Source organism: Microcoleus sp. N9_B4 (assembly GCF_036701635.1).
In the GTDB taxonomy this organism is placed as follows: domain Bacteria; phylum Cyanobacteriota; class Cyanobacteriia; order Cyanobacteriales; family Microcoleaceae; genus Microcoleus.
Genome location: NZ_JAUBRC010000021.1, coordinates 1 through 84,909 on the forward strand (window position 1 = coordinate 1; position 84,909 = coordinate 84,909).

Below are 84,909 nucleotides of genomic sequence, written 5' to 3' on the forward strand. Positions count from 1 at the left end.
GAAGAAGGAAGAAGGAAGAAGGAAGAAGGAAGAAGGAAGAAGGAAGAAGGAAGAAGGAAGAAGGAAGAAGGAAGAAGTTATATCAAATCTGTTAGCATCGGAATTATTGATATCTCTATTCTCGACATCTGCGTGAATCAGCGTCAATCCATTGTCATCTGCGGTTAACACATTCTCTTTTTTTTACCGCAGATGATGGCAGATAAACACAGATTAACGCAGATGAATTCTATCAATTCCGGTTGCAATATGGGTGATTGTTGACTGTTGACTGGATTTTACTTTTCTGATGCTACCGGAATTGATATTAAAAGACCTCTTTCCGTTTCCCCTTTACGCATCGGGCAACTGTCGGCAAGCATACCCACCGACTGCAACGAGGAATAAGCCCAAGGCAGAGATAGCGTATAACAAAGCCATGCCAGCACCAGCACCTGTCCCGATAATTCCGCCAAAAATAGTTGCTAAAAAGCCTCCCGGTTGCATGGCGGGTTCAAAGACGCGATCGGCAAGTGGCCCTGCGATCAATAAACCGATCGCTGACGCCAATTGCACAATAACTGCTCTGGTAGCAAAAACACGCCCCTGTAATTCTGATGGGACTTTCGCCAGCCAGATTGCCTCGTTGGAACTGCCGAGGATGGGGAAATTGAAAGACGAACAAAATTGAGCGGGAATCCAGATGGAAAGGGCCTGACCGAAAGCAAAGACTATTTTACTCAAGCCCGCGCCTGCCATGCCGAGCAGAAAGCCCCGGATTCGGCGTTTGGGGCCGCCCCAAATACTGACGATTGATGCTCCTAAAACGCCGCCGGCGCCGGCGGCTGAAAGGATAGTACCGAGGATTCTGGCATTGTTGCCGGTGCGTGCCAGGATCATCGGTGAGTAGAGGGCCGCGCCGATGTCGTGAGCAAACCAGAATAGCGAAACCAACACCAGCAAGGCAAGCAGGCTGGGACGATCGACGATGTAGCGGAATCCGAAGCTGAGTTCTTGCAATAGGTGGGGGCGAGTTGGCTGGGGATTGGAGATGATCGCGGGCTGGGGTATTTTGACAGATACTAGGGTGGCGATCGCGATTGTAAAAGTTGCCAGGTCGATCGTAAAAATCCCGGTCAACCCGATCGCAGAATAGAGAATCCCTGCCAGCGTCGGAGCAATAATACTCGCGCCGTAATTTGCCAAAAAACTTAAACTGCTAGCACGGCTGTAATGCTTTTCTGGCATCATTGTGGCGATCGCTGCGGAGTAAGCTAACTGCTGAAGTTGGTCAAAAATTCCGTTAATCGCAGCCGCTACATATATATGCCATATTTGCAGGTTTTGGTTGATATAAAGTAATAGGATAGTGAGCGTTAACAAAGCTGAAACCGCATCACCGATCCCCATCAAAAATTTTCGATTCCAGCGATCGACGAGAATTCCAGCAACCGGAGCGAGCAAGATGCGCGGCAATTGAGTAAAAAACATCAACAAAGCCAAAGCCGTCGCTTGACTGGTGGACTCCCAAATCCAAATAGTCAGCGCAAACCCGGACATAGCGCTGCCAATCATCGAAGCCGTTTGTCCCAGCCAGAGTTGAATAAATTTTTGCATTAAATAGGCGATTAATAGGATTTAAAATTCAGAGGATAGTTGACAGTTGACAGTTGACAGTTGACAGTTGGCAGTTGTTAGTTGGCAGTTGGCAGTTGTTAGTTAACAGCAAAAATCAGAGCGGTTTTTTTGTTGTCCATTGTTCACTGTCAATTGTCGATTGTCCACAATCCACCTTATAGGTGGGGGAGTTAAACCCGATCGCGGACAATTGTCAATTGTCAATTGTCCACTGTTAAAACCAAGGCCATTGCTGGCTCAGTGGAGATAATTCTTCATATTGCTGTCTCGCCTCCTTGCGGTAAAATTTCGCCAAATGCCGCTGCCGCCACATCAATACGCCCGTAACAAACAGTACAATGGGTGCTAATCCTGCGATCGCGTGTACCAGCCGCAAGTAAATTCCGCCATAGCTGCCAATATGTAGCGGATAAAGCGAGTTGAGAATTCGATTTGCTACAGAAGCTGAATTTACACTGTCAGCCTGCAATATTTTGCCACTATATTGGTCGAGATAAATGGTGCTAATCCCGTTTGGGTGAGGCTCATTGGGAAATTTTTTCCGTACTTTAAAAGTTTCTTCAGGCTTCAAAGGCAGAGAGATAAACGTGGTTGTAGCTTCCGGCCAAACGGTATTAACTTGATGTAAGATTTCGTCAAGGTTTTGCCTCGAACTGCTAGAGTGGGGATGAGAAGTCAATGCGGGCTGTGGCTTTTCATTCGTTAGCCAATACAGAGTAGATTCAACCGGCGCGTAAAAAATTATCGCTGTCCCTGTAGCAGAGATGAGTATGAGAAAAGCGACCGATACAATGCCAGAAACGTTATGTAAATCAAATACAGTCCGCTGCCAGTGAGCTTGCCAATTAATCGAAAATCCGCGAGCCAAATTTCGCCAACCCGTCCACAATACCAAACCAGTAAAAGTTAGTCCTAGCATTACTAGACCGCAAAAACCGACAACAAGGTGACCGAATTCTCCTCCCGCTAATTCCGCGTGTAACGTAAAAACAAAACCTGTAAACGTTTCTTTCCAAAGGCGCGAACCCTTAATTTGTCCGCTGTAAGGATTGACATAAACGCTAACTACTTCCTCACTCTTTGAAAGCATCGAAACTTGGCAAACTTGCTTCGCTTCTCGGGGCAGGAAGATACTAAGAGCTTGATTTTGCGGATAAGCTTTTTCGACAATTTGCAGGACATTTTCCAGCGGTATCCGTTCGGCTTGAGGAATTACTTGCAGGAGTTGGGGATTGAAGAACCGCTCGATTTCGGGGCCGAAAACCAGCAAGCTGCCCGTTAAAGCAATTACTGCTAGAAATATTCCTACCACCAACCCCAAATACAAGTGCAGTTTGAATGCGAGTTTGCGGAACTTCATCTCGAAATTTTCCTCGAAGCCGTTAACTGTTCTCATTAAGGTAATACCAATTTTAAAAAAGAATGCAACAGTATTCTTGTCCCCCCCCTTAGCAAGGGGGGGCTAGGGGGGGTCGAAGAGTGTTGCACGATTTTAGAGAAATGGTATAAAACCGATAGTCAGACAGGGAATTCATTCCCTGTCTTGGGATATTGAATCTACCTCATAAACCTGCAATCTGCTGTAATTACCAGTTAAGGCGGTAATTAACACTGAGAGTTAAACCTCTCCCTGCATAATTAGAGCTGTCCGCGCCAAATCCAGCTAAGTATTGCGACAGCACGGGAAAATATTGATTATTCAATAAATTCTCGACTTTGACTTGTAGAAGCCCTTTTCCCAGTTGAATTGTGCTGATGTAATCCACTGTGAGATAGCTGCTAATCGGGCCGCCATCCGAGCCGTCTTTGAAGGCTTGATCGCGATTGCCAGAATATAAAAACTGTAACCGATTGTTCCATCCCTGCAAAGTTTCGTTTTGGAGATAAGCTGTTAGCTTTAGCGGTGGAATTCTGCTGCTATCTAGGGCGATGTAACGGCCATTTTCGTCATATTCGCCTTGAATATAAGTAGCCGTCCCGCCTAGCGACCATGCTTGTGCAGGTTGCCAATCCACAGTCCCTTCTAAGCCGTAAATGCGTTCTGGGGCGCGGATTAGTTCCAGGCGACCTGTGTTGCCAACTGGTTGAAAATTCACTCCGAGATCGGATGTATTGTAAAAAGCTGCCAGCGACATTTGTACGGATTGCCACCCTCCTCGAATGCCAATTTCGTAGTTGTTGACTTTTTGCGGTTGAGTTACTTCTAACGAAGATTCAATTCCGACAAAATTGTCGGGTGGTTCGCGGAGGATGCGACCGAAATCTGGAACTGAGAAACCTTGAGAAAAGTTGCCAAATACGTTGAAGGTGTCATTAATTTTATAGACAGCCCCTGTATTAAATAGGGTGGCGTTAAATTTGCGATCGCCTCCTTGGATCTGGCGATCGTTAAAAGTGGTATAATCATTGACTTCTAACCCGATGCGTTCGTGACGTATCCCGCCACTTAGAATGACGATATCGTCAATATTCCATTCCAATTGACCGAAAAGGCCAAGGCTGTTGTAAGTGTAGGGAGGAACGAAAGGACGCTCGGAGATTTTCCGGTAAACCCGGCCCCCACTTGCGTCAAATCTCTCCGTGTCGTACAAGTCGAAACGCTGTCTGCTATCTTCAGTAACATAGTCAGAACCCCAAGTTAATCGAAGATTTTCGGCACGGGATAAAGGAGTGGTGATCGCCAGTCTACCTCCTATCTGTTCGTTCTCGGCTCGCGAACGAGTAACGCCGAGAAATGGCCCAAAGAACTCGGACGTGCGGTAATCGGAAGGAACGCCTGAATTGGAATTCGTTCGATAGTAGATTTGACTTTGAAGGCTGCTGCCAAAAAGGTTTTGGTTGGTGTAACTTAGGTTGAGCTGTGTACTTTTATTTCCCGGTGTTTCTCCGTCAATATCCAAATTTCCGGTTCGGATGGCGCGGGCTTTTTGCCGTCCTTCCTGGTCGTCAACCCTAAAGTCTGGAATCACATTGGGATCTTGAGTTTCCCGATAGTGATTGACAGTTAGTTGCAGCCGCTGTTGTGTGTCCAAATCTACCCCGACTTTGCCCATGACGTTGAAGAGGGTGCTGCTATCTCCGCCGAGTTCAAAAAAGGGAATACGATCGCCTTTGGCATCGTAAAAAGCTCCACTTCTAGAGAGCGAGACAGTGCCGGTGAAATCGAAATTGCCACTTCGGCCAGAAATCGTCTGCTGAGCGTTAAAGCCTAGAGCATCTCTTGTGTTTGTTAAAGCGCTACTGACGCCCACTTCAGTAACAGCACTTAGCCTTTCCTCAGTTGGGCGACGAGTAATAATATTAATCACGCCACCTGTAGCCTGAGCGCCGTAGATTGCGGTAGACCCCCGCACTACTTCAATGCGTTCGATCGCGCTGGGATCGATGTTTCTGAATTCTCTGCCAAAAGATTGAAGATTGGTCGTTTGTGGCACGCCGTCAATCAGAACGGAAACGTCGCGACCCCGCAAAGTTTGTCCATAAGTGGCCGTACTTTGAGTCGGGGGCGCGAAACCGGGAACCTGATTTGCCAGAGCTTCCCCGATATTTCTCGATTGCCCTACCTGCTGCTGAAGTTCTTCGGAGTCTACCACCGTGATAGAGCGTGGCACGTTCGTCACTCTTTCTGCGGTTCGTGTTGCAGTGACGACGATTTCAATCGGGTCTCTCCCCACCTGTGGCGTTGCGGGTGGCTGTGTTGTCGGTGTTCCTGGTGGCTGCGCTGTAGGCGGTAAGGCTTCTCCTGGCGTTCCTGGCGGCTGTGCTGTCGGCGGTAAAGCTTCTCCTGGCGTTCCTGGTGGCTGCGCTGTAGGCGGTAAAGCTTCTCCTGGCGTTCCTGGTGGCTGCGCTGTAGGTGGCAAAGGTTCTGCGGGTATCTCTACCGGCTGCCCTGTCGGTGGCAAGGGTGCTGCGGGTGTCCCCGGCCGCTGTGTTGTAGGAGCCGGTGCAGGCGGGCGAGCCGTCATCTCCGAGGTGGGTTTTAAGCTGAGAATCAGACCAGCAGCGTTAGGAATCACCCGTGCCACTGGTTGACCCCTCTCGCCAATGACTTTGATTCGGATGCTGTTGTTATCTAAAGGAGTAACGGTGACAGAAGCAATTCCGGCAGCAGGCTTGTCTTGACGAAACTCATTTCCCCCCGGTAGTCGCAGTTGAGCGGTGATGACATCAACTTGTAAAGTTTCGCCAAAGCTGGCGCTGAAGACTTGCAGGGGTCTTCCATCTTCAGTGTCTAGGATGATTTCAATGCCTTCTGACGTGGGGTTGAGGCGAACGCCCGTCACCTGCGCGATGTTGGAAGCGCACGCCGGCCCAGCGACTAACGCCGACACAACTCCTGCCAGCCCAAGGCTGCTTAGTAATTTCTGCGATCTCTTCATTACTCTTTAATCAACAATTAATGGAACTTCGGATATGTGGTTTACGTTGCTTGCACAACATGATTTGTGGCAGCGTTACTGCTCTTGTGTGCCTCTTGAAACTGACCTGCAGAAGATCCGACCCAGTTGTCGGGCGCGGTTCGATCCGATTCTCCTGTCGCTAGTGGCATTTTGTCTGGGAATACAGCAGGCGCGTGAGGGCGAACTCCTCAGTTTGGTGGCGCTCTGGACGATCGCCCACGGTGGGCATTTTCCTCGGTTAAAGGAAGTAGTCGCTGGACGCTTAATGAGAAAGTGCCTTAATTAGATAACAGAGGACTTGCATCTGTCAAGAGTTAACTAATGAAAATTAGTTGCATTTTTAAAATGGGGGGTCTCACCCCTCTGCCTAGTTAGACACCACTTGCCTATTATGGTTTCTTTTCAGGGCTAGACAAACGATCGCCTCCAATGCTATGGCAAAAGTTAAAAAATATTGTCATATAGGCAATGATAGGATTCAAGAAATTATCTCAACTACTCTTGACAATAAATATCATCTAGCATAGGATACTTAAAGTCGATAGCCGTAAAGGCCCTGAAGCTGATATCGAAGCTGGCTCGGACTGAAATCGCCCCGGAGCCATTGCCGAACAGCCCGATCGACCACAAAACGTGAAAACAAGCGCTAATACCCGGATTGAAGACTCAAACGCGCTGATGGGAGACTCGTAACGCCCGACAACTGTTCACAGAAAGTCTATGTGGCAAGAATTTGGCGGAACTGGTTGGCGTACTGCAAACAAGATTTATTAGGTAAAAAGAATCGATGAGTGACGCAAACATTAAGGGAAACCAACTCACCGAAAGTTGTACAAATTTAGTAGAACTTCTACAAAACAGAGCACTACACCAACCAGAGCAGAAATATACATTTCTGTTAGACGGAAAAACTGAAACCGCCAGTTTGACTTATCGAGAGTTAGATGCGATCGCCCGATCGCACGCCGCGCGACTTCAGACATTGGGAGTCAGTGGCGAACGAGCGTTACTGCTTTTCCCGCCAGGATTGGACTATCTCGCCGTCTTTTTCGGATGTTTGTACGCCAAAGTGATCGCGGTTCCCCTCTATCCACCGAAGCTAAAGCGGAATTTAGCGAAAATTAGTGCGATCGCCAAAGACGCAGGAGCAACAGTTGCGATCGCTCCCGCGCGACACCTGGAAAATTTAGAACAGCTATGCGAACAAGCGCCGGAACTTAAAGGGCTGCACTGGCTGACAGCAGAGATGCTTGCCGATGACGGCGAAAAGTGGCAGCAGCCATCCATCCATCCCGACGAAGTAGCTTATCTTCAGTACACTTCCGGCTCAACCTCCACCCCCAAAGGCGTCATGGTGAGCCACGCCAACGTTTTGTACAACATCGAATACATTCACCGAGGCTTTGACCACGATTCCGAAAGCGTTGCGGTAACGTGGCTTCCCCCCTTTCACGACATGGGGTTAATTGACGGATTGCTCAAACCTTTGTATCTGGGAATTCCCTCTTACTTCATGCCGCCAGCCGCGTTTATTCAGAACCCGATGTGCTGGTTGGAAGCGATTTCACACTACAAAGCTACCCACAGCGGCGGGCCAAATTTTGCTTACGACTTGTGTGCTAGCAAAAGCAGCAAAATCTTGGGCGATGGTCAAAAAATGCTCGACTTGAGTAGTTGGCGCGTGGCCTATAACGGCGCAGAACCCATCCACAAAGAAACCCTAGAGAGATTTACCAAAGCTTTTGAGCCCTGCGGTTTTCACGCCGATGCCTTTTGTCCTGCTTACGGAATGGCAGAAACCACGCTAAAAATTACCACGGTTCGCAGCGGAACAACACCGACTTTCTTACCTGTTGATGCTGGGGCGCTGGAAAATAATCATATTGTAGAAGTTTTGGAAGGCGATCGCGACGCGCGAACTTTAGTCGGCTGCGGTTTCCCGGAATTTGGGACTAAAGTTGCGATCGTCAATCCCGAATCTCTGACGCCATGCCAGCCTTCGGAAGTCGGAGAAATTTGGGTAGCTGGCGAAACAGTTGCGCGAGGCTATTGGAATCGCCCAGAAGAGACAGAAAAAACCTTTCAAGCATATCTTTCAGATACCAGCGAAGGGCCATTTTTGCGAACTGGAGATTTAGGCTTTTTACGCGACGGAGAACTGTTTATTACAGGGCGACTCAAAGATTTGATTATCATCCGAGGTCGCAATCTTTACCCCCAAGATATAGAAAGAACGGCAGAGCGCAGCCATCCCAGTTTGCGGCAGGGGGCGATCGCGGCATTCTCAGTGGAAGTCGCGGGCGAAGAGCAGCTCATTATCGTGCAAGAATTAGAATCTCGCAAAGCGCCGAATAATGCTGAGGAAATTATCAGCGCCATCCGCGAACGCATTGCGATCGAATATGAAGTACAAGCCTATGGAGTAGTGCTGATTAAGCCCGGAAGCATTCCGAAAACGACCAGCGGTAAAATTCAACGTCGCGCCGCCTATGCTGACTTTATAGCTGACAAATTGGAAGTTGTCGCCAGTAGCATTTTAGAGTTAGCGGATTCGGTGGAAATCGAGAATCAAATCACGCGAGAAATTCTGCTTACAGCAGAGTTAGAAGAACGGCAGTCGCTTCTTGAGGCTTACCTTTTGCAGCAGGTAAACCGCCGGGAAATGAATTCCCCGGCTAATAGCCAAAGTCGGCTAAAGCCGACTGAAGAGGAATCTTCAATCCACTTCAGTTCCAGCGGGAAAACACAAGATATCATCGATCGACCGCTCAGTAGCTTTGGACTAGATTCTTTAAGAGTTTTTGAGTTAAAAAATCAAATTGAGAGTGACTTGGGCGTTACTGTATCGGTTGCTGATTTGTTTGAGGATAGGAGCATTGCTCGACTGGCAGTGCAAATTCTAGAGCAACTAACAGGAAATACCAAAGCACTCGCCCCAAGGCCAGTTTCTCGATCGCGCCATCTTCCCCTGTCTTTTGCCCAAGAGCGCTTGTGGTTCTTCGACCAATTGGAACCTGGAAACCCCTTCTATAACCTCTGCGGTGCAGTTCGGATTACAGGAAAACTCACTGCAGAAACACTCCGGCAAAGTATTGAGAAAATTATCGAGCGACACGAGATTTTAAGAACTGTGTTTTCTGGTGGGGAAAAAGAACAGATACAAGTTATTTTTGAAGCAAAAAGTTTCCCATTACCGCTGATTGATTTGAGCGATCGCTCCCCTGCGGAACGCGAGAAAAAAGCGCAAAAAATGTCGGCGGAAGAAGCACATTTGCCCTTTGATTTAACTCAACCTAATCTGCTCCGTGCCAAACTTCTACGTTTATCTGAAACAGAACATACCCTGCTTTTATCTGCCCACCATATCATTTTTGATGGATGGTCTTTGGGCGTATTCTTACGGGAATTAGCGGCATTTTATGAAGAATTTACTAATAAGAGTTTAGCCGATATTCCACCTCTGCTAATTCAGTATGCAGACTTTGCAACTTGGCAGCGCCAACAAATGCAGGGAGAAATATTAGAAACTCAACTTACTTACTGGAAGCAGCAGTTAAGTGGCTGTGCAGCGGTGCTAAATTTACCAACAGACTTTTCTCGTCCCGCTGTTCAAAGTTACAAGGGAAGTCGGCAATTATTTGAATTGCCAGAGCACTTAACCGAGGCAATTAGGCAATTGAGTCGCCGCGAAAAAACCACTGTATTTATGACATTGCTGGCAGCATTCAAAACACTGCTTTACCGCTACACGGGACAAGAAGATATCCTCGTCGGTTCACCAATTGCCAGCCGCAATAGCAGCGAAACCGAATCATTAATTGGATTTTTTGTCAATACTTTAGTTTTGCGGACTGACTTAAATGGAAATCCCACTTTTCGAGAGTTGCTGAGTCGAGTGCGAGAGGTTGCATTAGGCGCTTACGCGCATCAAGATGTACCGTTTGAGAAGCTTGTAGAAGAATTGCAGCCGAATCGAGATTTAAGTCACTCGCCGTTATTTCAGGTGATGTTTGCCTTTCAGAATGCCTCCGAATTCGCCTTAGAATTGCCTGGTTTAAGCCTGAACTGCCAACAGATTCACAGCGGCACAGCAAATTTCGATTTAACCCTGGAATTAGAAGCGACAGCAACAGGTATTAGAGGGTGGTTTGAATACAGCATAGACTTATTTTCACCGACCACTATTGCGCGAATGGCAGGACACTTTCAGAACTTATTAGAAAGTATCGTTGCCAATTCTTCCGCACGACTGTCTGATTTGCCCATGCTTGCAGAAGCAGAACGCCAGCAACTTCTATTTGAGTGGAATAATACTGGGGTAAATAACTTCCAAAATGAGTGCGTTCACCGTTTGTTTGAAGCGCAAGTGGCGAAAACACCTGATGCTGTTGCGGTGCGATTTGAATGCCAAAGTTTGACTTATGGAGAACTGAACGATCGCGCGAATCAACTTGCCCATTACCTGCACTCTTTCGGCGTGAAGCCAGATGCCATAGTCGGCGTTTATCTGGAGCGATCGCTCGATGCGATCGTCGGAATTTTAGGCATATTAAAAGCAGGCGGCGCTTATTTGCCCCTCGACCCGAATTATTCCAAAGAACGTCTTAATTTCATGTTAGAAGACGCTGGAGTTCAGGTACTGCTAACGCAAACGCAATTAGCAGCAAACTTACCAGCGCAGAAGATTACTGTGATTTGCTTGGATGCAGAATGGGAGAAAATTTCTCCACAACATCAGTCAAATCCTGATAGCGTCGTTGGGCCAGAAAACCTAGCTTATATCATCTATACATCCGGGTCTACCGGCAAGCCAAAAGGAGTGATGGTGCAGCATCAATCTTTGGCAAATTATACGCAGGCTGCAAGTGTCGAATATGGCATCGAACCAGGCGATCGCATTCTGCAATTTGCTTCCCTCAGCTTCGACGCCAGCGCCGAAGAAATCTATCCCTGTTTAACGCGAGGCGCAACTTTGGTACTGCGCGGAAATTCCATGTTAGACAGCATTTCTTCCTTCCTGAAAAAGTGCCGGGAATGGGAAATCACTGTATTGGATTTGCCGACAGCTTACTGGCGCGAATTAACTGCCAGACTCAGCGCCGAAAACGCAGAATTTCCCCCGTCAGTGCGCTTGACAATTATTGGCGGAGAAGCAGCGCTTTCAGCGTCGCTGAATCAGTGGCAAAAGTACGTTTCAGAAAAAGTACGACTTGTCAATACTTACGGCCCCACAGAAACAACAATTGTCGCGACTTGGTGCGAGTTATCTGGGAATATTCCTACTGCAAAATCGCTGCCGATTGGTCGTCCAATTCCCAATGCCCGCACCTATGTACTCGATGCTAATTTGCAACCCGTTCCCATCGGAATTCCCGGCGAACTGTATATCGGAGGTGCGGGCGTTTCCAGAGGATATCTCAACCGTTCGGATCTGAATCGAGACAAATTTATTCCCGATCCTTTTAGCAGCAAACAAGGCGATCGCCTTTACAAAACAGGCGATTTAGTCCGCTATCTCCCCGATGGAAATTTAGAATTTCTCGATCGCACCGATCGCCAAGTAAAAATTCGCGGTTTCCGCATAGAGTTGGGAGAAATAGAATCCGCACTCAGCCAACATCCAGACGTGCAAGAAGGAGTTCTTTTGGCGCGTGAGGAAGATTCAGGCGGCAAGCGCTTAGTTGCTTACCTCGTTTTAAACTCAGCAGTCGCGGGCGGGCACGGAGGCACCGCCCCTACGCACTCCGCATTGATTAAAAATCTGCGTTCTTTTCTCCGGGAACAAGTGCCCGATTATATGGTTCCTGCCAGTTTTGTGTGTTTGGAATCGATGCCATTAACGCCAAACGGCAAGGTAGATTTTAAGGCACTTCCCGCACCGGAAACCAACAAGTCAGACGCCGATTTTATCGCTCCTGAGACTTTAGAAGAACAAGTATTAGCGGAGATTTGGGCTGAGGTTCTGGGTTTAAAACAGGTGGCAATTAATGACAATTTCTTCGAGTTGGGAGGTCACTCTTTGCTAGCAACTCAACTGATTGCCAAGGTGCGCGATCGCTTTCAAGTTGAGCTATCGTTGCGCTGTCTGTTTCAATCCCCCACTGTCGCCAGTTTGGCAGTTGCGATCGCACAAGCTCAGAGCCAGCAGTCGCCCGAACCCCTGATTTCACTGCCCGCGATCGCCCCCGATCCTCAAAATCGCTACCAACCATTTCCGCTCAACGAAATGCAGCAGGCGTACTGGATCGGGAGAAATAGCTTCTTTGAAATGGGCAATGTTGCCATTCACGGCTATGTAGAAATTGAGAGCGACGAGTTAGATTTAGAGCGGTTTAGCCTCGCGTGGCAGCGAGTTGTAGAGCGTCACGATATGCTGCGGGCGATCGTCCTTCCGAATGGACAGCAGCAAATTCTGGAAAACGTACCCGCTTATAAAATTGAGGTTGTGGATTTGCGATCGCTCGATTCAAAAGTTGCCGATGAAAAACTCGAAGCAATTCGCGATCGCCTTTCTCACCAAGTGCTGCCGCTCGATCGCTGGCCGCTATTCGAGATTTGCGCTTCCAAAATTAATAAACGCCGCACCCGGCTCCACATCAGTATTGATGCTTTGTGCATAGACGGTTGGAGTTTTCAAATTTTGTTTGGCGATTTGGTCAAGTTTTACCGCAATCCCCATACTGCGATCGCCCCCTTGCAACTTTCTTTCCGCGACTGCGTGTTAACCACGATCGCCTTAGAAAACTCCCCACTTTTCCAGCAATCCTTAGATTACTGGCGAACTCGCCTCAAAACCCTGCCGCCAGCGCCGGAATTGCCCCTCGCCAAACATCCGAATTCCTTAACGCAGCCGCGATTTAAACGCTGGAGCGATCGCTTAGATTTCTCAACTTGGCAGTGCCTCAAAACGCGCACAGCTCGCGCCAGCCTCACTCCTACGGGTTTATTGCTGGCCGCCTATGCCGAAGTTCTTTCTATGTGGAGCAAAACACCTCGGTTTACGCTCAACGTGCCGCGCTTTAATCGCCTTCCTCTGCACCCTCAAGTTGAGGAAATTATCGGAGAATTTGCCTCATTTACTCTGTTAGAAATAGATAACTCCAAGCCAGAAAGTTTTGAAGTACGAGCCAAGCGACTGCAAGAACAACTTTGGCAAGATTTAGAACACCAATATGTCAGCGGCGTGCGCGTTTTGCGAGAACTAGCTCAAGCGCAAGGGACAACCGCAGCGCTGATGCCAGTTGTATTTACGATCGATCCGCAAAACGCGCCTGGGGAAGATTCTTCTATCTTTTCTCTGATTCAAGAATTGGGAGAACTGGTTCACATCATCGGTCAAACTCCGCAAGTTTGGATAGACGCGCAATTTACCGAAACTGCTGAGGGGCTGTCTTTTAGCTGGGATGCGGTGGAAGAACTCTTCCCGCCAGGGATGATTGACAATATGTTTGACGCCTACTGTCGCCTATTGCAACGCCTCGCTAACGAAGAGGAAACTTGGCAGAAAACGGTGCAGTTTCAGCAAGCCTTTACTAACGGTATTGATGCACCCATTCCCGATGGATTGCTGCACGAATTGTTTGCTGAGAAAGTCGCGTCGCTATCGCACGAACCAGCCGTCATTACGCGCGATCGTACCCTCACTTATGAGCAACTCTATCGGCGATCGAATCAAGTCGCTCATCGCTTGCGAAATCTCGGAGTTCGCCCTAATCAATTGGTTGCCGTCGTCATGGAGAAAGGATGGGAGCAAGTCGTCGCTGTCTTGGGAATTCTAGCCTCTGGAGCTGCTTATTTACCCGTAGATGCGGCGCTGCCAAAAGAGCGAATTTGGTATTTGCTGGAAAATGGCGAAGTAGAGATTGTTTTGACGCAATCTCAGTTAAATCAACGCTTGGAATGGCCGGAAAATGTGCGGCGAATTTGTCTTGATACTGAGGAATTAGCAACAGAAAGCGGCGAAGCTTTGGAATCAGTGCAGGAAGCGGAAGATTTAGCTTATGTGATTTATACTTCCGGCTCAACTGGCTTGCCGAAAGGCGTGGCGATCGCGCACCGAGGTGCAGTCAATGCGATCGCTCAAACGAACCAAGTATTTAATGTGACCGAGTGCGATCGCGCGATCGCAGTCACCGCACTGCACCACGATATGTCGGTTTACGATATCTTCGGCATCCTAGCAGCCGGGGGCGCGATCGTCATTCCCGATGCCGCACAACGGCTAGACCCCGCTCACTGGGCGCAATTGATGGTAAAAGAGCGCGTTACCATTTGGAACTCGGTTCCGCCGATGATGGAAATGCTGCTCGATTACGCTGCCGGACGTTCTGAGGTGTTGCCAGAGTGCTTGCGCTGGGCGTTTCTCGGTGGAGACTGGATACCGATAACACTGCCTGAGAGGTTAAGGGCGATCGTCCAAGAATGTCGCGTTGTCAGTGTCGGCGGGCCAACCGAAACTACCCTGTGGAATATTTGGTATCCGGTAGAAACAGTTGATTCTTCTTGGAAAAGCATTCCCTACGGCAAGCCGATCGCTAACACCCGCTATTACATTTTGAATGAAAGGCTGGAAGACTGTCCCGTCTGGGTTGCCGGCGAGATGTGCTGTGCCGGAGTTGGACTGACAAAAGGATACTGGCGGAATGAAGAAAAAACTCGCGCCAGTTGCCTCACGCACCCCGTCACGGGCGATCGCTTGTACCGAACGGGAGATTTAGGGCGCTTCCTCCCTGACGGCAATATCGAATTTTTAGGACGAGAAGATTTCCGCCTTAAAATTCGAGGATTCCGCATCGAAGCCGGAGAAATTGAAGCTGCTTTGAACGAGCACCCAGCAGTCAAAGCATCCATTGTCACCGCATTCGGAGAAAATCACAGTCAAAAGCGCTTAGTAGCATATATCGTTCCTCAACAAAATGCGGTTCTTGCGGTTGAAGAATTGCGACAATTTCTGAGTGAAAAACTGCCCGATTATATGGTGCCTTCTGCATTTATAGTTTTGGACGCGCTGCCGCTTTCGGCGAACGGCAAAGTTAACCGCAAGGCTCTGCCTGAACCGGATGCCGCAATTCCAGAAGCAAAGATTTTTGTCGCACCGCGCACCCCTATTGAGGCAATGTTAGCGAGAATTTGCTGTGAGGTTCTCGGCATCGAACAGTTAAGCATTACCGATAACTTTTTTGAACTAGGAGGAAATTCGCTGCTGGCAATTCAATTAGCAGCAAAGGTACGAGAATCTTGTCACCTAGAATTGCCTTTATGCGATATTTTTGCAGGACGATCGCTCGCCGTACTTGCAGAAAAGATTGCTGAAGCCAAAAACAAAAATGCGGCCGTTGAAGAACCCGCGATCGTGCCCGTTTCGCGATCGGCGTACCGCAGGTCACTGTCATCTTTGCGCTAACCACAAATCAGTGATGAGTCATGAGTTAGCAGCCAATAATATCATGTCCGTTTGATTGACCGTTATTCCTGTAGGGGCGGGCTCGCCAATATCTTTAGTAAAAACGATAAATCTCGTAAACCCGCCCCGCCCAAATATCTGCTGCAATCCCAATTACCAATTACCAGCTACTAATCCCATGACGGTGCATTTTTCCGAAAAACCTCCAACAGATACTCGCGACTCTGCGAATACTTCCGAAGAAGAAGTATTTGCATTTCCCACCTCTTTTGCCCAGCAAAGACTGTGGTTTATCGATCAATTAGAACCGGGAAATCCTTTTTACAATCTTCCGGCGGCTGTCTTACTGAAAGGCAAGCTAAATGTAGTAGTGCTAGAACGAAGTTTCAAGGAAATTGTGCGCCGTCACGAAGCTTTGCGAACGACATTTGCCACTGTAGACGGTCAACCTGTGCAGGTGGTTGGTGAAAATTTTAATTTCGGACTGCAACTTTTAGACTTGCAAAAATTGTCCAAAATTCAACGAGAAGCGGAAGTCAAAAAACTGGCAGCAGCAGAAGCTAGTAAACCTTTTGACCTCACCAAAGGGCCGCTGTTGCGAGCTAATTTGCTACAGTTAGATGCTGAGGAATATGTCTTGCTGCTGACGCTGCACCACATTATTTTTGATGGCTGGTCAATCGGAGTCTTTCTGCAAGAATTAGCAGCACTTTACGAAGCGTTTTCGATTGGCAAACCATCCCCACTTCCCGAACTTTCCATACAGTACGCCGATTTTGCTATTTGGCAGCGGGAATGGCTGGCGGACGATCGCTTGCAAACTCAACTTAACTACTGGAAAAAGCAGCTAAGTGGGGCTCCCCCCTTGCTGGAATTGCCAGCCGATCGCCCCCGTCCCCCCGCACAAACCTATTGGGGCGCGAAAGAATCATTTCTCATCCCGAAAACGCTAACGTCAGCCCTCAAAAAGCTCAGCCGCCAGGAAAATGCCACCCTGTTTATGACGCTGCTAGCAGCCTTTAAAACGCTGCTCTATCGCTATACAGGACAGGCAGATATCCCCGTTGGCTCTCCCATTGCCAACCGCAACAGAGCGGAAATTCAAGGGCTAATCGGGTTTTTTGTCAATACTTTGGTATTGCGAACTGATTTGTCAGGCGATCGCACTTTTCTGCAATTGCTCGATCGCATTCGGGAGGTGAGTTTAGAGGCTTACGCTCACCAAGATTTGCCGTTTGAGAAACTGGTTGAAGAGTTGCAACCCGAGCGAAATTTGAGCTACAATCCACTGTTCCAAGTTGCTTTTGTTTTGCAAACTGCACCTGTGGCTGCGGAATCAATCGCCGGACTCAATCTCACTCTTTTAGATGTTGAGAATCAGACAGCAAAAGTTGACTTAACGCTGTATTTAGAAGAAAAGCAGGAAGAAATTAGCGGTCAGTTTGAATACAGCACCGATTTATTTGATGCGGTAACAATTAGGCGGATGGCGGGGCATTTTATCACGTTGCTGGAGGGCATAGCTGCCAACCCCGATCGGCGGATTGAAGAGCTACCGTTGCTGGGGGAAAAAGAGCGGCATCAGTTGTTAGTAGAGTGGAATGACACCCGCGCCGATTATTCGAGCGATCGCTGCATTCATCAATTATTTGAAGCGCAGGCTGCTCGAACGCCCGATGCCATTGCAGTCGTATTTGAAGACCAAAAACTCACCTACCGCGAGCTGAATGAACGAGCCAACAAACTCGCGCATTACCTGCAACAACTCGGCGTTAAACCAGAAGTTTTGGTGGGGATTTGTGTCGAGCGATCGCTCGATACAATTATCGGCATTCTCGGTATTCTCAAAGCTGGCGGCGCTTACGTTCCGCTCGATCCAGCCAACCCCTGCGATCGCCTCGCTTTTATACTCGAAGACGCGCAGGTAAATGTGCTGCTGACTGAGGAAAAGTTGTTGCAAACCCTTCCGAAATGCAGCGCCAAAATCCTTTGCCTCGATGGGGATAAAAGTGCTTTCTTCCAACACAGCAAAGAAAATCCCGCCAGCGCCACCACTGCCGAAAATCTCGCCTATATCATCTACACTTCTGGCTCAACTGGCATCCCCAAAGGCGTTTTAGTTCCTCACTCAAACGTCCTCCGCCTGTTTGCTGCTACCCAGTCGCGGTACAACTTCAACGAGCAAGATGTGTGGACGCTGTTTCACTCCTATGCCTTTGATTTCTCAGTCTGGGAAATTTGGGGCGCTTTGCTATACGGCGGGCGACTCGCGATCGTGCCTTATGCAGTCAGCCGATCGCCCCAAGAATTTTACAACTTGCTATGCAAAGAAAAGGTAACAGTTCTCAACCAAACTCCTTCTGCATTTTACCAGTTGATAAAAACAGAAGAATCTGTCGGAATTGGCGAAGATTTAAGCCTGCGCTTAGTAATTTTTGGCGGGGAAGCTTTAGACTTGCCAAGCTTAAAACCTTGGTTCGATCGGCACGGCGATCGACACCCCCAACTTGTCAATATGTATGGCATTACAGAAACCACTGTCCACGTTACCTATCGGCCACTGACTGCCGCTGATTTAAGTAAAAATGCCAGCCTTATTGGCCGTCCAATTCCTGACTTGCAAGTCTACCTGCTCGATCGCAACTGCCAACCCGTTCCCATCGGCATCCCTGGGGAAATTTACGTTGGTGGTGCTGGCGTCGCGCGGGGCTATCTCAATCAGCCAGAATTAACTGCCGATCGGTTTATTTCCAATCCCTTTAATGACAGTTTGAAAGCGCGGTTGTACAAATCGGGAGACTTAGCTCGCTATCTGCCAAATGGCGATATTGAATACTTGGGACGAATTGACCACCAAGTAAAAGTGCGCGGTTTCCGCATCGAATTAGGAGAAATAGAAGCAGCCCTAGGACAGCATCCAGATGTCGCCCAGGCTGTGGTTGTAGTGCGAGAAGATGTACCGGGCGATAAGCGCTTGGTAGCTTATATCATTGCTAACTCAGCAGCACAAAATAAGCATTCAATACTGATTCACGAACTACGCTGCTTTCTGAAAGAAAAATTGCCGGAATACATGGTTCCTGCTGCTTTTGTGACGCTGGAGACGCTGCCTTTAACAAACAACGGCAAAGTCGATCGCAAAGCACTACCTGCACCGGAGCGCGATCGGCCAGAACTCGAAGAGGCATTCGCCGCCCCAAGCACGGCTATGGAGAAAATCCTGGCAGAAATTTGGGCGCAAGTATTGGGGTTGGAACAAGTGGGAATTGACGACAATTTCTTTGAATTGGGCGGCGATTCTATCCTCAGCATTCAAGTAATTTCTCAAGCCAATCAAGCGGGGTTGCGACTTACACCAAAACAACTGTTTCAACACCAAACCATTGCACAGTTAGCCACCGTAGTTAATACAGACAAATTAAACTTAACCGAACAAGAATTAATCATTGGCGAAGTTCCGCTGACACCGATTCAGCACTGGTTTTTCGAGCAAAATCTCTCCGATCCGCACCACTGGAATCAGGCGGTGCTTTTAGAGTTGCAGCAACCTCTCGAACCTGCATTAATTGAGTCGGTTTTGCAGGAATTGCTGAAGCACCACGACGCGCTGCGCCTGCGTTTTGTGCGAGGAGAATCTGGCTGGCAGCAGGAGTTCGCCAATCCCGACGAGGTTGCGACCTTTACCTGCATTGATTTGTCCTCGCTACCTCCAGAGGAACGAGAAGCCGCTTTCCAAAATGCTGCCACTCAGTTGCAAATTAGTTTGAATTTGTCCGAGGGGCCATTACTTCGCGCTGCCCTATTTGACTTGGGTCAACATCAGCCAAATCGCTTGTTATTGGCAATTCATCACTTAGCGGTTGATGCTGTTTCTTGGCGAATTTTAATTGAGGATTTCCAGACAGCTTATGGCCAGATTAGCCGCGGCAAAACAGTCGCGCTGCCGCCCAAAACAACCTCATTTAAGCAGTGGTCAGAACGCTTGCATGAGTGGGCGCGATCGCCCGAATTGCAGGGAGAGTTCGATTACTGGTTCGCCCTTTCTCACCAACCAATTTCTCCCTTGCCGGTGGATTTCCCAAACGCAGCCAATTTAGTTGCATCTGAAAAGACAGTATCCGTTGCTTTGAGTGTTGAAGAAACAAAACTGCTCTTACAAGAAGTACCTGCCGTTTACCGCACTCAAATTAACGATGTATTGCTAACTGCTTTAGGTCAAGCATTTGCACGCTGGACTGGCAATAACTCACTTTTACTTGACTTAGAAGGTCACGGGCGCGAAGATATATTTGAGGGAGTAGATTTGTCGCGCACAATCGGCTGGTTTACAGCAGTTTTTCCTGTTCTGTTAAATTCAGAAAAACATTCCGATCTAGGCTCTGCCCTCAAATTAGTGAAAGAGCAGTTACGTGCAGTACCAAATCGCGGCATCGGCTTGGGTGTCCTGCGATATTTAAACGAAGAAACGGCTAAAAAAATCTCTAATTTGCCGCAATCTGAGGTAAGCTTTAATTATCTCGGACAGTTTGACCAAGTGCTGCCGAAATCTTCTTTATTAATGCTGTCCTCCGAGCCGAGTGGCCCCCTTCGCAGCCCGCGCGGAAATCGGCGTTACCTGCTGGAAATTAACGGATTTATTGCCAGCGGCAAGCTGCAATTAGATTGGACGTACAGCGAAAGTATTCACCGACGAGAAAGCATTGAAAATTTAGCAACGGGCTTTATAGAATCGCTGCGATCGCTAATTCAATACTGTCAGTCCCCCGACGCCGGCGGCTGCACTCCTTCTGACTTTGCAGATTTTAAGTGGAGCCAGTGGAGCCAGGACGATTTAGACAACATTACCGCAATTTTGGCAGAGCTTTAATATGACAAAAGGCAATATCGAAGATTTTTATCCCCTCTCCCCAGCGCAGCAGGGCATTCTCTTTCATTCCCTTTACCAGCCAGAATCGGGCGTATATTTCGGGCAACTGCTGTGCGTCTTGCGCGGCGATCTCAATGTTTCTGCGTTTAGAAATAGTTGGCAAAAAGTTGTAGAGCGACATCCCATTTTGCGGACTTGTTTCGTGTGGGAAAATTTGAAAGAACCCGTGCAAGCGGTGCGTAAGCAGGCTGCATTATCTTGGCAGGAAATAAACTGGCGATCGCTCTCTGCGTCAGAACAACAACAACAGCTAGAAACATTCCTCAAAGCCGATCGAGATCGGGGCTTTGACTTGAAATCTGCTCCCTTGATTCGCATTACACTGGCGCAGTTAGAAGCAGATACTTTTCAGTTTATTTTGAGCCACCACCACTTAGTTTTAGATGGGTGGTCGCTGGCGATCGTTCTTGAGGAAGTTTTTGCATTTTATCAAGCCTTCTCCCAGGGCGAGGAATTGCACCTCAAACGCCCTCGCCCTTATCGAGATTACATCGCGTGGCTGCACCAGCAAGATTTATCGGTGGCTGAGTCATTTTGGCGGCAAACTCTCAAAGGTTTTGCAGCTCCAACTGCGATCGCCCGGAGCAATATTGTCGCGGGAAACCGTTTAGAAAGTAGTGGCGAACAGCAGGTGATATTTTCTGCAACAGCCACCGCCGCACTGCAATCTGCCGCGCGGCAGCATCAGCTAACATTAAATACGCTCGTACAGGCAGCTTGGGCGCTACTTTTGAGCCGATACAGCGGCGAGGAAGATGTGGTTTTTGGTACGGTTGTCTCCGGGCGACCGCCAGAGTTAATGGGTGTTGAATCGGTAGTGGGACTGTTCGTAAATCCTCTGCCAGTGCGCGTCAAAATTGACCCGCAGGATGGTATTTTATCCTGCTTGAAACAACTCCAAGCGCAACAAGTTGAGGCGCGACAGTATGAGTTCACCCCGCTCGTTGAGGTGCAGGGGTGGAGCGAACTTTCTCGGAGTTTGCCTCTATTTGAGAGTCTCGTTGTCTTTGAAAATTATCCTTCGGATGCTTCTCTGAAGGAGAAGATTCACAACTTAAAAGTAGAGAATATTCGCTCCTTGGAAACAACGAATTATCCTCTAACTGTGATGGCGATGCCCGGTGCGGAATTGACGCTGAAAATTATTTTCGATCGTAGCTGCTTTGAGGACAGTGCGATCGCGCGAATGCTCGGACACCTGCAAACTTTACTAGAGGAAATGACTCTCAATCCTGACCGGAAACTGTCAGAATTGCCCCTATTGAGCGCCGCCGAACGCCAGCAATTACTTGTCCAGTGGAACGACAGCCAAGCGGATTACCCCAAAAATTCCTCAATTCACGAATTATTTGCAGCGCAAACAGAGCGAACCCCAGATGCAGTGGCTGCAATTTGCGAAAATGAACAATTGACTTACCGCGAATTGAATGCCAAAGCCAACCAAATCGCACATTACCTGCAATCTCTCGGTGTAAAACCCGAAGTTTTGGTGGGAATTTGCTTAGAGCGATCGCTCTCCATGCTGGTGGCGATTTTGGGCATTTTAAAAGTCGGTGCCGCTTACGTTCCTCTCGATCCTGCTTATCCCCAAGAACGCCGATCCTTCATGCTGGCGGACGCAAAAGTTCCGGTGCTTTTGACTCAAAAAAACCTCCTAGAAACCCTCCCCTTTCACAGCGCTAAAGTCGTCTGTATCGACGCCGAATGGCAGGAAATTTCCCGCCAGAGCGATCGCAACCCCGCTGTTAAGGTGGAACCTGAAAACCTCGCTTACGTCCTCTACACTTCCGGCTCGACAGGCACTCCCAAAGGCGTACTCGGCACCCACCGAGGCACAGTCAATCGCTGTTTTTGGAACCCCTATCCTTTTATCGAACAAGATATTTGCTGTCAAAAAACGTCCTTAAATTTTGTCGATTCGGTTTGGGAAATCTTTGCTCCTTTGCTGCATGGGTTGCCAACTGTGATTATTCGCGATCGAGCCGTCAAAGATATTAACCAATTCCTTCAAACCTTATCAAAGCAAAATGTAACCCGACTGGTGCTGGTTCCTTCTTTGTTGCGCGCTATCTTAGATTCCTTCCCTGATTTAGACAGGCGTTTGCCTCAATTAAAATATTGGATTTGCAGCGGAGAAGCTCTGCCGATCGAACTTTGTCAGCAATTTCGAGAGCAGATGCCCCAGCGGGTATTAATCAATCTTTATGGCTCTTCGGAAGTAGCTGCGGACGTGACCTGGTACGATGCAACTCACTGTGTCGAGAAAGTTCCAATCGGTCGCCCGATCGCCAACACGCAAATTTATCTGCTCGATCGCAATTTGCAACCCGTTCCCATAGGAATTCCCGGCGAGATTTACGTCGGCGGCGATGGATTGGCACAGGGCTACTTAAACCGCCCCGAATTAACCTCGGAGAAATTCATTTCTAACCCGTTTGGGCAAGAAAAATTAGATTTTCTCGGTAGTTCTCATCAAAAAGTTTTGTTCAAAACAGGCGATATCGGTTGTTACCTGCCGGATGGTAATATAGAATTTCTTGGTCGTGGCGATTGCCAAGTAAAAATTCGCGGTTTCCGCATCGAACTCGGAGAAATAGAGGCAGCACTTTCTCAACATTCTTCTGTGTCCACCGCTGCTGTTTTGCTTCAGGAAAATACACCGGGCAGTCAACGCTTAGTCGCTTACCTAGTTCCTAACTCAGAGTTCAGAAATCAGCACCCAGAACTTGTTTCCGAACTGCGTTCATTTTTGAAGCACAAACTGCCCGATTACATGGTGCCTTCAGCTTTTGTGCTATTAGATGCGTTGCCACTAACGCCCAACGGAAAAATTGACCGCCTCGCCTTATCTCAAAGGTGCGATTACGTTTCTGACGAAACAGCCTTCACTGAGCCACAAACGCCCACAGAGGAAGCAATTGCTGAGATTTGGACTGCTCTTTTAGGGCTAGACAAAGTAGGAACTAACCAAAGCTTTTTTGACCTCGACGGTCACTCTCTGATGGCAACACGGTTAATATCGCGAGTGCGATCGTGCTTTGGGGTAGAGTTAGCGCTGTGCGATTTTTTTGCCACTCCCACAATTCAGAATTTAGCTGAACTAATCGAGGAAGAAATTCTGGCAAACGCCGATTCTAACCAGATAGATGAATTGCTCGATCTCTTAGAAAAGAGTGATGGAGAGTCAGCACAAACTGTGATACTGACTGAGTAAATATCGGGCTGGTAAAAAAACCAAAAAGCCTTTTTCTCCTTAAGGGTTCGGTGGGAAATAGGAGATTTCAAAAGCCAATTTTACAGGAGTAATTCGGGATGATTCAACAAACAGTAAGACCCCAAGATTCTCAAGATGTAAGGGAGCCATTAAAAGCCTCTGTTACCCCACTTGAAGAAAAGTTAATGGAGCTATTCAGTGCCTCAGAAAAGTCATTTTTGGCAGAAGAAGCTATGGAGGAGCGAATTTCTGCCCTTGTTCAAGACTTTTTGTACGCAAAAACCGCTAGTACAGATCTTGACTTAGAGTTAATTATTCAGGAGTTTAGGGAAAGCAAAATTCCCGCCCTTCCTACAGATGTTGGGAATTATATCGATGATTTGACCCAAACCCTCGTTGCCCATTCCATCCACACCTCTTCCCCCCGATATATCGGTCACATGACGAGCGCACTTCCCTATTTTGTGCGCCCGATCGCGAAGCTGTTAATCGCGATGAATCAAAATTTAGTCAAGATGGAAACTGCCAAAGTTTTAAGCCCCTGCGAGCGCCAGACTTTGGCAATGATGCACCGATTAATTTACGATTTTTCTGAGGATTTTTATAACCAGCACATTCAAAAAAGTGACAGCACGCTCGGTATCATGACAACGGGCGGCACCCTAGCTAATATCACAGCTTTGTGGTGTGCTCGCAACGCTTCTTTAGGGCCAAAAAATAACTTTAGTGGCATTGAAAAAGAAGGGTTGTACGCAGCTTTAGAGTTTTACGGCTACAGGGGAATGGTGATCATCGGCTCCAATTTGATGCACTATTCTTTTGAAAAAGCTGCCGGTTTATTAGGCATTGGCGATCGCAATCTCCTAAAAATTCCCACCGATTCCAATCACCGCATGGATTTGGCAGCGCTGCGCCAAACTGTAGCCGAATGTCGCGATCGCAACCTGCACATTCTGGCAATTATCGGTATTGCAGGCAGCACCGATTCGGGAAGTATCGATCCGCTTCCAGAAATAGCCGCGATCGCGAAAGAAGCAAACGCTCACTTTCACGTCGATGCCGCTTGGGGCGGCCCTGTGCTTTTTTCCGAACGTCACCGGCACAAATTCGCAGGCATTGAACTAGCAGATTCCGTCACCATAGATGGACACAAACAAATGTATTTGCCAATGGGAATCGGTCTGGTTTTATTCCGCAATCCCCAAACCGCCAAAGTTATTGAAAAAAACGCGCCCTACACGGTGCGAAAAGACTCGATCGATCTAGGCAAGCGCTCTCTCGAAGGCTCTCGACCAGGTGCGAGTTTGTTCTTGCAAGCCGCGTTGAATATCATCGGCCATCAAGGCTATGAGTTTTTGATAGATGGAGGCATCCATAAAACGCAGCACTTGGCCAATTTAATTCGGAAAAATCCAGAATTTGAATTGCTGCTAGAACCAGAAATTAATCTTCTTTTATACCGCTACATTCCAGAAACATTCAGGGAAAAAGCAGCCAAAAAACAACTAGCCGAAGCAGACAACCACTTCATTAATCAATTTAACGAGCGCCTTCAGGAGGCCCAGCGGCGAGCCGGTCACACCTTCGTATCGCGAACAACCGTGCAAAACACCTGTTATGGCAAAACCATTCCCATTGTTGCTTTTCGAGTCGTCCTTGCCAACCCCCTCACCACTGAAGCAGATATCGATTTTGTTTTAAACGACCAGCTAAAAATAGCAGCAAACCTTTCCTTAACTATCACAAACAGCGACCAATGCGACGAGGTAAATTATGATGTCTACTAATCGTTCAGAACGACTGAAAAACCTTTCGCCCCAGAAGCGAGCGCTCCTCCTCAAAGCATTGGGCAAAGAGGCAGTACAAGCCGAGCAATCTAAGCGTATTCCCAGGCGATCGCAGCAAAATTCCGCTCCCCTTTCTTTTGCCCAGCAACGGCTGTGGTTTCTCGATCGATTGTCTCCCGAAAACCCTGCCTACAACCTTCCTGCTGCTGTGCGTTTGCAAGGACAATTGAATTTGTCGGCACTGCAACAAACACTCAATGAAATTGTCAGGCGTCACGAAGTTTTGCGAACTGCTTTTGCAGAATTAGACGGGCAACCTGTTCAACTGATTTCTCCTTCCTTGAATTTCGCTTTGTCGGTGGTAAACTTGCAACATTTACCAGAAACTGAGCAGCAAGCTGAAATTGAGCAGCGTACTCTTGAAGAAGCCCAACGCCCCTTTGACTTAACGCGATCGCCCTTACTGCGGGGCACTCTGCTGCAACTTGGTTCGGCAGAATATGTGTTGCTGCTGACGATACACCACATTATTTCTGATGGTTGGTCTATGGGGGTGTTGGTGCGAGAAGTGGCCGCACTTTATGAAGCTTTTTCCACTGACAAACCCTCTGGGCTGCATGAACTTCCCGTACAGTATGCCGACTTCGCCAGTTGGCAGCGGCAGCATTTCCAGGGAGAAAAATTAGAAAAACAACTGGCTTATTGGAAACAGCAATTGGGTGGCACTTTAGCTGTGCTGTCAACAGATAAGCAGCGCTCTCCCGTGCCAAGTTTCCGAGGATCGCAGCAATCTTTTGTGATTTCTGCTTCTTTAGCTGAAAGGCTGAAAACGCTCGCCCAGCAACAAGATGTCACCCTCTTTATGACGTTGCTGGCAGCATTTCAATCCTTGCTGTCCTGCCAAATAAAGCAGGAAAATCTCGCTATTGGCTCTCCAATTGCCAACCGCAACCTCCTTGAATTAGAGGAATTAATTGGATTTTTTGTTAATACTTTAGTGCTACGAATTGACACCGCAGGTAATCCAACTTTCCGCGAACTACTTCGTCGAACACGCGAGGTAGCGTTAGCAGCTTACGCTCACCCCGATGTCCCTTTTGAAAAGCTCGTCGTGGAATTGCAGCCGGAGCGAAATCTCAGCTATAACCCGCTCTTTCAAGTGTGGTTTGTACTCCAGAATGCACCCATGCCACCCCTGGAGTTAGCTGGTTTGACCTTGAGCATTCTAGAATTCGATGTCGGTATGTCGAGACACGACTTAAGCCTCACTCTCTGGGAGATTTCAGAAGGAATTCAAGGCTTATTTGAGTACAAAACCGACTTATTTGAGGCTGCGACTATTGCCCGAATCGCGAGAGGTTGGGAAACTGTTCTCAACCAAGTGGTTGGCCAGCCAGATATCAGGATCGATGACTTGGCAGAAATTCTTGCTGAAGCAGAAAGGCAGCACCAAATCGAGCAGGAAAAACAAATTCATATTTCGGGAATTCAAAAATTAAAAATGGCTAAACGCCAAGTTATGAAAAGTGTGAAGTGATGGATCTATCTTTCATGTTTTCTTGAAAAAAAAGGATAAAATTTTCACCCAATTTGCCAAAATCATGACAAATACAGAAACAAAAAATCTCAATTCCCAAAAGTTAGGATCAGTTAGGCGCAAAACCGTCAGCCTGTCCTCAGAGGAATTAGTCAAAACCGCCTACCTCCAGCCCGAAAACCTTCTACCTTTAGTTGTTCAGCCAACAGTAGAAAAATTAAATCTCGCGGGTTGGGCACAGAACAATCGCTCATCAATTGAAACACAGTTATCGAAGCATGGAGGAATACTTTTCCGAGGCTTTGAAGTCGGCGGTGTGAATGGTTTCGAGCAGTTTATTCAAACTCTTGCTGGCGACTTGTTGGAATATTCTTTTCGCTCAACTCCCCGTAGCCAAGTGAGCGGAAATATCTACACTTCCACCGAGTATCCTGCCGAGCAATTCATCCCACTGCACAATGAAATGGCTTATTCTCGAAATTGGCCGCTAAAAATTGCTTTTTTCTGCGTTAAAAAAGCCGAACAAGGAGGAGAAACTCCGATCGCTAACAGCCGCAAAGTGTTTGAAAGCCTGGATTCAAAGATTAGAGAAAAGTTTGCCCAAAAAAAAGTTATGTATGTGCGAAATTACGGCGGTGGCGTAGATTTGCCTTGGCAAAATGTCTTCAATACTGATAGCAAAATTGAGGTAGAAAACTATTGCCAAAAAGCTGGAATTGAGTTACAGTGGAAAAGTGACGATCGCTTGAGAACTCGGCAAATATGTCAAGCGGTCGCCCAGCACCCAAAAACGCAGGAAATGGTGTGGTTTAATCAAGCTCACCTCTTCCACATTTCCAATCTAGAACCCGTCGTTCGCCAAGAGCTTTTAACTTCTTTTAAGCAGGAAGATTTACCCCGCAATGCTTATTACGGCGATGGCTCGCCCATTGAAGATTTTATATTAGACGAAATTCGTCGCTGCTATCAGCAAGAAACGATTGTTTTCCCTTGGGGAGAAGGAGATGTCTTGCTGCTAGATAATATGCTAGCCGCGCACGGACGCACGCCATTTTCTGGTTCGCGTCGGGTTGTTGTCGGGATGGCAGAAGCGTTTAGCTGTCAAGATATTTAGGCTTATTAAAGGAACTTTAGAAATGCAAAACGAAACAATCGAAGGGTTTAGACTCTCTCCACAGCAACGGCATCTGTGGGGGTCACAGCCAAATAATCCTAAACAAATCTATCGCGTTCGAGGTGCAATTTTAATTACCGGAAATCTCGATCGCGAGATTCTTAAAAGTGCGCTGCAAAATGTCGTGAATCGGCACGAAATCCTGCGTACTAGCTTTCACTGCTTGCCAGGGATGACACTACCCCTGCAAGCGATCGCCCGCACTGGTGAAATTCCTATCTCAGAACACAATCTGATTTGTTTGTCTCCAGAAGAACAAGAAGCTAAAATTGCAGCGCTTTTTCAGCAACTAAACCTGCTTGCTTTTGATTTTGAGCGCGGCCCACTTTGGCATCTCTCTTTAGTCACTCTCGCCCAAGACAAGCACCTATTGCTGGCGAACTTCTCTGCCTTAATTGCAGATAGCGTCACCCTGAAAAATTTTACCCGCGAACTCAATCTTTCCTACTCAGCTTGTGGGCGCGGGGAAGAGTTCTCTGATGAGTCAATGCAATATGCCGATATTGCTGAGTGGCAAAATGAGTTACTCGAATCAGAAGAAACGGCAAGCGGCCAAGAATACTGGCGAAAGCTGCATCTTGAATCTTTGGACTCCTTAACGTTTCCTTGGGAAAAGAAGAATTCAGAAGCGGAATTTAAGCCGCTAGTAAAAACGGTGGAAATTCGTGGTGATTTGTTGAACAGCCTGGAAGCGATCGCCCAAAAACACCAAAGCGATATTTCTACATTTCTGCTGACTTGCTGGCAAATTCTGATTGGGCGGCTTACCAGACAGCCAAACCCGATCGTCGGCGTAACTGGAAACGGCAGAAAATATGAAGAATTAGAACACTCTCTGGGGCTGTTGAGTACCTATTTACCGCTACATTGCGACTTGCAAGACGAATTCAGTTTTGCAAAAATTTGGCGGGAAGTTGAGCTAAATCTCAAAGATATTCACACTTGGCAAGAATATTTCACCTGGGAAGAAACTCTAGAATCCGATAAAAGTAACACTTTTTTGCCCATCTGCTTTGAGTATGAAACAAAGCCAGAGAAATATGGCGAGTCTGGCGTTTCATTTTTCCTCGATCGGCAAGATGCCTGTGTAGAGCCCTTCAAACTTAAACTTTCCTGCCTTTCACGAGACAATTGCTTAATCGCCGAGTTTCGCTACGATTCGGCTTTATTTGAAGCTGAAGATGTCAAGCGGTTGTCACAACACTTCCAGGCTGTGTTAGAAAGTGCCTTAAAAAATCCACAAATACCCATCAGTCAATTAAATATACTGAGCGATCGCGATCGTCACCAACTTCTCATTGACTTTAACCAAACTCAAAAAGATTACCCGAGAGACAAGTGCGTTCACCAGCTTTTTGAAGAACAAGCCCATCGCACGCCAGATAGCATTGCCGTTGTCTTTGAAAGTGAACAAATCACCTACCGAGAACTCAACAATCGCGCCAATCAACTGGCCCATCACCTGCAAAACTTGGGAGTTGAACCAGAAGTCTTTGTTGGTATTTGCCTCGATCGCTCTTTAGAAACAATCGTAGGAATCCTGGGCGTACTCAAAGCCGGTGGCGCCTATTTACCGATCGATCCGGCAGCCCCAGCAGATCGCAAGGCACTCATGCTAGAAGATGCGCGAGTGCAGGTGCTGCTAACGCAACAGCGGCTCATAGAAAGCTTGCCGAAAACTCAGGCAAATATTGTTTGCATCGATACAGACATTCCCACTGTTTCTGCGTCTTACACCCCTCGCACCTCTTCTGACAATTTAGCTTACGTCATCTATACTTCCGGTTCCACTGGCACGCCCAAAGGAGTCGCGATCGAACACCGGCAACTGCTCAATTACCTTTACGCTATTCAGGAAAGATTAAACCTGCCATCAGGTGCCAGTTTTGCCACCGTTTCTACCTTCGCCGCAGACTTGGGCAATACAGCGATTTTCCCGGCACTTTGTTCCGGTGGATGCCTGCATATAGTATCCCAAGAGCGCGCAACCGATCCAGAAGCACTGGCCCAATATTTCCGCCGCCATTCTATCGATTGCCTCAAGATTGTTCCCTCGCACCTTGCTGCTCTTTTAACTTCTTCTGTCGCCCAGTCAATTGTGCCACGAACACGGCTAATTTTAGGCGGTGAAACTGCTAGTTGGGAGCTAATTGAAAAGGTTCGTAAAATCAATCCAGATTGCCTTATTTTCAATCACTACGGGCCAACAGAAGCGACGGTGGGCGTACTCACCTATCAAGTGTATGGCGAGGAATTGAAAGGAATTTCCGAGACAGTTCCACTCGGCAAACCTATAGCAAATACCCAGATTTATCTACTCGATTCCCATTTGCAGCCAGTGCCAGTAGGCGTGCCTGGGGAACTGCACATCGGCGGCAGCAGTCTGGCGCGGGGCTATCTCAACCGCCCCGAATTAACCGCAGAAAAATTTATTCGCCATCCATTTGACGCGCAGGCACATCTTTATAAAACGGGTGATTTGGCTCGCTATTTGCCAGACGGAAACATCGAATTCATCGGGCGAATTGACAGTCAAGTAAAAATCCGGGGCTTCCGCATTGAATTGGGAGAAATTGAAGCAGCGTTAGGGCAGCATCCAGATATCGCGCAGGCTGTAGTGGTGGCGCGGGAAGATGTGCCTGGTGAAAAGCGCCTGGTGGCTTATTTAGTTTCTAATCAGAAACAAGCACCAAGCAGCAGCGAAATTCGCCGTTTTTTAGCGCCAAAATTGCCTGATTACATGGTGCCTTGGGCTTTTGTAACGCTCAAAAGTTTGCCTTTAACTCCTAACGGAAAGATCGATCGGCGATCGCTCCCAGAACCCGACAGTGCCAGAGCGAAATTAGAAGGAACTATCGCAGAACCTCGCACGCCTGCGGAGGAAACGATCGCCCAGATTTGGGGGCAAATGCTAGAGGTCGAAAAAGTAGGAATTTATGATAACTTTTTCGAGTTAGGCGGAGATTCGATATCCAGCATTCGCATCGTCGCCAAAATCAATCAAGCCGGCTTGCGCGTAACGCCCAAACAACTGTTTGAGTGTCCCACTGTGGCGGCTCTTGCAGCCGTTGCAGACCGAATTAAGACGACTGAAAAACTGCTGCCTATTCTCCCCATACAGCAGGATTTTTTAGTAGAAAATATTTCCGGGAAATGCCAGAGCTTTTTATTTAAAACCGACTCGGACATCGCTCCTGAACTATGGCAGCAAGCGGTGCAAAAATTGGTCAATCGCCACGACATTCTTCGCCTGCGATTTCTCCATACAGAATCGGGCTGGCAGCAAATGTATGATAGTTTAGATGAAATTAAAACAGAACCTTTCTCATACATCGATTTATCGGAATTGCCAGTTAGCGAACGAGAAACGGCTTTAGAAACGGCTGTGGCAGAGCTGAAAGAAAGTTTGAATCCAGCCGAGGGAATTCTTTGGCGAGTGGCTTTGTTTAACCAGGGAAACGAGCGGCCCCATAGCCTCTTATTAACGATTCACGAACTGGCGGCAGATAGAGTTTCTTGGCAAATTTTGCTAGAGGAACTTTCCTGTGCGATCGCACAACTCAGTCAGGGGCAATCCGTAGAATTACCGCCCGCAACAGCAACTTTTAAACGGTGGTCAGAATTCCTGCAAGAGTACGCTAAATCGCCGCAAATTCAGCAAGAGCGAGATTACTGGCTGGCTGCGCGTCAAGAAATCTCGCAACTGCCCGTTGATTCTCCAAGCCATGATGAGGCGAGCATTGTATTAGTTTCGCTCGATGTTGAAGAAACTCGCACTTTACTGCAAAAAGTTCCAGCAGCTTATGGAACCCAAACGAGCGAAGTATTGCTGACTGCATTGGTGCAAACTTTTAATCAATGGACGAAAACGGATTCCTTACTGGTGGATTTGGAGGCTTCGGGGCGAGAAATTTTTGCCAAAGATATCGATTTGTCGCGCACGATTGGCTGCTTTGCGGCGATTTTCCCGGTGCAGCTCATTCTCAAGGGAATCTCTGGGCCTGGGGAAGCTTTAAAGGCGATTAAAGAGCAGGTGCGGGGCGTACCCAATCGAGGCGCTGGCTTTGGGGTACTGCGCTATTTGGGCGATCGCGCAGAAGTAGCGGCGCACCTGCAAGCCTTGGATCGATCGCAGGTTAGATTTAACTACCGCGAGCAATTAGATCCGATTTTGCCTGAATCTTTGGCGTTTGAGCTAGTAGAAAGCGCGAGCAGCAGCCTGCTAGGAAATCGGCGCTATCCGATCGAAATTGACTCCGGCGTGCGAGAAAATAGGCTGCAACTAGAGTGGAGGTATAGCGAAGCAGCCTACCGACGAACCACCATCGAAAAACTAGCTAAAGATTTTGTGGATAATTTGCGATCGCTTGCCGCCCACTGTCACTCTGCCGAAGCAGGAACCTACACGCCTTCTGACTTCCCAAAAGCAAATTTGAGCCAAAAAGACCTCGATCGCTTCTTAGCAAAAATCAACCAACGCAGGTAAAAATTCATGCAAGTAGAAAACATTGAAGATATTTACGAACTTTCGCCGATTCAGAAAGGCATTCTCTTTCATAGCTTATTCGCTCCGGAATTGGGACTGTATTTTTTCCAAATGCCCTTTTTGTTGCGGGGCAATCTCAACGTTGATGCTTTCTCTAGCGCTTGGCAGCAAGTAGCGAACCGGCACGCGAGTTTGCGGACAGGCTTTTTCTGGCAAGATATCAACAAACCGTTACAAGTTGTATATCAGCAAGTAACAGTTCCCTTAGAGCAATGCGACTGGCGGGGGCTAAATCCTGCGGAACAGGAGGAGCAATTAAATACTTTTCTGGATAGCGATCGCGCATTAGGGTTCGACCTTTCCCAAGAGTGTTTGATGCGCCTGACTTTGTTTCGCCTCGCTGACAACTGTTACCAATTTATTTGGAGTAGACATTTTATCGTGATGGATGGGTGGTCAATCCCCACGATACTCGCGGAAGTGCTTCAAATTTACGAGGCGATTTGTGAGGGGAAAAAGGTAAATTTAGCGCCCAGCATTCCCTACCGAGACTACATCGAATGGTTGCAAAAACAAGACGTAGCGAAAGCCCAGACGTACTGGCGGCAAGCGATCGGAGAATTGCGATCGCCTACTTCCCTCACCAATCTAGATGCTAGCAGCGCCTTCAATTCCGAGGAAAAATACGACGAACAGAGAATCTATTTATCCCCAGAAACTACAGCAGCGCTGCAATCTTTTTCGCGGCAGCACCAGCTTACATTGAGTACGATCTTTCAGGGAGCATGGGCGATGCTGCTCAGTTACTACAGCGGCGATCGCAAAGTCGTCTACGGATGTACGGTGGCGGGACGCCCAGTAGAATTACTACAAGACGAGCCGCTAATTGGGCTATTTGTTAACAGCTTGCCCGTATGGATCGAGGTAGCTTCTGACCAATTTCTGCTAGTTTGGCTGAAGCAGCTTCAAGAACAATTACTGGAAATGCGCCAGTACGAATGGAGTCCGCTAGTTGATATTCAAGGGTGGAGTCAAGTGCCGCGAAGCAGGCCTTTGTTCGAGAGTATCTTGGTGTATGAAAACGCGCCAGTGGATTCACTCTTGGAAAAATGGGAAGGCAATCTAGAAGTCTCAAACTCGACGATTTTCTCCAATGCGCCGAATTTTTACAAGACTAACTATCCCCTGACTGTTGCCGTGTATCCGGATCTAAAATTCTGCATCGGCATCAATTACGATTTCCGTCGCTTCGAGCTAGCCACAATTACTCACATTCTGGAGGATTTCGAGAGATTGATTCAGGGCATTTTGGCGCAACCAAACGCGCTCCTGAAGGACTTGCTGTTGCCGATCGATCGCGAGTATCCCATAACGTTAAGTCTGGAAAGAGAAGTAACGTTTAGTTTTGAATTGTCCGCCGCGTAACTAACAAATTAACTGGAGTGAGAAAGTTGCCATGCACCGCATCGCCCTACAAAAGCCAAGTCAGCAAGCAAATATTTTTGAAACTCGCGAGTCTAATGTCAGAAGCTATTGCCGAAATTTTCCCGATATATTCCATCGGGCAAAAGATTCTATCATATATTCCGAAACAGGAGCGGAATATATCGATTTTTTAGCAGGGGCAGGGGCGCTGAATTACGGGCACAACAATGACTATATCAAGCAGAAGGTAATAGCGTATCTGGCATCGGACGCGATCGCGCACGGATTAGATCTGCACACCTCAGCCAAAAAAGAATTTTTAGAAAAATTCTTTTCGTCTGTTTTAGAACCGAAAAAGCTGGATTATAAAGTTCAGTTTTGCGGCCCAACGGGAACGAATGCCGTGGAAGCGGCTTTGAAATTAGCCAGAAAAATCAAGAAAAGACCGGGCATTTTCTCATTCATGGGAGCCTATCACGGCATGACGTTAGGCAGTTTAGCTGCGACTGGCAATATTGCAGCGAGAGCGGGGGCCGGCGTGACTTTAAATAACGTCACTTTTATGCCCTATCCCTATGGGTTCATGGAAAATTTTAATACCATCGATTATATCGAAGCCGTCCTAAACGATGTCAATTCTGGAATCGAAAAACCAGCGGCAATTATTTTTGAAACTGTGCAAGCTGAAGGGGGAGTGATTGTCGCGCCCGTCGAGTGGATGCAACAACTCAGAGACTTGTGCTCACGCCACGACATTTTATTAATTTGCGACGACATTCAAGTGGGTTGCGGGCGGACAGGGCCATTCTTCTCCTTTGAAAGAGCTAATATCGTTCCCGATATGGTAATCCTTTCCAAATCGATCAGCGGTTACGGATTTCCGATGTCGCTTTTGTTGATTAAACCTGAGTGGGATATTTGGGAACCGGGCGAACATACGGGTACATTTCGAGGAAATCAACTCGCTTTCGTAGGAGCTGCCGCTGCTCTAGAGTATCGAGAAAATATCCGCCTTGAACCCGAAGTACAAGTTAAAGAGTTTTTATTAAAAAAATTCCTCGCCGAAGAAATCGCCCCCATCAGCGAAAAAATAGATATCCGAGGAATTGGTTTAATTTGGGGGATTGATTTCGTCAAGTTTGGCGGTGCAATTTTTGCTAAAAAAGTCACTTCCCGGTGTTTCGAGTTGGGATTAATCGTCGAAAGAGTTGGGAGAAATGATACCACGATCAAAATCTTGCCCCCGCTAACTATAGAATGGTCGATTTTGAAAAAAGGCTGCCTGATTCTGCAACAAGCCTTGTCCGATTGCTTGAATTCCTAATTGTCCTAAATTTTTCCAATTTTTAAAATGTGAGGAGACGATCGATGATAGCCGTAGCCAATCAAATCAAGCCGCTTACCCCCATTTCTGATAACTTGTTGTCTCAAAAAATTTATTGGTTAAACAAGCTATCCGGGGAACTGCCGGAGACAACTTTGATAGCCGATTATGTAAGACCTGTGCTAGATAGCGGCAAAGAGCGAGAGGTCGCATTTGAACTGTCGAGCGAACTGTCTGAAGCGATTTTTAAGTTGGCGAAAAAATCCGATTTGTCAATTTATCTAATTCTCCTCGCTACCGCTAAAATACTGCTCCACAAATATACGAGTAATAGGGATGTTATTGTCGGCTCGCCGATTTATAACCCAGAAAAAAGCGATCGCTTAATTAATCGAGTGGTGCCGCTGCGCTCCACTGTCACTCCTCAATTGACTTTTAAAGAGTTTCTGCTGCAAGTCAAAGATACTGCGATCGCGGCTTACAGCCACCAAAATTATCCGTTTGCTGAATTAGTGCGGTTGTTAAAACTTTCCGAAACTCAGAGCCGCTGTCCAATTTTTGAGGTAGCCGTCTTATGGGAAAACATTCACTCTGCAAACGATCTAGCGGAACTCGGCAATGATTTAACAATTGCTTTGAAGGTCGATGGCAATCGGATTGCCGGCAAAATTGAGTACAGCGACTTGCTTTTTAAAGATGAAACCATCAGAAGACTGACTGCACACTATGTCAATCTTTTGGAAAATGTCACAAACAACATTCACATTAAAATTGCGGATCAGAGTTTTTTAAGCCAATCTGAAATCCACCAGCTTTTAGAAACTTTTAACGACAATGCTAGAGATTATCCTGTCGATCGATCGATTCACGAGTTATTTGAAAGACAGGTCGAAAAAACGCCCGATCGCATAGCTGTTGTTTTTGAAGAAACTCAGTTAACTTATCGCGAACTGAACGCAAAAGCGAATCAACTAGCCAGATTTTTGCAGAGTTTAGGAGTCAAAAATCGACAACTGGTGGGAATTCTGCAACAACGGAGTCCGAATTTTCTCATCGCTATTCTCGCTATTTTAAAGGCGGGGGGAGTCTACGTTCCCATTGACAGCACTTATCCTCCTGAGAGAATTCGCTATATGCTTTCTCACAGCGAAGTGGAGATTCTCTTAACAGACGCTTCATTTTTAGAGAGTTTGCTAAGTCAGATCGAGTATTGCCCTCAGTTAAAATATTTGGCTTGTTTAGATGTCAAGCCGGAGGGCGCGACGATATCCGTCACTGAAGTTCAGATATGCGATCGCCACGATTTCGATAAACTACCCGCAGCCAATCTAGAAACTAGCAATCGCGGAACCGATCCAGCTTACGCGATTTATACCTCCGGTTCCACCGGATTGCCCAAGGCAGCTATTATCCGACACGGCGGCGCGATCAATCACATTTACGCCCAATTTGAGGCGCTGGGATTGACTGAAGAATTTACCTTTTTGCAAAGCGCTCCCGCTTCATCGGATATTTCGGTTTGGCAATTTTTAGCGCCTCTTTTAATTGGCGGAAAAACCGTAATTGCCGACGCGGAAACAATTTACAATCCAGAAAAATTGTTTGAGGTCATTCAAAAACACAAATTAACCCTCGTCGAACTCGTTCCCACCGTTGTCCGAGGATTGACAGACTATCTTTCAAAATTCTCGCCACAGCAACGAGCGTTACCCAATTTAAAATGGATGATGGTAACGGGAGAATCCGTCTCGGTAGAGTTGGCGAATCAGTGGTTGCGTTTGTATCCCTCGATCGGCGTTGTCAATGCTTATGGCCCTACAGAAGCGGCTGACGATATTACGCAGGCAATTATTGAAAAACCTTTGCCGGAAAATCAGCGATCGCTATCCATTGGCCAACCCCTCGCCAATTTAAATCTTTACATCCTCGACTCTCAGATGAAGTTAGTGCCCATCGGAGTGCCGGGAGAGATTTGCGTGTCGGGATTTGGCGTCGGCGAGGGCTATTGGAAAGATCAAAAGAATACTCAATTAAGCTTTGTTGAAAATCCCTTTCCAAATACGGCAAAACCGCTGCCAGGAATTGACAAAGATTTAATGTACAAAACCGGAGATTTAGGGCGGTGGCTTCCTGATGGAACGATCGAATTTCTAGGGCGCATCGATCGCCAGGTAAAAATTCGCGGTTTCCGCATCGAACTAGGAGAAATAGAGGCTGTATTGGAGCGACATCCAGCCGTGCGGGAGACGGCAGTTATCGTCAGGGAAGATAGCCCCGGCAACAAGCGCCTAGTCGCCTATATCGCTGGGCACAAGGCAGACAACAGTGCTTCAGAGTTTCAATTGTCGAGCCTGGCAGATGAGTTATGTGGCGATTTAAAACAAAAATTGCCGGAGTATATGGTGCCTTCAGCCTTCGTGCTGCTGGAGGCGCTGCCGCTTTTGCCGAATGGCAAGGTGGATCGCCGATCGCTGCCTGCACCGGAAAAAAGCGCGATCTCCGCGGTGCGATCGCCTGTGGAGGAAATGGTTGCTGGCATCTGGAGTGAAGTGTTAGGCATCGAGGGAATTGGCAGCGAGGATAACTTCTTTGAATTGGGAGGTCATTCCCTATTAGCTACTCAGGCGATCGCGCGCCTGCGAGAAGCGTTTAAAATTGAATTGCCCCTGCGCGTCTTATTTGAATCGCCAACAGTGGCAAGTTTGAGCGATCGCATTTCCCAAATCAGCAGCAGCGAGCAAAAACTAAAAGCACCCCCCATCGATCGCGCACCGCGAGGCCCAGAATTGCCCCTTTCTTTCGCCCAACAGCGGCTCTGGTTCGTCGATCGGTTGCAACCGGGCGATCCGGCTTACAATATCCCCGCAGCCGTGCGCTTGAAAGGTGCGATCGACCTGACAGCATTAGAGCGCAGTTTCCAAGCAGTTATCGATCGCCACGAAGCCTTGCGGACAACATTTGGCGCGGTGGAAGGGCGGCCCATTCAATTGATAATTCCCGAACCGACTTTCGCCCTCTCAGTTATAGATTTGCAGCACTGTCCTCAATCTCAGCGAGAAGCAGAAGCCATGCGACTCGCCGCCGAGGAAGCGCAACAACCTTTTGACTTAGCAAACTGGCCATTAATGCGAGTCACTTTGCTACAGTTAAACGACACAGAATTTATCTTATTGCTAACCATCCATCACATCGTTGCAGATGGCTGGTCTCTCGGGGTACTCGTGCGGGAAATGGCAACCCTCTACGAAGCTTTTTGCACTGGCAAACCCTCCCCACTTCGCGAACTTTCAATCCAATACGCCGATTATGCCGTGTGGCAGCGAAACTGGCTCTCTGGGGAAGTTTTAGAAGAAAAACTTTCCTATTGGAAGCAACACTTAGGCGATCGCTTACCAGTGCTGCAACTGCCTGCCAAACAACCGCGCGCCGCTGTTTCTACCTATCGCGCTGCCCTTCAACCTTTCCAGCTTTCCCCAAGCCTTTCGGCAGCGCTCAACAAGCTGAGTCGCCAACAAAATGTCACCCTATTTATGACGTTGCTAGCTGCTCTGGAAACGCTGCTATATCGATCGACAAATCAGGATGACATGGTAGTCGGCACCGACCTCGCCAACCGCACCCAATTGGAAACAGAGGCTCTGATTGGTTTCTTTGTCAATATCTTGCTTTTGCGCGGCGATCTCAGTGGCAATCCTACTTTCATTGAATTGCTCGATCGCGTGCGCGAAGTCACCTTAAAAGCCTACGCTCACCAGGATTTACCATTCGACAAATTGGTGGAGGAATTACGGCCCGATCGCAGCATGAATCAAACACCGCTCTTTCAAGTCTTATTCGTCATGCAAAATATGCCCATGCCTGCTTTAGAGCTAGGCGGGTTAACTTTGACTCCTTTAGAACTTGACAGCGGCATCGCCAAATTTGATTTAGTTCTCTTCGTGGGAGAAACCGAGCAAGGAATTGCAGGCACTTGGAAGTACAACACTGACCTTTTCGAGGCCGCCACCATCGAGCAAATGTCCAGCCGTTTTGAAACCTTACTCAACAGCATTGTGGCGGAGCCTGAGACTCGGTTAAATAACTTAGAAATTCTCACAGAAGTGGAAAAAGAACAACAAGCAATGCAAGAAGTCAAGCGCGAAAAGCTGAATTTTAGCAAGTTTAAGAGTGTTAAACCAAAAGTAGTCACTCTGCCAGACGGCGAGTTGATAAAAACCGAATTTCTCCAGCCTGGGGAACTATTCCCGCTAGTCATTAAACCCGCTGCCAGCGATGTCGATTTGATTGATTGGGCGAAAAACAACCGAACATTGATCGAGACTAAATTGCAGCAACACGGTGCAATTTTGTTTCGAGGCTTCACCGAGCCCTTAGTTTCTACTTTCGAGCAGTTTGCCTTGGGGATTTGTCCGCAACTGTTCGGCGAGTACGGAGATTTGCCGCGCGAAGGAATCGGCGGAAAAGTTTACGGTTCGACCCCTTATCCTGCCGACCAAACCATCTTCTTTCACAACGAAAGTTCGCACCTGCACCGCTGGCCCATGAAAATCTGGTTTTTCTGCGTTCAACCGGCGCAGTCAGGCGGCGAAACCCCGATCGTTGATTGTCGGAAAGTTTACCAGTTGCTCGACCCCAAACTCCGAGAAAAATTCGCCCAAAAGCAACTGATGTACGTCCGCAATTACACCGACGGACTCGATGTAAGCTGGCAAGAATTTTTCAAAACGGCGCATAAAACTGAGGTGGAACAATATTGCCGTCAAGCAGGCATAGAATTTGAGTGGAAAGACGGAAATAAGCTCAGAACTCGCAAGCTGCGTCGGGCGATCGCCAAGCACCCCAAAACTGGAGAGATGGTATTTTTTAACCAACTTCCTTTGCACCACATTTCCTGCTTAGATCCGGCCGTCCGCAACTCCTTATTATCTGTCTTTGGAGAAGGAAACCTGCCTCGCAATGTTTATTACGGCGACGGCACTCCCATTGAAGACTCGGTAATGGCAGAAATTCAGGCCGTCTATCAGCAGGCAACCGTTAGTTTCCCTTGGCAAGCTGGCGACATATTAATGTTAGATAATATGTTGGTGGCTCACAGCCGCAATCCATTTGTCGGGCCGCGCAAAATTGTGGTAGCGATGGGCGAAATGATCGGTGAAGCAGAGATTTAAAAGCTGACTTCTCTCCCGCCGGATTAGGCTTTAGGCGGCTCTGCTACGAAGTTATAATCCAGTAGTAGCCACTTCAACGCCTTTCCCATATTCTGTTTTAACTGAGATGTTGCACCCTTCTCAATTACTTGTTTAGGAACAGGCAAGATGCCTGTTCCACAAGAGATGAATTTTATTGTGGAACAGGCATCTTGCCTGTTCTTGACAATGGTGGAAGATGTGAGTTTTAACGGACTTGAGCTATAAGCTTTGGACTAAATTCCCAGGCGATCCTAAAACATAAAGCAATATAACCCATGCAAACAATTAATGGATTTCGGCTTTCTCCTCAACAAAAATATCTGTGGCTGTTGCAACAAGATAGTCCCGCTTATCGCGCCCAATGTGCGATTTTGATCGAGGGCAATCTCCAAACAAATGCCTTAAAAGAAGCGCTGCAAAAAGTCAGCGATCGCCACGAAATTCTGCGGACGAGCTTTCAGCGACGTTCTGGGATTAAATTTCCGATTCAAGTGATAAACGAGCGCAGCTTAGTTTCCTGGCAGAGTGTTAATCTTGAATGCTTGACACCGCCAGAACAAGCGGCTAAACTCCCTGAAATTTTTCAAAACGAAAAGCGCTCAGCTTTCAACTTTGAACAAAATCCAATTTGGCGCTTATCCTTAATTTCTCTATCAGCAAACAGGCACATTTTGGTTGTCAGCCTGCCTTCCCTGTGCGCCGATTCCCGCACCATCAAAAATCTAATTCGAGAAATTAGCCAGTGTTATGCAGCTTGCTTGCAAGGTGAGGAACTGGCCGACGAAGTGGTGCAATATGTCCAATATTCGGAATGGCAGAATGAATTGATTGAGGATGAAGAGGCGGCAGAGGGCAAAAAATATTGGACTGATCGGGATTACTCGGCCCTAGCTAGTTTAAAATTGCCTTTTGAAAATAAAAAACTCAGCGCGTCCGATCCATTTGAACCCAATTGTTTTGAGGTTAAAATAGAACTGAGTTTACTAGAAGAAATAGAAGCGATCGCCCGCCGCTACGAGACCTCAATATCTGCTTTCTTTCTAGCTTGCTGGAAAACCTTGCTCTGGCGGCGGTTGGGAAAGGCAGAAATCATTATGGGCACCGCCTTCGACAATCGCAAATATGAAGAATTAGAACCAGCACTCGGTCTATTTGCCAAGTTTTTACCGCTTCGCAGCCAACTGCAAGAAAATTTTACCTTTCAGGAAGTCTGGCAAGAAATTCAGCAATCCCAAAGCGAGGCTTATAAATGGCAGGAATATTTCAACCGGGAAGATATCAATGGAGCGGCGGGATTTCCATTTTGTTTTGAGTTTGAGGAACAACTAGAAAAGTATGCGGTGGCTGGCGTAGATTTTTCAATTTACCAGCAATATGTCTGCGGCGATCGCTTCAAAGTTAAACTCTCCTGCGTGCGCCGAGAGGATGCTCTCATCGCTGAGTTTCACTACGATCCGGTCTTGATAGGGGAACAAGCGATTCAATGTTTAGCAGAGCAATTCTACACCTTAATAAAAAGTGCAGCTAATTACCCAGAAACCGCTCTTGGCGAGTTGGAAATTCTGAGCGATCGCGCCCGCCACCAAGTCTTAGTTGAGTTCAACCAAACACAGAAAGATTACCCAAAAGACAAGTGCATTCACCAGCTATTTGAGCAACAAGTGAAGCGCGTACCCGATCGCCTTGCGGTTGTCTGTGAAAATCAGCAACTCACTTACCGGGAACTCAACGGCCGCGCCAACCAAATCGCTCATTACCTACAACAATTAGGAGTTAAATCCGAAGGATTAGTGGGAATTTGTGCTGAGCGATCTGTGGATGCGATTGCCGGAATGCTCGGCATTCTCAAAGCAGGCGGCGCGTACTTGCCACTCGATCCGGCAATGCCAAAAGAGCGCCTCGCCTTGATGTTGCAGGATGCCGGAGTGGCAGTGCTATTAACGCAACAACAGCTAATCGAAAACTTGCCAAAAACTCAGGCAAAAATCGTTTGCTTAGACGCAGAAATTCCCTCTGTCTCCCCCTCTCCCTCTCCTCCTCTCTCTCCTGAAAATTTAGCTTATGTCATTTATACTTCCGGTTCCAGTGGCACGCCAAAGGGAGTGGCAATTGAACACCGATCGCTCGTCAATTACCTCTACAGCATTCAGGAACAGCTAAACCTGCCATCAGGAGCCAGTTTCGCAACCGTTTCTACCTTGGCAGCCGACTTAGGAAATACAGTAATTTTTCCAGCTTTATGTATGGGAGGAAGCCTTCACATAATTTCCCAGGAACGCGCCACCGATCCAGAGGCGATCGCTGCTTACTTTCAGCAGCATTCCATTGACTGTCTCAAAATCGTTCCCTCCCATCTAAAAGCTTTATTAACTGCTTCTGATCCGGCGCAGGTTTTGCCGAAAAAGCGATTAATCCTTGGCGGCGAGGCATTAAGTTGGAATTTGCTCGAAACTATTCAGAAATACGCCCCAGACTGTTCAGTCTTCAACCATTACGGGCCAACAGAAGCAACCGTAGGCGTGCTGGCTTATCCCATCAAAGACCGAGAAAATTGCATTTCTGAGACAGTTCCTCTCGGTCGCCCTATCAATAACGCGCAGATTTATTTACTTGATTCGCACTTGCAGCCAGTTGCCATTGGCGTATCCGGCGAGTTATACATCGGCGGTGCTTCTTTAGCTCGCGGCTATCTAAACCAACCCCAATTAACCGAAGAAAGATTCATCATCAACCCCTTCGACGCCGAACCAGGAGCGCGTCTGTATAAAACCGGAGATTTGGCTCGGTATTTGTCGGACGGAAATATTGAGTTTTTAGGGCGCATCGACAGCCAAGTTAAACTGCGAGGGTTCCGCATTGAATTGGGGGAAATAGAAGCAGCGCTATCTCAACATTCCGCTGTGCGCGAAGCAGTAGTTTTGCTACTGGAAAATGAACCGGGGAATCAGCGCTTAGTGGCCTATGTTGTACCCGCGAGGGAATCAGCGATCGCTATTAACGATCTGCGGTCATTTTTAAAAGAAAAACTGCCCGACTACATGGTTCCTTCTGCTTTTGTCGTACTGAAAGCATTGCCCCTCACTGCTAATGGAAAAATAGACCGGCGGGCGCTGCCAGCGCCGGAGGCCGCGAAAGCCGATTTAGCAGATACTTTTGTCGCTCCTAGCACTCCCATTGAGAAAATGCTGGCTGAGATTTGGGCTGAGCTGCTAGGGCTGGAAAAAGTGGGAATTTATGACAATTTCTTTGATTTGGGGGGACATTCATTACTGATTACTCAGTTGCTAGCAAAGGTAAGAGATTCTTTCCAAAAAGAATTGCCGCTGCGCCGTTTCTTTGAAGCGCCTACCATCGCTGCTTTAGCAAAGAATATTGAGGTGAAACATGGGGCGGATTCTGGGGGCGATCGCACTGCAAGTTTCGATATTAACGCTGAAGTTGTTTTAGATCCGGCAATTCGCCCTGCAACTCCATTGAGCGAGGCAAAAACTGAGCCAGCTTGCATTCTTTTAACAGGGGCGACGGGCTTTTTGGGAGCCTTTTTACTCCGTGACCTCTTGCAAAAAACTCAAGCAGAAATTTATTGCCTAGTCCGTTCTGCCGATGCCGAATCAGCTAAAAAGCGGATTCAAAGCAGCCTCGAATCCTATTTAATTTGGGATGAAAGCAGCAGCGATCGCATTATCCCAATTGCTGGAGATTTGTCTCAACCACTTTTGGGGCTTTCCGAGGAGCAGTTCCGAGTTTTAGCCAGTAAAATTGATGTCATTTACCACAATGGCGCGTTTGTCAAGTTTACTTATCCCTACTCCGTTCTCAAACCCGCTAACGTTTTGGGGACGCAGGAAATTCTGAGATTGGCGAGTCAAAGTAAGCTAAAACCCGTCCATTTAATTTCTACGATTTCCGTTTTCTCTGAAATGGGAGAATCTGGGATTAAGGTGGTGCGAGAGGAGGATGAACTCACTCCGGGAGAGGGTCTAAAAGGCGCTTACACTCAGACTAAGTGGGTGGCAGAAAAGTTAGTAGAGGTCGCGCGCGATCGCGGAATTCCTGTTAGCATTTACAGGCCAGGTCGCATTTCTGGGGACAGCCAAACAGGGGCCTGCAATCCGAGCGATTTACTGTACAGGTTAATCGCTGGTTGCGTGCAACTTGGATGTGCGCCCGATGACGATAAGCTGATGAATGTAGCGCCTGTTGACTATGTGAGCCGAGCGATCGTTCATCTTTCGAGCCAAAAAGAATTGCTCGGAAAGACTTTTCATTTAGTCAACCCTCAGTCGTTTCAAATGAGTGAATTGCTTGGCTGGATTTGCTCAATGGGTTATCAAATCAAACGAGTTTCGTCTGAGGCTTGGCAAGCAGAAATAATCAATCGCGCTGGATATTCTCCCGAAAATGCGTTGTATCCGCTTGTCGGTCTTTTTTCCGAAAAAGTTTCGGAAACAGAAATGCCTAAATCTGCGACTCTAAAATTCGATTGCCAGAAGGCGTTGAAGGGACTTTCTGGAACAAATATTATCTGCCCGCAAGCGGATGCGAGTTTGTTTCGGACTTATTTTTCCTATCTCGTCGATCGCCAGTTAATCGAGGCTCCCAAACATCTGGTCTAAAAATGTAGAGGCGCGAGCGATCGCGTTTCTACCTCGCTCACTTTGAGGAGAATTTTAAATCAAGCATCACTTAGACTTGCGGAATTCCTGATTAGTTTATTTAAGAGAAGGCAAAACATTTTTATGTTAGGAAGTAGTAATGCGATCGCGATCGCAGGCAGAGCTACCGCAGAAGGAACGCGGCGTTACAGGGAACGGCACAACAAAAATTGTGCAGCCGATCACTTCCGAGAAACTGGTTCGCTCGTTGCCAGCTCGATTGGAATTGGCACTTATCTTGGCGAACCAGATGAGTATACTGACACTCTTGTGGCGGAAGCTGTAGTTGAATCGGTTCGGCGGGGTACCAACCTAATTGACTCAGCAATTAACTATCGCTACCAGTACGGAGAGCGGAGTGTAGGAAAAGGTATCCGCCGTCTCCTGGAATCGGGAGAGGCTTCAAGAGATGAACTAATTATCTGCACGAAAGGCGGGGTTGTTCCGCATCCAAATCCAAACCATGTAGAGTGGTTTTATCAGCAGTATGTCGAGCCAAACAACTCTACTATCAGCATGGCAGATTTGGCCCAGGAGCGTTACTGTATCCACCCAGAATACATTCAAGATCAGCTTAATTGGAGCCTTGCCAACCTCGGCATTGAGACAATCGATGTCTACTATCTTCACAATCCAGAAAAGCTACTTTCTCAAGTTGAACCCGATACTTTTTACAATCGGTTGCGAGAGGTTTTTGAGGTACTTGAAGGTGCAGTTTTAGCTGGAAAAATTGCTAATTACGGTGTGGCAACTTGGAATGCTTTTCGCGTACTTCCAACTGAAAAAAACTATATCGATTTGGCGCGTGCGAAGTCCATTGCTCGGGAAGTAGCTGGGAACAAAGAGGATGGGTTTCGGTTTATTCAGCTTCCTTTGAATATGGGGATGCCGGAAGCTGTGCTAACCCCAAGTCAAACAATCAAAGGAGAACAAGTCTCAGTATTGGAAGCTGCCGATCGCTTAGGCATTTCCGCGATCGCCAGTATGTCGCTGTGTCAAGCGCAGGTTATGGGTCAGATCCCAGAAAAGATCGCTTCTGCCTTTGGCGAAAGCTTGCGAACAGACTGCCAGCGGGCGCTTCAATATACCCGGAGCGCCCCTGGCCTCCTGAGTGCCCTTGTAGGGATGAAAGCGCCAAAACATATAGAAGAGAACCTAGCCCTTGCTGCTGTCCCGCGGCTTGGGAGAGTAAGCTTTCAGGAACTTACTGATTCAATTGTTGAAGTGTTAAACGGAAATTGAAGTTCGCCTTGCCGGAAAACGGCTGAACTTAAAATCTTGAATGGCATTATGGAATAGTTTCAGTTAATGTTTATGGTTCTTCCGTACTTAGTGTCCTAAAATTGGATATTATTGTAACATTTTAGCCCACTAAGTACGCAAGCTTCCTGATTACTGACTAAATCAATCATTAATAAATTCACCTTCACAGATAATCGAGTCTCGGTTCTCCAAATCTTCTTGATTCCAGACCGCGTTTAATGCTGCGGAACTTAAGGAAGTTGACATCGTATTTAATGTTGTGTTGTAGTATTCGGCAGCATTATTAAGTTCTACCTGTGGCGCTTCCTTGAAGTATGAATTAATATCCGGCGTGCACCGCTGAGCTTGGTAGTATACATAAGCTTCAGCATTAATGCACATTACGTGGTAAAAGTCCTTATTTGCTGCCGTAACATCTCCAAGTTTATACAGCGCTAAACCCCGGTTGAGATAAGCTTTAACATAGTTCGGATCGAGTTTAACTGCTTGGTCAAAGTCTTCAATTGCAAGCTGCATTTGTTTTAATTTATAGCGAACGCAACCTCTGTTATAATAGGCATAAACATTTTGTGGATCGATGGCGAGTGCAATATTGTAATCGGCCATCGCCTGCGTATTGTCTCCTAATTGGTGGTAACAGAGACCTCGATTTATGTATGCTTTGATATATTTAGGATTCAACCGCAGCGTTTCGTTAAAGTTTTCCGTTGCTGCCTCTTTTTCCCCCAAAAGGTAGTAAGCGCGCCCCCGGTTGTAATAGGTTTTATAATTGTGGGAATTGATAGATAGAGCTCGATTGTAGTCTTCTATTGCTTCTTCGTAATTTCCTAAATTAGCAAGTACAAGTCCCCGGTTGTTGTAGATAGCGTGGCTGTTAGGCTTATTTGCTAAAGCGCAGTTGAGATCTTCAATGGCTTTTTCGTATTCTCCGAGATGACGCCAAGCATTGCCTCGATTCAAGTAAGCCTCGAAGAAATTAGGATTGATATCTAGGGCTTGGCTGAGGTCTGCGATCGCTTTTTGGTAGTCTTTCATGTAATAGTAAACCAAGCCGCGATTGTTGTAGGCTTTGGCATCGGCGGGATTGACTTGCAGTATCTGATCGAAGTCCTCAAGTGCCGATTCATAGTTTCCTTTCTTGGCGCTGTGCAAACCACGCTTGTAAAATTGTTTGAGGTTCATAGGTCAACTTTCAGGAGTGCTTGATTCTGGGGGTTGATTCCTTTGCTGTCAGTTTTGAGTTGAACAACTGTTAATCTGTTGAAAGAGCATCCACCTGCGGTCAGAGTAACTCTTAAATGATTCCCGGCAATCTACCCTAAACAGGATTTTTGGTTTATTTTAACAGTAGTTAAATCCTGTTGAAAGGCTGTGTACGTCGGCTGGATTTACTTATTAGTCAGTTCGATTGTTTACCCGACGATCGACTAGACCTCAAAAGTCTAGTTTTACTTGGTGCTGTGTGTCTCTTGATGCGGGGGCGATCGGCGCGATCGCCAAATTAAGTTTGAGACCGCTATTCAGTATAAATTGTTGCCAGCAGTCCTACCGAGTAAACTCTATATTTTTTTGACAAACTTAGTCCCATTATTTGCTGCAGTACGTCTCTACAAACTTTTGTTGCCTAATTCCCAATTACCTATTGATTTCCTCTTCCACATAAACAGTCAATTTCTCTAAATCTGGAAGTTCAATCAATTCTTGTTCCTTTTCCTTAACCGACACGGGCATCATCACAGGTTTACGGTGTTCGATCCAGCAACTCGCTAGCGGTAAAGTTTGTTCCAAATCTTCCAAAGGCCTCGGAATTACCATAACCGCGTTCAACTCGCCAATTCGCTCAGCTTCGTACATCCCGGCTTCTACGGCTACTGCTACATCTGCAACTGCACCGCGAATAATTGCCGTGCACAAACCGGCGCCAATTTTCTCGTAAGCTGCCAAGTGTACGTCTGCGGATTTGAGCATAGCATCGCAAGCACCGACCATTGCCGGAAATCCCCGCGTTTCGAGCAAACCGATCGCCTGATTGCTAAGGCGAGAATAATTACCACTTTCGGAAAGTTCAGTCAGCCGAAAGCCGATCGGCAAAACCACTTCCAAATTAGCCAAAGGTCTAGCAATCACCAACTTAGAAACAAACTGCCCGAACTGTTCGGCAGTTTGAGCTCCAGCTTCCACAGCCAAACGCACATCCGAAATTCTGCCCCGGACGATCGCGGTACAGTGACCGGAACCAATTTTTTCGTATCCTACTAAAATCACTCCTGCCGACTTCAGCATCATGTCAGCAGTCCCCACAATTGCCGGAAAACTCTTGGTGGATACCAAACCCAAAGCAGTGTCTTTGAAGTATTCCTGGCGCTGCGATCGCTCTTCGTGACTGTTACGATCTGTTTGTCCGTCCATCTTCTATTACCCTTAGAAACTTCCCAAAATAAAAATTTGTTGATAGTTTATAGTTTCTCAGATGAGAAGACAGACTGCACGAGCTACAAGACACAGATTGCTGCGGCAACGCCTTACCAATTGCTGAGCTACCAATAATAATATGAGATTACCTATTTATATTTGATCTTCCTGCCTTCAGCATAGCTGTCTTTTGCCGAAATGACGGCTACCCGGAACCGCCCGATAGAGTTTGGCCGTTTTCCTCCGATCGATTAAAAGCTTGCCGGTGCGGAAACAGCGTCCCCAACAGCCGATTGATGTGAGCTTGACCGTAGAGAATAGTCGGCGTGTCCCCTGGTTGGGGAGGCTCTGCGGTGGTGGATTCCGGCGGGGCTGGGGCAGTCTCCGGCTCCGTTTGAGGCGGTGTTTGAACGGGTTGTGGCGGCTCGATCGGCTCGATCGGCTCGATCGGCTCGATCGGCTCGATCGGTCGATCGACTGGTGGCGTAGTGGCTTCGGGGGTTTCTGGTGATGTTGGCGCTGCTGTTGGCGCTGTTGCGGTTGCTTGTGCGGCGACTTGGCGGCTGGTATCTCCCATTAGAGAACCTGCTGGCATAATTTGCATTTTGTCGATACAAGGATTGATTAGGGTCGTCCCCGCACCAATACAGGCATTTTCCCCGATCGTTCCCGCACCTACCACCAGCACCCCTGCACCCAGAATAACGCCCGCCGCGATTTCCAGAGTACCTTCACGGGCGTGAAGGATAACTCCCATACCGATACAGGCACCGGCGGCGATCGTGATCCGGCTTCCGGGATCTGCTTGCAGGATTACTCCAGGGGCGATCGCCGCACCCTCATTCACAACTACATCGCCACTCATCAAAATCTGAGAGTTGCTACTTAATTGCAGTGGCGATAAATACATTCAACTTCACCATGAAAAGAGCTAGTTTTTTCGATAAAACGACTTTAAATTATGGGTTTTTTCGACTGATAAATTTAACCATGTCAATCTAAGAAACGATAATTTACTAATACTGAGAATCTTGATGCTTTAACGTTTTATAGAAACTTTCAGAAGATTCTAGATTTTGACCAACATTTCTCATTCGAGCTTTTTAACTATCTCAAATCCAACTTAAATCCGCTGGGGTTTCTCCCGTTAGCCCCAGTGCGAGGGCTTAACGGAAGAAACAAGCTAATTACCAGGGAAATTAAGGACGCTGGATAATTTCTTCGAGCACCCGGCGCTTCGCCTTAGAGTCGATACCCAGCAAGCGGACGTACTCGCCGCTGTGTTCTTTGAGACAGCTTTCGAGGGCGGAAATCACTTCGGATTCGCGGTTGGATGAGATGGGGGCGCAACTGCTCCAAGAACCGGTGCGGAAACGGCGCGCGTCGGCGTGTTCCGTGCCAATTTTGTAGCCTTGGGAAAGCAGGTTGCGGATTTGGTCGATCGTCTTGCCGGTCAAACTTCCGCTGCTGGCCGAACCAGTCGAAGCTGCTTTGTATCCCGAGGTTGCTGCAGGCTTAGCCGATTGAGCAACCGGGCCGTCGGGACGCTGAATAATTTCTTCAACTATGCGTCGCTTAGCTTTCGGGTCAATCCCGATCAAGCGCACGTACTCGCCTGGGTACTGATTCATCACAGCTTCCAAAGCAGCGATCGCCTCAGATTCGTTTCTCACTTGCAGCGAAGCCCCGCTTTGCCAAGAACTTGTGCGGAAGCGGCGCGCGTCGGCGTGTTCCGTGCCAATTTTGTAGCCTTGAGCTAGCAAGCCGCGAACCTGAGTCACTGTTTCGGCACTCAATTTTCCGCTTGACACGGAACCGCTATTGTGGTATGAAGCTTGTTGTGCAACTTTACCGTTAGATTGGTGAGTTTTCGCACCGTTAGAACCGTTAGAGCCGTTGTCTCCCGGTCTTTGGACGATTTCTTCTAGTACGCGGCGCTTGGCTTTGGTGTCAATCCCGATCAAGCGGACGTATTCTCCTTGGTGTTCAGCCATGCAAGCTGACAAAGCCGCGATTACTTCAGAGTCGCGCTTTGAGGAAATCGGGCCGCAAGTGCGCCAAGAACCGGTCCGGAAGCGGCGTGCGTCGGCGTGTTCGGCTCCCACACTGTATCCTTGAGCTAGTAAATTGCGGATGCTATCGGCAAGAGTTGAACTCAATTGGGTGCCGGCATGGGTAGAATATTTGGTTTGAGTCATATTTGGGTTTTTAGTTTGCTCGTTGCGAATTGGTGCTAGACAGGCGATGTTCTCAGCGCAGCGATAACCCGTTCTCAGAGCGTCATTGATGCCGATGACATGGGTCGCAAATTGAATGTCAGAATCTTGAACGTCAGGCAAGCGATCGGCTTGCTTCTGATTAGTGATGATGGCTCCCGAAGGTACGTACTTACCTTCGGGAATCTCCACATCTTTAATTAGTACGTGCATCATGACAATGCAGCCGTTGCCCACTCTGGCATTGAACACCGTAGAGCGAAAGCCTATAAAGCAGTTGTCGCCCACGTAGGCCGGGCCGTGAATTAAACTCATGTGGGTGAGGGAAGTATTTTTCCCCACCCACACAGAATAGGATTTGTCGTCGTCTCCTGTGACTCGGCCTTGTTCTAGGCCGTGAATCACTACTCCGTCTTGAATGTTGCTTCCTTGTCCGATATAAAAAGGAGTGCCTTCATCGGCGCGGATAGATGTCCCGGGGGCAATCATCACATTAGAACCGATATGCACATCCCCAATAATGTTAGAAAAGGAATGTACGAAGGCGGTGTCGTGAATTTTGGGCTCAGCCAAGTTTTTCGACCAAGGCGTCGGGGGAGCCGCAACGTTGCGGACTGCCATAAATTAAGTTCTCCTAAGCTGAAAAATCTTTTTGTTAGTTGTTAGTTGTTAGTTGTTAGTTGTTAGTTGTTAGTTGTTAGTTATTTTTCCACTAACTGCTAACTGCTAACGGTTGCAACTAGCCGTACGGGTCGTCTTTTTTACTGTAAATGAGGCGGTTTTCTACATTGACAGTATCTATAATGCCTACTACTAGAGCATCGATCGGACGGTTTTCACTTCCGGGCGCGATCCGGGCTGCGCTGCCTCGGGTTACTAAAACCCATTCATCTATACCTGCGCCCACACAGTCAGCGGCTACCTCATAGCCGGGAACTGGCGAACCTTCCTCATCGATGAATTGCAGCAGTAGAAATTTCGATCCTCTCAGCGTCGGCTCTTTTTGGGTACTGACAACTGTGCCGAGAACTTTGGCCATTTGCATTTTAGGTAATAGGTAATAGGTAATTGGTAATTGTCATTTTTACAGGGTCACTTGTCTTTTTTTTATTAGTTTTGCTCAGTCCGCTGTCCGCCGTTTAGAGTTATTCGTCTAGTAACTAATGACTAATGACTCATAACTAATGACTAATGACTCATGACTAATGACTCATGACTAATGACTCATGACTAATGACTCATGACTAATGACTAATAACCAATATCCCATGCCCACCTCAATTAAAAATTAAAAATGCTAAATCAAAAACATCGCGATTTTTAATTTTTAATTACCAAACGCCCCTAACAGCCGTGAAGCGAAGCTATCCCGTAGGGAATCGCCTATCTTATGATCTGTTGAGGGGGCGAATGCCACTGACGCCTTCGCGGAACTGTTCTACAGCTTCGGTGTAGCGAATCGGCAGCACGTACTCTAAGTTTTCGTGAGGGCGGGCGATAATGTGGGTGGACATCACTTGTCCGCCGTTAACGCGCTTCACTGACTCTACTCCGGCTGCGACAGAAGCTTGCACTTCCGAGACATCTCCTCTTACAATGACCGTAACCCGAGCGCTACCGATTTTTTCGTAGCCTACCAAGGTGACGCGGGCTGCTTTGACCATCGCGTCAGCAGCTTCTACAACTGCGGGGAAGCCTAGGGTTTCGATCATGCCAACTGCAATTGCCATTGGTTTTACTCCTGATTGAATATTGGGGGAACTAAACTGTTAATTTTTGACGATCGCACAAATTTTCGTTGAACGAAATTTTTGTGCGCTAAGAACTTAGTAGCCTCGGAACTGTTCTACTGCTTCTGTATATCGAATCGGCAGAACGTATTCTAGGTTTTCGTGGGGGCGAGCGATGATGTGGGTAGAGACGACTTCTCCGCCGTTCACACGCTTGACGGATTCCACTCCTGCTGCGACTGAGGCTTGGACTTCCGACACGTTGCCGCGCACAATTACGGTGACGCGGGCACTGCCGATTTTTTCATAGCCCACGAGGGTAACGCGGGCAGCTTTGACCATAGCATCGGCAGCTTCCACAACAGCGGGAAAACCTTTTGTCTCAATCATTCCCACGGCAATTGACATTTTTGAATCTCCTGTGAGGACTAGCGGAATTACCGTTACAAATCTTTGAGAAATCTAAAAATTTGGACGGGGAGGCCCACATTTTTTAGTAAGGCAGTGTAAAGCTTCCTATCCTATAAGAATAGGGGAAGCTGTCCACCTTGACAATATAAACTAACATCATAATGTTTAATAACAAAAATTAAATTTTTTTATGTTACTTAAAATTATTTAATATTTATTTAATAATCTTAATATTTAGAGGAATAGATGTCGAGAGCGAGGGGGGATTAAAGTAAGTAAGAATACTCATCAAGTAGAGTTCGGTATGCGAAGCCGGAGCTGATCGCTGGCGGGAAACTAGGGGATTTCAAAATGGGGATCGCAGGGAAATCGGCAAAAAAGGCAGTCTTTGCCCATCGGCAGGCATTTTTTTCTTTGACTGCCTCCTCTGCTCAGCCTATAATTTTGTGTTGAGATAATTATCAGTTTTGATGCTTTCATGTATAGTTAATCTGGACTGCAAATTATTTTGCCACAACTATACGATCGGGTTTAGTCAAAGTTTTAGGGTCTCGCGCGATCGCCCGCGACTGTTTTTGTATAAAAGCAGCCAGTAATTTCAAGTTTAAGGCATAAATTAAATGACTCAATTTCTCCTCCAAGCCTGTTGGTGGGTACCTTTATATGGCTTAATAGGCGCAATTTTAACTTTGCCGTGGTCTACCGGCACCATTCGCAGAACAGGCCCAAGACCTGCAGCTTACTTCAATTTGCTGATGACGGTGGTGGCTTTCATACACGGCTCAGTTATTTTTACAGCGACTTGGGATCAACCACCCCAACAGTTGCTCGTGCACTGGGTGCAAGCAGCCGATTTAGATTTGTCTTTTGCAATAGAAATCTCCACGGTCAGCGTCGGAGCAATGGAGTTAGTTAGTGTTCTGAGTTTGCTAGCACAAATTTACGCTCTTGGCTACATGGAAAAAGACTGGGCGCTAGCTCGATTTTTTGGGCTGCTGGGTTTTTTTGAAGCGGCAATTAGCGGCATTGCCATTAGCGACTCGCTGCTTCTAACTTACGCTTTGTTGGAAATGCTGACGCTTTCAACTTACTTGCTAGTCGGGTTTTGGTACGCTCAACCGCTGGTAGTAACAGCCGCTAGAGATGCGTTTTTAACCAAGCGTGTAGGAGACGTGCCACTGCTGATGGGAGTAGTGACGCTTTCAACTTTAGCGGGAAGTTTGAATTTTTCCGATTTGGAAAAATGGGCGGAAACTGCAACTTTGTCTCCCCTAGTAGCGACTCTTTTAGGTTTGGCTTTAATCTCCGCACCTACGGCCAAGTGCGCTCAATTTCCCTTCCATTTGTGGCTCGACGAGGCGATGGAAGGGCCCAACCCGGCTTCGATTATGAGGAATACGGTAGTTGTGGGCGCTGGGGCTTATGTTTTGATTAAACTTCAGCCTGTTTTAGCGCTGTCGCCCGTGACAGATGCGGTGCTGGTGGTGTTGGGTGCGGTGACGGCTGTTGGCGCTTCCTTGGTGGCGATCGCCCAAATCGACCTCAAAAGAGCACTATCGCATTCTACCAGCGCTTCTTTGGGTTTGGTGTTTATCGCCGTGGGGCTAAATCAAGTTGACATTGCTTTGCTGTTGCTGTTCGCCCACTCGATCGCCAAGGGCCTATTATTCATGAGCGTAGGGTCAATTATTACCACAACTAACACTCAAAATTTAACAGAAATGGGTGGGTTGTGGTCAAAGATGCCGGCCACGACTACGGCTTATTTAGTAGGCGCTGCGGGGATGGTAGCCCTGTTGCCTCTGGGCAACTTTTGGGCGATGCGGCGCTGGCTCAACGGTTTTTGGACGGTGCCTTTGTGGCTGGTAATAGTGCTGCTTTTAGTTAACGGTTTGACAGCGCTAAATTTAACTCGCATATTCGGTTTAGTCTTTGTGGGAAAACCGCAGCCGAAAACTCGCAGAACTCCAGAAGTTGGTTGGCCGATGGCTTTGCCGATGGTAATTTTGACAGTGATGGGGCTATTGGTGCCTTGGATGTTGCAGCAGTGGCAACTGTTAATTAGTTGGACTGGCCCTTGGGCGGAAACGGGAGATTTTGATGCTTTAAATTTGCTTTTGAAGACGCTGGATACGCCGCTGTTGTTGTTATCTGGGTTGATTGGCGTTGCAGTTGGGGTGGCGATTTATTGGTACGGGGTTTTACCTCGACCGGTACGGCTGCCGGTGCCGGCGTTGCAGGATTTGTTTGCTTACGATTTTTATATCGATCGAGTTTACCGCTTGACTGTCGTTTGGGCTGTGGCTTTTATTTCTAAAATCAGCGCTTGGACTGATAGGTATGTGGTGGATGGGGCGGTGAATTTGTTCGGTTTTGCCACAATTTTCAGCGGTGAAGGGTTGAAGTACAGCGGCACCGGTCAGTCGCAGTTTTATGTGTTGACTATTGTGGGGGGGGTTGCGGTGTTGCTGGCGTTGATTATTTGGCAGTTTTAAACCGCAGTGGTTGGCAGATGAATTTTTCGGGGTTTGTCTGCTTTTTGTCTGATGTTATTTAATTTTAAACCGCAGATGAACGCAGATGAACGCAGATGATTTTTTTCTGGGTTTGTCTGCTTTTTTATCTAATTTTATTCAAACTCGATCGGCCACAATTCGGTCACTGGAACTTCCCAACCGGGCAAAAGTTCGGGAATTGAAATCATGTCGCCGTCTCTCAATACCACGGGCTCGGCTGTCGGAGTGTAAATTGTTATTGTGCGCTTGTCTGGGTCGATTAATATTCCTACTTTGGCTCCGAGTTCGATGAATGATAAAATTTTTTCTCGGAGGGGTTTGAGGCGATCGGACTGAGATTTGATTTCTACAACTAAGTCGGGAACAAGTTCGGCAAAATACCTTTTACTTTGTTTGAGGCGATCTGCTGTCACAAAAGAAACATCGGGAGCTCTGAGATCGGAATTGGGGAGGATAAACCCGCCGCTAGATTCAAATACTCGTCCGAGTTTGCGAGGTTTGACCCAGTTCCCCAAAAGTCTGCCAAACTCTGCCCCAATTTCGCTCGATACAATGTCTGATGGGCCCATAATGATAATCTTCCCGTCTACCAGTTCTAATTGGTAGTCGAGATGTGCTTCGCAGAGTATACCTTGCAGTTGTTCCAAGTCGGCAACGGTGAGGCGGGTGGAAGGAGAACCGGATTTAATTTGCAAATCTTCTCGATCTGTAAGACTTGAGGTCATAGGAGGATTCCAGAGACATTTGAATCTATGTTAACAAGAAAATCAGCCGATCGCTTTTATATGTAGTTGCTTTGCGTTAATGTTAAATATAGCTCTAAATACTGTGTAACAAAGGAAAGTTTTAATTGATGCTCAGTGCTTTAATCTGGATACCTATGTTGGCGGCTGCCCTGATTGGGCTCTGGCCTGGTTCAGTGAGTTCTAAAATAGTTCGGAATGTCGCGATCGCCATTGCGGGTATAACTTTTATTCTCTCGGTGATTTTGGCAGTTCAGTTTGATGCCAGTACCAGTCAGTTGCAGTTTTCGGAATTTATTCCTTGGATAGATGTTTTGGGATTGAATTACAATCTCGGTGTTGATGGTTTGGCTCTGCCTTTGGTAATTTTAAATACTCTACTGACAGGAATAGCTATTTACGCTACGGATGAGTCGATCCGCCGACCTCGACTTTATTATTCTTTGATTCTGTTAATTACCGGCGGCGTAACAGGGGCTTTTTTATCTCAAAATTTGCTGCTGTTTTTCCTGTTTTTTGAGGTAGAATTGATTCCGCTTTACCTGTTAATTGCGATTTGGGGAGGCGAGCGCCGGGGTTATGCTGCTACTAAGTTTTTAATCTATACTGCATTTTCGGGAATTGTGCTGCTGGCTGCTTTCTTGGGTACTGGTTGGCTTAGCGGTGCTTCGAGTTTCGATATGGTTGGTGCAGCGGGCGCATCGCATTTGCAAGGAGGATTGCCATTGCCTTTGGTAAGGCAAATTGTTTTGCTGGCAGGGGTGTTGCTGGCTTTTGGTATTAAGATGCCTTTGGTGCCTTTTCATACTTGGCTGCCGGATGCTCACGTAGAAGCTTCGACGCCGGTTTCGGTGCTGCTGGCGGGGGTGCTTTTGAAGCTAGGAACTTATGGGATGCTGCGCTTTGGTTTAGGTTTGTTTCCCGATGCGTGGGCGGTGGCGGCACCTTGGTTGGCGAGTTGGGCGGTGGTGAGTGTGCTTTACGGCGCGAGTTGTGCGATCGCCCAAAAAGATATGAAAAAAATTGTAGCTTACAGTTCGATCGCTCACATGGGCTACATTTTGTTAGCTAGCGCCGCAGCTACTCCGATTAGTATGCTGGGAACTGTTTTGCAAATGGTTAGCCACGGTTTAATTTCGGGGTTGCTATTTTTGAGTGTCGGCATTGTTTACAAAAAATCCGGCACCCGCAACATCGATGTGCTCAAAGGTTTATTCAATCCAGATCGCGGTTTGCCGATGATTGGCAGTTTAATGATCCTCGGCGTGATGGCAAGTGCCGGCATTCCGGGTTTGGCTGGATTTATTGCTGAATTTTTGATATTTCGGGGCAGTTTGCCAGTGTTTCCCGTGCAAACTTTGCTCTGCATGATCGGCACTGGTTTAACTTCAGTTTACTTTTTAATTATGGTCAACCGTGCCTTTTTCGGCCGCCTTTCGGATGTAGTGGTAAATTTGCCGCAAGTCCGCTGGCGCGATCGCATCCCTTCGCTGATTTTAGCAGTAATTATCGCCATCATGGGAGTGCAACCGGGAGTTTTAATTGGTTTAAGCGAGAAAACTGCGATCGGAATGGTAGCCAATGTGCCACCGCAAGTTAAAGTGATTGCTCAAAACTTGAAATAAAATATGACCTAGGTTCGTAGTGAGGACTTTAGTCCTATGGCAGTTTTCAATCCCATGAAATACAGCAGACGGCTGTAGAGACACGGCAGTGCCGTGTCCCTACCTATTCCATTCATCAGTGTATCCGTGTTCAAATCCGTGTCGTGCCTTCCTTCAATTAAGGTTAAATAAAAATGACAAGTACCGTATTAAAACCATCTTCCCATCCCCTATCCGCATACATTGACATCTTGGAATCAGGCCAAGCTTTACTGCCTGAATCTACGGAAAATGTGGTTGAAGTTGTCGGCGTGCTGAAAAGTTATGCTATTGTTTTAGATGCCTATTCTCGCAATCTCAATTATATTGCAGAAGAACAGTTTTTAGTGCTTTTCCCGTTTTTTAAATATTTCAACGGAGAGGTGACGCTGCCCAAATTAATTCGCTATTGGTGGCACGACAGGATTAATTTTGAGTATGCTGAGTATTGCATGAGAACAATGCTTTGGCACGGCGGCGGGGGTTTGGACAGTTATTTAGATTCCCCGGAATTTAGCAGTTTGGTCGAAAAGGCGATCGCTGCTAAATTGAAAGGCAATTTTTTCATGCAGGGACTAAACAAAACCTTTCCTAATTTTTTGCCGGAACAAGTGCGGATGCTGGCTTACTACACCGGTCTCGGTCAGTTTTGGCGGGTAATGAGCGATTTGTTTATGGACTTATCTGATTCCTACGATCGAGGGGAAACTAAGTCTATTTCTGATGTAGTTGATTTTGTCAAAGCCGGTTTAGTCGCCGCGGCCAGCCTACCGATTACCTACAGCGTCAAGATTCACGGTCAAGTCTACGATATCATTCCGGCCTCGGCTAACTTGACATTTTTACCAGATGTAGCCGTGCCTTATGTAGAGGCTGTTTTCTTTCGGGGCACAGCTTTTTTTGGCACAGTTTCCTACAACGCTCAAGCCCATCAAATCCCGGAAAAACAAAAAGATTTTGCCTACGGGGCTTTGTTTGCTGATCCTTTACCTATTGGAGGTGCAGGGATTCCGCCCACTCAATTGATGCAAGATATGCGCCATTATTTGCCGGAGTATTTGCACGAAGTTTATCGCACTAGCTGTCGCGGTGAAGACGATGTGCGGGTGCAAATTTGCCAAAGTTTTCAGAAGTCCATGTTTTGCGTGACGACGGCGACTATTTTGGGTCTAGCACCTCATCCCATGAATACCTCCGATCCAGAGGAAAAAAAGGCTAATCGCGCTTATTTGGAAGGTTGGATGGATCGATTTGGGGATTCTCGCTTGGATTGGGCAAATCAGCCAACTAACCGGGCCTGTCAGTTGTTCCCCGAACGGTAGAAGGGCGACTGGTTTTTAGGGCGCAATGTCTCTCGGAGTTGCAAGAATATTACCTGAAGAAAGCAATTGCTTACTTTGGGATACCGAAAGAGCATCCGGGCGATCGCAATGATATCACGTCCCGTAAAATAGCCGTTATCAGGCAAGTAGTGAAAACTTCAGTCCACAGACTTTTATGAGGACTGAAGTCCTCACTACCAAACAATTTTATAGTCATTTTAGCGAACCTAATATGACCTGATAAACTGTTTGTTTTCGGCTCATTGTGATTGCTTTCATCATAGATATATCCGCTAACGCTTAGACTGGTAATGACAGGATAAAGCACTTGTTATTTCCAAACTCTCTAGATTCGGACTAGAAGACTCAGGCCGTGAGAGTCCGTGCCGCAAGTTCCCAGCAAACCGTGAGTTTCTGCTAAATCTTTGACTAAAGCAGTTTGTTTGGGACTCGGTTTCCAAGGATTTGGATTACCGTAAGCATAGTAAATTTCTACACCGTCAATGCCGAAACGGGCTGCTTCTGGGATTAGTTTATCTGCAGTCGATCGATACCGGCAAGGATGTGCTAGAACTGCTAAACCTCCTGCTTCATGAATAGCTTCAATTACCCTGGCTGCTGAATAACAATAAGTGCCTTCTGTACTTTTACCTCGCAAGTAAGGTTTGAGACTGGGATGTTGCGGATCAAAGGCGTAACCGAGAATGTGTACCTCATTGTTGAGCAATTCGGCATTAATTTCAGCGCCTGTCCAGAGACTAGGTGCTTGGCTATTTTTGTCGGGATGGTTTAATTTCCAATTATCCAGCCAAATTTGAGCTTTAACGTAGCCTTCGGTGCTGTGGTGGTCGGTGATAGCTAAGCCCTTGAGGCCTCCGGCTATGGCTTGTTCCATCAATTTCTCTGGCTGCAATCGCCCGTCGGAGTAGACTGTGTGCATATGAAAATTATAGGAACCCGGACAGCTATCGGCATCAATTGTCTGAAAGACTTGTTTGAGTGCTGAGATATTCTGGGCTTCTGGTTTGAGACTAGAACTTGTTGGGGAAGCGAGATTGACAGCCATAAGCGTTATTATAAAAAAAACTAACCTTGTTTAATATATCTAATAAATTGATATGTTGCACCTGTGGCAATAGTCGGCTGTAGGATTGAAACATCTGGCGGATTGTTGCATTCGGCACAAAATATCAATTCACTCGCACATCTGGCACAATTCTTTATCCAGAATTTTATTGTCGGGTGGGGGCGGGTTTATGAGATTATTGATTTTAGGCAATTTATAGTTGGTAAAACTCGCCTCTACAGGTTTGGGGAGAATGCCGCAAGATATCAATTTACTCGCACCTATTGCATCATTCTCAGCAAGAGGCTTTCCGGCCTGTTCCACCAAGAGTAAATTTTATTGTGGAGTGGGCACCCTGCCCACGCTTAAAAGGTTTGTGGAAAATGCCACAAGATATAGCAATCCTCGCATCATTTGTGAATTTCTTACTCCCTCCCCTTGATAAGGGGAGGGTTGGAGTGGGGTAAAAAGTTTACGACTCCTGCAAGGATTGCTATATCAATTCAATCGCACTTTAAACCTGCGGCTGCGGCTGTGGGAAATTCGTTCGGCACAAATGTAACTCCAAACTGTTCTCTAGAACACGGCACAATATGCGCCACTCGTTTAGGAGGGTTTTTCCGATTTCCAGTCTTGGAGTCAAACTCAATTATACCCGTAGCTCCCTCGGCTTTAAAGTTTGGATCGGCTAAGGTTTTTTGCATTCCTTCGCGGCTGGGTTCCGCCTGCATTTCTAGGGCTTTAATCAGCGTCCGGGCGGCATCGTAGGTTAAAGCCGATCGAGTATTGACCGGGCCTCCCCACAATTTTTCAGCGTTTTGCGGAAATTTTTTGTCAAAACTTATTAACGGATGCCAAAACACGGATATGCCCAGTTTTTCAACAGACTTTAGCTGTTTTGCTACTTCTAACGTTCTCGGCTCGTACAGAGTCCAGGGCCCGACAATCCAATTGCGATCGCCATTAGCTTTAATCATTGCGATCGCATTTTCCAGGGAATTAGTAACTTGACCGTCGGGAATGACAAGTAAGGCTGTTTTTCCGGCTTTCTCAACTTCTTTGATTGCTGCTTCGGCGTCTAAATTATTTTTAGATAAATCGTAATAATTCCTGATTCTAAAAGTCGAGCCTCCTTTTGCTTCAAATTGCTCTTTGAATTCTTCCCACAAAGAAGCGCTAAACGGACTGTTGGGATTGTAAAATACTGCGGCTTTTTTCTCACCGACCCCTAGCAGTTGATTTACTAAAGATTCAGCTTCTATGCTAGTTGTCGGAGCCGTCCGAAAGAAAAATTTTCGAGGTTTTCGCGTCAGTTCTTCTGTGGTGCTTCCCGGAGAAATGGCGATTAGTTGATTTTGATTGTAAATATCTACGGTTTCTACAGTCATGTCGCTGGTGTAGTGTCCGATAACTGCTAGAATATCGGGCTGAGCGACCAGATAATTAGCCCTTTGAACCGCGTAGGATTTGATATTGCCATCATCAGCAATGATGACTTTGAGACCTTTTCCTTTAATAGCTTTTGGTTGGAGAAAGCCTTGACCGGGAAAATTTTTATTGTTCTCATTTGCAGCCAGAAGACCTAAATTAACTTCGGTTTGAGCTTGAGCAATGCCACGGAGCAGTTCTTCTGCTAAATTTGCGTTGAGGATGCTGCCGTCCTGATTTCTGCGAATGGGAACAACAATTGCGATCGTATAATATTCTGCATTTTTTGCCTTCAGTAGAGCATTGTTGATGTAAATTAAAGTTTCTGGATCTCTGCGGTCTTCCCGCCAGGACTGTTTGAGCAATTTTAAAGCTTCGGGATAATTTCCGTCGGCAAACTCATTGATTCCCCTTTGTTTTGACCACAGGGCGGAGGTTTGCACTAGGAGTTTTTCGCCGGAACTTACACCATCGGGGGATGGTGTAGGCAGCGTTGGTTGCGGGGACATTCTATGGATTAGCGGGGAAATTCTGGGGATTAAAAATACGATCGCCCCAAAAGCCACAATTCCCGCAACGCCTAACAGCAGCCCGCGAAAGCGCGATCGCAACTTCCGCGAAGTTTTGGGTAACTTGGGCCCTTCGACGATCGACAAATCCAAGTCTTGCAAAACTTCATCAACAGATTGGTAGCGGTCTTGAAAGTGGAAACGCACCATCTTGGTGACAATATTTTTGAGCTTGTCGCTAACTTGTACCGCAGGGCGATCGGGCGTCGAGTAATCCCAGACAATTTCACAAGTTTCGGGGTCTTGCGGCAGATTGGTGGGACGTTGCCCGGTGACAGCTTGGATGGCGATGATTCCTACTGCATAAATATCATTGTATGGTTGCGGGAGAGACCGCGGGTTGTATTGTTCGGCAGGCATATAACCGCTGGTGCCGATCGCCTGCGATGTTAATATTTCACCTGTAGAGTTAGCCGTAAAAGTGCTGATTTCTTTGACAGCCCCAAAATCAATTAAAACAATTTTTTGATCGGTTTTGCGCCGAATTAAGTTAGAAGGTGTAATATCGCGGTGAATAATATTTTCTTGGTGGACTGATTTTAATATTTCCAGAACTTCCCGCAACAAAGCAACGGTATTTTTCTCATTCCCCCGATTGCCCGCAGTGAGTTCTTGACTAAGCGGATGTCCTTCAATATATTCTTGAACTAAGTAAAAATAATCGTTTTCTTCAAAGCTATCGAATAATTCGGGAATGCGCGAGTTTTTGCCGAGACGGCGCAAAGCGCTAGCCTCCCTTTCAAATCGCTTCCTTGCCCTCTCCAAGACGCGCGGATCATTCGATGGGGGAAAAGGAATTTCCTTAACAACGCACAGAGGATTATTAGGTTTGTTTATTTGTACAGCCGTGTAGGTTCTCGCAAACCCTCCCTCTCCCAACAAAGCGAGAATTTCGTACCTTTCATGTAGGATATGCCCTAAGTTGACACACATAAATTTTCCAACACCTCTTGACAGGCTGCCGCCTTTAATGTTGATTATAGGGACTTAAACCAAAAATTAGTCCCTTTTATTGTAAAATCCATTGTAGTGTAGTTGGCGCTTCCACGTCGAAAAACTCTCATAAAGGAAACAACTCCCACCGCCATGCCCCCATGCTTCGATAAATGGTGTCGTCGCGAGAGACGATGTTTTTAGCCACAAATCCCAAAAAACGGGGTTCACCCTAATCATATATGACTCAGGAAAGGGCAAAAAAGTGGCTCTTTAACTGCAAGAGTTGGCAGACAATATATGGCGTGAAATCGCCCAAACTGATAACTGCGTAGTCTTATTAACTACACATTTATATGATCGAGTAAAAAGTCTGTCATTAGATGTAAGTTGTTAAGCATTTAAACTACGATCTGAGCCTTACCTTTTAAAGTTAAGACTGTTAATACCGCCGCAGTTGGTAGCAGTGCTAGGAAAAATTATCCCGGTAATTTTAAGCGGCGTCTGAAAGAACGATTTGCTCCTTCTAATGGTTTTAAGCTAGAACGTTTTGGCTTTATTTGATATCAATTCCGGCTGCGCCGGAATGAGGATATCAAATCCGCGCTTCATCGTCGGGCGTAAAGTCGAATCAACCTGCCAACAAATAATTCGCGGAATTTTCATTCTTTTGACTCACTGTCAACAGTCAACAGTCAACAGTCAACAATCATAAGGAGTGCAACCGGAATCGATATGATTCCCCTACAAAGCCAATAAAAGAGCCGTGTAAATTCCGGCACCAAGGGCAAATGCCCAAAACCGACTTTCTCGTTCTTCTGGCAATTCTTCTTTGAGGACGTTGAGAACAATTCCTCCTGCTAAAAAAGCAAATAAAACTGCGATCGCAGTTTTTCCAATTTCAGTAGCGCTACCCAACACCCACCCCACCATAATAGCTGCTGCTAGTATCCAGCGCCCGATGCGGTCATAAATATGCTTGTGGTGTTCCCGCAAACCAGAGTCGTTCACTGCAAAGTGCAGTGCCATTGCACAAGAAAACAACAGCAGATTCGTAATGCCCGGTTGTTCCCGATGCAGCAGCAGATAGCCAATCAGAGCGTTGTAGATTGAAAAAGAGCCAATGTGCAACCAAAAAACACCAAGACTGGTCACATCGTCTGCGCGACGCTGACGAGATAAATTTGCAATTCGCTCCAGGCCGTAAAATACAGTCAATCCTAACAAAGCTATTAAATAAACGTGGTGTTCTAGATAGGAAATAACTCCTGATTCTACTTGCTTTAATACCGCTTGGTGCTGATTTAATTCCGGTAAAATATGCACAAAAACATAAGCTACCGAAACCCCACTTGCTGCTGAAAGCCAGCGGTTGCGAGGAATAGGAGCAAACCGCAACTTGCCGCAAAATAAATGTGTCAGCGCTAAACCAATGGCAATCAGCGCGGTTAAAGCTAAAGTATTAGGAGCCGATCGCAAAGCTGCTGTTATTACCATAATTCTGCTCTACCAAATTAATCCTGTCTTAAAGCTTTAATGACTTGGTGATACCGCTCTTGCACATCTTTCTGGTCTTGCTCCTGAGAGATTTGTTCACGGCTACTATTTAAAATCATATCCGCGTGACGGCGTAAAGCTTCTCGTTGTTTGGAATTGCGGGTGTAAGTGGCGATGCAAGCTATAGCTTCCAATAAGCGAATTGTGACCGCCACATCTGATTTACTGTACTGGCGAATTTGGTTAAAGGCCGCATCGACTAACCCTTCAAACGTCACTCCCTCAACAATGACGCGCAAATTCTGTTCATCGTCGTAGCGATAGGGCGAGGGAAAATCCCTTTCAGCGAGGCGGGATAATCCGGCGCTGAGTCGATCGATACACCGAATCGCAGTAAACGGGTCGTTAATACCAGGAGAAATCGCACGCAAGGCAATTTCAACTAATTGATCGATGGGAAATTCTACATCTTGATATTCAGTCCGTTCGTGGCCCAGAATAAAAGCATCGTTAATCGGTTGGTTCAAGCTTTTATTCACCCCTTTTTCAGAGAAAATAATCGCTACATCGCTACCCTTGACGATAAACTTTCCCGGTCTAGTTGTAAGACGTACAAGCAGATTGTACTTACGCGCAATTTTCATTAATTCGTCGTCATCGATTGCTTGCAAATAACCCTCGCCAGTGGCTTTGATTGAACTTGCTGCCGAGTCAAAATTTTCCGGAATTTCTACCACTGGTGGCGAGTTTTTCGCCTTACCTTCTCCGATTTTTTCGGGAAACAAACGATCTAGAGCTTTGTCTAAATCTCCACTAACCTGAGTAATTACATGGGACGCTTGAATAATGGTTGATGCGTGATGGATAAAGTAAATCAGTACGCCGATACTGACAATTGCCAATCCGGTACCAACTGTAACCGAGAGTTGGGGTACAAAGAGACTGTATCCTTCTCCTTCTCCATGAATGGTTCGCAGTACGAGCAAACAGTAAATAAACGTGGCAATGAAGGTGCCAAGCACGATTTGATTGCCCGTATCCTGCATAAAACTACGCAGCAATCGGGGCCCAAAATTGGAGCTCGCCAACTGAAGGGCCACAATAGTAATGGAAAAAGCTGTAGCAACAACGCTGATCATTGAACCGGCAACCGATGAAAGAACCGCTCGCGCACCATCGGCTCCACCCGTGTAAATCCACCTCCAGTTTGGTATATTACCCGTGCGGTCAAGTGTCAGCATGGCGATCGCTAAAATTATCGACGCCACCGCCATCAACGTTGGGATAAACCAGTAGCTAGAGTGCAGCGAGTCCCAAAGTTTGCTTAATTTGACATTTTTCATGAGTTGGGGTGGGGTTAAGATTGCCCGTTGCCGTCTTGTTGCGATCGCACTTCAATTAGTTTTTGCAGAGAACCGCTGATGCTGCGGGGTTTGGGAACTTCGCCATTACCAGCGGGCCATCCTTCCCGTTGACGTTTGCGATCGCCATCCGTCTCTTCGGTTTGGTCGTGAAACAAAATTTGCTGCGTAGGAAAGGGCAAGTCGATGCCATTGGCAGTCAGCTTTTCCTTAATCGCAGAAAGTACCTTGTCCCGCGATCGCAGATCGTCAATTCGTCGCGGCGGAGCAATCCACCATCGAGCGCGGATATTGACGGTACTTCCTGCAAGTTCCATCAGCAACACGTCAGGAGCAGGGTCATTCAAAACCTCATCCACACTGTGCATAGCTTCCATCATTAACTGCTTGGCTCGGTGAATATCATCGCCGTAGCCGATACCAACGTCGTATTCCATCCGGCGTTTATCAAAGGCGGTATTCACAGTAACAGAATTGGTGAACAATTCGGCATTGGGAATTACAATCCGGCGACCATCATAGGTTCGGATTGTTGTAGCGCGAGTTTCAATATTTTCTACCGTTCCCTCAAAGTTTTTAAACACAATCTGGTCATCTATTTGGAACGGTTCCGTCAAAAGAATTAGGATACCAGCTAGGAAGTTTTGTAAGATATCGCGAAAGGCAAAACCAATCGCTACCCCGCTAATTCCCAGCAGTTGCACCAAATCGCCTGCTCTAAATGTGGGAATTATAATCGACAAGGCAATAAACAGACCCACCAAAACAGTAATACCCTGCGCTAACCTTCCCAACACCAGTCCCAAATTCCGGGATTGGCGGTGGTTGCGGGTAAGCCGCCTGACCGCTCTCTTAATTGACTGGCCAACAAAGAAAAAGATTCCAAAAACAATGAACGCTAGTATCATATTAGGCAGCAGGACAATGAAGTCATTGATCATGCTCTCAATCTTGTCCCAGACTCCAGATATTTCTGCTGTCATACAACTTCCTCTTGCATCAGTCGTTATTGATAGTATTAAAATTAGCCATGTCAAACTCTATCTTAAGCCTGTAGATTACTTTAACGTGAGCCTAATTTAGGACTTACACAGCCACAGTAAATATTGGGGATGGTTCGTTACGCAGAAAGCTAACGCACCAACAATTTTTTTCAAGTGGATATCGAAGCCACATCTTGACCGTTGAGTTTTTGTGCGATCGCATCCAGCACCCTCTGTTCTGCTTCGGAAACCTCTCCGCTATTTTCGGCAATCCGACGGCATTGAGCTAATAGCGGTACTGCAAAGTCGGGGTTAAGTTGCTCTAACAATGCACCCAATGGTTTGGGGGACTTGATGTTAGCAGCAATCCTTTTGAGAGAATCGGCATTTAATTGCAAGACCTTCAATTCTGGCAGAATATCTTCCCAGTTTTTGTTAGGATAACTTGCCAAAATCATGTGAACCATAATTTGATCCATGCCCGCTTGCTGGGCGATCGCCACATCGAGATATTTCTCGCTTTGTTGCTGGATCGCTTGCAGCGTTTCGGTTCCAGGTTCTTCAGTCTCTTCCCTGACTTTGGCTTCATAAAACTGGCGCGCCGCATATCCCAGCGCGTACAGCATCGTCGCATTCGTACTCGCACCAATCATCGCGCCAGCCAGCGGTACGTTGCGTAAAAAGCCCAAACCAGCTTTCATTGCGTTGCTACCGCCTAGCGCTAACCCAAAAATTGCCAAAACCTCGCCTTTTCGGGCTGGCTGTTGCAAATCCATCCCATAGGCGGCGGCAATTTCATAAACCATTTCGGTTTGAATCGCAGTAGTCGCCGCTAAATCGATCGCCAGCAGTGCAGCCGCGACACCGGGTAAAATGCTGCTAGCAAATCCTACACCACCCGCTTGAATCGCTTTTTCCACCATAATGCGATGGGCAATTTCGCTGGGATCTTCATTAGGATACTTTTGTTGGAGTTCCTTGACTTGAGCTTCGGCTTTGGCTAAGTCGATGCGATCGCTGACCCCAACTAACCAATCAAGCCTGAGTAGCCCTGCCACTGGTTTAACAAAGGGAAGATTGCCAACATAAGTTACCGCATCTCCGGTTCCTTGCGTCGCTTGTCCAATCAATCGATAAGTTTGTTTAGCAGCAGCTTCCCCCAACTCTAATGCTGTGTCAAAAACCGCTTTGCCTGTATTCAGTGCAGATTCTGTTGTCTCAGCAATGAAATTTAACAAATCAGACTTTTGCTGTGAATTAGTTTCTTTTTTTTGGTTTGATTGGTCATCCATCACTGTTTTTTCAATTAACTACAATAAGTAGCCTTGTATCGGGGCTGTAATTGGTACCCAGCCATTCTCACCAAGACTCTGAATCGTCACATTTCGTGCGGAACCGATAATGCCAACCGCTTCGCTGTTAGCCGTCGGTTGTCGCCGAACATTAAGGCCATTCCTCGCAATAACCTGGCGACAGCTATCCGGTACTTGCGCTAGTAAAGATTCACCTTGAATCTGTGTTTGATTTGTATCCGCGGCGAACGAGGGAGCAACTAAAACCGTTGCTGTTAACAAGAGCGAATTTGTTAACGTTGTATATTTTTGCCAGATACTTTGCTGTTGCATCGCTTTATCTCCTTTTAAATCTCTATGCCAAAACCTTAGAAAAGGTTTTTAGCTTGTTCATCTTCTCCAAGAAAAGATGAATCATCATCCCCATGCTATAAAATAATTCGACTCCCTGCTGTGCTTGTTAAATTTTCAGGTTTTATCATCGCTAATCAAGCATAAACGCGAGGTTTGCGAGCGCCAAGAGCAGCACCAATCATTGCCGCTGCCAAACTCAGCAAAGAGCCAAGTATAAATGACCAAGTAGCTTTAGCTGTATTACCAGCTAGATCGCGAACTTGATTTGGGTCTACATTCGGCGCTTGATTCGGTATATTAACGCCGCCCTGTTGTTGTACTTGATTGGCAATTTCTCCAGCATTAGCAGCGGCAGCGCCAACAGCACCCGATATCCCGCTTCCTAATAACCAAGCACTAAGTGCTAATGTAGCTCCCCAAAGAATTGCTGCATTCAAAAATGCTGTTTTCTTAGTCATAGGGCCGCAGCTTTGAGCCATCACCCAACCGCCTAAAAATAGGGAAATTAGCAAACTGATAATCGACCAAATTACGACCCCAAAACCAACCGAACCTGCATCCGCACCTGTTGCACCGGCGCTTAATCCGATCGCCATTGCCAAAGCGCTTAAAATTAGTTGAGTGCCCAGAGCGATCGCAATTCCTGCCAAAATTGGCCCCACCTCACTTGATCGTGGTAATCCACCAGCGGATTGACGATTGTAGGATCAGTGAGTTGACTGCCCGATCGATCTGGATAAGTCATAAAAGATTAACCCCTGCGTTACGTTGTTGCTTGTTTTCCGTTGCCTGTAGTTTAATTCTACTTAATAATTATTACTAGAATATCTACCGAGGGGCATAATATTTTTTAATTTGATTATTTTAAATATCAAAAGTAGTAATTTCGCTCATAAATCGAAATCTCATTCAGAAAAAACCCTCGTAGCTACTTATAGATGCCCTTAATTTTGTAGAATCTCTCGTAGTTGTTGTAGGATCTCCCGTAGTTGAGGTGATAATAAAACCTGAGAAATCATTGTGAGATATTTTGGCCTAAAGGTTGTAGATTGGCTCAACCCAACCTAGGAATAATTAGATCCATTTATTCCGTTTAGTACGGGAGAGCTTAATTCATCTATCTAAAGATAGAAAAATATAAAAAAATATTGCTATCTTGATGATTTTCAATTTGCTGAATCATTCAGAAGAAGGAAGTATTAGAACTGATATCTATCTAAAGTAGGTGCAAAGCTGGATGTAGATACTACAGGAAACAACCTTGAGCAAGATACGGTTGAGGCAACAGACACAGTACGTCGCGAAGAGTTAGATGTAAAAACCGAATGGGAATCGGATAGAAAAAAACGTAATCCGCTTTAACTCAGCCAAATAGTCTCGTTAAAAATGCCAAAATCAGGAGGATATTTATCATGTCTGATCGCAGGCATTTACCGTCAATCAGCGTAGCCTTTTTAGCTTTAGCCATTAGTGTCAGTGGCACTGGCTTTGTGCTAAGTTCCCAGCAAGTTGCTGCTCAACAAGCTAAATCGAAATTTCCTGATGTACCGCCGAATTACTGGGGGCGTCCGTTTATTGATTCCTTAGCTGAAAAAGAGATTGTTACCGGATATCTAGACGGAACTTTTAGACCCAAACAGGCTGTGGATCGGGATGAATTTTCGGCGATGATCCGCCAAGCTTTTAATCGATCAAGCGTTAGAAATATCCCGAGTGGAAGTTACTTTAAGGATGTGCCTCAAAACTATTGGGCAGAAACTCCGATTCAAGAAGCTTATGAAGCGGGATTTATGAATGATTTTCCCGGAAATGAGTTTCGTCCGAAGCAGCCCTTGACTAAAGCACAAGCATTAGTTGTGTTAATGAGGGGTTTAAATATGGATTTCAATCCCCCTGTTGTCAAAACCGATCGAGCTGCTGCGACTCCAGCAAGACCAACTCCAGTAAATAAACGTCGAATTGCTAAGAACCGTTTGGCATTTCCCCTCGCAGCGACTGTTTTAATGCAGCCGTTATTACCTGTAGTGGCAAGACAGCAGCCTGCGGCTGCGCCCGCACCTAAACCGGCTAAGACTGTTCCACCAACAACGACAAAAGCTGCAACTGCGCCTGCTAAAAATTCGGCATTAGATTTTCTCAATTCGTATTATAAAGATGCCGAGAAACTTCCTAAATATGCGGTTGAACCCGTGGCAGCAGCGACAAAGGCAAAGATAGTGGTCAACTATCCAGATCCCACAGTTCTTAATCCGAACGAGTTGCTCAGTCGGGGTAGTGCTACTGCCCTAATTCATCAAGCTTTGGTCAATCAAGGTCAGATAAAACCGCTTCCAGACAAGGATAGTGCTAAGTACATTCCTACGAGCCCACGTCGCTAGTTCTGCCATCAACATTAACTTTTTTACCCTAGGATTCTATTGACTCGAAACCAGCGATAGCCGTAGGCCTCTAAGGGAATAGAGGGCGAGTCCGCATCGATAGATTCATAGAGCCGATCGCCAAATAAATCGAACAGAGGAGTGTATTCGTTAGATTTGAGCGTAGCGGTACAAGGTTTGTCGGCTAGATTGTGCACAGCAATCACCGTCCTGCCTTGCCAGTCGCAGCAGTGGGCTAACACCGAGGGAGAGTCGGTTTCCAGAATGTGCCACTTGCCCCTACCCAACTCAGGACATTGCTTGCGGATGCTGATTGCACGTTCCATCCAGTTAATTAATGAGGCAGGATCGCGCTGCGCTGCAACGACATTGACTTGTTTGTAACCGTATTCTCCGTTGGCGATCGCAGGTCTGGCAAGGACATCAGTTGCAGCCGTCGAGAAGCCACCATTCGCTGCATCTGACCATTGCATCACCGTGCGGACGCTACCTCGACCTTCCAGCGAAAGGTCATCGCCCATGCCAATTTCTTCGCCATAGCGCAGCATGGGTGTACCAGGCAGGGTGAACAGCAAGCTGTAGATTAGTTCAATCCGGCGGCGAGATCCTCCCATCATCGGTGGTAAGCGACGACGAATCCCGCGCCCGAAAATTTGCATAGTTTTCTCAGGGGCAAACGCTGCAAAAATTTCCTCTCGTTCCGATGAAGTAATGCGGTCTAGCGTCAGTTCATCATGATGGCGCACAAAATTAAGCCACTGACAAATATCAGGAATATCCGGTAAGGTTTTTAGTCCATCGCGCAATGCGGTGGATTCTTGACGCGCCAGGGCCAAAAACAGATGCTGGTTCAGCAAAAAGTTGAACAGGATGTGCATTCTGTCGCCCTTAGCAAAGTAGATAGAAATTTGCTCGCGATCGACATTTGCTTCGGCCAGCAACACTGCATCACCCTGACGCGATGACACAAACTCTCTCATTTCTTCCAAGAAACCTCGCAGGCTTTCGGGGTCTGCACCTTCGATGCCAATTCCTTTAATTAAAAAGGGAACAGCATCAATGCGAAATCCAGACACGCCTAGTTCTAGCCAGAAACCCATAATTTTGCAGATTTCTTCTCGTACCGCCGGATTGGAAATATTCAAATCTGGCTGTTCTTTATAGAAGTGATGCAAATAGTAAGCGTTTGCTTGTTCGTCGTACTCCCAAATACTGTCCTCCGCATCGGGAAACACCAGCAATTCTGGAGCAGTTTTGGGTGGATTTTCTGACCACACATAGTAATCGCGATACTTGGAGTTTTTATCGCTTTTGGCTGCCACAAACCAAGGATGCTGATTGGACGTATGATTTACTACCAGATCGATCAGCACGCGAATGCCTCGTTCCCTTGCTTGGTGCATGAACTCGACAAAATCTCCCAAAGTTCCCAGTCGCGGATCAATGTTGTAGTAATCCATCACGTCGTAACCATTGTCCCGGTTAGGGGAAGGATAAAACGGCAGCAACCACAAACAAGTAATTCCTAGCGCGGATAAATAGTCTAGGCGGTTGATAAGTCCTTGAAAGTCGCCGACACCATTGCCGTCCGAGTCCATGAAGGTTTCAACATCGAGGGAGTAGACAATTGCGTTTTTATACCAGAGGTCTTTCATATCAGTAAATTTCTTAATAGAGAAACGGTGTAACATGGCTGTGTTCAGAAACCCTGCCACAGGGCTATTTAGGAAGCTGAATTCCACGGCTATAGCTCATCCTTCGGAAGATAATTCTAAGTCATATTTGTACCCATTTAAAATATCAATATAAAGGTATATTAAACATCTACCAAGATAATAAATTACGTTTTTCCAATTAAAAAACGGTCGATCCGGCTGACTACAATTAGCAGGAGCGATCGCTACCAATTTCCGATTAGATGTTGATCCAAATAGCCAACTTGTTTAGCTTGTGGCTTTGCACTGTCTTCGCTCTCTTTCGCCAAGACAGTGCAAAGCCACCAACCTTAGTTAAATCGGGCAGCGCTTGTAATTCCTAACGGCATAGGAGTTGTGTTTGCCTTTAGCGATCGCCAATGCTGCCAACTAATCTTCTACCCAATTGAGTAACCCAAGAGAAGTAACAGCTCCAAAAAAGTGAGCGCCAATCAGATTTACGTTTGCCATCGTCACAAAAATATCTAGGGAACGAATCACATTTTCTGGCGCATAAGCTGTCATCGCTTGGGGCTGACTAAGAGTTTTTGCGAGGACTAAAGCAACTGTTTCTTCAGAAGCAACAAAGGCGATTAATACCCCCACCAAACTAGAAACTAATCCAATCCGTAAGGTGTGAGTAATATGTTCTTTGCTGGGATATACCTGGGAATTTTCGGCGTGCAAAAGTCTGCCTAACAGCCTATAGCGAAAATCCCAAAATATTCTAAAGCCCAGCAATAACAGGCCAATTATTGCTAAAACTACCCCGAAACCAATACCTGCATTATTGGTTTGTTCGCCCATGTTGCGACCCAACATAGCAAATAATAAAACAATGCCGGAAACAGCACCCAAGAATAACTGTATCCAGAAGCTAAATCTACTAAACAAGCGAAAAGTTGCGACGAATTCGCTTTGGGTCAGCGGTTGTGGCACGGATTCTGGTTGATTCATTATATCCACCTAATTGCTGAATTGAGCATCAAAATAAACGAGGTAAAAAAGAGGTTCTGGTTGTCTTCCTGTCGCAAGCGATCGCCTTGTGGTTAGCTATTAGAGTTTTCCTGAAAAGTTCAGTTAAGGGCAGGACAGGATGCCGGATGTTTGGGAACCGAATTCGGCAATTTCCGGTCAATAAAAGATTGAACTCTACACAGGCACTGCCGCTGTGGTGATTTGATTTTCCTAAAATCCTCCCGGTTCTGAACAATCAACTTCTTGCGACAATGGGAATTTAGAGTCTTAAAAATCGACTTAGGCAAAACGTCTATTGTTTCTGTTCACCATCTCAAAAGCTTGCTTCCATCTCTATTTAATCTAACTAGCCCAACCTTGCCATCTGTCTGATGCCATAAGAAAATATCCACCTGATGGAAGATGATTGAGGAAAAATTTATGATACTGCTTTGAGTTAAGTGCGATCGATCGGAGTATTGGCGATCGATGCTTGATTCCCAACAGCCGCACTGGGGCGCATCCATTCTTGCAACGTCCATAAGCTAGTTAAGGCAGTTATTATAGGGCCACCCAACGATCAGCCCTTTTCTCGCTTTTTACCGTCAGCGAGCCGATGAAATTCTCTCAAAATGCGAAGAGGGTTTAATGGGTTGGTTGGCAGGCGTTGCATTAAGCATGAGTTTTATTGGTATTACGAGCATTATTGGTTTGTTTGTTTTGCAAGTTCCACTGCCTTTTGTGAACGGGCTTCTGGCATTCATATTAGCCTTAATTCCCTATATGGGCGCAATGTTAAGCGTAATTCCACCGCTGCTGCTGGCTTTATTAGATTCGCCTGCAAAAGCAGGCGCGGTGTTGTTGCTTTATTTCCTAATTCAACAAATTGAAGGCAGCTTGGTCACACCTATCATTATGGAAAAGCAGGTATCTCTGCTTCCCGCTTACACCTTAGCTCTCGTGACAGCATTCGGATTTTTATTTGGTTTTTTGGGATTATTTTTAGCGCTACCAATTCTAATTGTTATTCAAATTTGGGTTAAAGAAGTTTTAATCAAAGATATACTAGACCGCTGGCAGACTGCTCCATCAGAGCCAGTCGATAACCCATAAAGCTATATTTGTCAAGCCCAATTAATATGAAGTTTATCAATCAATCAACCGATGATACTCCCGCTCAAGACAGATGACAAACATCTCTACATGAGCTAATAATTAGGTTAATAAATAATAATATAAATAGTTTATTTAAGAACTCAGTTAACTGGAAAGGAATGCACCATTGCCTATGGCAGCAGTCGTTAACAACTAAATTGTCAAAAAATATGAAACGGGACAACTCACCCACCGACAGCATTAAAGACTCAATTGGACAGGCAGCTTCTCATCCCTGGTTTGAGCGACTGGCAAGATTGGGATATGCTTCCAAAGGCTTAGTTTACTTTATTGTCGGTTTTTTAGCAGCACAAGCCGTCTTTAGTATGGGCGGCAGGACAACAGATACTAGCGGTGCATTATCAGAAATTGTTAACCAACCCTTCGGTAAATTTCTGCTATTTCTTGTAACGATTGGCATTATTGGTTATGCCCTTTTGCGTATCGTTCAGACAATTCTCGACCCAGAACACCAAGGACAGAAAATGGATGCCAAGCGAATTGCCCAACGCATTGGCTACGCCTTAAGTGCTTTAGCTTACGCAGGTTTAGCTTTAACGGCTGTAAAACTGATAATGGGTTCGGGCGGTGGTAAGAGCGATACAACCGAAGATTTGACAGCCCAAATTTTAGCGCAACCGTTTGGAGAATGGCTGGTAGGATTGGCAGGCTCAATTGTTATTGGTGTAGGTTTTTCTTATTTCTACCAAGCATATAAAGCCAAATTTCGCCGCCATTTCAAGCTAGATGAAATGAGCCAAACCGAGCAAACTTGGGCGACACGGTTGGGTCGAGCTGGAATTGCTGCCCGTGGAGTTGTTTTCGTTATAATCGGTTTTTTCTTAATTCAAGCAGCAAGGCTATCGGATGCCAGTCAAACGAAAGGATTGGGCGAGGTGTTGGGAATTGTGGCACAACAGCCTTTTAGTCCAGTGATTTTGGCTCTAGTACCTTTGGGTTTAATTGCCTATGGCATCTACTCGGTAATTGAAGCTCGCTATCGGCGAATTTTCAGTTCATAAGCTTGCCCGTTATGCGGAAAGTTATGAATTTTGAGTTAGATTTTTTTTACTTATATAACTCAAAACTCATAACTTTTACAAGGCGTTTTGATGAAATCACCTGCTTTTAAGTCGGGAGATTTTAACTCAAAACTCAGGGCGGGCACGGAAGCACCGCCCCTACTCAACTCAAAACTCCTAAAAACTTATGGCAAAAATTGGTTATCATGCTTCCCATGAACAGTTTAAGCCCAGCGAACTGCTGAAATATGTCCAAATGGCCGAACAAGCTGGCTTTACCCATGCCCTTTCTTCCGATCACTTTCATCCTTGGAGTGAAGCGCAAGGACAAAGTGGTTTTGCTTGGTCTTGGTTGGGTGCAGCAATGCAAGCAACGCCGACGCTTTCCTATCGGGTTGTTTGCGCTCCCGGACAGCGGTATCATCCGGCTATTATTGCCCAAGCTGCGGCAACGTTGGCAGAAATGTTTCCAAACCGTTTTTGGATCACGGTTGGCAGCGGTCAAGCGTTGAACGAAAATATTACAGGGGATAAGTGGCCTACTAAGAGCGATCGCAACAAACGTCTCAAAGAATGTGTCGATATTATCCGCGCCCTTTGGGCAGGAGAAACCGTCACCCATCGCGGTTTAGTGTGCGTAGAAGATGCAAAACTTTATACCCGCCCGGAAATTCTCCCATTAATTATCGGCGCCGCAGTTACCCCAGAAACCGCAGAATGGTTGGGCAGTTGGGCTGATGGATTAATTACTACTTCTCGCCCACCTGAAAAGTTAAAAAAAGTCGTCGATGCGTTTCGTCGCGGTGGTGGAGTAGGGAAACCAATGATTTTGAAAGTGCAGCTTTCCTATGACAGTAATGCAGAGAAAGCACTACAAGGCGCTCATCATCAATGGCGTAGTAACATCTTCAAAAGTAAAATGCTGACACAACTGATAACACCCGATCAATTTGATGCGGCCGGGGAGTTTGTGCAACCAGAGGAGTTATATCAACACGTCCGCATCTCGGCAGACCAAGAGCAGCATATTGAGTGGTTGCAAAAAGATATTGAATTGGGGTTTGATCAACTAATTTTACACAACGTTAACCGAGAACAAGAGCAGTTTATTGAGGTGTTTGGCGAAAAAGTAGTGCCAGCGCTGACAAAAAGTTGATTCGTAATTATGATGCTACTGATATCAATGCTTCATCGTCGGGCGTAAAGTCGAATCAAGCTGCCAACAAATAATTCGCGCTATTTTCAGTTTTTTGACTAACAGTCAACAGTCAACAGTCAACAGTCAACCATCACCGACGGTGCAACCGGAATCGATATGACTTACCGACTCGCATTGTCAGAATCCTGAGTCCGATCGCTATCTCCCAAACCCAATGCGGTTCGCCACTTATCGGGATGGCGCGGCATCAGTATTCGCACATCAGGATCGGGCAAGCCGATGCCAGCATCTTTGAAGGCAAGAACGATTGCCCCTCTCACGGCTGAGGTTGTCGCCACAAAGTCAGTACGCCGCGAGTCCGTCCAAAACCGCACCTCAACCAAGATGTCATCCTGTCCCAAATCTCGAATTCGCACGGAAACTGGCGGATCGTTGAGCACGGCTTCCGTAGCTTGCGCTGCCTCTGTCATCACAGTTACGGCTGTTTGCAAATCGCTATCGTAGCCGATAAACAGAGTCACGCTGCTGCGACGAATCGGGGCGGCGGTGTTGTTGGTAATGCGCGAGGTGAACAATTCCGCATTGGGAACCAATACCACTCGACCATCATAAGTACGGAGTTGGGTTGCGCGCAATTCGATCCGCTCGACATTGCCTTCAGTTTCCCCGACAACAATTTGATCGCCAAGTTCAAAAGGACGCAATACCAGTATTAAAATGCCGCTGATAAAGTTAGAAAGGATATCTTTTAAAGCAAAGCCGAGAGCAAGACCCGTTAAACCTAATCCGGTGGCAACTGCTTGCGGATCGAACCCAAAGGCATCCAGGGCCACAATAAAACCGAGACTCCAGACAACATAGTAGGCGACTTGTTTGATTAGGTTTTCTACCGTTAAGTCTTCTACAATGTGACGGAAAATCAGGCGCATCAACCAGCGCACCAAAGCCGCGATCGCCCAAAATAATCCAATCACCAGTAATGCAGCTAGCGCGCGGGGAATAATCGCGATCGCAGATTCACCCAGTCGTCCAAATCCGGTTTGCACCGAGGATTGCACCTCTGCCACAAAGCGTTCCGAAGGGGAAAGACGGCGCTGACTGGCTCGCGTTAGGGCGGTAGCAATCGCCCCTGACCACTGAGTTGCCAGCGTATCAACCGTTGTCAAATTATCCTGAGCGTCTGCTTTAGTTACGGTGACAACAGGGACTCCAGCAATCGTAATCACCTGCTGATCGCTATTTTGAGTCGCTTCAATGCGTGGAGGTGCGATCGCCGTAGGATTCTCCAACAGTCGGCTCATGCGCCGCTCAATCTGCCGCGCACGTGCGGTTGCATCTACGTTTTCTACCGCACTCACCCGAAACACTGCTCGACCATCTAAACGCACTGTTACCCGTTCGTCTTGCGCGCCTGCGGAATTCGGGGTAATACACGTTATCGTTAGGGCAATTAAGAGTGCGAGCAACAGAACTGACCGCACGCTCGATCGTGCTAACCGCCTCCAATGAATTTTTATGCTTTGCTTGATTGGATGCACTACCGCTGTTGTTATCTAAGTTGGGCTAAAAGAAATAGCGATCGAGGATATCCTAAAAAACTGGTCGCACCGATGCTAAACGATAAAGCTAGGAATGCTGCACATATTAGGGGTCAACGCCAGAAATTAAACATGAGAAATCATGTCCTTTTTTTGGCAGTGGTAGTGATTGTTTAGCTTCGTACTTGCGCTTCAACGCTAATCTTCGCGAAGACAGCGCAACTACAAAACCTTGTCCAATTCATTCGCACTCTAACGTCCTTCCCTCTTCACCTCCAACTCTTCACGACGCAGTGTTTCCGTTGCCTCAACGGTCTCGGTTTCAACCTCTTTCCTGATGTTAACTTCTTCGCGCACAAAAGCTTCTTTTGTGATATCAGCATTTTCTTCGTAAACGTCCATACGCATCACCTTTTCCTGCTTGAATGGAGTATCCCGATTTACTGGCGCACCTGCCTTTTCGGGAGTTATACTTTCAATTACCACTCGCTCTTTTTCTGTTGGAACTGAAACTCGTGCCGTTTCGGTTTCAACTCGCTTGCCAATTGCTACCTCGCCAGCTTTGTGACGGCTTTTTTCTGCAACCAGTCGTTCTTCGTAGAGTCGGAATTTGTGATGCTCGCGCTCGTTCATCTGATACAATTGAGGCTCTTGTTCGTAAGTGTAGGTGTTGCGGTCATAACCAGCCGCCTTAGCTTGATTAGAGACAGAACGCGGCATAGAAACTGGTGCAGATGCTTCTAAAGGCAATGATGCTTCTACAGGTGCAGACCCTTCTACCGTTAGAGTACGATAAACACCCCGCACTTGTTCTTCATAATCGTAATCAACTACCATCCCATCCTCATACCTGGGTAGTCTTTCTGCTTGGTCTTTACTTCTCAAACCCGTCGCGTAGATGCGTTCTGCATCAACCTCAACTCGACAAAGAGCAACTGGAACTAATACCTTCTTGCCAAAAATCCAGAAACCCGTGTCAACAACAAAATATCGGAAACGTCCTGTCTCATCAACTAGCGCGGTATCGATGGAGCCAATCTTCTCATCTGTATTTCCAGCATAGATATCCAGACCTTTGATATCTTCGCCATTAAAAGCAGCTTCGCGGTAGTTGGGATTAAAATCTTCAATTTTGTAAAGTAACATAGGAGTCTTTCCCTTTCTATCTACATCAACTTATGCCCCCATTTTAGAGAGAACTCAAATTTGATGCTTCCTTCTTATGAATGATTAAATGAAACAGAATAATACGATGAGTATATTTATTTTAGTTTTTTTCTGTCTTTAGATAGATGAATTGTTATTTCTTATACACCTTCATTTCCCTCACGTCTCACAAGAGGTTTTTAACTATTTTTATAAAAAAATACATTTATAAGTTCGACCTTGATACTGTAAATTAACGGACAAAAAAATATATACACAATTGATTACTTTAAAGATAGACTTTTATGTGATAAATTTTGGGGAAACACATTTGAACAACTTTGCCTTTATTATGCTACTCCCTCTGTTTAAATATTATTATGAATATATGCAATGCCACCTCTTCAGCAAGCAATTTCCAATAACTGATGACTAATGACTAATGACTAATGACTAATGACTGATGACTGATGACTAATGACTGATGACTGATGACTAATGACTAATGACTAATGACTAATGACTGATGACTGATGACTGATGACTAATGACTAATAAAAACAAATTCCCCGGCCTAACCAGGGAAGGAAAAATATTAAAAAAAGTAATGTTGTTTTAATAAATTGAATAGGCCCAAAAGTGGCGATAAATTAGTAGCAGCGATTGTTGATTTGAGAGCGGACGCCGGGGCGGGCATTCCTGTGCAGGTGCCGCACCCGATCGCATTTTCCAGTCTCAAGAAAACAGTTGCATTCATATTTGAGTACCACTTAAGCTTGGTTGCTGTTGCGAGTCTGGCTAGCCAGCTCCAACAGTTGCGCCCAGCGTTTTTGGACTTGTTTGGGAGTGCATTTGAGCGCGGTGGCGATCGCCTTGTCGCTTTCTTGGTTCCGCTTCATTTCTAACAGTTGCTGCATTTCGGGCGCAAGTTGAGCGCGAAACGCTTCCCATTTGTCCGAAGTCATTCCCAGCTTTTGATCGACATCAGCACCCAGCCATTCGTGGACAAGTTTCCAATTTTGAGTGCGGGCAAATTTTTCGACGTGATACTTGAAACGTTGTTGCAAGTAGTCGCGCTGGCGGGAAGACAAACCGAGCACGCGGTCAATTTCCGAAGCCGAAAGGTCTTGCAATTTTAAAGTTAAGTAATTCACGCATTCTGGTTGATTTTGCGATTCCAGATAGGCGATCAATTCCGACACTACTCGATCGCGCAGCACAGCATCAGCCGGATCGACAGTTTCCGATACCATTTGCTCGCGCACTTGTTGCAGCGCCGGAGAGCGACTGTACATTTCCGCATCTTCTCCCTTGCCAGATTCTACAGCCATTTCAATGTCGATCGCAGTTTCGGGAGGCTGGCCCTTGGCAAATCCTTGAGCGCGCAACACGATCAGGCGTTGGCGGTTGCGGCCGGGCAAACCAATTTGGCGCTTGGCGTAGTGTTCGGTGAAAGCCATGTACTCAGCCAATTCTAGCTGCGTGCGGGGCTGGTAGGTGGCATCGAGTTGGTGTTCCCGGCGGAAAGCTCGCAGAGATTCGATGTAAAAGCCTTGCAAAAAGTCTTCAATCATGTTGTAGCGAGCTTGGAAGTTCAAGTTCGATCTGAAAGAAGCAACATGGCGGTAAATCATAGCCGCGAGGTGGGAGTGCAGTTCGACACGGCCTTGTTTGGAACCGAGGCGGTAGTATTGCAGCGTTTTTTGCAACCGGTGCTCGGCCAAGGTGATTTGCCAAGCTTCAACTTCGCCGGAAATTTGGATGCGATCGCTTTTTTGGCAAATGCGTTCGACTTCCTTAGCAATCCGCATCGCCACTGCTTGAGCGCTGCGGCTGGAAGTTTTCATTTCCGCTTGCAATTCTTTGAGGGCGAAGTTAGCCAAAGCGAGGATATTGATGCTGGGAACAGTATTGATTTCGGCGGTTTGTTCGCTGGATGCAGCCGGAATGCTGTTGAGGTCAGAAGCGGTGTTGCAGTTGACGGTGTTGGTGGCAGTTTTGACAGTCATGGCGTTTATCGGGTGGTAGGGCACAGCGGATGTGCGAGGACATTTGTCAGAGAGTGAGGCGGCAGTTGCTGGCAGTTTCGCTTGCTGTGCTGATTCAACTCTCTATACATTGAATGTTACGGAAGTAGAGATAACCGCAGTGATGCCAGTGTTCCACTCTCTCATGCAACAGTTTTTGGCTGCTGAATCTGATTCTAAGCGCTGGCTGTGGAAGATTGATTTTATTGCCATTAAAACCTTACTGTACAAGCATTCTGAGCTATGGGGAAGGTTGGGCGATCGCGAAAAAGATTGACGGTGTTCCGGGGCCGCTGAGTGGACAATTTACTAACTGGCTATTTGAGGTGGTTTTGGCCGTTGGAGATTCTGGAATCGAGACTCGGCAGAGTGTAGCGAACTGCAATGTATTCTGAAGCTACGGCACAGTAATTCGGAAACCCGGTTAATCTGAAAATTTGATCTGAGCGAAGAAGGAAGAAGGAATCAGAAAGAAGCACAGAGAGCTTTGTTTACAAACAATTCACCCTGATTCTTTCTCTAATACCAGAGTCACCGGCCCGTCATTGTCGATCGAGACTTGCATCATCGCTCCAAACAAGCCTGTTTCAACTTTTAAGCCGCTCTGGCGCAACTTTTCGACAAATTTATCATAAAAAATTTCGGCTCGTTCAGGAGCTGCGGCTCGATCGAAGGAAGGCCGCCGACCTTTGCGGCAGTCCCCGTAGAGCGTAAACTGACTCACAACCAGCAACTCGCCGCCGATGTCCTGTACGGACTTGTCCCAGCGCCCGGTATCCGTGGCCGAGTCGGGAAACAAACGCAATTCTAGGCATTTGCGAGCCATCCAATCGAGTTCTGCTTCGGTGTCGGTGTCTGCAATACCTACAAGCAAGTTAAGTCCGCAGCCAATTTTGCCGACAATTTGACCGTCAATTTCGACTTGAGATGATTTTACTCGCTGGATGATGACTCGCATTGACGTGCTTTTTGGTAGCGTCCTAGGATTATTTGAACAGCAGCGCCATCGCCGTGTCGCCATGAAATTGAAAACAGTCCGATACACCGATGTCGGCAAAGTCCAACAATTATAGTCAAAGTGGGAAAGTCAGGGTTTATACATCTTCTTTTTGCCTAAATATTTTTCAGAAATGAATCCAATTGAATTGGAGTGGCAACATATCAAAAAAAATGAATTAGCCGGAAAAATGTTGGAGGATGAATTAGAGCTGGCTTATGCTGTAATTCCTGGGGTAGAAGTTAGAGCATAAAGAGGAAACTATACTACAGAACGTGTTAAATTTAACTCCAATCAGGTTACTTAATCTTTTGTTACATACTTGTAAATATTTCCCCCGACTTACTTAATCAATCACTCATCACCAATCACCAAGGACTTCCAATCATCACAAAAGCCGACCAATAATAAGGATGCGACAACTTTAAATCCGCAAACCCTTGCAGCGAAGCCGGCAACTCCACCCCCTCACCCCGACTCAAACCCCGCAATCGGCCACCCTCCAAACGCACATCTCCCCGCAACATCGCAATTTGCGCTTGTCGCAGCGCCGCCGCCTTAATTCGCGCCGTCTTCAACTGCTGGTAAAACTCACTCATCAATCCCAAAGTACCTTCATCACTCACGTACCACAAACTCCCCAAAGCCGTTTGCACCCCGGCTTGCAGCGCCAACCCCCCAAAACCCAACTCCGCCTGTGCATCTCCCACCGCAGTCCGACAAGCACTTAAAACTAACATATTCACCTGCGGATTATTCAATCTCAAATCCCGCAATTGATCCAGTCGCAGCCGACTATTCCACAACTGAATAAAAGAATTATTCGGTGCTCCAGGTCGAAATTCGCCGTGAGTAGCTAAGTGAATAATGCCAAAAGGCCGGCTTTGATGCTGTCGCTTCAAATTATCTAAAGTGAAATCCTCATTCAGAAAACTAACTCCCGGCCACTCTCGGGAAATAGCGGCTATTTCAGCAGGAACTGCAGGCAAAGGATTCAAATCGGAAAATTCCGAGGCACCCATTGCTAAAACTTGAGAATTTCTGAGATCGACGTAGCGAGTATCTGTTAAATTAATGCTGGGCATCAGGCTGAGATTGTACTTTTCCACCAAAAATTGCTGTCCGTCGTGCAAAGCAGAAAAGGGCATACCTCTCAAACCTCGATCGACCACAAAGGAAATAGTATCCGTTTCGCACTTTTTCAAACTGTCCTCTAAAGGCGCAATCATCCACTTATAAAGCTGTTGGGAAGATGGTAGATAACTCGTAGTAGCCCGCACCCCCGGTTTGGTAATCTCATCCCTGAACTGAGTTACAACTTTCAGCAGTTCTGCCCGGTTCGCGGCCGGCACACTTTTGTGAACAACTTCACCGCAAGAAGTGATCAGCATTAAATTTAATTCTTCGGGTTGCGAAAACAGATAAATTAAGCTGGGTTTCGTGCCAGTTTCTTGCCCCACAGATGCTAATTTTATTTTAATTTCCTCTGGGGATACCAACTCGTCGCTGATGTTTATCCCTAAATATTCCCGGAATTCTTGGCTGAAAGATTTGTCCAGCAGAGACAAAGCTGCCGATATTTGGCCTGCCTCCAAATTCCTGCCGATGTCGCCGCGAAATGCTGACTGAATAACTGAATCTCTGATATTTGAATTGATGAAATTTCTCAGTTCTCTGGGAGAGTGCATTCTTTCGGGCGGCATCCTGTCTCTCGGTTTTCCTATATCTCGCCATATTCTGTTTTGGTTCTGCCGCTGTTCGCGGTTAAAGGGTTGGTTGCGATCGGGGAAAAGCAATCGCCCTCGATCTAATGGAAATCTATCCCTTGGTGATATTGGGGGCGAATTGGGGTTATTGGGATTATTGGGATTATTGGGATTGATGGGATTGATGGGATTGATGGGATTGATGGGATTGATGGGATTGATGGGATTGATGGGATTGATGGGATTGATGGGA

General features: G+C 46.7%; 49 protein-coding genes and 2 pseudogenes. 23 read left to right on the forward strand and 28 right to left on the reverse strand.

Annotated features, from left to right (window positions below; genetic code table 11):
• Positions 1-333: 333 nt before the first annotated feature.
• From QUA43_RS15530 to QUA43_RS15540, 3 genes are all read right to left on the reverse strand, one after another.
• On the reverse strand, positions 334-1,596 hold the full coding sequence (locus QUA43_RS15530; RefSeq protein ID WP_333375065.1) for an MFS transporter: 1,263 nt from the start codon (positions 1,594-1,596) through the stop codon (positions 334-336).
• 235 nt (positions 1,597-1,831) lie between these two features.
• Positions 1,832-2,977 (reverse strand): PepSY-associated TM helix domain-containing protein, encoded by a 1,146-nt coding sequence (locus tag QUA43_RS15535; protein ID WP_333375067.1) that lies wholly within the window; start codon positions 2,975-2,977, stop codon positions 1,832-1,834.
• A 226-nt stretch (positions 2,978-3,203) separates the two neighbouring features.
• Positions 3,204-5,996: a TonB-dependent receptor domain-containing protein gene (locus QUA43_RS15540; RefSeq protein WP_333375068.1), complete on the reverse strand. Its 2,793-nt coding sequence runs from the start codon at positions 5,994-5,996 to the stop codon at positions 3,204-3,206.
• 34 nt (positions 5,997-6,030) lie between these two features.
• On the opposite strand from QUA43_RS15540, the gene QUA43_RS15545 reads away from it, so the two are divergent.
• From QUA43_RS15545 to QUA43_RS15605, 13 genes are all read left to right on the forward strand, one after another.
• Positions 6,031-6,303 (forward strand): hypothetical protein, encoded by a 273-nt coding sequence (locus tag QUA43_RS15545; RefSeq protein ID WP_333375070.1) that lies wholly within the window; start codon positions 6,031-6,033, stop codon positions 6,301-6,303.
• Between the two features lie 501 nt (positions 6,304-6,804).
• Entirely contained in the window at positions 6,805-15,420 is an 8,616-nt protein-coding gene (locus QUA43_RS15550; protein ID WP_333375072.1) for an amino acid adenylation domain-containing protein, read from the forward strand.
• Between the two features lie 55 nt (positions 15,421-15,475).
• Positions 15,476-20,287: an amino acid adenylation domain-containing protein gene (locus tag QUA43_RS15555; protein ID WP_333375074.1), complete on the forward strand. Its 4,812-nt coding sequence runs from the start codon at positions 15,476-15,478 to the stop codon at positions 20,285-20,287.
• A 1-nt stretch (position 20,288) separates the two neighbouring features.
• Positions 20,289-23,561 (forward strand): amino acid adenylation domain-containing protein, encoded by a 3,273-nt coding sequence (locus tag QUA43_RS15560; RefSeq protein ID WP_333375076.1) that lies wholly within the window; start codon positions 20,289-20,291, stop codon positions 23,559-23,561.
• A 98-nt stretch (positions 23,562-23,659) separates the two neighbouring features.
• Positions 23,660-25,348, forward strand: a complete 1,689-nt coding sequence (gene panP / locus QUA43_RS15565; RefSeq protein WP_333375077.1) for a pyridoxal-dependent aspartate 1-decarboxylase PanP — start codon at positions 23,660-23,662, stop codon at positions 25,346-25,348.
• Positions 25,335-26,885 (forward strand): condensation domain-containing protein, encoded by a 1,551-nt coding sequence (locus tag QUA43_RS15570; protein ID WP_333375079.1) that lies wholly within the window; start codon positions 25,335-25,337, stop codon positions 26,883-26,885. Before panP ends, QUA43_RS15570 begins: the two co-directional genes overlap by 14 nt.
• Positions 26,886-26,949: 64 nt before the next feature.
• Complete coding sequence (locus QUA43_RS15575; RefSeq protein ID WP_333375081.1) at positions 26,950-27,999, forward strand: TauD/TfdA family dioxygenase; 1,050 nt, start codon at positions 26,950-26,952, stop codon at positions 27,997-27,999.
• A 22-nt stretch (positions 28,000-28,021) separates the two neighbouring features.
• A complete protein-coding gene (locus QUA43_RS15580; protein ID WP_333375083.1) occupies positions 28,022-32,545 on the forward strand; it encodes an amino acid adenylation domain-containing protein in 4,524 nt (1,507 codons plus the stop codon).
• A gap of 6 nt (positions 32,546-32,551) precedes the next feature.
• Positions 32,552-33,970 carry a condensation domain-containing protein gene (locus QUA43_RS15585; protein WP_333375085.1) on the forward strand — a complete coding sequence of 473 codons (1,419 nt, stop codon included), beginning with the start codon at positions 32,552-32,554 and terminating at the stop codon, positions 33,968-33,970.
• A 31-nt stretch (positions 33,971-34,001) separates the two neighbouring features.
• Complete coding sequence (ectB, locus tag QUA43_RS15590; RefSeq protein ID WP_333375087.1) at positions 34,002-35,294, forward strand: diaminobutyrate--2-oxoglutarate transaminase; 1,293 nt, start codon at positions 34,002-34,004, stop codon at positions 35,292-35,294.
• Between the two features lie 44 nt (positions 35,295-35,338).
• Positions 35,339-40,462: an amino acid adenylation domain-containing protein gene (locus tag QUA43_RS15595; protein WP_333375089.1), complete on the forward strand. Its 5,124-nt coding sequence runs from the start codon at positions 35,339-35,341 to the stop codon at positions 40,460-40,462.
• Between the two features lie 296 nt (positions 40,463-40,758).
• Entirely contained in the window at positions 40,759-45,099 is a 4,341-nt protein-coding gene (locus QUA43_RS15600; protein ID WP_333375091.1) for an amino acid adenylation domain-containing protein, read from the forward strand.
• A 123-nt stretch (positions 45,100-45,222) separates the two neighbouring features.
• The gene (locus QUA43_RS15605; protein WP_333375092.1) at positions 45,223-46,380 is read left to right on the forward strand and encodes an aldo/keto reductase; all 1,158 of its coding nucleotides are present in this window, start codon (positions 45,223-45,225) and stop codon (positions 46,378-46,380) included.
• Between the two features lie 162 nt (positions 46,381-46,542).
• Here the strand turns inward: QUA43_RS15605 and QUA43_RS15610 are convergent, their stop codons facing one another.
• The 8 genes from QUA43_RS15610 to QUA43_RS15645 all read right to left on the reverse strand — a co-directional run bounded on the left by QUA43_RS15610 (position 46,543) and on the right by QUA43_RS15645 (position 53,799).
• Positions 46,543-47,583 (reverse strand): tetratricopeptide repeat protein, encoded by a 1,041-nt coding sequence (locus QUA43_RS15610; protein ID WP_333375094.1) that lies wholly within the window; start codon positions 47,581-47,583, stop codon positions 46,543-46,545.
• A 453-nt stretch (positions 47,584-48,036) separates the two neighbouring features.
• The gene (locus QUA43_RS15615; protein ID WP_333375096.1) at positions 48,037-48,810 is read right to left on the reverse strand and encodes a BMC domain-containing protein; all 774 of its coding nucleotides are present in this window, start codon (positions 48,808-48,810) and stop codon (positions 48,037-48,039) included.
• Between the two features lie 208 nt (positions 48,811-49,018).
• Positions 49,019-49,723 (reverse strand): carbon dioxide concentrating mechanism protein, encoded by a 705-nt coding sequence (locus QUA43_RS15620; protein WP_333375098.1) that lies wholly within the window; start codon positions 49,721-49,723, stop codon positions 49,019-49,021.
• Between the two features lie 289 nt (positions 49,724-50,012).
• Positions 50,013-51,650, reverse strand: coding sequence for a ribulose bisphosphate carboxylase small subunit (locus tag QUA43_RS15625; protein ID WP_333375100.1), 1,638 nt, complete (start codon positions 51,648-51,650; stop codon positions 50,013-50,015).
• A 118-nt stretch (positions 51,651-51,768) separates the two neighbouring features.
• Positions 51,769-52,074, reverse strand: coding sequence for a EutN/CcmL family microcompartment protein (locus tag QUA43_RS15630; protein WP_006635057.1), 306 nt, complete (start codon positions 52,072-52,074; stop codon positions 51,769-51,771).
• Positions 52,075-52,417: 343 nt separating this feature from the next.
• Positions 52,418-52,759, reverse strand: coding sequence for a carbon dioxide-concentrating mechanism protein CcmK (locus QUA43_RS15635; protein WP_006635058.1), 342 nt, complete (start codon positions 52,757-52,759; stop codon positions 52,418-52,420).
• 96 nt (positions 52,760-52,855) lie between these two features.
• On the reverse strand, positions 52,856-53,167 hold the full coding sequence (locus QUA43_RS15640) for a carbon dioxide-concentrating mechanism protein CcmK (RefSeq protein ID WP_006635059.1): 312 nt from the start codon (positions 53,165-53,167) through the stop codon (positions 52,856-52,858).
• A 506-nt stretch (positions 53,168-53,673) separates the two neighbouring features.
• Positions 53,674-53,799 (reverse strand): hypothetical protein, encoded by a 126-nt coding sequence (locus QUA43_RS15645; RefSeq protein WP_333375102.1) that lies wholly within the window; start codon positions 53,797-53,799, stop codon positions 53,674-53,676.
• On the opposite strand from QUA43_RS15645, the gene QUA43_RS15650 reads away from it, so the two are divergent.
• Positions 53,791-55,665 carry an NAD(P)H-quinone oxidoreductase subunit F gene (locus QUA43_RS15650; RefSeq protein WP_333375104.1) on the forward strand — a complete coding sequence of 625 codons (1,875 nt, stop codon included), beginning with the start codon at positions 53,791-53,793 and terminating at the stop codon, positions 55,663-55,665. The two genes, QUA43_RS15645 and QUA43_RS15650, sit on opposite strands and share 9 nt — an antisense overlap.
• A gap of 134 nt (positions 55,666-55,799) precedes the next feature.
• Here the strand turns inward: QUA43_RS15650 and QUA43_RS15655 are convergent, their stop codons facing one another.
• Entirely contained in the window at positions 55,800-56,411 is a 612-nt protein-coding gene (locus QUA43_RS15655) for a Uma2 family endonuclease (RefSeq protein WP_333375105.1), read from the reverse strand.
• Positions 56,412-56,539: 128 nt separating this feature from the next.
• Between QUA43_RS15655 and QUA43_RS15660 the strand changes: the two genes are divergently transcribed.
• A complete protein-coding gene (locus tag QUA43_RS15660; protein WP_333375106.1) occupies positions 56,540-58,054 on the forward strand; it encodes an NADH-quinone oxidoreductase subunit M in 1,515 nt (504 codons plus the stop codon).
• A gap of 173 nt (positions 58,055-58,227) precedes the next feature.
• The gene (locus tag QUA43_RS15665; protein WP_333375108.1) at positions 58,228-59,394 is read left to right on the forward strand and encodes a CO2 hydration protein; all 1,167 of its coding nucleotides are present in this window, start codon (positions 58,228-58,230) and stop codon (positions 59,392-59,394) included.
• A 346-nt stretch (positions 59,395-59,740) separates the two neighbouring features.
• Here the strand turns inward: QUA43_RS15665 and QUA43_RS15670 are convergent, their stop codons facing one another.
• Together QUA43_RS15670 and QUA43_RS15675 are read right to left on the reverse strand one after the other, a co-directional pair.
• Complete coding sequence (locus QUA43_RS15670) at positions 59,741-60,460, reverse strand: PHP domain-containing protein (RefSeq protein ID WP_333375110.1); 720 nt, start codon at positions 60,458-60,460, stop codon at positions 59,741-59,743.
• 503 nt (positions 60,461-60,963) lie between these two features.
• On the reverse strand, positions 60,964-63,390 hold the full coding sequence (locus tag QUA43_RS15675; RefSeq protein WP_333375111.1) for a bifunctional serine/threonine-protein kinase/ABC transporter substrate-binding protein: 2,427 nt from the start codon (positions 63,388-63,390) through the stop codon (positions 60,964-60,966).
• Between the two features lie 129 nt (positions 63,391-63,519).
• On the opposite strand from QUA43_RS15675, the pseudogene QUA43_RS15680 reads away from it, so the two are divergent.
• A pseudogene (locus QUA43_RS15680) lies at positions 63,520-63,778 on the forward strand (IS701 family transposase); the annotation flags it as partial.
• A gap of 356 nt (positions 63,779-64,134) precedes the next feature.
• On the opposite strand, the gene QUA43_RS15685 reads toward QUA43_RS15680, so the two are convergent.
• The 7 genes from QUA43_RS15685 to QUA43_RS15715 all read right to left on the reverse strand — a co-directional run bounded on the left by QUA43_RS15685 (position 64,135) and on the right by QUA43_RS15715 (position 69,622).
• Positions 64,135-64,887 (reverse strand): hypothetical protein, encoded by a 753-nt coding sequence (locus tag QUA43_RS15685; RefSeq protein ID WP_333375113.1) that lies wholly within the window; start codon positions 64,885-64,887, stop codon positions 64,135-64,137.
• Between the two features lie 17 nt (positions 64,888-64,904).
• Entirely contained in the window at positions 64,905-66,230 is a 1,326-nt protein-coding gene (locus QUA43_RS15690; RefSeq protein ID WP_333375115.1) for a DUF2254 domain-containing protein, read from the reverse strand.
• Positions 66,231-66,244: 14 nt separating this feature from the next.
• Complete coding sequence (locus QUA43_RS15695; RefSeq protein ID WP_333375116.1) at positions 66,245-67,231, reverse strand: mechanosensitive ion channel family protein; 987 nt, start codon at positions 67,229-67,231, stop codon at positions 66,245-66,247.
• 170 nt (positions 67,232-67,401) lie between these two features.
• Entirely contained in the window at positions 67,402-68,523 is a 1,122-nt protein-coding gene (locus tag QUA43_RS15700; protein WP_333375118.1) for a hypothetical protein, read from the reverse strand.
• Between the two features lie 18 nt (positions 68,524-68,541).
• Positions 68,542-68,856: a hypothetical protein gene (locus tag QUA43_RS15705; protein WP_333375120.1), complete on the reverse strand. Its 315-nt coding sequence runs from the start codon at positions 68,854-68,856 to the stop codon at positions 68,542-68,544.
• Positions 68,857-69,011: 155 nt separating this feature from the next.
• Positions 69,012-69,539, reverse strand: a complete 528-nt coding sequence (locus tag QUA43_RS15710) for a hypothetical protein (RefSeq protein WP_333375121.1) — start codon at positions 69,537-69,539, stop codon at positions 69,012-69,014.
• Positions 69,491-69,622: a hypothetical protein gene (locus QUA43_RS15715; protein ID WP_333375122.1), complete on the reverse strand. Its 132-nt coding sequence runs from the start codon at positions 69,620-69,622 to the stop codon at positions 69,491-69,493. The genes QUA43_RS15710 and QUA43_RS15715 overlap by 49 nt, the downstream gene beginning before the upstream one ends.
• A gap of 667 nt (positions 69,623-70,289) precedes the next feature.
• Here QUA43_RS15715 and QUA43_RS15720 point away from each other — a divergent pair.
• On the forward strand, positions 70,290-71,255 hold the full coding sequence (locus tag QUA43_RS15720; RefSeq protein WP_333375124.1) for an S-layer homology domain-containing protein: 966 nt from the start codon (positions 70,290-70,292) through the stop codon (positions 71,253-71,255).
• Positions 71,256-71,278: 23 nt separating this feature from the next.
• Here QUA43_RS15720 and QUA43_RS15725 read toward each other — a convergent pair whose 3' ends face one another.
• Positions 71,279-72,910 carry an alpha-amylase family protein gene (locus QUA43_RS15725; RefSeq protein ID WP_333375125.1) on the reverse strand — a complete coding sequence of 544 codons (1,632 nt, stop codon included), beginning with the start codon at positions 72,908-72,910 and terminating at the stop codon, positions 71,279-71,281.
• A gap of 429 nt (positions 72,911-73,339) precedes the next feature.
• Entirely contained in the window at positions 73,340-73,906 is a 567-nt protein-coding gene (locus QUA43_RS15730) for a DUF3611 family protein (RefSeq protein WP_333375126.1), read from the reverse strand.
• Positions 73,907-74,485: 579 nt separating this feature from the next.
• On the opposite strand from QUA43_RS15730, the gene QUA43_RS15735 reads away from it, so the two are divergent.
• From QUA43_RS15735 to QUA43_RS15745, 3 genes are all read left to right on the forward strand, one after another.
• The gene (locus QUA43_RS15735; protein WP_333375173.1) at positions 74,486-75,019 is read left to right on the forward strand and encodes an AI-2E family transporter; all 534 of its coding nucleotides are present in this window, start codon (positions 74,486-74,488) and stop codon (positions 75,017-75,019) included.
• 212 nt (positions 75,020-75,231) lie between these two features.
• The gene (locus tag QUA43_RS15740) at positions 75,232-76,083 is read left to right on the forward strand and encodes a DUF1206 domain-containing protein (RefSeq protein WP_333375127.1); all 852 of its coding nucleotides are present in this window, start codon (positions 75,232-75,234) and stop codon (positions 76,081-76,083) included.
• 187 nt (positions 76,084-76,270) lie between these two features.
• Positions 76,271-77,239, forward strand: a complete 969-nt coding sequence (locus QUA43_RS15745) for a TIGR03885 family FMN-dependent LLM class oxidoreductase (RefSeq protein WP_333375129.1) — start codon at positions 76,271-76,273, stop codon at positions 77,237-77,239.
• Between the two features lie 164 nt (positions 77,240-77,403).
• Here QUA43_RS15745 and QUA43_RS15750 read toward each other — a convergent pair whose 3' ends face one another.
• The 3 genes from QUA43_RS15750 to QUA43_RS15760 all read right to left on the reverse strand — a co-directional run bounded on the left by QUA43_RS15750 (position 77,404) and on the right by QUA43_RS15760 (position 81,935).
• A complete protein-coding gene (locus QUA43_RS15750) occupies positions 77,404-78,723 on the reverse strand; it encodes a mechanosensitive ion channel family protein (protein ID WP_333375131.1) in 1,320 nt (439 codons plus the stop codon).
• A 309-nt stretch (positions 78,724-79,032) separates the two neighbouring features.
• Positions 79,033-79,926: a DUF2382 domain-containing protein gene (locus tag QUA43_RS15755; protein WP_333375133.1), complete on the reverse strand. Its 894-nt coding sequence runs from the start codon at positions 79,924-79,926 to the stop codon at positions 79,033-79,035.
• 770 nt (positions 79,927-80,696) lie between these two features.
• Entirely contained in the window at positions 80,697-81,935 is a 1,239-nt protein-coding gene (locus tag QUA43_RS15760) for a HetZ-related protein (protein ID WP_333375135.1), read from the reverse strand.
• Positions 81,936-81,978: 43 nt separating this feature from the next.
• On the opposite strand from QUA43_RS15760, the gene QUA43_RS15765 reads away from it, so the two are divergent.
• Complete coding sequence (locus QUA43_RS15765; RefSeq protein ID WP_333375136.1) at positions 81,979-82,230, forward strand: hypothetical protein; 252 nt, start codon at positions 81,979-81,981, stop codon at positions 82,228-82,230.
• 225 nt (positions 82,231-82,455) lie between these two features.
• Here QUA43_RS15765 and dtd read toward each other — a convergent pair whose 3' ends face one another.
• Positions 82,456-82,911: a D-aminoacyl-tRNA deacylase gene (gene dtd / locus QUA43_RS15770; RefSeq protein ID WP_333375138.1), complete on the reverse strand. Its 456-nt coding sequence runs from the start codon at positions 82,909-82,911 to the stop codon at positions 82,456-82,458.
• Between the two features lie 139 nt (positions 82,912-83,050).
• Between dtd and QUA43_RS15775 the strand changes: the two are divergent.
• Positions 83,051-83,203, forward strand: a pseudogene (locus QUA43_RS15775) (IS630 family transposase); the annotation flags it as partial.
• Positions 83,204-83,318: 115 nt separating this feature from the next.
• On the opposite strand, the gene QUA43_RS15780 reads toward QUA43_RS15775, so the two are convergent.
• On the reverse strand, positions 83,319-84,909 hold a 1,591-nt coding region (locus QUA43_RS15780; RefSeq protein WP_333375139.1), incomplete at its 5' end, for a CHAT domain-containing protein.

Coding starts and splice junctions, on each gene's coding strand:
- QUA43_RS15530 (WP_333375065.1), bottom strand. CDS start 1,596: ATGCAAAAATTTATTCAACTCTGGCTGGGACAAACGGCTTCGATGATT.
- QUA43_RS15535 (WP_333375067.1), bottom strand. CDS start 2,977: ATGAAGTTCCGCAAACTCGCATTCAAACTGCACTTGTATTTGGGGTTG.
- QUA43_RS15540 (WP_333375068.1), bottom strand. CDS start 5,996: ATGAAGAGATCGCAGAAATTACTAAGCAGCCTTGGGCTGGCAGGAGTT.
- QUA43_RS15545 (WP_333375070.1), top strand. CDS start 6,031: ATGTGGTTTACGTTGCTTGCACAACATGATTTGTGGCAGCGTTACTGC.
- QUA43_RS15550 (WP_333375072.1), top strand. CDS start 6,805: ATGAGTGACGCAAACATTAAGGGAAACCAACTCACCGAAAGTTGTACA.
- QUA43_RS15560 (WP_333375076.1), top strand. CDS start 20,289: ATGACAAAAGGCAATATCGAAGATTTTTATCCCCTCTCCCCAGCGCAG.
- panP (WP_333375077.1), top strand. CDS start 23,660: ATGATTCAACAAACAGTAAGACCCCAAGATTCTCAAGATGTAAGGGAG.
- QUA43_RS15570 (WP_333375079.1), top strand. CDS start 25,335: ATGATGTCTACTAATCGTTCAGAACGACTGAAAAACCTTTCGCCCCAG.
- QUA43_RS15575 (WP_333375081.1), top strand. CDS start 26,950: ATGACAAATACAGAAACAAAAAATCTCAATTCCCAAAAGTTAGGATCA.
- QUA43_RS15580 (WP_333375083.1), top strand. CDS start 28,022: ATGCAAAACGAAACAATCGAAGGGTTTAGACTCTCTCCACAGCAACGG.
- QUA43_RS15585 (WP_333375085.1), top strand. CDS start 32,552: ATGCAAGTAGAAAACATTGAAGATATTTACGAACTTTCGCCGATTCAG.
- ectB (WP_333375087.1), top strand. CDS start 34,002: ATGCACCGCATCGCCCTACAAAAGCCAAGTCAGCAAGCAAATATTTTT.
- QUA43_RS15595 (WP_333375089.1), top strand. CDS start 35,339: ATGATAGCCGTAGCCAATCAAATCAAGCCGCTTACCCCCATTTCTGAT.
- QUA43_RS15600 (WP_333375091.1), top strand. CDS start 40,759: ATGCAAACAATTAATGGATTTCGGCTTTCTCCTCAACAAAAATATCTG.
- QUA43_RS15605 (WP_333375092.1), top strand. CDS start 45,223: ATGTTAGGAAGTAGTAATGCGATCGCGATCGCAGGCAGAGCTACCGCA.
- QUA43_RS15610 (WP_333375094.1), bottom strand. CDS start 47,583: ATGAACCTCAAACAATTTTACAAGCGTGGTTTGCACAGCGCCAAGAAA.
- QUA43_RS15615 (WP_333375096.1), bottom strand. CDS start 48,810: ATGGACGGACAAACAGATCGTAACAGTCACGAAGAGCGATCGCAGCGC.
- QUA43_RS15620 (WP_333375098.1), bottom strand. CDS start 49,723: ATGTATTTATCGCCACTGCAATTAAGTAGCAACTCTCAGATTTTGATG.
- QUA43_RS15625 (WP_333375100.1), bottom strand. CDS start 51,650: ATGGCAGTCCGCAACGTTGCGGCTCCCCCGACGCCTTGGTCGAAAAAC.
- QUA43_RS15630 (WP_006635057.1), bottom strand. CDS start 52,074: ATGCAAATGGCCAAAGTTCTCGGCACAGTTGTCAGTACCCAAAAAGAG.
- QUA43_RS15635 (WP_006635058.1), bottom strand. CDS start 52,759: ATGGCAATTGCAGTTGGCATGATCGAAACCCTAGGCTTCCCCGCAGTT.
- QUA43_RS15640 (WP_006635059.1), bottom strand. CDS start 53,167: ATGTCAATTGCCGTGGGAATGATTGAGACAAAAGGTTTTCCCGCTGTT.
- QUA43_RS15650 (WP_333375104.1), top strand. CDS start 53,791: ATGACTCAATTTCTCCTCCAAGCCTGTTGGTGGGTACCTTTATATGGC.
- QUA43_RS15655 (WP_333375105.1), bottom strand. CDS start 56,411: ATGACCTCAAGTCTTACAGATCGAGAAGATTTGCAAATTAAATCCGGT.
- QUA43_RS15660 (WP_333375106.1), top strand. CDS start 56,540: ATGCTCAGTGCTTTAATCTGGATACCTATGTTGGCGGCTGCCCTGATT.
- QUA43_RS15665 (WP_333375108.1), top strand. CDS start 58,228: ATGACAAGTACCGTATTAAAACCATCTTCCCATCCCCTATCCGCATAC.
- QUA43_RS15670 (WP_333375110.1), bottom strand. CDS start 60,460: ATGGCTGTCAATCTCGCTTCCCCAACAAGTTCTAGTCTCAAACCAGAA.
- QUA43_RS15675 (WP_333375111.1), bottom strand. CDS start 63,390: ATGTGTGTCAACTTAGGGCATATCCTACATGAAAGGTACGAAATTCTC.
- QUA43_RS15685 (WP_333375113.1), bottom strand. CDS start 64,887: ATGGTAATAACAGCAGCTTTGCGATCGGCTCCTAATACTTTAGCTTTA.
- QUA43_RS15690 (WP_333375115.1), bottom strand. CDS start 66,230: ATGAAAAATGTCAAATTAAGCAAACTTTGGGACTCGCTGCACTCTAGC.
- QUA43_RS15695 (WP_333375116.1), bottom strand. CDS start 67,231: ATGACAGCAGAAATATCTGGAGTCTGGGACAAGATTGAGAGCATGATC.
- QUA43_RS15700 (WP_333375118.1), bottom strand. CDS start 68,523: ATGGATGACCAATCAAACCAAAAAAAAGAAACTAATTCACAGCAAAAG.
- QUA43_RS15705 (WP_333375120.1), bottom strand. CDS start 68,856: ATGCAACAGCAAAGTATCTGGCAAAAATATACAACGTTAACAAATTCG.
- QUA43_RS15715 (WP_333375122.1), bottom strand. CDS start 69,622: ATGACTTATCCAGATCGATCGGGCAGTCAACTCACTGATCCTACAATC.
- QUA43_RS15720 (WP_333375124.1), top strand. CDS start 70,290: ATGTCTGATCGCAGGCATTTACCGTCAATCAGCGTAGCCTTTTTAGCT.
- QUA43_RS15725 (WP_333375125.1), bottom strand. CDS start 72,910: ATGAAAGACCTCTGGTATAAAAACGCAATTGTCTACTCCCTCGATGTT.
- QUA43_RS15730 (WP_333375126.1), bottom strand. CDS start 73,906: ATGAATCAACCAGAATCCGTGCCACAACCGCTGACCCAAAGCGAATTC.
- QUA43_RS15740 (WP_333375127.1), top strand. CDS start 75,232: ATGAAACGGGACAACTCACCCACCGACAGCATTAAAGACTCAATTGGA.
- QUA43_RS15745 (WP_333375129.1), top strand. CDS start 76,271: ATGGCAAAAATTGGTTATCATGCTTCCCATGAACAGTTTAAGCCCAGC.
- QUA43_RS15755 (WP_333375133.1), bottom strand. CDS start 79,926: ATGTTACTTTACAAAATTGAAGATTTTAATCCCAACTACCGCGAAGCT.
- QUA43_RS15760 (WP_333375135.1), bottom strand. CDS start 81,935: ATGACTGTCAAAACTGCCACCAACACCGTCAACTGCAACACCGCTTCT.
- dtd (WP_333375138.1), bottom strand. CDS start 82,911: ATGCGAGTCATCATCCAGCGAGTAAAATCATCTCAAGTCGAAATTGAC.